Origin of the sequence: Bradyrhizobium manausense, assembly GCF_018130615.1 — a bacterium.
Taxonomy (GTDB): domain Bacteria; phylum Pseudomonadota; class Alphaproteobacteria; order Rhizobiales; family Xanthobacteraceae; genus Bradyrhizobium; species Bradyrhizobium manausense_A.
Genome location: NZ_JAFCKB010000019.1, coordinates 56,899 through 163,237 on the forward strand (window position 1 = coordinate 56,899; position 106,339 = coordinate 163,237).

General features: G+C 61.2%; 90 protein-coding genes, 1 tRNA gene and 1 pseudogene (1 of these 92 cut by a window edge). 61 read left to right on the forward strand and 31 right to left on the reverse strand.

Features of this window, described 5'->3' with window-relative positions:
• The 4 genes from JQ587_RS28485 to JQ587_RS28500 form a co-directional block, all read left to right on the forward strand.
• On the forward strand, window positions 1–766 hold the 3' portion of the coding sequence (locus tag JQ587_RS28485; protein WP_212427527.1) for an ABC transporter permease. Its footprint begins 284 nt before the window's first position; only the last 766 of its 1,050 coding nucleotides appear in the window; its start codon lies off the left edge, out of view; the stop codon is at window positions 764–766.
• Window positions 767–862: 96 nt separating this feature from the next.
• Complete coding sequence (locus tag JQ587_RS28490) at window positions 863–1,798, forward strand: VOC family protein (protein WP_212427528.1); 936 nt, start codon at window positions 863–865, stop codon at window positions 1,796–1,798.
• Window positions 1,799–1,850: 52 nt separating this feature from the next.
• The gene (locus JQ587_RS28495; RefSeq protein WP_212427529.1) at window positions 1,851–3,380 is read left to right on the forward strand and encodes an aldehyde dehydrogenase family protein; all 1,530 of its coding nucleotides are present in this window, start codon (window positions 1,851–1,853) and stop codon (window positions 3,378–3,380) included.
• 32 nt (window positions 3,381–3,412) lie between these two features.
• Window positions 3,413–4,162 (forward strand): RraA family protein, encoded by a 750-nt coding sequence (locus JQ587_RS28500; RefSeq protein WP_212427530.1) that lies wholly within the window; start codon window positions 3,413–3,415, stop codon window positions 4,160–4,162.
• Window positions 4,163–4,623: 461 nt separating this feature from the next.
• Here JQ587_RS28500 and JQ587_RS28505 read toward each other — a convergent pair whose 3' ends face one another.
• Complete coding sequence (locus JQ587_RS28505; RefSeq protein ID WP_212427531.1) at window positions 4,624–4,998, reverse strand: winged helix-turn-helix transcriptional regulator; 375 nt, start codon at window positions 4,996–4,998, stop codon at window positions 4,624–4,626.
• 241 nt (window positions 4,999–5,239) lie between these two features.
• Between JQ587_RS28505 and JQ587_RS28510 the strand changes: the two genes are divergently transcribed.
• Entirely contained in the window at window positions 5,240–5,947 is a 708-nt protein-coding gene (locus JQ587_RS28510; protein WP_212427532.1) for an SDR family NAD(P)-dependent oxidoreductase, read from the forward strand.
• 86 nt (window positions 5,948–6,033) lie between these two features.
• Here JQ587_RS28510 and JQ587_RS28515 read toward each other — a convergent pair whose 3' ends face one another.
• The gene (locus tag JQ587_RS28515) at window positions 6,034–6,318 is read right to left on the reverse strand and encodes a hypothetical protein (RefSeq protein ID WP_212427533.1); all 285 of its coding nucleotides are present in this window, start codon (window positions 6,316–6,318) and stop codon (window positions 6,034–6,036) included.
• On the opposite strand from JQ587_RS28515, the gene JQ587_RS28520 reads away from it, so the two are divergent.
• Window positions 6,317–6,700, forward strand: coding sequence for a hypothetical protein (locus tag JQ587_RS28520; RefSeq protein ID WP_212427534.1), 384 nt, complete (start codon window positions 6,317–6,319; stop codon window positions 6,698–6,700). The genes JQ587_RS28515 and JQ587_RS28520 overlap by 2 nt on opposite strands.
• On the opposite strand, the gene JQ587_RS28525 is transcribed toward JQ587_RS28520, so the two are convergent.
• A complete protein-coding gene (locus JQ587_RS28525) occupies window positions 6,697–6,852 on the reverse strand; it encodes a hypothetical protein (protein ID WP_212427535.1) in 156 nt (51 codons plus the stop codon). The two genes, JQ587_RS28520 and JQ587_RS28525, sit on opposite strands and share 4 nt — an antisense overlap.
• 196 nt (window positions 6,853–7,048) lie before the next feature.
• Between JQ587_RS28525 and JQ587_RS28530 the strand changes: the two genes are divergently transcribed.
• Together JQ587_RS28530 and JQ587_RS28535 are read left to right on the forward strand one after the other, a co-directional pair.
• The gene (locus JQ587_RS28530; RefSeq protein WP_249154566.1) at window positions 7,049–7,459 is read left to right on the forward strand and encodes a MarR family winged helix-turn-helix transcriptional regulator; all 411 of its coding nucleotides are present in this window, start codon (window positions 7,049–7,051) and stop codon (window positions 7,457–7,459) included.
• A 101-nt stretch (window positions 7,460–7,560) separates the two neighbouring features.
• Window positions 7,561–8,991, forward strand: a complete 1,431-nt coding sequence (locus JQ587_RS28535; RefSeq protein ID WP_212427537.1) for an MFS transporter — start codon at window positions 7,561–7,563, stop codon at window positions 8,989–8,991.
• Window positions 8,992–9,475: 484 nt separating this feature from the next.
• Here the strand turns inward: JQ587_RS28535 and JQ587_RS28540 are convergent, their stop codons facing one another.
• Genes JQ587_RS28540 through JQ587_RS28555 form a run of 4 tightly spaced genes read right to left on the reverse strand, consistent with a single transcriptional unit; the run spans window position 9,476 to window position 13,930 of the window.
• Window positions 9,476–10,246 (reverse strand): SDR family NAD(P)-dependent oxidoreductase, encoded by a 771-nt coding sequence (locus JQ587_RS28540; protein ID WP_212427538.1) that lies wholly within the window; start codon window positions 10,244–10,246, stop codon window positions 9,476–9,478.
• Window positions 10,246–11,043 (reverse strand): SDR family oxidoreductase, encoded by a 798-nt coding sequence (locus tag JQ587_RS28545; RefSeq protein WP_212427539.1) that lies wholly within the window; start codon window positions 11,041–11,043, stop codon window positions 10,246–10,248. The genes JQ587_RS28540 and JQ587_RS28545 overlap by 1 nt, the downstream gene beginning before the upstream one ends.
• 2 nt (window positions 11,044–11,045) lie before the next feature.
• Window positions 11,046–12,437: a transaminase gene (locus tag JQ587_RS28550; RefSeq protein ID WP_212427540.1), complete on the reverse strand. Its 1,392-nt coding sequence runs from the start codon at window positions 12,435–12,437 to the stop codon at window positions 11,046–11,048.
• Window positions 12,434–13,930, reverse strand: a complete 1,497-nt coding sequence (locus JQ587_RS28555; RefSeq protein ID WP_212427541.1) for an aldehyde dehydrogenase — start codon at window positions 13,928–13,930, stop codon at window positions 12,434–12,436. The genes JQ587_RS28550 and JQ587_RS28555 overlap by 4 nt, the downstream gene beginning before the upstream one ends.
• Window positions 13,931–14,098: 168 nt before the next feature.
• Between JQ587_RS28555 and JQ587_RS28560 the strand changes: the two genes are divergently transcribed.
• From JQ587_RS28560 to JQ587_RS36795, 8 genes are all read left to right on the forward strand, one after another.
• Complete coding sequence (locus tag JQ587_RS28560; protein WP_212427542.1) at window positions 14,099–14,872, forward strand: IclR family transcriptional regulator; 774 nt, start codon at window positions 14,099–14,101, stop codon at window positions 14,870–14,872.
• A 66-nt stretch (window positions 14,873–14,938) separates the two neighbouring features.
• Complete coding sequence (locus JQ587_RS28565) at window positions 14,939–16,291, forward strand: aspartate aminotransferase family protein (RefSeq protein ID WP_212427543.1); 1,353 nt, start codon at window positions 14,939–14,941, stop codon at window positions 16,289–16,291.
• A 715-nt stretch (window positions 16,292–17,006) separates the two neighbouring features.
• A complete protein-coding gene (locus JQ587_RS28570; protein WP_212427544.1) occupies window positions 17,007–18,593 on the forward strand; it encodes an ABC transporter substrate-binding protein in 1,587 nt (528 codons plus the stop codon).
• A 126-nt stretch (window positions 18,594–18,719) separates the two neighbouring features.
• Window positions 18,720–19,910 carry a serine hydrolase domain-containing protein gene (locus tag JQ587_RS28575; RefSeq protein WP_212427545.1) on the forward strand — a complete coding sequence of 397 codons (1,191 nt, stop codon included), beginning with the start codon at window positions 18,720–18,722 and terminating at the stop codon, window positions 19,908–19,910.
• 33 nt (window positions 19,911–19,943) lie between these two features.
• A complete protein-coding gene (locus JQ587_RS28580; RefSeq protein ID WP_212427546.1) occupies window positions 19,944–20,885 on the forward strand; it encodes an ABC transporter permease in 942 nt (313 codons plus the stop codon).
• Window positions 20,882–21,757, forward strand: a complete 876-nt coding sequence (locus JQ587_RS28585; protein ID WP_212427547.1) for an ABC transporter permease — start codon at window positions 20,882–20,884, stop codon at window positions 21,755–21,757. The genes JQ587_RS28580 and JQ587_RS28585 overlap by 4 nt, the downstream gene beginning before the upstream one ends.
• Entirely contained in the window at window positions 21,754–23,379 is a 1,626-nt protein-coding gene (locus JQ587_RS28590; protein ID WP_212427548.1) for an ABC transporter ATP-binding protein, read from the forward strand. Before JQ587_RS28585 ends, JQ587_RS28590 begins: the two co-directional genes overlap by 4 nt.
• Window positions 23,380–23,544: 165 nt before the next feature.
• Complete coding sequence (locus JQ587_RS36795; RefSeq protein ID WP_212427549.1) at window positions 23,545–24,111, forward strand: MarR family winged helix-turn-helix transcriptional regulator; 567 nt, start codon at window positions 23,545–23,547, stop codon at window positions 24,109–24,111.
• Between the two features lie 12 nt (window positions 24,112–24,123).
• Here the strand turns inward: JQ587_RS36795 and JQ587_RS28600 are convergent, their stop codons facing one another.
• The 4 genes from JQ587_RS28600 to JQ587_RS36970 form a co-directional block, all read right to left on the reverse strand.
• Window positions 24,124–25,713, reverse strand: coding sequence for a gamma-glutamyltransferase family protein (locus JQ587_RS28600; protein WP_212427550.1), 1,590 nt, complete (start codon window positions 25,711–25,713; stop codon window positions 24,124–24,126).
• 79 nt (window positions 25,714–25,792) lie between these two features.
• On the reverse strand, window positions 25,793–26,482 hold the full coding sequence (locus JQ587_RS28605) for an HAD family hydrolase (protein WP_249149047.1): 690 nt from the start codon (window positions 26,480–26,482) through the stop codon (window positions 25,793–25,795).
• On the reverse strand, window positions 26,482–27,771 hold the full coding sequence (locus JQ587_RS28610) for a Tm-1-like ATP-binding domain-containing protein (protein ID WP_212427551.1): 1,290 nt from the start codon (window positions 27,769–27,771) through the stop codon (window positions 26,482–26,484). Before JQ587_RS28610 ends, JQ587_RS28605 begins: the two co-directional genes overlap by 1 nt.
• An 857-nt stretch (window positions 27,772–28,628) precedes the next feature.
• A complete protein-coding gene (locus JQ587_RS36970) occupies window positions 28,629–28,751 on the reverse strand; it encodes a hypothetical protein (protein WP_283815698.1) in 123 nt (40 codons plus the stop codon).
• 460 nt (window positions 28,752–29,211) lie between these two features.
• Between JQ587_RS36970 and JQ587_RS28615 the strand changes: the two genes are divergently transcribed.
• The 8 genes and pseudogenes from JQ587_RS28615 (at window position 29,212) to JQ587_RS28650 (ending at window position 36,828) form a co-directional block, all read left to right on the forward strand.
• Window positions 29,212–29,676 (forward strand): MCP four helix bundle domain-containing protein, encoded by a 465-nt coding sequence (locus JQ587_RS28615; protein WP_212427552.1) that lies wholly within the window; start codon window positions 29,212–29,214, stop codon window positions 29,674–29,676.
• A gap of 282 nt (window positions 29,677–29,958) precedes the next feature.
• On the forward strand, window positions 29,959–30,273 hold the full coding sequence (locus tag JQ587_RS28620) for a hypothetical protein (RefSeq protein WP_212427553.1): 315 nt from the start codon (window positions 29,959–29,961) through the stop codon (window positions 30,271–30,273).
• Window positions 30,274–30,285: 12 nt separating this feature from the next.
• Complete coding sequence (locus JQ587_RS28625) at window positions 30,286–30,885, forward strand: methyl-accepting chemotaxis protein (protein WP_212427554.1); 600 nt, start codon at window positions 30,286–30,288, stop codon at window positions 30,883–30,885.
• Window positions 30,886–31,657: 772 nt separating this feature from the next.
• Entirely contained in the window at window positions 31,658–33,292 is a 1,635-nt protein-coding gene (locus JQ587_RS28630; protein WP_212427555.1) for a putative bifunctional diguanylate cyclase/phosphodiesterase, read from the forward strand.
• Window positions 33,293–33,833: 541 nt separating this feature from the next.
• Window positions 33,834–34,001 carry a hypothetical protein gene (locus JQ587_RS28635; protein ID WP_212427556.1) on the forward strand — a complete coding sequence of 56 codons (168 nt, stop codon included), beginning with the start codon at window positions 33,834–33,836 and terminating at the stop codon, window positions 33,999–34,001.
• Window positions 34,002–34,268: 267 nt separating this feature from the next.
• Window positions 34,269–35,714: pseudogene (locus JQ587_RS28640) on the forward strand (TRAP transporter large permease); the annotation flags it as partial.
• A gap of 60 nt (window positions 35,715–35,774) precedes the next feature.
• A complete protein-coding gene (locus JQ587_RS28645) occupies window positions 35,775–36,095 on the forward strand; it encodes a zinc-binding metallopeptidase family protein (protein ID WP_212427557.1) in 321 nt (106 codons plus the stop codon).
• Window positions 36,096–36,471: 376 nt separating this feature from the next.
• Window positions 36,472–36,828, forward strand: coding sequence for a 4'-phosphopantetheinyl transferase family protein (locus tag JQ587_RS28650; protein WP_212427558.1), 357 nt, complete (start codon window positions 36,472–36,474; stop codon window positions 36,826–36,828).
• A 286-nt stretch (window positions 36,829–37,114) separates the two neighbouring features.
• On the opposite strand, the gene fhuB is transcribed toward JQ587_RS28650, so the two are convergent.
• From fhuB to JQ587_RS28675, 5 genes are read right to left on the reverse strand one after another with little or no spacing between them, the layout of a single operon-like run.
• Complete coding sequence (fhuB, locus tag JQ587_RS28655) at window positions 37,115–39,100, reverse strand: Fe(3+)-hydroxamate ABC transporter permease FhuB (RefSeq protein WP_212427559.1); 1,986 nt, start codon at window positions 39,098–39,100, stop codon at window positions 37,115–37,117.
• Window positions 39,093–40,007 (reverse strand): ABC transporter substrate-binding protein, encoded by a 915-nt coding sequence (locus tag JQ587_RS28660; RefSeq protein ID WP_249149049.1) that lies wholly within the window; start codon window positions 40,005–40,007, stop codon window positions 39,093–39,095. The genes fhuB and JQ587_RS28660 overlap by 8 nt, the downstream gene beginning before the upstream one ends.
• A gap of 13 nt (window positions 40,008–40,020) precedes the next feature.
• Window positions 40,021–41,355, reverse strand: a complete 1,335-nt coding sequence (locus JQ587_RS28665) for a lysine N(6)-hydroxylase/L-ornithine N(5)-oxygenase family protein (RefSeq protein WP_212427560.1) — start codon at window positions 41,353–41,355, stop codon at window positions 40,021–40,023.
• A gap of 52 nt (window positions 41,356–41,407) precedes the next feature.
• Window positions 41,408–45,442, reverse strand: coding sequence for a non-ribosomal peptide synthetase (locus tag JQ587_RS28670; RefSeq protein WP_212427561.1), 4,035 nt, complete (start codon window positions 45,440–45,442; stop codon window positions 41,408–41,410).
• Window positions 45,443–45,490: 48 nt separating this feature from the next.
• Complete coding sequence (locus JQ587_RS28675) at window positions 45,491–45,712, reverse strand: MbtH family NRPS accessory protein (protein ID WP_212427562.1); 222 nt, start codon at window positions 45,710–45,712, stop codon at window positions 45,491–45,493.
• Window positions 45,713–45,876: 164 nt separating this feature from the next.
• Here JQ587_RS28675 and JQ587_RS28680 point away from each other — a divergent pair, with 164 nt between their 5' ends.
• The 8 genes from JQ587_RS28680 to JQ587_RS28715 all read left to right on the forward strand — a co-directional run bounded on the left by JQ587_RS28680 (window position 45,877) and on the right by JQ587_RS28715 (window position 55,096).
• A complete protein-coding gene (locus JQ587_RS28680; RefSeq protein WP_212427563.1) occupies window positions 45,877–46,971 on the forward strand; it encodes a GNAT family N-acetyltransferase in 1,095 nt (364 codons plus the stop codon).
• The gene (locus tag JQ587_RS28685) at window positions 46,968–48,377 is read left to right on the forward strand and encodes an MATE family efflux transporter (RefSeq protein ID WP_212427564.1); all 1,410 of its coding nucleotides are present in this window, start codon (window positions 46,968–46,970) and stop codon (window positions 48,375–48,377) included. Before JQ587_RS28680 ends, JQ587_RS28685 begins: the two co-directional genes overlap by 4 nt.
• A gap of 61 nt (window positions 48,378–48,438) precedes the next feature.
• Entirely contained in the window at window positions 48,439–48,861 is a 423-nt protein-coding gene (locus JQ587_RS28690) for a GNAT family N-acetyltransferase (RefSeq protein ID WP_249149075.1), read from the forward strand.
• On the forward strand, window positions 48,858–50,060 hold the full coding sequence (locus JQ587_RS28695; RefSeq protein ID WP_212427566.1) for a PLP-dependent transferase: 1,203 nt from the start codon (window positions 48,858–48,860) through the stop codon (window positions 50,058–50,060). The genes JQ587_RS28690 and JQ587_RS28695 overlap by 4 nt, the downstream gene beginning before the upstream one ends.
• 302 nt (window positions 50,061–50,362) lie before the next feature.
• Window positions 50,363–52,654: a TonB-dependent siderophore receptor gene (locus tag JQ587_RS28700; protein WP_349629540.1), complete on the forward strand. Its 2,292-nt coding sequence runs from the start codon at window positions 50,363–50,365 to the stop codon at window positions 52,652–52,654.
• 84 nt (window positions 52,655–52,738) lie between these two features.
• On the forward strand, window positions 52,739–53,305 hold the full coding sequence (locus JQ587_RS28705; protein ID WP_212427567.1) for a sigma-70 family RNA polymerase sigma factor: 567 nt from the start codon (window positions 52,739–52,741) through the stop codon (window positions 53,303–53,305).
• Window positions 53,306–53,345: 40 nt separating this feature from the next.
• Window positions 53,346–54,263 (forward strand): alpha/beta hydrolase, encoded by a 918-nt coding sequence (locus JQ587_RS28710; RefSeq protein ID WP_212427568.1) that lies wholly within the window; start codon window positions 53,346–53,348, stop codon window positions 54,261–54,263.
• Window positions 54,264–54,274: 11 nt separating this feature from the next.
• Window positions 54,275–55,096, forward strand: a complete 822-nt coding sequence (locus JQ587_RS28715) for an ATP-binding cassette domain-containing protein (RefSeq protein WP_212427613.1) — start codon at window positions 54,275–54,277, stop codon at window positions 55,094–55,096.
• A gap of 306 nt (window positions 55,097–55,402) precedes the next feature.
• Here the strand turns inward: JQ587_RS28715 and JQ587_RS37085 are convergent, their stop codons facing one another.
• Complete coding sequence (locus JQ587_RS37085; protein ID WP_212427569.1) at window positions 55,403–57,907, reverse strand: LuxR C-terminal-related transcriptional regulator; 2,505 nt, start codon at window positions 57,905–57,907, stop codon at window positions 55,403–55,405.
• A gap of 379 nt (window positions 57,908–58,286) precedes the next feature.
• Here JQ587_RS37085 and JQ587_RS28725 point away from each other — a divergent pair, with 379 nt between their 5' ends.
• The 12 genes from JQ587_RS28725 (at window position 58,287) to JQ587_RS28780 (ending at window position 73,253) form a co-directional block, all read left to right on the forward strand.
• Window positions 58,287–59,528 (forward strand): thiolase family protein, encoded by a 1,242-nt coding sequence (locus JQ587_RS28725; RefSeq protein WP_212427570.1) that lies wholly within the window; start codon window positions 58,287–58,289, stop codon window positions 59,526–59,528.
• Between the two features lie 10 nt (window positions 59,529–59,538).
• On the forward strand, window positions 59,539–60,816 hold the full coding sequence (locus JQ587_RS28730; RefSeq protein ID WP_212427571.1) for an acyl-CoA dehydrogenase family protein: 1,278 nt from the start codon (window positions 59,539–59,541) through the stop codon (window positions 60,814–60,816).
• A gap of 28 nt (window positions 60,817–60,844) precedes the next feature.
• A complete protein-coding gene (locus tag JQ587_RS28735; protein WP_212427572.1) occupies window positions 60,845–61,966 on the forward strand; it encodes a saccharopine dehydrogenase family protein in 1,122 nt (373 codons plus the stop codon).
• A gap of 34 nt (window positions 61,967–62,000) precedes the next feature.
• Entirely contained in the window at window positions 62,001–62,840 is an 840-nt protein-coding gene (locus JQ587_RS28740; protein WP_212427573.1) for an enoyl-CoA hydratase/isomerase family protein, read from the forward strand.
• 25 nt (window positions 62,841–62,865) lie between these two features.
• A complete protein-coding gene (locus JQ587_RS28745; protein WP_212427574.1) occupies window positions 62,866–64,419 on the forward strand; it encodes an AMP-binding protein in 1,554 nt (517 codons plus the stop codon).
• Window positions 64,420–64,463: 44 nt separating this feature from the next.
• Window positions 64,464–65,528, forward strand: a complete 1,065-nt coding sequence (locus JQ587_RS28750) for an MDR family NADP-dependent oxidoreductase (RefSeq protein ID WP_212427575.1) — start codon at window positions 64,464–64,466, stop codon at window positions 65,526–65,528.
• A gap of 272 nt (window positions 65,529–65,800) precedes the next feature.
• The gene (locus JQ587_RS28755; protein WP_249154567.1) at window positions 65,801–66,925 is read left to right on the forward strand and encodes an ABC transporter substrate-binding protein; all 1,125 of its coding nucleotides are present in this window, start codon (window positions 65,801–65,803) and stop codon (window positions 66,923–66,925) included.
• Window positions 66,926–66,979: 54 nt separating this feature from the next.
• Window positions 66,980–67,849 carry a branched-chain amino acid ABC transporter permease gene (locus JQ587_RS28760; RefSeq protein WP_212427576.1) on the forward strand — a complete coding sequence of 290 codons (870 nt, stop codon included), beginning with the start codon at window positions 66,980–66,982 and terminating at the stop codon, window positions 67,847–67,849.
• The gene (locus tag JQ587_RS28765) at window positions 67,836–69,548 is read left to right on the forward strand and encodes a branched-chain amino acid ABC transporter ATP-binding protein/permease (RefSeq protein ID WP_212427577.1); all 1,713 of its coding nucleotides are present in this window, start codon (window positions 67,836–67,838) and stop codon (window positions 69,546–69,548) included. Before JQ587_RS28760 ends, JQ587_RS28765 begins: the two co-directional genes overlap by 14 nt.
• Window positions 69,545–70,246, forward strand: coding sequence for an ABC transporter ATP-binding protein (locus JQ587_RS28770; RefSeq protein WP_212427578.1), 702 nt, complete (start codon window positions 69,545–69,547; stop codon window positions 70,244–70,246). Before JQ587_RS28765 ends, JQ587_RS28770 begins: the two co-directional genes overlap by 4 nt.
• Window positions 70,247–70,363: 117 nt before the next feature.
• Window positions 70,364–71,164, forward strand: a complete 801-nt coding sequence (locus tag JQ587_RS28775) for an SDR family NAD(P)-dependent oxidoreductase (RefSeq protein WP_212427579.1) — start codon at window positions 70,364–70,366, stop codon at window positions 71,162–71,164.
• Between the two features lie 304 nt (window positions 71,165–71,468).
• Entirely contained in the window at window positions 71,469–73,253 is a 1,785-nt protein-coding gene (locus JQ587_RS28780) for an acyl-CoA dehydrogenase family protein (RefSeq protein WP_212427580.1), read from the forward strand.
• A gap of 292 nt (window positions 73,254–73,545) precedes the next feature.
• On the opposite strand, the gene JQ587_RS28785 is transcribed toward JQ587_RS28780, so the two are convergent.
• Window positions 73,546–74,079: a polysaccharide deacetylase family protein gene (locus JQ587_RS28785; RefSeq protein WP_212427581.1), complete on the reverse strand. Its 534-nt coding sequence runs from the start codon at window positions 74,077–74,079 to the stop codon at window positions 73,546–73,548.
• 23 nt (window positions 74,080–74,102) lie between these two features.
• On the opposite strand from JQ587_RS28785, the gene JQ587_RS28790 reads away from it, so the two are divergent.
• Window positions 74,103–74,999 (forward strand): aconitase family protein, encoded by an 897-nt coding sequence (locus JQ587_RS28790; RefSeq protein ID WP_349629542.1) that lies wholly within the window; start codon window positions 74,103–74,105, stop codon window positions 74,997–74,999.
• A gap of 365 nt (window positions 75,000–75,364) precedes the next feature.
• Here the strand turns inward: JQ587_RS28790 and JQ587_RS28795 are convergent, their stop codons facing one another.
• The gene (locus JQ587_RS28795) at window positions 75,365–76,480 is read right to left on the reverse strand and encodes an alpha-hydroxy-acid oxidizing protein (protein WP_212427583.1); all 1,116 of its coding nucleotides are present in this window, start codon (window positions 76,478–76,480) and stop codon (window positions 75,365–75,367) included.
• Window positions 76,481–76,781: 301 nt separating this feature from the next.
• Window positions 76,782–77,696 (reverse strand): LysR family transcriptional regulator, encoded by a 915-nt coding sequence (locus tag JQ587_RS28800; protein WP_212427584.1) that lies wholly within the window; start codon window positions 77,694–77,696, stop codon window positions 76,782–76,784.
• A 107-nt stretch (window positions 77,697–77,803) separates the two neighbouring features.
• On the opposite strand from JQ587_RS28800, the gene mdlC reads away from it, so the two are divergent.
• The 8 genes from mdlC to JQ587_RS28840 all read left to right on the forward strand — a co-directional run bounded on the left by mdlC (window position 77,804) and on the right by JQ587_RS28840 (window position 86,495).
• A complete protein-coding gene (mdlC, locus tag JQ587_RS28805; protein ID WP_212427585.1) occupies window positions 77,804–79,441 on the forward strand; it encodes a benzoylformate decarboxylase in 1,638 nt (545 codons plus the stop codon).
• Between the two features lie 22 nt (window positions 79,442–79,463).
• On the forward strand, window positions 79,464–80,915 hold the full coding sequence (locus tag JQ587_RS28810) for an aldehyde dehydrogenase (RefSeq protein ID WP_212427586.1): 1,452 nt from the start codon (window positions 79,464–79,466) through the stop codon (window positions 80,913–80,915).
• Between the two features lie 168 nt (window positions 80,916–81,083).
• Complete coding sequence (locus JQ587_RS28815) at window positions 81,084–82,355, forward strand: ABC transporter substrate-binding protein (RefSeq protein WP_249154568.1); 1,272 nt, start codon at window positions 81,084–81,086, stop codon at window positions 82,353–82,355.
• Between the two features lie 6 nt (window positions 82,356–82,361).
• On the forward strand, window positions 82,362–83,225 hold the full coding sequence (locus JQ587_RS28820) for a branched-chain amino acid ABC transporter permease (protein ID WP_212427587.1): 864 nt from the start codon (window positions 82,362–82,364) through the stop codon (window positions 83,223–83,225).
• A 7-nt stretch (window positions 83,226–83,232) separates the two neighbouring features.
• Window positions 83,233–84,264, forward strand: coding sequence for a branched-chain amino acid ABC transporter permease (locus tag JQ587_RS28825; protein ID WP_212427588.1), 1,032 nt, complete (start codon window positions 83,233–83,235; stop codon window positions 84,262–84,264).
• Window positions 84,261–84,980 carry an ABC transporter ATP-binding protein gene (locus JQ587_RS28830; protein WP_212427589.1) on the forward strand — a complete coding sequence of 240 codons (720 nt, stop codon included), beginning with the start codon at window positions 84,261–84,263 and terminating at the stop codon, window positions 84,978–84,980. The genes JQ587_RS28825 and JQ587_RS28830 overlap by 4 nt, the downstream gene beginning before the upstream one ends.
• Window positions 84,977–85,687, forward strand: coding sequence for an ABC transporter ATP-binding protein (locus JQ587_RS28835; protein ID WP_212427590.1), 711 nt, complete (start codon window positions 84,977–84,979; stop codon window positions 85,685–85,687). Before JQ587_RS28830 ends, JQ587_RS28835 begins: the two co-directional genes overlap by 4 nt.
• A 49-nt stretch (window positions 85,688–85,736) precedes the next feature.
• Window positions 85,737–86,495, forward strand: coding sequence for an SDR family NAD(P)-dependent oxidoreductase (locus JQ587_RS28840; RefSeq protein WP_212427591.1), 759 nt, complete (start codon window positions 85,737–85,739; stop codon window positions 86,493–86,495).
• 32 nt (window positions 86,496–86,527) lie between these two features.
• On the opposite strand, the gene JQ587_RS28845 is transcribed toward JQ587_RS28840, so the two are convergent.
• Window positions 86,528–87,061 (reverse strand): 2,4'-dihydroxyacetophenone dioxygenase family protein, encoded by a 534-nt coding sequence (locus JQ587_RS28845; protein WP_212427592.1) that lies wholly within the window; start codon window positions 87,059–87,061, stop codon window positions 86,528–86,530.
• A 245-nt stretch (window positions 87,062–87,306) separates the two neighbouring features.
• Between JQ587_RS28845 and JQ587_RS28850 the strand changes: the two genes are divergently transcribed.
• From JQ587_RS28850 to JQ587_RS28865, 4 genes are all read left to right on the forward strand, one after another.
• Complete coding sequence (locus tag JQ587_RS28850; protein WP_212427593.1) at window positions 87,307–88,101, forward strand: MoaF C-terminal domain-containing protein; 795 nt, start codon at window positions 87,307–87,309, stop codon at window positions 88,099–88,101.
• Between the two features lie 107 nt (window positions 88,102–88,208).
• Window positions 88,209–89,165, forward strand: a complete 957-nt coding sequence (locus tag JQ587_RS28855; protein WP_212427594.1) for a helix-turn-helix domain-containing protein — start codon at window positions 88,209–88,211, stop codon at window positions 89,163–89,165.
• Between the two features lie 96 nt (window positions 89,166–89,261).
• Window positions 89,262–90,668 carry an aldehyde dehydrogenase family protein gene (locus JQ587_RS28860; protein WP_212427595.1) on the forward strand — a complete coding sequence of 469 codons (1,407 nt, stop codon included), beginning with the start codon at window positions 89,262–89,264 and terminating at the stop codon, window positions 90,666–90,668.
• Between the two features lie 43 nt (window positions 90,669–90,711).
• Window positions 90,712–92,307, forward strand: coding sequence for a GMC family oxidoreductase (locus JQ587_RS28865; protein WP_212427596.1), 1,596 nt, complete (start codon window positions 90,712–90,714; stop codon window positions 92,305–92,307).
• Between the two features lie 21 nt (window positions 92,308–92,328).
• On the opposite strand, the gene JQ587_RS28870 is transcribed toward JQ587_RS28865, so the two are convergent.
• Window positions 92,329–93,225, reverse strand: a complete 897-nt coding sequence (locus JQ587_RS28870; protein ID WP_212427597.1) for a LysR family transcriptional regulator — start codon at window positions 93,223–93,225, stop codon at window positions 92,329–92,331.
• Window positions 93,226–93,340: 115 nt separating this feature from the next.
• Between JQ587_RS28870 and JQ587_RS28875 the strand changes: the two genes are divergently transcribed.
• Window positions 93,341–93,970, forward strand: a complete 630-nt coding sequence (locus tag JQ587_RS28875; protein ID WP_212427598.1) for a DsbA family protein — start codon at window positions 93,341–93,343, stop codon at window positions 93,968–93,970.
• 47 nt (window positions 93,971–94,017) lie between these two features.
• Complete coding sequence (locus JQ587_RS28880) at window positions 94,018–94,917, forward strand: MBL fold metallo-hydrolase (protein ID WP_212427599.1); 900 nt, start codon at window positions 94,018–94,020, stop codon at window positions 94,915–94,917.
• Window positions 94,918–94,961: 44 nt separating this feature from the next.
• On the opposite strand, the gene JQ587_RS28885 is transcribed toward JQ587_RS28880, so the two are convergent.
• From JQ587_RS28885 to JQ587_RS28920, 8 genes are all read right to left on the reverse strand, one after another.
• Complete coding sequence (locus JQ587_RS28885) at window positions 94,962–95,381, reverse strand: MoaF C-terminal domain-containing protein (protein WP_212427600.1); 420 nt, start codon at window positions 95,379–95,381, stop codon at window positions 94,962–94,964.
• A gap of 827 nt (window positions 95,382–96,208) precedes the next feature.
• Window positions 96,209–96,634 carry an integrase arm-type DNA-binding domain-containing protein gene (locus JQ587_RS37090; protein WP_349629541.1) on the reverse strand — a complete coding sequence of 142 codons (426 nt, stop codon included), beginning with the start codon at window positions 96,632–96,634 and terminating at the stop codon, window positions 96,209–96,211.
• A 643-nt stretch (window positions 96,635–97,277) separates the two neighbouring features.
• The gene (locus JQ587_RS28895) at window positions 97,278–97,574 is read right to left on the reverse strand and encodes a DCL family protein (RefSeq protein WP_212427601.1); all 297 of its coding nucleotides are present in this window, start codon (window positions 97,572–97,574) and stop codon (window positions 97,278–97,280) included.
• A gap of 18 nt (window positions 97,575–97,592) precedes the next feature.
• Window positions 97,593–100,205, reverse strand: a complete 2,613-nt coding sequence (locus JQ587_RS28900; protein WP_212427602.1) for a DEAD/DEAH box helicase — start codon at window positions 100,203–100,205, stop codon at window positions 97,593–97,595.
• Complete coding sequence (locus JQ587_RS28905) at window positions 100,202–101,080, reverse strand: HamA C-terminal domain-containing protein (protein ID WP_249154569.1); 879 nt, start codon at window positions 101,078–101,080, stop codon at window positions 100,202–100,204. The genes JQ587_RS28900 and JQ587_RS28905 overlap by 4 nt, the downstream gene beginning before the upstream one ends.
• A 453-nt stretch (window positions 101,081–101,533) precedes the next feature.
• Window positions 101,534–101,608 (reverse strand) — tRNA-Val (locus JQ587_RS28910).
• 159 nt (window positions 101,609–101,767) lie between these two features.
• Window positions 101,768–103,063 carry a coiled-coil domain-containing protein gene (locus JQ587_RS28915; protein ID WP_212427604.1) on the reverse strand — a complete coding sequence of 432 codons (1,296 nt, stop codon included), beginning with the start codon at window positions 103,061–103,063 and terminating at the stop codon, window positions 101,768–101,770.
• Between the two features lie 117 nt (window positions 103,064–103,180).
• Window positions 103,181–103,789 carry a DUF1134 domain-containing protein gene (locus JQ587_RS28920; protein ID WP_212427605.1) on the reverse strand — a complete coding sequence of 203 codons (609 nt, stop codon included), beginning with the start codon at window positions 103,787–103,789 and terminating at the stop codon, window positions 103,181–103,183.
• Window positions 103,790–103,931: 142 nt separating this feature from the next.
• Here JQ587_RS28920 and JQ587_RS28925 point away from each other — a divergent pair, with 142 nt between their 5' ends.
• Entirely contained in the window at window positions 103,932–104,417 is a 486-nt protein-coding gene (locus tag JQ587_RS28925; protein ID WP_212300032.1) for a YHS domain-containing (seleno)protein, read from the forward strand.
• Here the strand turns inward: JQ587_RS28925 and JQ587_RS28930 are convergent.
• Window positions 104,411–105,238, reverse strand: a complete 828-nt coding sequence (locus tag JQ587_RS28930; RefSeq protein WP_212427606.1) for a 3'(2'),5'-bisphosphate nucleotidase CysQ family protein — start codon at window positions 105,236–105,238, stop codon at window positions 104,411–104,413. The two genes, JQ587_RS28925 and JQ587_RS28930, sit on opposite strands and share 7 nt — an antisense overlap.
• Before the next feature lie 174 nt (window positions 105,239–105,412).
• Here JQ587_RS28930 and chpT point away from each other — a divergent pair, with 174 nt between their 5' ends.
• Window positions 105,413–106,066 (forward strand): histidine phosphotransferase ChpT, encoded by a 654-nt coding sequence (gene chpT, locus JQ587_RS28935; RefSeq protein WP_212300030.1) that lies wholly within the window; start codon window positions 105,413–105,415, stop codon window positions 106,064–106,066.
• The last annotated feature ends 273 nt before the right edge of the window (window positions 106,067–106,339 follow it).

Sequence of the window (106,339 nt, forward strand, 5' to 3'; positions counted from 1 at the left end):
CGGACTCGATCTGTCGGTCGGCTCTGTTGTCTCGCTGACCTCGGTCGCAAGCGCGATGATGTCCGTGGTGTTCGCGGCGTGTCCGGACACTCCACTGCTGGCTCTTGCGGCAGGACTTGGCACCGGCGTCCTAATTGGTGCTCTGGTCGGAACAATCAACGGGGTGGGCGTCAGCGTCTTCCGAATTGCACCCTTCATGATGACGCTCGGCATATCTTCCGTCCTCTTCGGCACTACGTTGCTTGTTTCGGGTGGCGTTCCCGTCTACGGCATGCCGCCTCTGCTTGGTGAGATCTTCGGCTTTGGACGCCTCGCGGGATTTCCGGTTCCGGCGATCGTGGCTCTGCTCTTGGTCGCAGTAACCTATATCGTTCTCGAGTGGACGCGCTTTGGACGCTATCTCTATGCAACGGGAGGCAATGCGCGGGCAGCCGAGCTGTCCGGTGTCCGTACGCATCGCGTCTGTATCGCGGCCTTTATGCTTTCGGGTGTCCTGGCGGCCATCTCGGGACTGCTTTTGACTGCGCGGTTGGGGACCGGTGGGGCCAACGTCGGCGCCAGCATGCCCCTGGACTCGATCGCGGCCTGCGTCATCTCCGGTGTTAGTCTGAGCGGTGGCCAGGGCAGAACGCTCACGGTAGTGCTTGGCACTCTTCTGATCATCATCGTCCAGAATGGACTCAACCTCATGCAGGTCGGAGCCTACGCTCAATCGATCGCGACAGGCGGCATTCTCATTCTCGCAATGGCGCTGGCACGTCGATAGCGTGCTGGTGGTCCCTGGTGGCTGGCTAATGCGCACAAGCTCGGTAACGGATGAACCCTAAATCACGATCGCCTTCCGAACAGAGGGATGAAAACGATGCCCAAAGCCATCGATCTTGCCTACGTCGCGTATCAGGTGACCGATCTCGACCTGATGGAATCGTTCATGCACGATTTCGGACTGGTCACGGCACAACGACGCGATGATTTGCTCTTTCTACGCGGCGCCGGTTCTGCGCCCTTCGTTCACGTCAGCCTTCTTGGTGCGGAAAGCAGGTTCCTGGGCGGGGGCCTGCGGATGGCCAGCCGGGCGGATCTCGAAGAGCTTGCGTCGATGCCGGGGTCGTCTGCCGTGGAAGAAGTCAAGGACTGGCCCGGAGGCGGTTGGCGCGTCCGCATGATTGCGCCGGATGGCTTTGTCATCGACGCGCTCTGGGGGCAGGAGGAGGTCGTGCCGCTGCCGCATCGTCGGAGGTATCCCGTGAACTGGGGCGACAGCAAGGAACGCGTCAATGTCTCATTGAGGCCCAGACGCGAGGCTGGCCTCGTTCTTCGGCTTGGGCATTTTGTCCTGCGCGTGACCAGCCACGCGGAAACGCTGGCCTGGTTCAAGAGCCGCTTCGGACTCCTGACGTCGGATGTGATGTGCGTTCCTGGCGACGGTAGCAAGATCATCGGAACGTTCGTGCGGTTTGATCTCGGGGACAAGCCGGTCGATCACCATTGCCTGTTAATCAACGAGGCGTCCGAGATCGGCGTTCATCACTGCAGCTTCGAGATGCAGGATATCGACGCGGTCATGGGGGCACATGATCATCTGGTCAGCAGGGGCCACAAGCTCGACGTCGGCGTCGGCAGGCACCTGATTGGCAGCCAGATATTCGACTATTGGCGTGATCCGTTTGGCTTTCGTGTCGAGCACTACACGGACGGGGACGTGGCCGACCACAGCTACAAGGGGCTCAACTACCAGGTCTCTGCCGAGGACACGACGCAGTGGGGAACGGATCCGACACCGGATTTCTTCCACTGATTTTCGATGGCTTCGTCGAAATCCCGAACGATCGCGCAAGCAGGAAAGATAGATGTTCAAGACTAGCGATGTACTGAAGAAATTCGAGATCGGAGCCGTGCAGGCGGGCGCGCACTCGTTGCCCCAGGGCTGGTCCCAGACGCAGGGCCGGCGCACCTTCGATGCTGTCTGCCCGGCCGACGAAACCGTCACGGTGAAAATCGCCGGAGCCACAGCCCAAGACTACGAGAACATCATAAGCGATGCCGCGGCGGCGCAGGTCAAGTGGAGGATGGTGCCCCCACCGCGCCGAGGAGAATTTGTCGCGCGTATCGGCAGACTGGTCGAAGAGCACATCGGCGACTTGGCCGCGCTGGTCGTGTTGGACACCGGCAAGTCCATCATCGAGGCGACGAGTGAACTTCGGGAGGTCGTCGACATGGCGGCCCTGGCCGCTGGACAAGCGCGCATGCTCTACGGATTTACCCAGCAATCTCAGCGCTACAAACACAGAATGTACGACCAGTGGCTCCCGCTCGGTCTGGTCGGCGTCATCTCGGCCTATAATTTCCCGGCGGCAGTCTGGGCGCAAAACGGTTTTCTGGCCGCGATTGGTGGAAATGTCGTGATCTGGAAACCCAGTCCCAAAGTGCCGGTCACCGCGCTCGGATTGCAGCACCTCTGCAACATTGCCATGAAGGAGTTTGGCTTCGAAGGCGTCTTTTCACTGTTCCTGCCTGAGGACAACGAGACGGCCGAACTGCTGGTGAAGGACAAGCGAATTGCGCTGGTTTCGTTCACGGGCTCGAGCAAGGTCGGCCAAAGAGTAGCGGGACTCGTAGGATCCACGCTCGGCCGGCGATACATGCTGGAGTGTTCGGGCAACAACGGTTGCATTGTCGATGAGACTGCAGACCTTAAGCTTGCCGCTCGCAGCATCACTTTCGGTGCAGTGGGAACCACAGGTCAGCGCTGCACGAGCACCCGGCGGATCATCGCCCACCGATCGGTCGCGGGTCCGCTAGTCGACTTGTTGACTCGCTCCTTTGAACAGATCGAGGTCGGCGATCCGCGGGATGAAGGTACTGTTGTCGGCCCCCTTGTCGATCGGGCGGCCGTTGAGCAGTTCGAAGCCACAGTGAAGCAGGCCGTCGAACTTGGAGGGCAGGTCGTTTGCGGCGGTAAGCGGATTGTTCGCCCGGGTTACTACGTCGAACCGACAATCATAGTCAATGTCAGGCCCAACTGGCCTTGCGCTCAACACGAAACCTTTGCACCGATCTTGTTTGTTATGGAGTATGAGACCATCGAGCAAGCCATTCATATCCACAACAACGTGCGACAGGGACTGGCCTCGGGTATTCACAGCGCAAGCTTGGCAAACATAGAGCTGTTTCTCTCCGCCGCAGGAAGCGACTGTGGAATCGCAAAGGTGAACATGGGGACAACCGGCGCCGACATTGGCGCAGCTTTCGGCGGGGAGAAGGAAACGGGCGGAGGTAGAACGGCCGGTTCGGATTCTTGGAAAAGCTACATGCGACGACAGAGCGTGTGCATCAATTGGGGAGGGGAGTCACCCTGGGACAAGCGGATCAGCTTGTAGGCGATGGTTAAGCTACGTAAAGGAGCAGATGGGTGACTTTCACCGATGTCTCGCAGATCACACCACTCGACGCGGATTTGTGCAGGAAGCTCGCTCGTTGTGGCGCTGCAAATCTGTCAAATATCTTGTTGAAGAGGGGCTTCCGCAACACCTTTTTGCTCGGGCTTAGGCCGATATCGCATGATATGGCCCCGATGGTAGGACCTGCCTTCACTATGCGCTGGATCCCTGCGCGCGAGGACGTGGACAGCATGGCCCTCTACTCGCGTGAGGACAGCCTTCATCGGCGGGCGATCGAGGAATGCCCGCCAGGAGCGGTTCTTGTCATGAGTACAGGGAGCGATTCGCGAGCATCATGCATGGGTGACATGATGGCGTTGCGATTGAAGATGCGCGGCGTGGCCGGCGTGGTGACCGATGGTGGCTTTCGCGACGCGCCGGGGATCCGATCCAGCGGACTGTCATGTTTCGAGCGGGAGAGTTCGGGGCCTGCCACGCCGATCTGGCTACATCCGACCGAACTCAATACACCGATTGGCTGCGCTGGCGTCGCGATCTATCCAGGTGATATCATCGTCGGTGATGGTGAGGGTATCGTGGCGATCCCGCGTAGTCTGGCGCGTGACGTGGCGGAAGAAGCTGTTCTGATTGCCGAGTATGAAGTCTTTGTCGCTATGCATCTGCGGCGTGGTCGTTCTATATTCGGTCTGTTTCCGGCAACCAATGACAGTGCAGCAGAGTATCAAAAATGGTTGGAAGACGGTCGTCCCGACGCGCAGTGATCTGGCAAGCGAATTGAGCAGGTTTTGGTCGACATGATTGCGGAATCAGCCCCTTGACCTTGACCTTGACCTGATAGCGGACGGCGCGCTGACCCTAGCGGCGTCAGGGCCGAATTTGTGGGTATTGGGATGCAGCGTGCTCGGCTCATCTGCAGGCTGAACGGCCCGCATTTTTCTGGAGGATCGGGCATTCTGTCCTAGCCTAGCTGTCTCCGGGGACGGAACGACGCGTTGACCCCCACTTCTGAGGGCATACCCGGAGGGTTACGCCAACCATCATGCGGGGTTGTTCGAGATGGTGCCAGGGGTGGACCGCTATGGTCACCAGCGATGTCGAAACGCTCACAAGTCATCCGGTCAGGTGCCTCGCCACCTACGCCACCGACAACAGAGACAAGTTCCGGATCTGAGCTGGGAATGGGCGCCGGCCGGAAGGCTTAGCGCCCCTCTTGCACGTCGTTCTATCGATTGCCTGCATCGTAGCGTGCATTTGCCTCGTCGATCCGGTCGAGATGCTCGATCGCCCACTGCCCGAGCGTCAGCACAGGGTCTGCGAGCGAATGCCCCATCTCCGTCAGCCGGTAGTCAACCCTCGGCGGAATGCTCGGTGTGACGATGCGTTCCACCAAACCGTCCCGTTCAAGATTTCTCAACGTCAGCGCCAGCATCCTCTGCGAGATGTCGTTGATCTCCCGCTTCAAGGCCGAGAAACGTTTCTGCTCACGGATCAGCGTGACAATGATCAAGACGCTCCATTTGTCGCCGACATGCGACAGTACCCTTTTGACCTTGTGACATCGCTCGTCGCCGAGCGTGAGCGGATCGATTACATCCATGTAACCTCGGTATGCTTATTGTGCCGTCTTGCACACGTCTCACAGTTCCTATCATAACATAGTCACACAAAAGAACTGACGATTCAGGAGAGAGTCGTCTGCTGCTCATCAACGCCGGATCGACTGCGGCCTCGATCTCACGCGCCTTGGAACTGCTGCGGCTCGTACCTCCCGACCAAACAGGCTGGAGCAAAGGCCGACGTGAGAGCATTCGCAACTCGGCACGGCAGAGGACGGAATCATGAACAAGACCATTGCCATTGTTGGAGCAGGACCAGGGTTGGGCCTGTCGATCGCCAAGCGCTTCGGGCGAGAAGGCTTTCAGGTTGCGTTGGTAGCAAGAAACAAGGAAAAGCTCGACGCTCTCGTCGCCGAGCTAAGGAGCCACGGCATTGCCGTCGAACGTTTCGCCGGAGATGTGACCGACGAGACGTCCCTCAAACAGGCCTTCCAGTTCATCGAACAGTGCTTTGGCCACATCGACGTTCTTGAATACAGTCCGATCGCCATTCCGGCCGATCCCGCGGGCTTTGCCGAACTCGAAGTCACCGCTATGACGCCGGCCGTCGTAAAGCATCACTTCGAAATCATGGCGCTCGGCGCGGTCGCCAGCGTCCAGCAGGCGCTACCTGAAATGTTGGCGCGTGGGAGCGGTACGATCATTCTCACCATGGGTGCTGCAGCGAAAGGCTTCATGCCCATGGCCGGAGCGTGGGGCGTAGCCGGTTCGGCGGTGCGCAACTACGCCCGCACGCTGGGTAACGCCGTTCGCGGCAAGGGAGTCCATGTCGCCGCTGTCGCGCTCGGTGTTTTCGTGAGCAAGGATGATCCTTTCGGCGATCCCGACCGTCTGGCGGATCGCTATTACGCTCTCTACCAGGACGGCAAGTCGGCCGAGCTGTTCATCAATCATCTGCCACCGGAGATGATCGAACTCGACAAGGGCTGAGGCCGACTGCCGAGCAAAGTGACGAGCGCTGATGGCACAGCCTTGGGCTAGTGTGGGCGCCCTATCGGCCTCCTTCGGACGAAGCGTCAGCGCGGGGCAAAATAGCGGATCGCCGAGCCAATCCATTCGGGCGCATGCCAGTCTGGATGCACCGCCGTGATCTCGGGCATGAGTCGCACGGCGAATTCCTCGTCATCCTTCGCATTCGGTAAGCCTTCCGCCACGCGGGCCGCGATGTCGGTTATACAGTCGCGGATGTCGACCAGAATACCGCGGTCACGAATGGCGCCGTGTCCGGGAACGACGATTCGCGGATCAAGCGCAATGCAGTCATCCAGAATCCCGACCCAATTAGCTGCATCGACGTCCATGTCATGCGGCGGAAACCACGCGAAAAACCGGAAACGTATTTTTCTCGGCGAGATCGCCTGTGAACAGGACGCGCTCCGCCGGAAGAAATACGACCTGATCGCCCTGTGTATGAACGTTTCGCCGCCGGGTCCTGAGTTGCACTGTCCAGCCCCCGAGAGCGAGTTCGAACAGGTCTCCGTCGTAAAGCCAGTCCGCTTCGACGAGCCGGGTGTCGACGAGAGCGGCGGTGGCAGCCGGCCCAATTCCGCGAAACATCTCCAGAAAGTGCTGGCCCTTGTCCGCCAACTCCAGCGCCTGCACACGGTTTTAGAAGATCTCGGCCACGCCCCTGAACGCTTCCACTCCGAAACCGTGCTCTGGATGGAAATAGGTGAGGGTTAGATAGAGCTTCCGCTTGCCAGCCAGCCGAAGGCGGCCGCGAGAACGGCTTCACCGCTCATCCGCCCCATGCCGCAATCAACGACGAGAGCGACCTCTTCATCGAAGATGATCCCGATATTGGAGACGACGGGGACGCGGTGATCCTCGATCACGAAAACGCCTGGAGCGATCTCACGTGGATCGGAGGCGTTAACCACGTCTCCCGGTTCTGGATTGGTACGCCACCCATCGAAGATGCATCCCTTTGTCGATTGACATTTTTTACAGTTAATATGTACAGTTTAATTGTAATATTAGGATGGCATCATGCTCTCAGATTCTCAGAATCAAGATTCCAGGCGCGCACCGATGCTGGCCGCTCGCCTGCGGAAGGTGGTGGGTGTGCTGCGGCGACGCATGCTGCGGGAGGCCGGCATCGGGGAGTTGACGACCGCCCAAGGCTCCGTGCTGCTCCGTCTCGAACAGAATGGAGCCGGCACGGTCTCCGCTCTTGCACGAGCGGAAGGCGTAACCCCGCAATCGATGCGGATCACGGTCGCTGCCCTTCAGGCCGCCGGACATGTCACGGGTCGGCCCGACGCCTGCGACAGACGGCAAACGATCATCTCGCTGACAAAGGGTTACCGGCGCTGGATGAGCGAAGCGCGGACGATCAGACAGGACTGGATGGTACGACGCATCGAGATGATGCTCACGCCACGCGAACAGGAGACCCTGGCGACGACACTGTCGCTACTCGACCGCCTCGGCGAGGACTGATCGATGATGGTTCGCTTTCGAAACCGGTGCAGACGGTGTTCGCCACAAGCTCTGATCTCGCACCGATCTTCATCGCTTGGCGCTGTCAATAGAGAGTGGACGTGACCTCACCACAGCCATCACCAGCAGGGGAAGAGCCTCTCAGTTCGACTGTCTGGAAGGTCGCGGCCGTGGCGTCGCTCGGCTCCTTCCTCGCGCAACTCGACGCGACCACGGCCAATGTCGCGTTGCCAAGCCTCGTCGTGGACCTGAACAGTTCGATCGCCGTCGTCCAATGGGTCGTCACCGGCTATCTTCTAGCCTTGATCCTGGTCTTGCCCCTCAGCGGCCATCTAGTCGGCCGGATCGGCGCTAGGGCGGTCTATCTCGTATGTTTCGCGGGCTTCGCGCTGACCTCGACCCTGTGCGGACTCGCTTGGTCGGCCTCATCGCTCGTTGCCTTTCGGGTGCTACAAGGACTGAGCGGAGGCTTGCTCGCGCCGATGGCGCAGATGATGATCGCGCGCGTTGCCGGCAATCAGATGGCGCGTGTCGCAGGCTATGCGGCCATACCCATTTTGCTCGGTCCGATCCTCGGTCCCATTCTGGCCAGCGGCCTCCTGCATTATCTGTCCTGGCGCTGGCTGTTCTTCGCCACTGCGCTCATCGCCGCCGGCGCCATAGTTCTTGCTCTGGCCTTCGTTCCTCCCGATTGCGAGGAGGACATGCGCCGGCAACCAATGGATTGGGTCGGCCTGATCCTGTTGTCCCCGGGACTGGCACTGCTGCTCTATTCCCTTGATCATGCACACAATGCCATGGGCCTGGCCCTCCTCGGCGCGGCACTAATCATGTTGATCTCGTTCGTCGCCGTGGCTCGCGCAAAGGGAAGCCGGGCACTGATCGATATCCACCTATTCGCACATCCGCCGTTCCGCGCTGCGGCGATCTCCCAATTTCTTACGAACGGTATCAACTTTGCTGGCCAGATGCTGCTTCCCATGTTCCTTATCCTGGGCTGTGGGCTGCCGCCCGGCGAAATCGGCTGGCTCATGGCGCCGCTTGGTGCGGGGATGATGTGCGCCTATCCCTCGGTGGGGCGCGTCATAGAGCGCTTCGGAATCAGGTCCTCTGCAGCAACCGGCGCGGTTCTTTCGCTTACTGCGATGCTGTTGCTGGCGGGCACGGCAAGCCTCGGACTTACACCCCTTCTGCTGATGCCAAGTCTCTTCCTTCTGGGCGTGGGCCAGGGCGCGGTCGGTTTGTCATCGATGACCGCAGCCTATACGATGATTGCGAAGAGCGACTTGCCCATGGCGACGACGTCTCTCAACATCTGCCAACGGCTCGGTGGCCCGGTTCTGACAACTCTCAGCGCTTTCTTCCTTGAAAGGCAACTCGCGACGAAAGGCCCCGGCCCGACACCACTCGGCGCGTTTTCGAGCAGTTTCCTGCTGCTCGGTTCCGTTCTCGTTCTTTGCGCCTTCGTGACATTGCTCCTGCCGAAGGCGGCGACAAGCGAACCCACGGCTCTTTTCGACCGAACAGACTGACACTCACGTGCGCACTTGGTATCGCACGGATGAAACTCGTTAGATTGCGGGCGCGTAGTCGATGATGCAAGGCGTCGAAACGGTGCAGTACCTCCATCCGCAATGCTAATGGGCGCCATATCCATCTGGACTAGTCAGGCGTCGCTACGGTGCGCATTCCCACCGAACTACTGATCAAGACTCCATCCCATCTCCTCAGTCAAGCGACCAGCCCTGGCTGAATCGACCGCGTTATTGTTGATCGCAACGATCCGGCAGCCGAGCAACCTTTCGGCACAGATGGCGACCTGAAACATGACATCATGCCCGTCGTATGAAAGACCGACATGGTGCCTGATTCGCCATACCCAGCCGACCGGCCGCTTCCATACGATATACGCCGTCAGCAGCGACAGACGTCTTGATGGTCAGACGATGCGCTAAGGGCGCCCAAGCGGATTCAAAAGGAAGCGGCACCTGGCTCTTCGATCAGGCACCACCCGCATCAGATGGCGCGGCTGTGCACGGGCGCACGGCCGCCGCCATCTGCGACCAGCACAGTGCCGCTCACGAACGAGGCCTCGTCGGAGGCAAGAAAGAGGCAGCAGGCCGCGATCTCGGTTGGCTGCGCCATTCTTCCAAGCGCGATACGCTTGGCGGTCGCCTCGAACTCGACTTCGGCCGAAGAACCATTTTTCCCCGCGGCGAGTTGCATTTCATACTCGCTCATCGGCGTGCGGACCCATCCCGGCGCAACCGCGTTCGCACGCACCCCATAAATCCCGCCTGCATAGGCCAGCGAGCGGGTGTAGGATACCAACGCCGCCTTGCTGGCCGCATAGCTGACGCTATCCGGGTTGGAATTGAACGCCGCAACCGACGCCACGTTCACGATGGTACCCCCCTTTCGCTGCAACAACGGCAGGGCCGCGCGACACACGACCATCGTTCCCGTGACGTTGACAGCGAAGGTGTTGGCCCAATTCTCGTCGGTGACAGTCTCTGGACGATCTGGCACGATGATTCCGGCGGCGTTGACGACGATATCGAGCCGCCCATCGCAGGCCTGCAGCGCAGCCTCAACATCGTCAGCGCGAGTGACGTCACCATGAACTGCCTTGGCTCTGATCTGCGCGGCGAGATCGCCAAGCAGCGATCCGCCCAGTCCGAAGGCGACGATACTTGCGCCGTGATTGGCAAACAGTTCGGCGGTCGCGCGGCCAATGCCGGTAGCTGCACCGGTGATCAGCGCACGGCGCCCCTTGAGCCGCTCCATCAATTGCCTCCCCATTGCCGCTCGACGGCAAAGCCGGTTTCCGGGAGCGTCGAGCCGCCATCGACAACAATGGTTTGCCCCGTCACATACTTCGCCTGCAGCGACGCCAGATAGAGCATGGCGAATGCGACGTCATCTGCTTCACCCATGTGCCCCATCGGCACGAAGTGCGCGATGCGCTGCGCGTTCTCCGGCTGGCTCATGGTACCGCCGGGCTTTGCGATGAAACCTGCTTCCACACCGTTGATAGTGATGCCATCCCGGGCAAGTTCAAACGCTGCACCGCGCACGAACGCATTCACGGCCGCTTTTGCTGCCGAATAGTGTGCGCCGCCGCCCATGGCCACGCGAGCCGACACCGATGACGTCACCAAAATGCGCCCCGTGTTGGTGCGCTTCATATGCGGAACTGCTGCCTGAGCCAACCAGATCGCCGCATTTAGGTTGAGGGTCAATACTTCGTCCAGTTTGTCTTGATCGAGTTCTTCCAGCGACGCCCAAGGACACCCACCAGCATTGTGCACCAGAATATCAAGTCGACCATGTCGACTAGCGACTTGATCGACCAGTCTCCGCAGACTATCGCGGTCGAGACGCTCGAACGGCTCAACCTCGACCCCGAGCTGCCGCTCCTTTAAGGTCGTGGCCAGCGTCTCGGCCACCTCAAGCGTTCGATTGGCCGCGACCACAGTCGCACCGGCTTCCGCGAAGCGCGTAACGATCGCGGCACCGATACCCCGGCCACCTCCGGTGACGAGCGCGACCTTTCCAGTCAGGCTGAATGGCTGGATGCTCACGTTTAAACGACCTTTGCTCGCTGCAACAGCGCGACGAAACGCGCGAACACGTCCGCATGCCGCGCGACTTCAACAGCTTCCGTCGCCGGACACATCAGAAACATGGTGTGAAATGGCGTTACCAGGATGCCTTCATTCATGTAAAAGGCATGCAGCAACGTCTCTAAATTGGCCCGACGCCCAGCAATGACATCGGCGCCGCTTTTCGGTGGTCGCGGCATGAACATGATCTCGGCCCGAGCTCCGACTTGGGTAACGTGCCACGGCAAGTGATGGGCACTGATAATCGCACGTGCATCTTCAGCAAGCCGAGTAGCCAGTCCAAGCATGTGCCCATAGTTCGCAGGCGTCAGAACTTCCTCAAGAACGGCACGCATCGTCGCTACCGTCAACGCATTGCCGGCGAGCGTCCCGCCAATACCAAGATGGGCGGATTGCCTGGTACGTGGATTGACGCGTGGCACGATCTTCCAAACTCGCTCGGCAACTTCCTGCGAAAGCCCGAATACCGCGGCCGGAATGCCGCCGGCAATCGCCTTGCCGGCAACAAGAATATCGGGTTTCAGGCCATGCAAGGCGGTGTAGCCACCGGGGCCAGACGACAGCGTATGCGTTTCATCAATCACGAGAATGGTGCCGGTGCGCCGTGTCAACTCCCGGACAGCCGCATGGAAGCCGTCGTCGGGAGGGATCATTCCGAAGTTGGTCATGATCGGTTCGGTCAGCACGCATGCCACATCCCCCTCGGCGAGTGCCAACTCCAGCGCAGCGAGATCGTTGAACTCAACGACTTTCGAAACCTCGGCGTGATTGACCCCATTGGGATGAATCATGTTGCGCAGGCCAATTCGGCCATCGCGAATTTCGACATGCGCCTCCTCAACTCCACCGTGATAGCACCCCGAGAACACCAGCACTTTTGGTCGGCCAGTGATCATCCGGGCAATCCGGATCGCACCGCGATTGGCATCCGTCGCGGATGTCGTCAGCGTCCAGAACGGAAGACCGAAACGTCGGGTCAGTTCCTCACCGATCCACAGGCTGTCTTCGGTCGGCAGCATCATTGTTGTGCCGCGCGCGAGCTGCCGTTGTGCTGCGCGCAGAACGGCAGCCGGTGTATGGCCGCACATGGCGCCGGTGTCGCCGAGGCAGAAGTCGACATAGTCATGACCGTCGATGTCGCGAATACGCGCACCGTGAGCTTCGTCCACATAAGCGGGGAAGCCGCCTGCCCAGCGCCGCATCCAGTGCGATGGGCCTCCGAAAAGAAAACTCTCTTCGCCCTTCCGCCACGCTGCCGCCGAACGTGGGTGGGATTTCAGAAAACGCGCCTGTTCGGCATCAAGCAGGGTTTCAATCGTCATATCGGCCGTTACTTGCTTCGACAGTTTCATAGGGCGATCCATGCGGTCTTGAGGTCGGTATATTCGTCAAGTGCGTGCAGCGACTTGTCACGGCCAAAGCCGGATTGCTTGAATCCTCCCAGCGGGACGGTGATGTCAGCTCCACCGTAGGTGTTGACGTGAACCACGCCGGCCTTGATCTCTCTGATCATGCGATGCGCCATGGACAGGTTCGATGTCCACGCCGCCGCCGCCAATCCATATGAGGTCGCATTGGCAAGGCGCACCGCTTCCTCGGCCGTATCAAAACGCATGACCGCGAGGATCGGACCAAACACCTCCTCCCGCGCCAGTGTCATATCCGGTAGAATATCGGCAAAAATGGTCGGCGCCATGTAGTAGCCGCCAGTCTCAGCATGCAGCCGCTCGCCTCCGCATAGTCGATGGCCACCCTCCTCTTCGGCGCGCGCCACGTATTCGAGATTCTTCCGCAATTGCTGATCGCTGGAGACGGCCCCGATATCCGATGCGACATCGAGGGGATCACCGACCTTCAGGCGGCCGGTGACGGCCACCAATTCATCAAGGAAACGGTCGTAGATCGAGGATTGCACGATCAGGCGCGAGCCGGCGACGCAAACCTGCCCCGAATTACGGAAGATGCCGTTCACGGAGACCTTGGCGGCTTCCTTAAGATCTGGAGCATCGGCAAAAACCACATTCGGCGATTTACCGCCGAGTTCGAGATAGATGCGCTTTAAGTTGGAACGGCCAGCGTATTCCAGCAAGCGGCGCCCCACAACGCCCGAGCCAGTAAACGCGATGGCATCGACGTCCATATGCAGGCCGAGCGCCTCGCCGGCAGTCGCACCGCGGCCTGTCACCACATTGAATGCGCCGTCGGGCACTCCGGCCTCGTTGGCGAGTTGCGCGAAACGCAGCAGACTGAGTGACGCGATCTCCGGTGGTTTGAGCACGACGGAATTACCGGTGGCCAGCGCCGGCCCGATCTTCCATGCACCGATCATCAGAGGAAAGTTCCAAGGCACGATCACACCGATCACGCCGAGGGGCTCGCGCAACACAAGGCCCAGAGCCTGAGGCGCGGTCGGCGCAATCTCCCCGTAAACCTTGTCAATCGCCTCGGCGTAGTAGCGGATGGTCGCAGCCGCAGACAAGGGTTCAGCCTTGTAGGCCATGTTGATCTCGGTGCCATTGTCGCGGACACCCAGCACCGCAAGCTCCATCGCGTGTTGCTCGATCAGATCCGCAAATCGCAACAGAACCTTCTTTCGGTGCGCGGGCGCAGTGCGCGACCACACACCACGCTCAAACGCCTGCCGCGCCGAGGTCACCGCACGATCGATGTCGACCGCACCACCATCGGCTATCGTGGTCAGGACGCCTCCATCGACCGGGGAGATCGACTCGAGCATCGCCCCGGACATAGCCGGTGATACGCGACCGCCTATGAACAATCCTTGCGGGGCAACGACTTGTGCGCGGTAGCTATTGATCTGCTGTTGAAACTGCGCGTTGGACATTCGTTCCTCCGGTCCCGCCCGCAAAACGGAGCGTCCTCATTGTCTGCCGCCCGCGAGCCGCAGCAGGGGCCGCGATCGGTTCATTATTTGAACCGATAGTTCATATATAGACTTGCATCGCGCATCCCCCGGTGTCAAGTTGGCCCACATTGAAGCTAGGCACTCAATATGAGCACCGTTGAAAAGGCTATATCCTTGCTGAACTTCTTCACGGAAGAGGAGCCGGAATGGGGCCTCTCCGAGATTGCACGACAGGCTCAGTTTGATAAGGCAACGACGCGCAGGCTGCTTGTCGCGCTTGCGAGCTGCGGACTCGTCGAGCAGCATACTGTGACCCGGCGCTACCAACTTGGCGCCGGACTGCTTCGTCTTGCACGCGTGCGCGAGTCGCACTTTCCCCTGTTGCAAGTCGCGGTTCCGATCATTCGGGACGTCGCCACGTCCACCAACGAGACAGTTCATCTGTCGGAGTTCGGAGCGCGCGGCCTGGTCACAGTTCATGTAGAGGAATCAACCAAGGCCAACCGCGTCAGTGTTGCCGCAGGCCAGTTGCTGCCCTTGCACGCGACCGCTTCCGGCATTGCCTTTCTAGCGTGCTCGCCGCCGGAACTTGTGAGGTCATGCTTGCGTAAGTCGCTGACTGCTTTCACGCGTCATACACTGGTGCAGCCGAAGCGGCTGCAGGATGCCATCACGGCCGCTGCGGCGCAGGGCTATTCACGCGGTGAACAAGGTTTCGAAGACGGCGTCTTTAGCGTTGCCGCTCCCATCTTGGGTTTGGACGGCTTTGCCCTTGGATCGGTGGCTGTCGCCATGCCGCTGTCGCGGAGCACCAAGGCAACGACGGATCGTCATATTCAGGCTGTTCGAAATGCGTCAGAAAAGATCGCCACCCGGTTATTCGGCGAGCTGCCAACACCGAAGCATGCGAGTTTCGCCTGAAACGGCTCGCCGCTATTCGATTTCGGGCCAACACCCCGATCCGCACTGTAAAAGAAAGCCGTCATCATGCGAGACGCCAATTTCCTGATCGCGAACAATGCCAAAAACATCTGGCACCCGATGGCGCATCCGGCTGAGCTGCGCGCTCATCCCCCGAAGATCATGATGAAAGGGTCCGGCGTGCACGTTTCCGATATCGACGGACGTACCCTACTTGATGCAGTCGCCGGCTTATGGAATGTCAACCTCGGTTACAGCTGCGAGCCGATCAAAAAGGCCATAGCCGAGCAACTTGACGCTCTGCCCTACTATTCGGGATTTCGCGGCACTTCGACCGGCCCCTCGATTCAACTCGCTTATGAACTCGCGGAGTGGTTCAGTCCGGAAGGTATGGTACGCACCTTTTTCACGTCCGGCGGCTCGGACTCTGTAGAGACCGCACTGCGGCTGGCCCGACAGTACTGGAAGATCAAGGGCCAGGGCGACCGCACGAAATTTGTCGCGCTCAAGAAAGGCTATCACGGCACTCATTTTGGTGCTGCGTCGGTCAACGGCAATGCCAATTTCCGCCGCAACTACGAGCCTCTGCTACCGGGCGTTTTTCACATTCCCGTTCCCTGGACTTATCGCAACCCGTTCAACGAGACAGACCCGGCCCGACTGGCCAAGCTGTGTGCGGCAGCACTGGAAGACGAGATTGCGTTTCAGGGCGCCGACACTATTGCAGCATTCATCATGGAGCCGGTCCTCGGTGCCGGAGGCGTTATCGTGCCACCTGAGAGCTTCATGAAGCTCGTTCGCGAGATCTGCAACCATCACGAGATACTGATGATCTCCGACGAGGTCGTCACCGGTTTCGGGCGTAGCGGAGCTTGGTCAGGCGCCCGCTTGTGGGGCATCCAACCAGACATGATGACGATCGCTAAGGCCATCACATCAGGCTATTTCCCGCTCGGCGCGACGTTGATCGGCGAAAAAATGGCCGAGGTATTCGAGAACGACAAGTCGGGCGTCGGTTCGATCGGCCACGGCTATACCTACTCCGGACACCCGGTGGGTTGCGCAGCCGGCATTGCAACGCTTGCCGAAACGCGCCGGCTGAAACTCGACGAGAATGCCGCCGCACGTGGCGGCGAATTGTTGAATGCGCTTCAAGCACTGCAATCCAAACACCATATTATCGGGGACGTTCGCGGCCAAGGGCTGATGGCGGCCCTCGAACTCGTTTCTGACCGCGACACGAGAAAGCCGCTGGATAAGGCGAGCATGGCAGTCGTCGCTGAAATAGCCTATGAGGCCGGAGTAATGATCCGCGTTTCCGGAAATAATATCATCCTGTCGCCGCCCCTGATTCTTGGCGCTTCCGATGTCGAAAAGATTGCACAGGCCATCGATGCTGGCCTTACGGCCGTCGCTTAAATCGCTGCGATGATTCGTGGCTAAGGCCGTCGGGGTAAATGATATTTGAAGGGAGCAACCGTAACGTCGGGCGCTTGATTCTCAGCAGAACTACCCAATACGGCAAGCGTCGCGCGGCAATGCCGACTGCGGGACGAGCCTTCGTCAGATGATGCGACACGGCATGTTGTGACAATCTTGGCCTATGAAAGAAACGAGACGCGTCACGGTGGTTAAACCGGCCATAACCGGTGGTAGCGACGTTGGCACGGCCACATAGCATGACGGACTAGAGGCGGGATTCAATTCAGCGACGCCTGAAATTGGATAGCTCCGGGGATTCGTATCGCAGGATCTATATCCCATGCATCGCACGTGACGCAGGCTAGGGTCCATCTAAATTCGTTGACAATGAAATTATATAAAGCTTAGATCATATCGATCTCTTTTGCGGTGGAAAAAACAGCAACGAACGGAGAGGCAGGTGATATGGGGGCCCCAGCTTTGACGTGTTCATTGTCGGCTCGATCTGCGAACCGTACCCGCAGGACCATCAGCTGTCTTTTCACGATCGCAAGCCGCGTTCGATACGCCCGGCTCGCGTCAGCTCTCAATAGCTCCCCGCCGCCGCTTTTTACGAAGGCTCGCTACTCTGAAGTCCGGCAACGACCGCGCAGTCGGCCGCTTCAGCGATCCTGTATTTCATGACCAAAGCACGCATCATCGGAGAAGCATCATGACTCTTAATTTGACGCGCCGTCGGTTAATCAAGTTGGGCGGAGCAGCGGCCTTGGCGCAATCCGCTCCACGCCTCTCCTTCGCACAAAGCAAGAGCCGCGTGATCCGCGCCGTGATGCATACGGCGCTGCGCGTGACCGACCCATTGGTTGTCCCGGCCTGGACGACCCGTAACCATGGCTATAACATCTATGACACGCTGTTCTCGATGGACAGCAAGCTGAACTACAAGCCGCAGATGGTCGAGACCTTCAACGTCTCGAGCGATGGATTGACCTACACCTTCCATTTGCGGACTGGCCTGATGTTTCATGACGGCGCGCCGGTCACAACTGAAGACGTCATCGCGTCGCTCAAGCGCTGGGGTTCGCGCGACCCGATGGGTATTTCGCTCATGGCCGCGACGGGTGAGCTCGCGGCGGTTGATGAGCGAACCTTCCGCCTCGTGCTGAAACGCCCCTTCGGTCATGTCCTGGCCGCGCTTGGCAAACCCTCCTCAGCCGTCCCCTTCATCATGCCCGCACGGATCGCGGCAACACCACCGTCACAACAGATCACGGAATACGTGGGGTCGGGTCCGTTCCGCTTCGTCGCCAGCGAATTCAAACCAGGCATCAAGGCAGTGTATGACCGCAACCCGGATTACGTCGCACGGCAAGAGGCGCCCGACGGCCTCGCTGGCGGCAAGGTGGTCAAGGTTGATCGATACGAGTGGATTTACATTTCCGATTTCCAGACCTCGCTTAATGCTCTTGTGAATAATGAGGTCGACTACTTTGAGAATCCGACGCACGAGATGATCCCGAACGCCGAGAAGCTCGGAGTCAAACTGTTCGATTACAACCCCGCAGGCTTTTCTGGGTATTGTCGACCTAATTGGTTGTCGCCGCTCATCGCCAAGCAAGAAATCCGTCAGGCCATTCTTCATGCTGTGAACCAGCGCGATTGGCTGGATGCCCAGATCGGCGATCCGAAATATTATCGCAGCTCATCAGCGATGTTCGTTCCCGACATGCCGTATGGGACGGAGGCCGGCTGGAACACCAAGGCGGATGTCGCCGCCGCGAAAGCTTTGCTGACAAAGGGCGGTTACAAGGGTGAACCGATCACACTTCTTCAAGTGGCGGATACTCCGATTATATCGCCGTTAGTTGACGTGACAGCTCAAGCACTTCGTCAGATCGGCATGAACGTTAAGCTTGTAACTCTGGATTGGCTGTCGGTGCTGGCACGTCGCACCAAACAGGAATCCGGCGAGCAGGGCGGCTGGGACCTCATGCATGCCACGCAGGCCGCGGTCGATATTTTTAACCCAATTATCAACGCACATGTGATGACAGTCGGCAAGACCGGTCCCTTTGGGTGGCCCGAGGACGAACCACTGTTGGATTTGCGCCAGTCATTTATCGACGAAACTGATTCCACCAAGCAGAAGGCGATTGCCGAGACCATCCAGAAGCGCGCCTACGAAGTCGTCACGCACATTCCGACTGGAATGTTCCGACAGCCGGCGATGCATCGACCGAACTTGTCGGGATTCATTCCAGCCCTCGTTCCGGTGTTCTGGAACGTCGAAAAAACCTAGCGTTCCCCAGTATGCAATTGAGGGCTTGCCGGTCCATCTTTCCTGACCGGCAAGCTTGGGGATTCATAAAAAAGCGCCACTGATGCAGGCCTCTACGACGATTCAAGACAGAAAGATCGAAGAAGCATGGCTCGACTGATGTCCGGCTTTCCGCCCACTCCCGAATTACAGGTCGCTCTCGCAAACTGGCGCAAGCATCCCTACAGCCAATGGTCGTTTCGTAACGTTCGGCAGATCATCCCAACCGCGCCAATCCGTCCCAGCGCATCGCCAAAACCGCTTGTCGAAGACCTGCATAGTATTGACGGCACCTCTTTTGAGGGAATCGATGGCAAGGAAACGACGGTGCGCGACGCGCGGCTGGCAAGCTCCACAGACGGCATGCTGGTGCTGCGCGGCGGCCGGATCGTCAGCGAGTGGTACAACAACGGGCTCGATCCCGTGACGCCACACATCTGCTTCTCGGTCAGCAAATCCATTCTGGGTACGCTCGCTGGCGTCCTCACTGAACGAGAGATCATCGACCCAGATGCCTTGGTAATCGACTATCTTCCGGAAGTGAAAGGCAGCGCTTACGAGACAGCCAAGCTCCGGCATCTTCTCGATATGACCGTCGGCACCAGTTACCGTGAGGAATTCAACAATCCATCGCTGGATCTGTTGCGTTACCGCTCTGCAACTGGCTGGGATCCGCAGCAACCTGGCATGCCGGAAGCTGACCTCCGCAAATTCCTGCCGACCGTTCCGCTCGGAAGCGATCCGCATGGAGCGAAAGTCAACTACGTTACGCCCAACACCGACACGCTAGGCTGGTTGTTCGAACGCGCCTGCGGTCGACCTTACGCTCAACTCCTCAGTGAATTCCTGTGGGCCCCTATGGGAGCTGAGGTGGAAGGCAGCATGACCGTCGATCCGTTCGGTATGACCCGTCCAGGCGGTGGCATCTCAGCGACGCTGCGCGATCTGGCACGATTCGGCGAGATGATGCGGCGGCGCGGCCTGGCTAATGGTCAACAGGTCGTTCCGGGCTGGTGGATCGACGATATCCGTCGCAACGGCAGCGTCGAAGCGTGGATGCATGGCTGCATGACGGACGCCTTCCCGATCGCCCAGTACCGAAGTAAGTGGTACAACCTCGGCGCCCCCGGCGGTGCGGCTTTCTGTGGCGTCGGCATCCACGGCCAGTGGATCTACATCGACGAGCGAGCGGAAACTGTTATCGCGCGCTTCTCGTCGCAGCCTGACCCGATGGATCTCCCAATCGATCACATGTGGCTGCGTGGTTACGACGCGATTGCTCGCCGGCTTTCCTCGTAATCTATTGTCCTAGGTCAAACCGGAGTGACCGCGATGGTGCGCTTTTTGTTTCGCCGGCTTTTGTCGATCATTCCCGTTCTGGCCATAGTTTCGATCATCGTGTTCCTGGCCTTGCGGCTCGGTCCTGGCGACCCTGCCGCCATTCTTGCCGGTGACAGCGCTACGCCGGAGATGGTCGCCGCGATGCGGGCGCATCTCGGTCTCGATCAATCGTTGCCGCAACAATTCCTCCATTGGGTCGTTCAGATCGCTCATGGCGATCTGGGGCGCTCGATCACTTCCAACCAGCCGGTCACGACGCTCGTCGCGTCGCGACTTCAGCCGACCCTGGCGTTGGCAATCGCCACAATCATATTCTCCATTCTCGTTGCGACCCCGCTCGGCGTGCTCGCCGCCTGGCGGCGCGGAACGTGGGTAGATAATCTGGCGAGTGGCGGCGCGGTCATCGGATTCGCGCTGCCCGCGTTCGTCACCGGTTACCTACTGGTCTTCGTATTCGCGCTCAAGCTGCAGTGGCTTCCCGTTCAGGGCTTTGTGCCTCTCTCGGAAGGATTCTGGCCATTTGGCCGTCACTTGGTCCTACCTACGTTAACGCTTAGTACCATCTACATTGCGCTCATCACCCGTGTCACGCGCGCGAGCATGCTGGAAATTCTCGGCGAGGATTTTGTCCGTACCGCGCGCGCCAAGGGTCTGCCCGAGCGCGTCGTGTTATTTCGACATGCGCTCGGTAACTCCGCCATTCCGATTTTGTCTGTGATAGGCATAGGCATCGCGCTGCTGCTTGGCGGCGTCGTGGTCACCGAAAGCGTGTTCAGCATTCCTGGACTCGGCCGCCTCACGGTCGAGGCGGTGGTTGCCCGTGACTATCCAGTCGTGCAGGGCATCATCATCCTGTTCAGCGGCGTCTACGTTCTGATCAACCTCGCGGTTGACATCAGCTATGCCATCTTCGATCCGAGGATCTCGTATTGAGCACGGTCGTCGCCAATTCAACTTCTTTCCGTAGCACGGTCAGCATCATGCGCCGCCACCCCGGCTTAGTGTTCGGGCTCGTCGTCGTTGCGGCGATGGTTTTGCTGGCGATTGCAGCGCCCTGGTTACACACCCTCGATCCAACGCTAATCCGTCCCCGTATGAGACTGAAACCACCCTCAAGCGAGTTCTGGTTCGGCACTGACGCCTCGGGGCGCGACCTGTGGAGCCGAATCGCTTACGGATCGCGGATCTCGCTGATTGTCGGCGCCTCTGTCGCATCGGCCTCGCTCGTGATCGGCCTCGTCATCGGAATGATTGCCGGTGCCATACGCAAGCTCGACGGCATCATCATGCGCATCATGGACGGCGTGATGGCGATCCCAGCAATCCTGCTGGCGATCATGGTAGTCAGCCTATTCGGCGCGGCTTTGCAGACCGTTATAATTGCGATCACTCTGCCTGAGATTCCACGCGTCGTTCGCCTGACCCGGAGCGTCGTTCTCACAGTCCGTGGTGAAGCATATGTCGAAGCCGCAATCAGCATGGGAACACCAACGCAGATCCTGATGATCCGGCATATTCTTCCAAACATTCTGGCGCCGGTGATCGTGCAAGCGACGTTCACAGCGTCGGCAGCGATCCTGATCGAAGCGTCGCTATCCTTTCTCGGCATTGGGACACCGAGCGAAATTCCGAGCTGGGGTAACATCATGGCCGATGGCCGCAACTACTTCCAGATGGCACCGCAACTGATCATCGCACCGGGCCTGCTGGTTGCGCTCACTGTGCTCGCCGTGAATATTTTGGGAGATGGCTTGCGCGATCTTCTCGACCCGAGACTTGCAAAATCGGTGGGAGACGCGCGATGATCGATGACGTTCTTTCCATCGAACATCTTACGGTCGCTATCACAGCCTCATCGCAAGGCAAGACCGTGGTCTCAGACGTAAGCCTGTCGGTCGGCCGAAAGGAGATCGTCTGCGTTGTCGGCGAGTCGGGGTCAGGTAAGTCTGTCACCTCCTTCTCGATTATGGGAATTCTTTCTTATGGTCTTGCGCCTGCAACTGGTTCGATCAAGCTGCTTGGCGAGGAACTGATTGGTGCATCGGCGACACGCATGCGCAAATTGCGCGGACTGCGCATGGCGATGATCTTCCAGGAACCGATGACCGCGCTCAATCCCGTGATGACCGTGGGCGATCAAATCGCGGAAATCTTCCGCTACCACAGGCCGGAGATGTCCGCATCAGATGTCCGGCTGCGAGTCCGGTCGCTGGCAGAGGATGTACGCCTGCCCGATCCGGCGAACATCGTGCGTCGCTATCCGCACCAACTTTCCGGCGGACAACGCCAGCGCATCATGATCGCCATGGCGCTTGCACTGGAACCCGCTCTTCTGATCGCCGACGAACCCACCACGGCACTCGACGTCACCACGCAGAAACAGATTCTCGAGCTGATCTGCGATCTCGTGGCCCGACGCGGCATCGGAGTTTTGTTCATTACTCATGACTTCGGTGTCGTCGCCGAAATCGCGGATCGCGTCGTGGTCATGCGCTCCGGAAGCGTCGTCGAATCCGGCTCCGCACACGATGTCCTCACTCAGCCCCAGCAAGCATATACTCGGTCCCTGATCGACGCTGTTCCCGGCAGCAAACTGCCCAAGGCCCGTGACGTGGCTGACCATGTGGTGTTGCGAGTTGAAAATCTGTCGAAGACATATGGTGACTCTTCCGGGCTGTTCGGTCCGGCGCATAACACCGCTCCCGCTTTGCTGAACGCCTCCCTATCGCTACGGAAAGGTGAGATTCTGGGAATCGTAGGTGAATCCGGCTCGGGCAAATCGACGCTGGCCCGCTGCATCTGCCGGCTGCAGACACCCAGTTCCGGCGACATCTGGCTCGGGGACATCAACATCGCCCGGATGCATGAGAACAAGCTTCGAAACTACCGGAAGGCAATTCAGGTGGTGTTCCAGGATCCTAACAGGTCTCTCAATCCACGCCTCCGGATCGGAGAGACTCTGGTCGAAGGCGCACGGAATTTCGGCGCTAGCGCACGCGTAGCGAGCGAACGCAGCCGACGGTTACTGGACCTCGTAGGATTAGATGACAGTGCGCTCGACCGCTTCCCGCACCAGTTTTCCGGTGGCCAGCGGCAACGCATCTGCATCGCCCGCGCGCTTGCTAGTGAGCCCGATATTCTGGTGGCCGACGAGGCCGTTTCCGCGCTCGATGTCTCAGTTCAAGCTCAAGTTATTGAATTACTGGAAGATTTGAGACAGCGGCTCGGCCTCGCGATCATCTTCATTACCCATGATCTTCGCGTCGCCGGGCAGCTTTGCGATCGGTTGATCGTGATGCAATCCGGAAGAATCGTGGAACAGGGACCGACAGGCAGGCTTTTCGACAGCCCTAGCGAAACCTATACCCGCGAACTCCTTGCGGCCGCGCCTGGCCGGGAGTTCCTTGCGAGCGCCCGGAAAGCGTGAGATGTCTGCGGGCGCACGGGGTCGGGGAGCCGACAAGCGAATCACGATAGTTATTTGCGCTTAAAGCTCATTCCCGAATGCGCACTAGGCTTTCAACTCGAAATGCCCGGTGAGGTACAGCATGCCTTGCTTTAGAGGCGACGGCCGCGAGCCAGGAGATTATGGGTGACCACGAGAAAGCAGACCACGAAAATCTCGGGCGCGAAGCTGGCGCATACGACCGCGACGATCTCCAAGCCTCATAGGCTAGGTTCGATCGGCTCGCTTGACGACTTCATTCCGTACAAATTGTCGGTGGTCGCCAATCGCGTGTCTCAGTCAATCGGGCGTCTGTTCGAAACCCAGTTCAACCTGCAAATGCCAGAATGGCGCATTCTCATGGCGCTATACGCCTACGGTACACTGTCGTTCATCGAGGTGGTCGAGCATACCAGCATGGACAAGGCGCGCGTATCGCGCGCCCAGCGCCGTCTGGTCGACTTGAAAATGATCACCTTACAGAACGACCCCAACGACGGCCGGCGGATATTCCTATCGATCACTCGCGACGGCGCAAAGATGTGCAAGAGCATCCTGCCCGAAGCAGCTCGTACGCAAGCCTGGTTTCTTGATGGCCTGTCGGATTTCGAGCAATTGCAGCTCGACGTCATACTAAACAAGTTGATGGTGCGGAGCCAGGTGCTACAAGAATCGAGTGTACCATTCGAAGCTACTGAAGACAGCGAGAGTTGATTTCGCGGACCTTCAGAATCCTGCCGTTACACCATCGCGTCGCGGATCTGATACGGCGCAATAGACGCCGCCGATCCGCTTGATCAATTGCGCCGAGCCGAAGGTCAAATGACCTGTCGGCAGTATCTGAACGCGATGGCCACGTCCCGCAAGCCCATCTGCCACAGTGGGCGGTAGATGCGCCTCAAGGTTTGCGATGCCATCCGCCGGCGACAGCATGAATCGCGGTGCGTCGCAAATCGATTGCGGATCCTGGTCGAAATCAGCAAGCCTGCTGAGGAATTGCAAATGGCCCTGCGTCTGCATGGCAGCGCCCATCACGCCAAAAGATAACACCGGAGCGCCGTTTCGCGTCACAAATCCAGGTATGATGGTGTGTAGCGGCGCCTTCCGAGGCCCGACTTCATTAGGGTGGCCGCGCTCAAGGGTAAAATTAGAACCCCGGTTGTGCAGGGCAATACCTGTGCCAGGCACCACCAACCCCGATCCAAATGCCCAATAATTCGACTGGATCAACGAGACCATCATACCCGACGCATCGGCAGCAGTCAGATAAACCGTCCCACCGAGCCGTGGCTTGCCAGGAGTTGGCGCGCCTGCGCGGCGCAGATCGACCAGACGTGCGCGCTGCGCCAAGTAGTGTCGGTCAAGCAAAGCTGAAACGGGTACGCGCATCGTCTGTGGATCTGAAACATGGGCATAGAGATCGGCGAACGCGAGACGCATCGCTTCGATCTGGAGGTGATACGCATCGATGCTGTCTCGTCCCATCGCCCTGACGTCGAAATTCTCCATTATTCCGAGCGCCATCAATGCCGCAATTCCAAAACCGTTCGGCGGCAGTTCGTGTAATGTGTAGTCTCGGTATTGCAGCGACAGTGGCTCACACCATGTCGGCTGATGCGCGGCAAGGTCATCGAGGCTGATGCAGCCGCCAGTTCGATCGGAAAACGATACGATCAATTCAGCAAGTGCACCTCTATAAAAAGTCTCACCCTCCGTTTCCGCAATCGCTTGCAATGAACGGGCATGGCCCGGAGCGCGCCAGATCTCGCCCACAGTCGGTGACCGGCCGTCAATCAGAAATGTCTCAGCAAAACCGGATTGATCGCTGACGAGCGCAGCCAGTTCCGGCCAAACCGACGCGACGAACGGAGAGACAGGAAAGCCGCGCTCGGCGTATTCGACCGCAGGCCCGAACAATTTCTGAAACGGTAATTTGCCGAAACGGTTCGACAACGCGGTCCAGCCTGCCACCTGGCCGGGCACGGTCACACTGTCCCAACCCTTCATCGGCATCTGATCGTATTTATCGAAACGCGATCTACACCACGCGGCAGGCGACAGTCCCGTCGAATTCAGTGCGTGAAGCTGCTTGCCGTCCCAAACGATAGCGTAAAGATCACCGCCGATGCCATTCATCGTTGGCTCGACCACCGTTAGCGTCGCTGCCGCCGCCAACGCCGCATCTACGGCATTGCCACCTGCCAGCATAATACGAAGCCCGGCTTGCGCCGCAAGCGGTTGCGATGCTGCGACGACGTTCGATGCGAGAAGCGGAATCCGGGCGATGGGATAGCGAGATGCTGATACGTCGTTCATTTCATGATCCCCAACCACATTTTTGCCGGTTCCATGCGATTGCGTCACCAGCGATCAGATCCCGATCGATGATCTGCTCCTAGACTGTATCGAGCATGTCCGCTGACAGACCTAGCTTGATCAAAGCCCGCGCATAGGATTGCTTGGGTGCACGAACATCAAAATGCACTGTCGACATACCGGCCTTCTTTGCACCATCGATGTTGCGCCGTTGATCGTCGACGAAGACGCACTGGTCAGCCGTCAGCTGCAGTGCATCGAGGCACAACGCGTAAGCGCGAGGGTCGGGCTTTAGAATGCCCGTATAGGTGGCGTCGATGACGACCTCGAAATCGCTCAGGAGCGGGAAGCGACTGGTGAACCCCGTGCCGTAGAACAGATCGAGCTCGTTGGACAGAATCGCGAGCCGTTTGCCCGCAGCAACCGCGGCGTCGATCGCTTTCACCGCTTCTGGTCGCATCGTCGATATCGGATTATCCCCCCGGGCTCGACGCACGAAGTCGCTCATCTCCCAACGCTCGCCAAACAAGCTACTAATCTCAGCGATACGAGTGCCCCAATATTCGCGCTCGGTAATGCGGTTTTCCTGCATGTCGACCCACAAGGGATCGGATGCAGGGTCAAACGGACCTCGCCAGGTTAGAGAACCCGGGGCAAGCCCCAGTGCCTCCTCGGTGATGTGGTGTGTCTCGAACAGGGTCCGTGAAATGACCCCCCCAAAGTCGAGAACGAGCGCCTGCTTCTCAGTAGCCATCAACGTGAAATCCATCAGGCCCGCAGCGAGCCACCGCTGGAAGATTCCACAACGCCTTGCGGAATGACCCCTTGCCTCACCCAATCATCGAACACCGCCATGACGGAATCGGTGAATTGGCCGTCGTTAATATGCGCATCTAATACAAGGACATCGATCGTCGAGCCCAGTCCACTAACGAATTCCTCGACGAAAGCTTGATGCGCCTCGGGCTCATAGAGCGGTTGCCCCTTGCGATCCCATTCCTGGATGCCCTCGCGCGGGACGATCACCTTCACCTTGCCTTTAGAAGATGCCAGTTTGGGAACGATGGCGCGCGCGACCGCGCGACGCTCTGACGCCGTCGACACTACCGATGCGATCAGCCGGTTGTGCGCATGGCGCGGACGGCCGACATAAGCGTGCGGCGTCGCCTTCCAGGACGGCATGTCGATCATATCGATCGCACCCGGCGCAACGATTTGCGGAATCCCCATCCGGCCAGCATTTTCCAAGCGGTCTTCGCCCGCTGTGACGATCGAGCCAAGAACATCGTTGGCGACTTCCTGCAGGCACAGATCGAGGACCGCCGCGAACGTTTTTTGCGCCGCCAGCGATTCCAGCGCGCGCCCACCCATGCCCGTTGCATGGAAGACCGCAACCTCGTAGCCACGCTGCTCGAGCGCGGGCTTCAAGGCCACGATATAGCGCAGCGCGCTCGTACCAAGCGAGCTGATACCGACAATGGGACGATCGAGCGCAATCGGCGCTGCATTCCGGCACGCGCCCACCACGGCATTCGCCGCCATCCGCAACGACGATCTGCACAGACTGTTAAGCCCATACAGCCCACCGGCCCAGAGAATCGCCATCAGGTCAGGCGCGAGACGCTCGGGTGGAATGAGGTGCGAGAACGAGACCGTCGAAATCAGAAACTTCGGGACGCCGACCGGCAACGCCGCCGTGACGTCGAGGGCAAGGTCGGTACCCATGGTGCCGCCAAGGACGAGGACACCATGAACGCGCTCCTCCCTGAAGGCCTTCAGTGTCTGCGCGATGGCACCACGTGTCATCGCCTGCATGGCGACGTTCTCGTCGACGGAGTCCGCGATGTCTTCGAGGGTGACGCCGGCGGCGGCCGCTACCTCCCTATTGGTGATTTCCGCTACGAAATGAGATTGGTTGCGAACCCCGACATCCATAACGACCGCGCGGCCGCCAGCTTCGACGACGCAATCACGCAGAAAGGCGAGTTCGTCAAACTTGGTGTCGACTGTGCCGATGATCAGTACGCTCTCGCGGGAGATTTTGTCTGAGGGGTTCATGGGAGAAGACGCATTTCAAAGTAGATGAGGATGGATCGGGGTTCAGGCACCAGCGGCAACCAACTCACGGCGATGCGCAATGTCTTGGTTGGGATCAAATGGCGTCACTCGCCTCTCGACATGCAGGCCTACAGCAGCATCAATCCGGTCATCTCCAAAAAATGATTAGTCGCGCCAGAAGGCGCGGCTATGCACCGCCCGAAGGATCGATATATTCTGGCGCCCTTCCACCAGAAATCGAACCTACCATCAAGGTGAATTGTTTCATTGTCAACAAGTTTTTCTAGCCGCGTCGATCTCCATTATCCGTCGCTTACGCTTTGAAGCGCTGTTGCGTAGAGATGCCCCACAATTCTGACGGTTCCTGATCGAGCCCCTCCCAGCGAGGCGACCGGTCCGCAGCATAAGATGCACAGTTACCCTTTTACAGGATAGCGCCGTCGCTTGCTACGAGACCGACGCGCGCCCGGCCCGAAACCATCATCACATGCTTGCCACTCCCAGAGCCACGCCTCTGCAGAGAGTCTCTGCTCCTTCAAGACGACACGGCGCACGAAATTGCCGACGATATTCTCGTCCGAAATGTCGATCACGCCTCCGGCACGAACGAGTGTGACCGTATCATCGTCTTCCGGAGCCGCAAGTAAGTCTGGCGCGCGAAACGCAAATCGACGTCCTCGCTTGGCCGGCGCGCTCCCTGGTAGTCAGCGGTACATCGCGGTGATCGGCCTTCCAGACAAGAAGCTGATCTCGCACGAACCGCAATGTCCTGCTTGGCATGACCGGCGAACATGCGGGCTGTGGGCATCTCAGGCATCGAGGATGCTCATGCCTGCCGGCACAATTATACTTCTCCCTCACCGCTGCAGCACGACTTCGAACTCGCGATCACCCTTGCGATGCGCTACGCCCGTGGCGAACCGCTTCACCGCCAATGGAGTGCCGGCTCGGGCCACAACTGCCTCGATGTCGTCCAACATGGTCGCCGGTCCGCAGCCATAGATCGCGGCGTTCGTTCTGGCTGCCTTTAGCGAGCGCGAGATCACCTCGCCTGACGGCGAAGGAGCGGTAGCAGATGCTCTAGCGTAGCTGTCCAGCCCCCGTTGCTACGTGAACAGCGCGCGCACCTCCTAAAAGACACCGGTACAACCGAAGAAAACGGCTATTACCTCCCCGCTAGCCGCCTCTATCGGCATCCTCAATGCCGGATATCTGTACATATGGAACGAAGATGCCGGACGCGAGCCAAGCGCTTTCGTCGACGACACAAAATGCTGGATATTCGCCGTCTCCGATAGATGCGTCGTCATAGAGCGGTGATCGACTCCCTCGTCATTCCTGTTTTACGATGATGAGACCGAGTGTCTCAATACCTACGGTGTTCGCCCACGATTAACTTAGTAATGCGATTCCCAGCCGTGAACACGCAAAGGAGTCGCCATGCGCATCAGCCTCAAAACAATTCTCCTTTCCATATCTGAGCTTCTCGCTTCTCTAGTAATCTTCCAGGCAGCATTGAGTATCCTCCAGTTGAATGCCATGGGTACAAAGGTTCGAGACCTCGGCGGAAATTGGATACCTTCGGTGCGTGCCCTCGGTGACGTAAAGTACGATATTGCGATCGTTCGACTTCGCAGTACGCGTTACATTTCCTCGGCTCAGACCGCCGGGCGCGAACAGCTTCGCGCCGCCCTTGCGAATACCGAGGACAAGGCCAAGACGGCGCTATCCGTGTACGAACCGCTAATCTCAAGTGGGTCTGAACGCGCGTCATGGAACGATTTGAAAGACGCCTGGAAAAGCTACCTGAGACTGCAAAACCAAGCTATCAGCATGGCTGATAGCAACGACATAGCCGGAGCAACCGAGCTTCTCAATGAGGGATCCTTCAGTGCTTTTGAATAGGCGATACTTGCACTCGATCGGGCCATCAAGATCAATCTCGACGGTACAAACATCACTTCCAAAGAATCGATCGACTTGGACGAACGCGGGAAAGCAGTAACTATTTCATTCGCGGCCTTCGCCATCATCGTTTGCGCTCTTGCCGCAGCCACCATCATTTTTCGTGTTACCCGGCCTCTTCACCGCTCGACGCACACGATGACGACTCTGGCGGATGGATAGCTCGACGTTGAGATTGCCTTCGTCAGCCGAAATGGTGAAATTGGCGACATGGCCCGAGCAATGAAGATCTTTAAGGCAAACATGAGACGAACGTGCGAGATTGAGCGCATCGCCGCAGAGGAAGAGAAGAACATTCAAGAACGCCGCCGCGTCCAGATGAACCAGTTCGCTAACAGTTTTGAGATGGCAGTTGGAGATATCGTCAAAACGGTATCGGCAGCATCGACAGAGCTAGAGGCGCCTGCCGCCACCTTGTCGTCAACCGCGCAACGATCCCAGGATATCGCACGCGACGTTGCATCTGCAGCGGATGCCACATCCAGTAACGTGCAGTCGGTTGCTTCAGCGACGGAAGAACTGTCTTCTATGAGATAAGCCGTCAAGTCCATGAATCGTCTGACATTGCCTGCGAGAGCGGAAGATTACGCCCGCAACACAAACAAACGCGTCGGCGATCTTGCAAGGGCGGCATCCCGAATTGGCGATGTGATTGAGTTGATCAACAACATCGCCGGGCAGACAAATCTTCTGGCTCTTAATGCAACAATCGAGGCTGCCCGCGCCGGCGAAGCTGGAAGAGGATTCGCCGTCGTCGCGAGCGTAGTTAAAGCCTTGGCTGAGCAGACGGCAAAAGCGACCGGCGAGATCAGTTCGCAAGTAGAGCAGATTCAGCAAGCGACGCGAACATCTGTCGATGACATCAAGCAAATCGTAGAGACGATTGCAAGCATGTCTAGGATCGCGGCCAGCATATCCTCTGCTGTGGAGGAGCAAGGAGCTGCAACTGCAGAGATCTCCCGAAACGTACAAGGAGCTGCAACTGGAACCTTAAGGTCTCCACGGGTATCGTACATGTGCGCGAGGGTGCCCATCGAGACTGGGACTGCTTCTGCGCAGGTGTTGTCGGCAGCACGCGCGCTGGCGCAAAATAGCACCCAGCTCAATCAAGAGCTCGAAGCATTTCTTGGAGGCATTAGGCGGGAATAGTCCTCAACTGTGGTGTGGCATCGCGGATTGTCGATGTCGCACCACAATCGCCGTTCAATCACGGAGCGTGAACGGCGAATATTCGATTCATTGCATCGCCTTACATCCGCATCTTCGGGGTGAGTCGAGTGCGGCATGGCTACCTTGGATTTCTGCGTAATACGGCGACGAGAACAACGCGCCCGATGCGGTGCGGAAGATGGCGGCGCCAAAGCTTGGCAAGCACGTGCACGAGGGACGTTCTTCGCGTATCCAGCCTAGCTGTGACCTACATGTTCTGGGCACCGTGGGCCGACCGGATCGCTTTCGTTGATCGCGTACACGCTCATTTCGGCAAACTACGCCAACGTCCCGAGGTTAGACTGGCATACGCCAGCCTCTTCACGGCGAATACGATTAGCTCTCCGCAGCACGTCGCGGCGGATGCTCGAGCCGCAGTCGATACGCCATTCCTGCATGATGGATCCTTCACGAGCATAGGCTCTGATTGTCAGGAACCAAATGTCATGGTCTTTCGACTCTCGCTCTGCAAAGTCCGCAATGCCCTGACAAACGACGCCGCCGGGCGCGTCGACAGCGGGCTTCGTCTAGTTCAACGTTGAGGAAGGGCCGGCCGAACCATGCGCGAGAGGGCGGTATAGGTAATCGGTAAATGGTACGCCGCGATAGGCGGATACGAAAATCTAAGAAATTACAGCAGCAAACTGGCATTAACTGCGCTTTGGTAGCGTAGGCTGCACCGACGTCGATGCTAGTTGCTTTGGAGATACGAATGTCGATTAGCGACGTTAGAAGTAGTTATTGGCAGATCTACAACTTGCGATGGCAGGCGATCGTATCGGGGGGGCCAATACAGCTTCTGGGTTTATGCTCGGTTACGTTGGCTTTGGTCGGAGCAATTACGTTCGGTGCAGGCTGGCTGCGCGTAATCGAGTGGCGATGGTCAGGCACACCAACGCCTCCTCTCAACTCCTCGGCTCTTGCCTTGATAGGTATCGCCATCATGACCTCGCAGCGAAATCGCGGTGCGATTTTCTCGACAGTGCTGGCACTTATTGCGGCAGCGATCGGAATTATGAAGCTTCATCTGGCTTGGATGGGCTGGCTCACCGGACCCGTCTCAGCCAGCAGCTTCGTTATGATCTGGCTATTGGCCGCAGCGCTCATTCTTCGCAACCGCGGGCATATCGCCGGTGCGCAGATCGCCGCCCTACTTGCAGTCGTTCACCCGCTGGTCTCATTAATTGGATACGCCTACGGAATGCCGGGTTTCATCCTGCCGATGATCGCGGTGTATGGCAGCGCCCTTCTTGCCGGGATAGCGATCCTGTGCCAGACGGCGGATCGCGGCTTTATAAAGCATATCGTGTCACCTGACCCTGCAGGCGAATTTCATAGGATTCGATTTCTTTTTTGCGTAATCGTCATCATTGTCGTCAATTTCGTTGCCGCGCGCATACTGCTCGACCCATATTCGATCTCAACGTTGGTGACCGCGATGGTCGCATTCATGGTTGTCGCAACATCGGATATTGCATCGTATCTTGAGAGATCGGCCCGGGCACATTACCGAAGCCACAAGGAAACAGTCGATGATGCTCTAGTCGCGGAGATCGATCGTGCCTTGGAATACAATGAATTCTCGGTAAACTTTCAGCCGCAGATTGACCTCCGCAGTGAACGCGTTGTGGGCGTCGAAGCATTGGTTCGCTGGAATCATCCCGTGCGCGGCTTGATTTCTCCAGCCGACTTCATCCCAGCCTCGGAGGCCAGCGGTCGCATACTCGCGCTCGGGGAATGGATCCTCGAGGCCGCGTGCATGCAGGGTATCCGATGGCGGGGTAACGCTCTTGCCGAAGCCTTGATCTCGGTCAACGTATCGCCAGTTCAGCTACAGTCGTCCGGATTTGTAGATACGGTGAAGCGCGTCTTGCAAAGGACTTCATTTCCGGCGCAGCGTCTGGTTATTGAGCTGACCGAAAGTGCTTTGGTCCGACGGGGAGATCCGGGATTTAAAGCATTGTGGGATCTGCATGAGCTTGGCCTCAAGATCGCCGTTGACGATTTTGGCATCGGTTACTCCTGCTTGTCATACCTCTATGATCTTCCAGTCGATTTCTTGAAGATCGATCAATCTTTCGTTCGTGCACTACCTGGAAATCCCCGCGCAGAAACGATAGCGCGGACCATCGTGGGGATGGGACATGGACTAGGTTTGTCGATCATCGCCGAGGGAATTGAGACCACCGAACAGGCTGAATTCCTGAAGCAGCTTCGATGTAACAAGGCACAAGGGTATCTCTACGCCAGACCGCTTGATGAGCACGCCCTTCTCCGTTGGGTTGGTGAACGAGCGCAACGTCACACGCAGCCTGGAGACGCGAACAGCCTTTCTCACTCGTACTAGGTTTTCGACAAGAGGTCCGGACGAATCCAAGCGGTAACGCATGGGGAGGGATCACCCGTCTTCATCTAACCTGCATTCGGCATTAGATAAGATCATGTCCAGAGAACGGGGGCGCTTTCGAGGGAAACCTCGTTGAATTGGAAGTCGCCATTTGCCCCGGCTGATTATCCGCACCCGCCTTTGGGATACGGAATGTCTTCCGTGAATCCCGTGCGGGTACTGCGCATTCTCGAACCTCTGGAGTCGTGAGACACGCAACGCGAAGCGGACGCAGATGAACAATGGCAATGGGTTCAGGACAACATGTTCATTCCGCGGGAGTACGTGAAAGCTTACAACGACGAGCGTTCGAGAAGAAAAGCTGCCACACCAAGGAATAAGGGTTTCGTTCATCGTACCAACTTTCTGGTAGGGAATGGTATGCCCCCCACTTTCTGCGTAGCCTGATCCCAACCGCATGCCGGCACCGACCGGCACAGAGAAACGTTTTTGTCTCCCTACCGTTCTGCCGCCTGCGGGCCTCACCCAACGGGAGAATACAATGGATACTAGGTCATCCACGAAGTCGAAGAAGCTGACCCACGAGGCGTTCGTCGTCACCGGCGAAGGCGAGAGCGCGTTCTGGACCAAGCTTGGTGCGGCGTGGCCGCATGACGACGGCAAGGGGGTCAACGTCGAACTGATTGCCCTGGCCGTCAGCGCCGGCTAGTCCGCGAGCGAAAGCGGGGGGACACCTGACCGGCTCGCGTGCATCAAAATAGCCTTGTGCGATTCTTTCCAGAGCAGCGGCTAGGCACGCTGGCGTGGGGAGGGAAACCATCCTCCACACTTCGGAAATGGCCGAAACCCGTTGAGAGCTGATGACCCGCAACGTGCAATGCTATGCGCCCCACATCGGCAACGGTGCGGGGCTTTTCTACAGAGGCGACCGTTGTCAATATCCATAACCGCGTGCCGGTCTGGCGCAGGAAGCTTTTTTGTCCCGCTCAGCGTCGCGACCGCCGCCATGACGCTTTTCGCGGTCGATACCTGCCTGCGCTTCCGCGTTCGGGATACGGCTGCCGCACTTGTCGCCTACGCAATCATTGCGGTGCTCTGGACGGTGTGGTCATGGCTCGCCCCCGATACCACACCCGCGCCACCGTAGATCATGGGTCTGGCTTTCGTCGCCTCATTGGTGAGCGGTGTTGCGATCACCTTCGTCCTGGCGCTTTCCGCGCTCGTCTTCATCTGGTGCGGCGACACGTTGCCGGGCGAATTTCTGGCTCAGCAGATGGCGCGCGGAATCGACAATTTTGTACTGCTCGCGGTCCCGTTCTTCATCCTGGTCGGCGACCTGATGGAGGCAAACGGCATGTCTGTACGCCTCATCTCGCTATTGCAGCGGGGCGCCGGCCGAATTCGCGGCGGCCTCGACGTGGTGATGGTGCTGGCGATGGTCATCTTCTCAGGCATCTCCGGCTCGAAGATGGCCGACATCGCCGCGGTCGGCTCGGTTCTGGTGCCTGCCGCCCGCTAGTCCGGACAGAAGCCGGGCGACGCAGTTGCGTTGCTCGCTGCGTCGGCCGTGATGGCGGAGACAATTCCTCCCTGCGCCAACCTCATCATCCTCGGTTTCGTGGCCAACCTTTCGATCGGCGGGTTGTTCAGGGCGGGGCTGCTCCCGTCGGCGCTGATGGCGCTTGCCCTCATTCTCACCGCGATCGTCGCGGGACGCCGTACTGCGCAGACCGCGATCGTCGAGATAGCGGAGGAGTCTGTCGCGAGCATGATCATCAGCGGCGTCGCTGCATTCGGCTTGATCGCGCTGATCTTCGGCGGTTACCGCTCCGGCTTTGCGACCGCAACAGAAATTTCGGCTTTTGCGGTCGCCTACGCGCTGGCGGTCGGCTGGATCTTGTTGCGTGAGATGACTTGGGCATCGGTCGGCTCCGTGATGCGGCATGCGGCCGTGCGGTCCGGGATGGTCCTGTTTATAGTGGCGGCCGCTCAGAGGCTTGCCTACGTGTTGACGCTCCAACAAATCCCTCACGACATTGCAGAGCTGCTGGTTGCTTTGACTGCCCAGCATGGACGCTGGCTTTTCCTCGTTCTCTCCGCCCTGATCCTGATCGTGATGGGCTCAGTCCTCGAAGGTGCCGCAGCGCTCATCATCTTCGGCCCACTACTGATGCCAGTCGCGCGACAACTCGGAATCGACCCTCTTCACTATGGCATCATTCTGGTCGTGGGCATGGGGATCGGGCTCTTCGCTCCTCCGCTCGGTCTCGGCCCTTATGGCGCCTGCCTGATCGGCGGTGTGCGCCTCGAGGATACCATCGCACCGATCCTGAAGTACCTCGGGATATTGTTTGTTTGCCTGCTCCTGATTGCATTCGTGCCGGAGATCAGTACGGCCGTGCCCAGAGCACTCGGATACTGACGACTGGACTGCGCCAAGGCGCACTGGAAGCGAAGCAATAGGGGTTGTTGGCGTGGTACTATGAACGCTCCGGAGGCTGTCGCCAAGCTGAAGACCGCACTCGATGCAGGAGGGGTGGAATACTCTGGGCAGGCGTTGCCGCTGCGTGGTTCTGAGGATTTCGGTCGGTTCGACCATCGTTCAAAGGCCGCGATGTTTTTCCTGGGCGCCGGAACGGATCATGCCGGCTTGGATGATCCAAATCATGATTTTCCGGACGAACTCATCGACGCTGGCTCAAGGGTCTTCATGAGCACGCTGCGTAACCTGCTAGGCAAAAATACGTGCAATTTGGAAGGCAAATCGTCTGGCGCGCCAAGCACAACGCAATCGCCGCCGTGAGACGACGGCAACGATCCTGGTTTACCTGTGCTCAGCCGGCAACATACTTAATCGATCCCTGAGATTAGGAATGAACAGAGCACTGGGCTATTTTTCACCTGGCTTCGATCGACCTTGCATTTGTTCGTGGCCAGCAAGCACGAGGTGTTACGGTGAGAGATCGCTTGCAGGGGCGCGCACGCGGAGCGGCACCCGATCCAGTCGAAAAGCGAGCGTGACATCGCCATACGACGGTGCGGTCGAGCGTGTGGCTACAGGGTCTTGCCGCCGTGTCGGTGCCCGAGACGCTCGCCGGTGGGCAAGGCATGTCGACCTCTGGTACTATGCCTATGACGAGATCGACGACGACGCGCAGCAGGCGGCCCAAGCGGCGCCGATGTCGATCGACGAGCGCTCGCGTCATGACCGCTTTCTGTTCGAACCCGATCGTCGCACCTTCCTCGCCAAGCGAGCTCTGCTCCGCATCGTGTTGTCGCGCTACGCATCGGTGTCGCCAGATGCGTGGCGTTTCGCCGCGGCAGCGCCAGGCAAGCCTTACGTGGCCGCGCCGGTAGTGCGCCCGGCATTGTACTTCAACCTGTCCAATACGCCGGGGCTTGTCGTCTGCGCGGTCAGCGTCGCCCATTCTCAGGTGAGCGTGGATGCTGAAGGCCCATGCCGTCGATGCCCAGCTTGCCGAGCTGCATTTCGCTTCGGAGGAAACGAGCGCGCTGCGCGATCTGCCGACGGGTGAGCGAAAGCGCCGCTTCTTCGCCTATTGGGTGGGCGCTCAAGGAAGGTCGCGTCAAGGCTCGTGGTCTTAGGCTGGCGCTGGATCTCGATCAGATCGTACTCCGATTCGATGACGACTGTGTTTACGCCATGTTCAGGCCGAGACTTTCAGGCAAGGCCGCGGATTAACGCCGGACGTCGGGCCGCGCCATCTGATCGGCCTCAGCGTCGATACCGGCGGAGCGCCGCTGTCGCTGCGTGCCGCTCGCGTGGGACCGCTCGATGGAACGTAGTTCAGCACGGAATCGTCAAGCCTTTCGGGCGACCAGCCACATCAACATCGGTACGCCGACCAGCGTCGCGACCAGCCCGGCAGGGATCTGCCGCGGAAAGAGGACGATCCGCCCGAGCCAGTCGGCGCCAACCATGATGAGCCCGCCGCACAGCGCGGCGCCGGCCAGGTGGACCAGCGCTCGTTCGAGCCCGAGCCTGCGGGCGAGGTGCGGCGCCATCAGTCCCACGAAGCTCAACGTGCCCACCACTAGGCTGCCGGCGGCGGTGAGCAAGGCCGTCAGGACCAGAATGCGGAGCCTGCTCCAGTTCGTATCGACACCGATGGATTGCGCGACCGCCGGACCCAGCGGCAGAATGTCGAGCCAGCGCGTCAGCAGCGCCGTGGCGCCCAGAAGGACGAAAGCGGTTCCTGCCGCGGCCGCGGCGGTCGGACCATCGACTCCATAGGTTGACCCGCTGAGCCAAGTCAGCAGCAACATGGCGCGGGGATCACCGCTCGCCGTCAGCAGGCCGATCAACGCGTCGATGACTGCCGTGATTGCGATACCGGCAAGCAGGATCCGATCCGGCGAAAATCCGGTGCGGCGCCCGAGTGCGAGCACGGCGGCGAGGCTCAGTCCGACGCCCGCAAGGCTCGCCGGCAGCGCCATTTCGTGTCCGAGCTCGCCGATGCCGAACAGAGCGACGATGAGGCCGAGCGCGGCGCCGGAGCTCGCACCAAGGATTTCCGGGCTCGCCATCGGGTTGCCGGTCAGGCGCTGAACCAGAACTCCTGCCGCAGCGAGCATCGCGCCCGCCGCCATCGCGGCAACGACGCGGGGCGCGCGCCAAACCAGCAACGCGTCGAATTCCGGCCCCGTGCTCCAACGCCAGCCGTCGATGCCGCGACCGAACGTCAGCGATATGATGGCGGCCAGGACGAGCAACAGAGTGAGGCCAAGGAGGAGGGGACGAACCGCCACGCGTTGATGTCGACGGTAGTTCGCCGCCTGGATCGGTCCGGGTGCCAGATATGCGCTCCGCGCCAGCCAGAGAAGAACCGGTGCGCCAGCAAGCGCGGTGAAGGCGCCGGTCGGCAACTCGCTGTCGATGATGCGATCGAGAACGAGGACTGTCTGGTCGGCAAGCCAAAGCAGCTCCGCGCCGAAAATTGGCGACCAGATGAGGCGATCGCGAAAGCGGCGTGCCCCGGCGAGTTGCACGAGCGCCGGAACGGCTAATCCGACGAAGCCGATGATACCGACTGCGCTTACCACCGACGCTGTCAAGCCGACCCCCGCGGCGAGGGCGGCGAAACGAGCGATGCCGAGACGCAGACCGAGGCCCTGGGCGCTGGCGTTGTCGAGGCCGAGCAGCGTCAGGGGGCGTATCATGGCGATGAAGATCGCGAGAGCGAGAGCGAGGAGTGGAAGGAGATAGGTGACGGCACTAAAGTCCTGCTGGTTGAGCGATCCGTTGCCCCAGAGGAACAGGCCTGCAAAATGGCGCTCCTTCAGCAGAACCAGCGTTGCTGCGATTGCTCCGAAAAACAGGCCGACCAACAGGCCCGCGAGAACGACGATGAGCGGGTTGAGCCCGCGCCGCCACGACAAGGCGAAGACGATGCCGACGGCCGCGAGGCCGCCCGCGAAGGCAATCGCCTCGCGCCAGCCCGCGAGCCAGCCGGGGACCAACAAGGTTGCTAGCGCGAGCGATATGTTGGCGCCGGCCTCGACGCCCAACGTCGTCGGCGACGCCAGCGGATTGCGCAGGATCTGCTGGAACACCGTCCCGGCCAGGGCAAGCGCCGCGCCGGCAAGAAGGCTGATGACGAGGCGCGGCAACCAGCCATAGTGGACGACCATCTGCCGGATGTCGTCGCTGCGCGGCTGAAAGAGAGCGCCGGCCCACAATTCGCTTGGCAGTCGTGCTGCCAGCGTCGTAGCGCTCAGCGTGAGGGCGGCGATGCCGAGACCCGCGGCGAGGATCGCGGGGCGATAGGCTGGAGGAATTCTAACCACCGTCGTCCGCGGGCGCGAACTGCGCGTCGACGAGCCGGGCAAAGCGTTCGGCCGAGGGCAGGGCGCCGAACATCAGAACCGGAGGCAGCGCCGTGACACGGCCGCGCTGTACGAACGGCATGCTGCGCCAGAGCGGTCCTTGCGAGAGGCGGATATAGTCGTCCGCCTGGGCAAGACGTAGCAAGCGGATGTCCTCGGTCGTGGCCAGTGCCTCGAACCCGACCGTTGCAAAGCCCCAATAGTTGGTCTCGCGCGTCCAGGCGTTTGTGAGGCCGATGCGGTCGAGTACGTCCTGGAACAGGCTCTTGGCGCCAAAGACGCGCACATGCCGGGCATCCATGAACTGGACGATGCAGACAGGCGTGTCGCTCACCGGACGCAGCCGTTCGCGCACGCGCGCGAAGGTCGCATCGACGCGGGCGATCAAGCTTTCAGCCGCGGCGGCCCTACCCGTGATGCGCCCGAGATGCAGGGCTGCTTCCGTCGCGCGCTTCAGCGGCTCACCGGCTTCGTCATAAAGCGGTAGTGACAGGACTGGCGCGATCCGGCGCAGCTTGTCGGAAAGGCCGGCGAGAAAGGGGGTCAGCAGGATGAGATCCGGTTTGAGTTCGAGCAGCAGTTCGACGTTCGGCTCGAAGGTGCCGCCGAGATTGACGACGCCGGTTGGCAGACGAGGTTCGCCAACCCAGTCGCTCCAGTCGTCCGTAGCCGTCAACCCGACGGGAACGACGCCGATTTCGAGCAGCGTCTCCGCCAGCCCGAAATCGAGCGACACGATGCGTCGCGGTTCCGCCGCTATCGCGCCGGCACCGGCGAGGGCAAGGGCGATGAAGAGACCATGACCGAAGCTCCGCCGCGACAGGTGCGCGTCGGACCCCATCACGAACGTCGATCGATTCTGCCGCATCGCCGCTCTCGCCTCACCGCGACATCATTGCGTCGGTCGTGTGTGCGAGTCCGGAGCCCCAGCGAACGACCGACTGTGGCAGCCCCAGATCGAAATGATCGCGGCCGAGCAGCGCATTGATGATGGCGGCACTGCGCCACGCCATCAGGCTGAGTTGGGAATCGGCGATGCCATGGCTGTAACGGCCGGCGTTGAGGGCGAATATCCGATTCTGGCGCGGGCCGTCCCAGGCCGCGGAATAGTCGTCGGCCAGGACCAGACGCTCGTTGCGGTCGACGCTGATGCGGCCTTGCAGCGGCGCGATGGCGTCCGGCAGCTTGAACGTGTAGCCGGTGGCGAGCACCAGAACGTCGGAGAAGATGATCTCGATGCCGCCGTCGAAGCTGTTGCGGACGATCAGGCGCAAACCGTCCTGCTGTCGGTCCACTTGGATCACGTCACGGTTTGGCAACAGCTCGATATCGGCGCCGTCGCCTTCGATGTGCCGCAGGATATAGAGGCGGCGGTAGATCGCGTTGATGGTGGACAACGACAGGCCGTCGCTGGTCAGAATGTGGGTGTCGAGCGCTGCCAGCTTGCGGTCGTCGCTCAACTGGCGAAAAGCGTCGACGTATTCGGGCGAGAACACCTGGTTTGAAAACGGCGTGTCGTTGATCGGCTCGAAATTATGCCGGCGGCTGATCCATTTCAGCTCCTTCGGTAGCACGTCGCGCGACAGCAGGTGCTGGACGATCTCACCGCCGCTCTGGCCCCCGCCGATGACGGCGATCCGGTCGCCCGCGATTTTCGGCAGGCGCTCTGTTGCTTCGGAGCAATGGAAGCAGCGATCGCCCTTGAGCGACGATGCCCAGGCCGGCACGAACGGGACGGCCCCGACGCCGAGCGCGATGTTGCGCGCGCGGTGGCGGTTGTTGTCGGTCGAGACCACGAACGCCTGCCCGTCGTGGGTGATCTCGCGGACGTCGGCGCCGAACGTCAGGCTGGGCAATTCGCCCGCCACCCATTCGAAATAGCGGGCGAATTCCCGGCGCGGGACTGCTTCGTACTGGGCATTGAGGAATGTGAACAGCCGCTTGTGCGCCACGAGGTAGGCGACGAACGACCAGGGGCTGGTCGGATTGGTCGAGGTCACGAGATCCTTCAGGAACGACGACTGCAATTCCACGTCGGGCAGCATCATCCCTGGATGCCAGTCGAACCGGGAGCTCCGGTCGAAGAATCGCGCAGCGAGCTCGGGTACGCTGTCGAGCTGCGCGGCGAGACTCAGATTGAAGGGACCGATACCGATTCCAGCGAGATCGAGAGGATCGGCAGAATCGGAAGTGCGCGTGCGACTGGCTTCGCTCATCGTCGTCATATTCCCTGGCATGGTACGATCCGTCGGGGGAGTGGAAGTCGTTTCAGCTACGCGTTCGCCGCTGGATCGGTGCGGCGCTGCCGTGCCCGAGGCCGGCGATCGCCTCGTCGACGCGGTGAGCGAAGCGGCTGTGAAAGGCGCTGGAACCGATCACGTGGAGATGGGTGGTGCCGGCGATGATTTCGGCCGGATTGGCGAAGCGTGAATATTGCCGCCAGTCGATCAGGTTGAGGCCGCGATGCAGGCTGTCTTCCGCGGTCCATGAGTGTATCGGGCAATCGTGCGGCAGCATCCGATGCTGGCGGAAGATCAGCGCATTGTCGATCAGGATCCAGAACGTGTGTTCGCGGCTGCTGATGTCCGGGCCGTCGGTGGGCAGCTCTTCTTCCTCGTTGCCGATGAAGCGCAGGAATTGCTCGTAGGTGAGGGCGTCCATCGATCCCAGCAGGCGGTCCCATTCGCTCCGCATGCGCGTTCGTCCCAGCCATTCGCTCACCTGAGCCTGCAGCGCGTCGCGCTCGCCGGGTCCAAACTGCGGCACCGCGCCGAGCGCGAACTCGCTTCCGATCTCGCAGACATCGATCATGCCGACCAGGCGCAGGTCGATGTCGTTGCCGAGCATGCGGGCGGCCTGATAGGCGAGCAGTCCGCCCCAAGACCAGCCGAGGAAGATGCACGGGCGGCCGCGGCTCTCGCGGCGGATGTGCTCGACATAGCGTCCGGTGATCGCCTCGACCGAGCCGTCGCGCGTCTTCTCTTCCGACAGCGAGTAGCAGATGAAGCCGGTCGCAGGCTGCTCCGGCCCGAGAAATTCGACCAGCCTGACATATTCGCGCGTGCTAACGAGCAGGCCGGGAAAGCAGTAGAGCATCGGCTTGCTGCCCGAGGCCCGCAGAGTGATGACCTGGCTGCCGATCGCGTCACCGCCCTTTTCGACACGGGCGGCGAGGCTTCGCACCGTCGGATTGTTGAACAGGTCTGCGATCGTGGTGCGCACCTGCGGACGCAGGCGCCTGAGCCGGGTCAGGATCCTGATAGCGGCGAGCGAGTGGCCGCCGATCTCAAAAAAGTCATGAGTAACGCCGATGGCGATAATGCCGAGCACGTCGCGCCAGATCTCGATGATCTCGGCCTCCAGATCGGTCGCCGGCGGGACAGCCTCGGTCATCCGCCTGACCGGCGCCGGCAGCGCTGCGCGGTCGAGCTTGCTGTTGGGATTGATCGGCAATCGCTCCAGCGGGACGATCGCGCTCGGGATCATGTAGTCGGGTAGCTTGCCGCCGATCGCCCGGCGAAGTTCGTTCGGATCGAGCGTGATGCCGGCTTGTGGAACCACATAGGCGACAAGGCTCGGCTGTCCGTCGTCGTTGCGCAATAGGGCGACGCATTCGCCGACACCCGGTTGCTCGACCAGCGCGGCTTCGATTTCGCCGAGTTCGATGCGGAAGCCGCGCAGCTTGACCTGATGATCGACGCGGCCGACGAATTCGACGGCCCCGTCCTCGCGCCAGCGCGTGAGATCGCCCGAACGGTAGAGCCGGCCGCCGTCCGCGGCAAACGGGTCCGGCACGAAGCGGTCCGCGGTCGTGTCGGGGCGCCCGACATAGCCGCGCGCGACGCCTTCGCCGCCGAGATAGAGTTCGCCGGTGACGCCGATCGGGCAGGGGTTCATGTCCGGGTCGAGCACGTAGACGCGCCGCCGTCCGACGGCGCGGCCGATCGGCGCATAGGTACCCTCGAACCGCGTTCCGGGCCGCACCTTCCAGACCATCGGCGTCATGATGGTTTCGGTCGGACCATAGCCGTTGATCAGCCATTTGGCAGGCAGCGAGCGGGTCAAAAGGTCGAAGGTCGTCTGCGCCAGCCCTTCGCCGCCGAAAGAATAAAGCCGCAGCGGCGGCGCCTCGCCGCTGATGTCGGCCCATTCCGCGAGTTGCTGCATGTAGGTCGTGGGAATGCTGGCATTGTTGGCGTCATGCGTGCGCATCGCCGCCAACGTCTCTTCCGGCGTCCACAGCGCCTGGTCCGGCAGGATGATGCTGCCTCCGACCATCAGCGGCACCATCCAGCGTTCGTGTCCGCCGTCGGAGCTGAACGGCAGGAACGGCAGCTCGCGCGAGTCCTCCGACATCTCGTAGATGCGCGCCGTGCTCTGGCAATGATGCGTCAGCGGGCCGTGCTCGACCGCCACGCCTTTCGGCAGGCCGGTCGAGCCCGAAGTGTACATGACGTAGGCGAGTTGGTCGTGATGGATGGAGATGGCCGGCGGCGTCAGCGGCTCGGCGGAAAGATCCAGCCTGTCGAGCTCGAGGATCACGGCATCGATATCGGTCGGAATGCGGTCGCGCAGCCAGCTATGGGTAACGATCACTTTCACGCCGGCGTCGCGGAAGATGTGATGGTTGCGGGCCGGCGGCTGATCGGGTTCGACCGGGATGTAGGCGCCGCCGGCCTTGAGCACGGCGAGGATGGTGGCAATGGCTTCCGGCGAACGCTTCACCAGCACCGCGACGCAGACCTCGGGGCCGGTTCCGGCCGAGAGCAGCCGGTGCGCGAGCCGGTTGGCGCGCTGGTCGAGTTCGCCATGGGTCCAGCTCTGGTCCGCATGGATGATCGCCGTCTTGTCCGGCGTGCGGATCGCATGCGCCGCGATCCATTGATGGACCGGACGATCGTCGTCAATGGCATCGTCATCGTAAGGGGCGGACAGACGATCGAGTTCGGCCGCCTCGACCAGGGCGATGTCGCGCAGGCGGATGTCGCCGTCGGCGGCAACTGCTTTCAGGATGCGCACGAAATGCCCGGCGGCCCGCGCCAGCAATGCGCCATCGTAAAGCTCGCCGGAAGCGTCGATCACGGCATCGATAATGCCTCCGGCGGCGTCGGTTGCCGTCGTCAGCACGAGATCGGCGTCGCCGCGCGACGCCAGCGGCAATACCGAGGTAATCTGAATGCCGGCCGGCGTCGCGGACGGGTCGGCGAGTGTGCCGCGATGTTCGAACAGCGACGCGATGAACGTGCCGCGCATGTCCTGGTCGTCGCGCCATAGCTCCTGCGCAAGGCGCTCGATCGGCAGGCGATGCCGCTCGCCTTCGTCATATCTATCGCGGACGTGCCGGGCAGCCGCGACGAAGGTCATGGCCGGCGACAGGTCGAGACGCAGTGGAACGATATCTTCGAGCCTGCCGACCAGCCCGGCGTCGCCCGGCTCGGAGCGGCCGTCGCGGACCGCGCCCGAGCGCAGTGTGAACTGGCCGCCGTAGCGTGCCAGCAACACATTGAACGCGGTCAGCAGGACGACAGGTTCGGAGAGACCGGCGGTCGCTGCCAATGTCGCGATCCTCAGCTTCAGACCGGCATCGATGACGAAGCGGTGCTGTCGGCGCAGTCCGGTGGCGCCGCCGCCGAGATTGCTCCTCACCGGCAGGGAGGCGCAACTGCGCTCTTCGGTGAAGGTCGCCTGCCAGTAGGCGAGCGCGTCGTCGTAAGCGGGCGAGCGCAGCCATTGCTGCTCGGCGGTCGCGCGCGACAAGACCGCGTCCTTGATGGTATTGTCGCTCGCGCTGGCGAGGGCCGTCGACAGGTCGCGCGCCAGAACGTTAAGGGAAGCCGGATCGCAGACGATCGGATGCAGCGCAATGCCGATGATATGGTCGTCGTCGCCGAGCCTGACCACGAGGCCGCGCGCCGACGCATCGGTTTCGAGATCGAAAGCCGGCGCGGCGAAGCCATCGAGAAGATCGCAAAGGGCTGCGTCGCGGGCTTCGGCGGCGACCGTTGCGAGGTCCGTCCGCTGCACCTCCAGCGCGCCTGTTGCGGCTTGTTCGACGCGTCCGCCGGCGAAGCGCTGGAAGCGCATCCGCAGCGCCGGATGAAGGTCGGCGACACGATGCAGAGCCGCGATCAGCTCCGTGGCCTTGCCGGCGCCTTGCCAACGCAGTGCGAGAAGCTGGGTCGGGAAAACGCTGCGGTTGCCGATCTGGCCGAGTGACCAGATGCGCTTTTGGGCCAGCGTCAAGGGATAGCTGCGCGTGCCGGCGTGGTCGACGTCAGGAAGTTGCGCGATGTTGTTTGTCATGGGGCTCTTAGCATTGCTTGAGAAGGTCGCATCGTGCCGGCGCGTCCGTCATCTTTGCGGCTGATCCGCACCGGTCGCGCCGTCCATCACGCGGCCCCAGCCCGAAGGCCGCGGGTCGCGCCAGATGATTTCGATGTGCGCGAGGCACGCGCTGCGTGAGCCGGTATATGGGGTGAAAAACCATTGGCGCGGCACCGGGCGACCCTGGCGCCAGACCGAGTAGCGCCCTTCATTGTTTCTCACCACCTGCCAAACGTCGTCGTTGTCCATGGAGCCTCCCACGATTGACTTTCGTAAGACGAAAGGCGGCAGTCGCGATTTAGTCCTCGTTCGGATTTTTTGTTGAGCCGACTAAATCAAGCCGAGCGCCGCTCGTCCTAGTGATAGTTGTCGGCTTTGCCGAGCCGGAGCGACAGCAGAGCGGTTGCCTCGAGATGAATGCCTTGACCCAAATTCCCTCCCTGCGCGATCGCGCGCGACTCCAAGCCCGTCTTAAGGCCGGTCTCGGCGGCCGGATGTCGATCTCGTTGGATGACGACGTCGTCGACGTTCGCGATTCCGACGGTGTCGGAAGCATCTTTCGGCTGACGCCGGAGGGCGAGGGTTTGTGTCTCCACGTGCCGGCTGGTCCGGTAGAGCGGCTGCTGCCCGCGCTCTGCGCCGCGATCGAGGCGTTGACCGCCGGCGAGCGGACGGTCCGGATTGGGTTTGGTTGTGATGATGGCGATCTCGCCGCGGTCCTGATCCGGGAAGGGGTCGCGATCCGCAAAGGCGAGATGCTGGTTGCCGAACCGGCTTTGCTCTGGCAGCAGCCGCGGCTCTGGCTGCCGCGGGCGGCGCCGAACGGTGGCCATCCGCAACTGCACGTGTTGTCCGGTGGCCAGCGCCATCCGCGCCGGGCGCCGAAGCCCGTCGGCGTCTGTTACGCCCGCTTCATTCCGTGGCTCGGTCAGGTGCTGTCGTTTCGAGCAGTCGATGTCGATGGCGACCTCGGTCTTTATCATCGCTGGATGAACGACCCGCGTGTCGAAGTCGTCTGGGAAGACGGCGGCGATCTTGCGCGGCATGGGCACGATCTCGAAGAACGAACCGCCGACCCTCATGTGCTGCCCCTGATCGGCTGCGCTGACGGCGTACCTTTCGGATATTTCGAGGTGTACTGGGCCAGGGAAAACCGCATCGGCCCGCATTACGATGCCGACGATTACGATCGCGGCTGGCACGTGGCGATCGGCGAGGAGGCATTTCGCGGCCGGGGCTGGATCACGGCCTGGCTGCCGTCGCTGATGCACTTCATTTTTCTCGACGATATCCGCACGCAACGCATCGTCGGCGAGCCGAAGGCAAGCCACGCCCAGCAGATCCGAAATCTCGACCGCGCCGGGTTCGCCAAGGTCAAGTATTTCGACCTGCCGCACAAGCGGGCGTTGCTGGTCATGTTGCTGCGCGAGCGCTTCTTTGCAGATCAGCTGTGGGCGCCCGAACCCGTTACAGAAGCACCTGCTTCAGAAGCATCGGCGCAGGCATGACGACTCCGGCGCCTGCAACGGCGGATCCGCCCCGGCGAGGCTTCTCGGCCCCGCTCGATCTCGCCGCGTCCGACGTCCGGCGAACCATCGTTCGGCTGGCGTTTCCCATGGTGGCCGGGCTGTCGATCAACGCGCTGCATCACGCGGTCAACGCGGTGTTCGTCGGCATGATCAGCGCCCATGCATTGGCGGCGATTACGTTGGTGTTTCCGCTGCTCATCGTGGTGGCCGCTGTTGGCGAAGGGTTGGGCGTCGGCGCTGCGACAACGATCGGGCGGCTGCTCGGCAAGGGCGCGCTCGGGCGTGCCAGCGTCACCGCCTCGACGGTGCTTGCGCTGGCGGTGCCGATCGGCGTGGCGATGACCATCCTCATTCTGCTTCTGCGCCGGCCGCTGCTGGTTCTGTTCGGCGCGACGACGGAAACGTGGCCAATGGCGGAGACTTATCTCGGCATCATGGCCTTCGGCACCACGCTGTCGCTGCTCCAGATACTCTCCGATTTCGTGGCCATCGCCGAAGGCAACACCCGCTTCAGCATGTGGACGCTGATCGGGGGCTTCACACTCAATATCGCGCTCGATCCGATCCTGATCTTCGGATTTGATCTCGGCGTCGCGGGCGCGGCATTTGCGACCGTTCTGTCGCAGCTTGTCGTGCTCGCTGCCTATGCCGCCTATTTCCAGGGACGGCAAGGTCGGGTTCGGGTCGCGGCTCGGCTCACGCGTGTCCGGTTGCGCATCCTGCTGCCGGTCGTCACCATGGGGCTGCCGACGACGCTGGCCAGCATCGTCACTTCGGTGGCCTTCGCCATGGTCTACCGCCAGGCCGGTGCTTTCGGCGGCGATGCGGCGATTGCCGGCCTCGGCATTGCGCTGCGGCTTTCGACGCTCGGTTCGTTGCCGCTCCTCGGCTTCACGCTCGGCGCGCAGCCGGCGATCAGCTTCGCATGGGGCGCCGGCAATCACGATCGCGTGCTGGCGGCGATCCGCTTTACGCTTATGGCGACGTCAGCCTTCGCGATCGCGTACGGGCTCGCCATGATGCTATTCGCAGCTTCAATCGCGCGCCTGTTTACAACGGACCCCGCCGTGCAGACGCCGGCGGTCGATGCGATCGTTGCAATTCACGCGGCCTTTTTGCTGATCGCGCCCCGCATGGTCGTCCTCGTGCTGCTGCAAGCCATGGGGCAGGCGCGTCGCGCTGCGCTCGTCAACCTGGCGCCACAGGGCTACCTGCTCATTCCGCTTCTTGTCGTACTGCCGCCGTGGTTCGGCCTCAACGGCATCGTGGCGAGCCTCGTCATCGCGACGGCGCTCACCAGCGTTCTGGCCATCGCCTTGCTCGTTCCGATCCTGCGCGATCTGCGCCATGGCCGCATGGCCTCGCTCGCGCCGCAAGCCTCATGAGGACGCTTTGACCGAGGTCTCTCTTCTCGCAACAGGCAAGGGCGATCTTTGCCGGGATATCATGGGCGAATTGCCGGAGTGGTTCGACCAGCCCGAAGCCAATTCGGCCTGCGCCAGTATCGTCGAGCAGCTGCCGCTGCTCGCCTGCCGTATGGACGGCGTCGCCGTCGGCTTCGTCGCGCTGCAGCCACATCCGCCGTCGGCCATGGAGATCTTCGTGATGGCGGTGCGCCGCCAGTTCCACCGTCGGCGCATAGGACATCGGCTGATCGCCGCATCGGAAGAGTTCGCCCGGGGCGCCGCGTGCCGTCTGCTGACGGTGAAGACGCTAGCGCCGAGAGACCGGGAAGAGCCGCAATACGCCGCCACCTGCGCTTTCTACGAGGGCTGCGGTTTCATTCGCGCCGAGATCTTTCCGAAATTCTGGCACGAGGATTTTCCGTGCCTGTTCCTGGTCAAGCCGCTCGACAGGAGGTTTTCATGAACAAGCACGAGCCTGCCGCTTCCGTCGCAGCGGTCGATCGCAATCTGATCGCCGCCTCCACGTCCCTGTTCGCTCCGATGGAGGCGGTGCCGTTCAATGCGGCCTCGCCGCCGATCTTCCAGACCTCCCTCTTCACCTTCGACAGTTATGCCGCCATTGAAGATGTGTTCGCCGGACGCTCGGAAGACTTCATCTATTCGCGTGGTAACAATCCGACGGTCACGGAATTCGAACGCCTGATCGCCACGCTTGAGGGGGCCGAGGCGGCTCGCGGCTTTTCCAGCGGCACCGGGGCCATCACGGCCGCTCTGCTTGCCTTTATCGAAGCCGGCGACCGCATCGTCGCTGTCCGTAACGTCTACAACGACGTCTACTGCCTGTTCAACAAGCTGCTCGCCAGGTTCGGTGTGACGGTCGACTATGTCGATGCGGGCGAGCCCGCGAAAGTCGCGGCGGTATTGCCGGGCGCAAAGCTGCTCTATCTGGAAAATCCGACCTCGATGGTCTTCGAGGTTCAGGATGTCGCGGCGCTGGCGGCGTTGGCGCGGCGGCATGGCGTCATCACGATGATCGACAACTCCTGGGCGACGCCGCTGTTCCAGAAACCGATTCTGCTTGGCGTGGATCTCGTGATCCATGCCGCTTCGAAATATCTCGGTGGCCACAGCGACACCGTGGCCGGTGTGATCGCCGGCTCGAAAGAGCATATCGCGCGCATCAACCGGATGACTTATCCCTATCTCGGCGCCAAGCTCTCGCCGTTCGAGGCGTGGCTCTTGCTGCGTGGCATGCGCACCCTGCCGCTGCGGATGGCGCAGCACATGAAGAGCGGCCTAGTTCTGGCGGAGCGGCTGAGAGATCATCCAGCGATCGCGCGCGTGCGTCATCCCGCCTTCCTCGATCATCCCGGCAAGGCTTCTTTGACCGGATATGCCGGCCTGTTCGCTTTCGATGTCTCCGAGGCGGTCGATGTGCCGGCTTTCGCCGATGCCCTGACGCATATCCGGCTCGGTGTTAGTTGGGGCGGTCCCGAGACCTTGATCGTGCCCGCGCAGGCGCCGTTGCGATTGCCCGAAGAGTCGAATTCGTTCGCCCGCTTCGGCGTGGGCGATCGCACGATCCGCTTCGCGGTCGGTCTTGAGGACCCGGACATGCTGTGGCGTGATCTCGATCAAGCCCTGGAGCGTAGTCGGCGCTGATTCCGTATTTCAGTCGCAGGTAAGCCTCCCGCAGGTTTGCGGGAGTTGCTCCCGCGTTTGTGACGCGTGTGCGCAAAACAAACTCTGGAGTCGTTTTCAATTTTTCGACGAGAGTTTGGAATCAATCCAACGATGTATCTCCTGCGCGTTTCAATCGATTCTATTCTGTATGTGTGGAATTGTCATTCCACCGTCGATAGAAGTCCGCATCAGGAAAGCACGCTGGTTCTTGAACGAGCCATGCGCGATCAATCGAAGTCATGCTTAAGCGGCATCATGCTCAAACAAACTGGGGATCATCGGTGGAGACTGTTTCGTTTCGTGCTATGCATCGCTTGCTGCGAACAACGGCTGCAATCAATGCAGCCATATTTGGCTCGGTCATCTTCGGATCGGCCGGCATCGACGTCTCGGGCGCACAAGCCCAGAGCAATGTTTCGCAAAACGGAAACGTGTTGCCGGCAGTGACCGTCGATGCTCCGGTTTCACAAAAGAAGCGCGGTTCGGCCGCGTCCACGCAGCCCACGCGATCATCCCGTGGGGCGGCGATTCGGCGCGGCAGCGCAGTCGTCGTTCAGGCGCAGGGTCCGCAAACGGCTGGGCGCGCAACCGGCACGACGATCGGATACGTCACGACCAACAGCTCCGCGGGTACCAAGACCAACACGCCCCTGATCGAGACGCCGCAGTCGATCTCCGTGGTGACGCGCAAGGAGCTTGAAGACCGCAACGTTCAAACGCTCAAGGACGCAATCAATTATACGCCCGGTGTCACCACGACGGCGTTCGGATACGATCCCCGTTTCGACAGCTTCTATATCCGGGGCTTCGACGTGACTTACACCGGCATCTACCGCGACGGTTTGCGTCAAGGCGGAGGTAACTTCGCCATTCCCAAAATTGAGCCCTACGGAGTAGAGAGCGCGTCGATCCTGCGCGGGCCGGCCTCGGGCCTTTATGGTCTTGGTTCACCGGGCGGCATCGTGGACGTCACGACGAAGCGGCCGACATCGACGCCGTTCGGCGAGGTGCAACTGCAAACCGGAAATTACGACCGCTACCAGGGTAGTTTTGATATTGGCGGACCCGTTCCCGGCAGCGATCAATTTTCCTACCGCCTGACCGGCTTGCTACGTGACGCCAAATCGTGGCTGCCGGGCAACGATGACAACCGCGCCTATATCGCGCCGGCCCTGACATGGAAGCCGAACATCGATACCTCGCTAACGATACTGGGAGAATATCAAACGAGCCGCACCGCCGCGGATGTGAGTTTCTTCCGTACTCCTACCGGTCAACTGACGAATATCTATTCGAACGACACGGCGTTCAGCGCCATGGATCAGAAGCAGTATCGCATCGGTTATGCATTCGAGCACAGTGTCAACGATGTGTGGACCGTGCGGCAGAACTTCCGCTTCTATCAGGTCGACACAGATGCGCGGTATACGCAGATCGATTCGGTGGATTACAGCACCAATCTTGCGTCACGTTCTGCCTGGCGAATCCTGGACAGCTTCAACACTGCCACTCTCGACAATCAGGCGGAGGCCAAGTTCATGCTGGGCTCGGTCAAGAACACCGTCCTTGTCGGGGTCGACTACACGCACAGTTACTACAACGACAAGATCGGTTTTGGTTCGGCGCCCGATCTCAATCTCCTGACCCGGAACTATGGCGCTCAGGCCATTGCGACGCCGGATTTTTCGATCTTCAACAAGCAGACGTTGGATGAGGTCGGAATCTATGCCCAGGAGCAGGCCAAGATTGGAGGATTTATTCTTACGCTCAACGGCCATCAGAGCTGGGTATCGCAGCGGTCGACGAGCGGCCTCGACGGAACGCCATCCCTGCAAAAAGCGGCGGCGTTCACCGGCCGCGCGGGCCTCAGCTATCTCTTCGACAATGGTGTTGCTCCTTATGTGAGCTATGCCACGGCATTCAGTCCGCAGGTCGGCTTCGATGCGGCCGGATCGCCTTTCAAGCCGACCACCGGCGAGCAAACCGAAGCCGGTATCAAGTATCAGATGCCTAACCTTCCCGTGCTGCTGACCGCCGCTGTCTTCGACATCAAGCAGGATAACGTCCTGCGCACGGATCCCAACGATAGGGCTTTCCAGGCGGCGACCGGGCAGGTCGAGTCGAAAGGGGTGGAGCTCGAGGCGAAGCTGTCGCTGAAGCAGGGCTTCGACCTCACCGCGGCCTACACCCACCTCAACGTTGTCATCACGCAGGGAAATCCGGATACGACGGGTAACCAATTTTCGGGCATCCCGAGGAACTCGTTTGCGACCTTCGGAAAATATACATTCCAATCCAGCAGTCCGTTCGAAGGCTTGGGTGTGGGCTTGGGTGCGCGCTACATCGGAGCGAGTTTTGGCGACGACCAGAATACGTTCGAGAATTCGGCTCTGACCTTGGTGGATGCCATGGTCGACTATGACGTGGGCAAGTTCGACAGAAGATTTTCGGGGGCTTACCTGCGCGTGAACGCCAGAAACCTGTTCGACAAGCACTATCAGGCTTGCCAGTCCGGTTTCTGCTATGCGGGCGAACGCCGCCAGGTGATTGGCAGCCTCAGCTATCGCTGGTAGCCGCCGCTTTCTCGTCTCCCGCTCGACTCCCGAACTTGCGCCACGGCTCCGGCTCGCCGCGAAACCTGATCAACGGATGACGTCATGTCGAACGTATCGCGTGCGGTGGATCGAGGCGGGCTGTTGAACGCGCTGATCTGCAATCGGCGCCGGCTGGTCTCGATCGCGGCGCGGATCCTGGCGTCCGAGGAACTGGCGGAGGACGTTGTTCAGGATGCGATGCTGAAGGCCTGCGACCTCGCCGGAACGGATCCGAATTGTCCGGTGAGCTTTGCCTGCCGGATGGTTCGCAATCTCGCCATCGACCGGGCGCGCCGGCGGCGCTGGGAGTTGCAGCATGCGTTACCGTCCGATGGTCTCGACGCGGTCGAGGCGCCAATCGCCGATGCGCAATGTGCGCTGGAAGGCTGCGAGGCGCTACGCGCCGTGCTGGCGGCGCTGGACGAACTGCCGGAGCGGACGCGTCGCGTTTTCATGGCGCATCGGCTGGACGGTGTGCCACAGAAGACGCTGGCGGCCGAATCCGGGGTGTCGCCGACGCTCGTCAACTTCATGATCCGGGATGCGCAGCGGCACTGTCTGGCGCGTCTCGAAGCCCACGAGCACGGTCATGCGGCCGGCGCCACGGGGCAGGTTCGCGAAGCTGCCTGAGTCGCGATCGGTCGCGGGCTATTGGTTCTTTTTGGAGGTCATGGTGGAAGACAAGCCGGCGCTGATCGCCGAGACGGTGCAGTTCGATCTTGCGTCCCGTGAGGGTGGTGAGCCGTATCGGATCTTTCTTCACTGTCCGCGAGGCGAACCGCCCGCGGACGGATGGCCCATTCTCTATCTTCTCGACGGCAATGCCGTCATCGGCACTGCGGTCGATGTGTTGCGCGTCCAGAGCGGCTATCCGCTCGGAACGGGAATCTTACCCGGCGTGCTGGTGGGGGTCGGCTATCCAACGGACAATGCGTATGACAGTGTACGCCGGTCGTGGGACATGGGGCCGCCGCCTGGCCGCGTTTATCCGCCGCACCATCCCGGCGGGCCCGATGTCCGCACCGGCGGCGCCGACGAATTCCTCGCCTTCATCGAGGACGAGCTCAAGCCCGAGATTGCGCGCCGTGTTGCGGTGGATGCCGCGCAGCAAGCGATCTTCGGTCACTCGTTCGGCGGGCTGTTCGTTCTGCACGCGCTATTCCATCTGCCGGAGGCGTTCTCGACCTGGGCCGCGATCAGCCCGGCGATCTGGTGGGAGGGGGCGGGCATTCTGACGGCGGCCGAGCGGTTCGAGGCGGCGCGAATGCCGGTCGAAGGGCGTGTGCTGGTCGCGGCCGGCGAGTATGAGCAGCGGCTCGCTCCCTTCCAGGAGGGGGTAGCCGATGCAGCGTCGCGTGTTGCGAGCCATGTGGAGAGCCGTATCGTCGACAATGCGCGCGCCATGGCGGACCGTCTGTCGGCGATTCCCGGCCTGCATGCCGAATTCGAACTGTATCGAGGCGAGACCCACATGTCGGTGCTGCCTGCGGCCGTCAATTCGGCGGTGCGCTTCGCATTCGGGCCGGCTGCCCTTCGGACGAAAGAGACATGCGTCCCGTCCCGGCTTCACAGCCAATCGCCGCGATGACGTTTCCGTCGATGCCGGTCTCCGTTTCGATAGAAACCGTCCGCGCTCCGGCGCTCGACGTTCCGCTGTTCGAACTCAATGGCGTCGCCTTCACGATCTTCGGGCAGGTTCTGCTCGAGCCGTTGGACCTGATACTGCCGGCGCGCCGTGTCGTGGGCGTGATCGGCCATAACGGCTCCGGCAAGTCGACGCTGATCAAACTGCTCGCCCGGCAGCAACAGGCCTCCTCCGGCGCGATCCGATTCAAGGGCAGGGAACTGAAGGAGTGGGCCGACCGGTCCTTCGCCCGCAAGGTTGCCTACCTGCCGCAACAGACGCCACCGGCTTCCGGCATGCTGGTGAGGGAGCTCGTCGCGCTCGGCCGCTATCCCTGGCACGGCGCGCTTGGCCGCTTCGGGCAGGTCGACAAGGACAGGGTTGCGGAGGCGATGGCGCTGACCGATGTCGAGCCCTTCGCGCATCGTCTCGTGGACACACTTTCCGGCGGCGAACGCCAGCGCGTCTGGCTGGCGATGCTGGTGGCGCAGGATACCGAGTGCCTTTTGCTAGATGAGCCGATCTCGGCGCTCGACATCGCGCAACAGATCGAGGTGCTCTCGCTCGTCCGCCGTCTATCGAAAGATGCTGGTCTCGGCGTCATCGTGGTTCTCCACGACGTGAACATGGCCGCCCGCTTCTGCGACGAGCTGATAGCGCTTCATTCCGGCAAGCTCATTGCACGCGGCTCTCCGGGGATGATCATGACGCCGTCGACGCTCGAGGCGATCTATGGCATCGCCATGGGCGTGATGGCTCATCCCGATAATTGTTATCCCATAAGCTATGTACGCTGATCGACGGGCTGCTTGGATGCCGGCAGGTTGCGAACACATAGGCGAGCCAGTTTCCGGGCAGCACGCTGCCGCGTGTTGAAGGCTGGTGTCGTGAGCTTCGGTGGCGCAGGCACTAACTAGCTGCACCGTCCGTAGTATCTCACGTCCGGGACCTCTCTCGAAGTCGCAAGTCGGCTCGGCATTCTCCCGATACAGAGGTTCTTGAGCGCGTGCTGCCTTGCATTCTGCGGGACTGACTCCTGCGGGAGTTGCTTCGTTATTTGGAAACGGCAGGCCTCCGCGAGTTTGGTTGCGATCAGTGGTTGTTCAAATCGGGTGAAAAAGACCCAGCGTCCGTGCGCGACTCACGGCCGTCTTTCGATCGCCTGCTCCCAGCTTCAGATAAAGGTTCTTCAGGTGCCACTTCACTGTCTCCTCACCCAGACCCATGGATCTGGCAATTTCTTTGTTACTCATATGATCAACCAACCGGCACAGTATGTCGAATTCGCGGGGCGTGAGGATCGAGCGTGTCTCCAGAGGAGGAGCGGTTGGCTTCACGATGCGGGGGAGTTCTTGATTCCCATGACCCTCGATGCGATCGCCAAGATCGCTGAACTCATTGCTCAGCCGCCTCATTCCGGTCGCCTCGCACAAGCTCGTCGCCTCAGCGAGTTCACCCAAGGCACGCGCATCCCGCAATTTCTTGAGCGCGCGTGCGCGCAGAAAAAGTGAGAGAACTAGATCGGAACCGCGATTGAGGCGTGCTGCCAATCGAGATCCTTCCTCGGCGATAGCGACAGCTTCCTCCAGCCGCGCGAGGTTCATGTCGGCAGCAAGCACAGCAGCCATAGCGAGCCGCTCTTGAAGCTGGCACCAGAGCATGATTGCGGTCGGCAGATCTGCCGGAAGTGCCGCGACCAGCTCTTTCAACTTCTCCGCCTCCACTGCTGCGCTCCTGATCCGTCCGTGGCGCGCGTGGAGATTTGCCAAGCCCCGCAACGCGGACGCTTCCATTCGTGGGATTCCCCGCTCTCGCCCAAGGGTCGCGAGCGAAGCCAATTGAACGGCCGCTTGGTCCTGCCGGCCTTCCTCGTCCGCGATTTCGGCGAGCGCCCGGTACGCTATGATGACAACGTCTGGAAGCCCCTGCTTTTCCAGTATAGGGAGTCGCAGCGCAAGTAACCGGCGCGCCTCGTCCGTCCGACCGGTTTCGAGACACGCCTGTGCAAGTGCCGCCGCGATCATCGAAACGACGCGATTCCAACGATCCAATTGGCTCTCGGCGCGGGCAAGCGCTTTGCGTAGGGCCTCATAAGCAATTTTCGGCTTGCCCTCCCATAGGTAGCTCAAGCCCATCAACAGGTCGGCGAAACCCCATGACATCGGCGATATCGCGTCGGGATTCTGTTGCTGGGCGCTCAGACATTGGCGCGCCAGTTCGGTGCGGCCGCTCAGTATGGCGCGATGCGCGAAGGAGACCGCGTGGATGACGATCTCACTCGGGACCGCGGAGGCGGGCGGCGCTGGCCACTTCCGAGCAAACTCTTCAAGCTCGCGTAAGTCGTCGCTGTAGCCGGCGCAAGTGGAGAGGATCATGTCCGCCTCATAACGCGCCGCTTCGGTCACATCTGCACTTTGGCGAATTAGCTCGACCAGGCGACGCGCCTCCTCGGTTCGGTTGCTCATCGCAAACGCCCAACCGGCCGGCGCCCAGAAACCCGGATGCTCCCGGATCTCGGCGGAGGGCATCCGGCTGAACCATCCCAGGACCTCGCTGCTGCGGCCTTGCTCGGTCATGGCGCGCAACCCGGATTCCACAAGGCGCATCGCGGTGGTATGATCTCCGGCCAGATTGGCTTGGTGCGCCCCCTCCTCGAACAGGCCATGTTCCGCGTACCATTGGCTGGCCCGAACAGCGAAACCGCGGCGCTCGTTCTGGGGAAGGCTGCGATGGCGTTGCGTGAGAATCTCGCGCGCGGTCGGATAGAGCCTCAGCCAGGGGCCGCTTTCGCCGCGCGTGAGAATGGCTGACTCGTCGGCTAGTCGGTCCAGCTCGTAAACTGGCGCATTGGGACCGAGCACAGTGCGGCACAAGTCGGGATGGATCGGATCGAGATGCGCGAGGGCAACCAGCATCTGCGCGGCCGGGGCTGGCAGGCGGTTGATTACAGTGTCGACAAAATATCGGCCGATATCGGTCGTGACGGTCACCTCCAGGTCACGGGGCATCGCATTGCGCAACTGTGAAGCGACTGCGAGGCGCACGCCCAAAGGCCAGCCCTCGGTGACTTCGTGGATGCGGATCGCGAGGTCGGTTGATCCATGCTCTCCAAGGGCCTGCTGCACCACACTGAACGTTTCCTCCTCGCAGAAGCGCAACTCACGCGTCGCGATCCGCAACATTGGCGTGCCATCGAGAATGCTGGCCGCCGATAACCTGGCGTTCGGTCGTAATCCGAGCATTATGCGCAGGTTTCCGGGCGCATTGGCGAGCAGATATTCGAGCGCACTCAGCGAGTCATCCGATAAGAGATCGACATCATCAAGGAGGAGCAGGACTTCGTCGGGCGCCTCCGTGACCTCGGCGAGCCACGCCGTGAGCGCCTGCCGGGAGTCAGCGCAGCTTCCTATCCAGTCAGCGAATGCCTGAGAGAACAACCCGCCCTCGATGCGCATCGCCGCATCGGTCAGCCGCTGGATCAGTCGTGACGCGTCATCGCGCTCTTCGATTTTGAGCGATATTGCGGGTATCCCGCTGACGACGGCTTCTCGCTGCCACTGGGCGAGTTGGCTTGTCTTTCCGAAGCCGTGCGGAGCACTGACCTCCACAACACGGATTCCGGCCAGCCAGAATCGGTCAAGCGAGAGGTGGGGCCGGACCAGAAAACCCCGCGGGGCCGTGCGCGTACCGCCCCTGAGCGACCAAGCGCCTCGCGCGTCGTTCACGGTGGCACCACGTGCCCCGTCTGTCTGTGATCCTCCCGTCATGTCGCCCACGCTAACCGAGTTGGGGGGGGCGAGACAATGGTGCCCCCCTTTCACGGGGGGGAGCAGTTGAAGCTTCGACGCACTAATCAAGGGGGGTCTTGGCGTTACGTTTGCTGCCACCAAGAGCGGCAACCGGTGAGCGGCCAGGGAGGAGCATTCGACAAGGGGTGACTGCGCCATTGGCGCTCCAGATCGTCCCGGCGGATGGAGGGGGAGCGCAATGGATTCGGAAGTCTACGTCGCTGGCATCGGCATGACCCAGTTCGGTCGTCATCCTGCGCGCGCGGTCTGGCAGCTCGCTTCGGAGGCGCTGGATCTGGCCCTAAAGGATGCTGGCGCCAATGCTGCCATGATCGGACAGGCTTACTATTCCGGCGCGACGCAGGGGGCCCTCCAGGGGCAATACGCAATTCCCGGTCAGGTCGTCCTCTCGCGCCTGGGCATCGAATCCACACCGATCTTCAACGTCGAAAATGCCTGCGCGTCCGGGACGAGCGCATTCCAACTCGCGGTGCAGGCTCTGCGCTCGGGCGCCTGCGACGTCGCGCTGGCGATCGGCTCGGAGAAAATGAATATCGAGGATCGCGCACGTGCCATCGCCTTATTCGAGGGCGGCTGGGACGTGAGCCGCTCTGAACAGAACGCGGCCCTGCTGCTCGCGCTCGGCAGAGGGATCGAGCCGCCCGACGGTAGCGAGTCTCCAAGACCCTATAGTCGTTTCATGGCGATCTACGCCGCGATGTGCCGCTTCTGGATGAAGACTTTTGGCACGACGCAGCGGCAGATTGCCGCTGTTTCGGCCAAGAACCACACCCACTCGGTTCATAACCCGTTTTCGCAGTTTCGTCGGCCCTTCACGATCGATGAAGTGCTCGGGGCTGCGCCGATCACGTATCCGCTCACGATACCGATGTGCTCCCCCTTGTCGGACGGAGCGGCGGCGGCGGTCGTATGCACTGCAAAGGGACTTCGACAACTGCGCGGAATGCCGACTAGAGCGATCAAGGTTGCGGCGACGTCGATCGCCACAGCGTCCGCTCGCGAGGCGACAGAATTCGACAAGGCGGTATGTCGCCGCGCGGCCATCCTTGCCTATGAGCAAGCCGGGCTCGGTCCTTCGGACGTGTCCGTGGCGGAGGTCCACGACGCGACAGCGATGGGCGAAATCATGGCCGTCGAGTATCTCGGTCTCACCGAGATGGGCGGGGCCGGACGGGCCGCTGAGCGGGGCGATCTCTCGATTGGCGGCAGCATCCCGGTCAATCCATCCGGAGGACTAGAATCAAAGGGGCATCCGATCGGAGCTACCGGGCTCGGCCAGATCCACGAGCTTGTAACCCAACTGCGCGGAGAAGCGGGCGCACGCCAGGTCGAATCCGCAAAGGTAGCCATTCAGGAAAATGGCGGCGGCTCGATTGGTTACGAAGAAGCCGTCGTCACAGTCAATATCTTCACGAAATGAGGCGATGACAATGGGAGAAACAAAGCCTGCGTGGCCTTACGTTGAACTCTCCGGTTTCGACGCCGGCTTCAGCGAAGAGGAACGGACGATCCAGCAAGGTGTTCACCGCTTTGCAGCACAAGTCATGCGCCCGCTCGGCCGCGAACTCGACCGAATGCCATCCGAAAATGCGTATGCGCCCAACTCTCCTTTTTGGGACTTCCACCGCGAGCTCCAGAAGCTTGGCATAGGCCCGGGTATCGAGGCGGGGGTCGAAGCGCGCGCGGCCGCGCGGCTGGAATCGCTTGTCGTTGCCGAACTCGGCTGGGGAGATGTCGGTCTTGCGGTCTCGGCCGGCGCCGGCGAGATGCCGATCCGCGCAGCCTTCGCCAGCGGCCAGAAAGAACTGATCGATATGTGCGCAGGCAAACTCGGTTGCTGGGCTGCTACCCAACCCGACCGCGGTTCAGATGGCCTGCTGCTGTATTCCCAGGAACGCTTTCCCGGATCGAAAGGCAATGTCGGCAATCTCTACGCGAAGTTCATTGGCGAGGAGATCGTCATCAACGGGCAGAGTTCCGCGTGGGTGTCGAATGGTACCGTCGCGCAGGTCGCTCTCCTCGATATCGCCGCCGACTACGGCGATGGCTTTCACGACGAAGAGGGCAATACGTTCGGCTGCAACGTCATCGTTCCGCTCGATATCCGCGGCGTCTCGCGCGGCAAACCATTGGAGAAGATCGGGAAGCGTCCGCTTCCTCAAGGCGAGATTTACTTTGACAATGTGAGGGTGCCGCGTCGCTTCGCGGTGGCTACCCGCGACGACTATCCATCGAAACACGCGATGGCGTGGGCGCACGCCGGCACGGCCATGAGCCATATCGCGACTGGGCTCGCACGCGCGGCCTACGAACTCGCGCTATCGTACGTAAACCAAAGAGTGCAGGGCGGCGCCTTGCTGGCGGACCTCCAACTCACGCAATACCGCGTTGGCGCGATGGGCGCGAGAGTAGAGGCCATCAAGGTGATGGCGCGCCATGTCGCCGAATACACCAAGATATCGCCGCAGCCACATCCGTACTTTACTGCCTCTGGCAAGGCTTATTGCAACTCCGAGATGTTCACGGTGGTGAACGAGGCGTTGCAACTCTTTGGCGGCGTAGGTCTGACCGCCGCGTACCCAATCGAGAAACTGTTACGAGACGCCCGCTCGATGCAGATCGAGGACGGCGAGAACCATCTGCTGTTCATGCACTACGGCTTCCTGATGACCCGCCTCAACCGGTTCGAGGCGTGGGGCCAGAGCTGATCTAAAATATAATATCTCAGGAGAGGAAATGTCGATGAGCACGAGCTTTCCAGTCGTCGTCTACGGTGCCAGCGGCTACACGGGCCGAATGGTGATGGAGCACCTACGCGACGTGGGCGTACCCTTCATCGCGGCTGGGCGTGATCGTGCGCGCATTGAAGCGGCACTGAAACTCGTACCTGGCATCGAGAACGCAGAGTACGAAATCCGTGCGGTTGAGCACAATGTCGACGCGCTGGCGAGACTCCTCGAGGGATGCAAAGTCATCTGCAATACCGTCGGTCCGTTCATGCGCTACAGCCGTCCGGTCGTCGAGGCGTGCTTGAAAGCGGGGGTTCACTACCTGGACACGACGGGGGAGCAGCACGTCGTAAGTATGCTGATGGACGAATACGGCACAGCTTTCGCAAAGGCGGGCCTTTGCCTCATACCGTCGACGGCTTGCATGTATGGGCTGAGCGAGATCGGCGCTCGCTACTGTCTTGAGACGCCAGGCGTGGACTCTCTTGAGATGACTGAGATTGCCCAGGCCGTACCGACAGTGGCCTCAGCGCAGACGATTCTCGACGCCGTCCGACATCCAGCTTACTTCCTCAAGGAAAATGAGTTGGTGCGCTATCCCGGGATTGAGACCAGCGACATTACCACGCCGTCCGGTCGAGTATTGCGCGCCTCGAATTGGGGCGGAACGTCCAACCCGATTTGGTTCAGTCGTGACGGTCGCGTCCGCAATTGCAGGATGTCGGTCGCGATGTGGAATCAGGAACTGTACAAGAAGGAACTTGAGCTGGAACGTGCCTATAAGGTGCAGTTGCAGTGGATTCCCGAAGAAACACTTTATCCGCTACTCGATCGAATGGCGACGGCGATTACGCCCGGTACGCCCCCACGCGAATCCCGCTTCGTCCACCGCGCGATCGATGTTTGCGTAGCGACGGGCAACACGGTCATGGTGAGAAGCACATTGATGGCGACTGGTGGTTACTTCACGACCGGATTGCTGCAGGCCTATACGGCTCGCCGTCTCGTGACGGAAACCCCGCGCGTCACGGGCTTCCGGTCTCCCAGCGAGGTCTTCGGGCACCGCGAACTCATGGGGGCCCTTGAGAGCTACGGATATGCTGCCATCAAGGTCGAGAAACTCGTCTGAACTTCCCGAAGACGCTTACACGAGGAGGCATTTCATGAATTTCGAGACTCTGCGCTTGCGCGAGGAATCGGGGCGCCTGAACGTTACCCTGTCGAACCCGCCCATCAACTTGATGAGCGTGAAGATGGTCCAGGAGCTATTCCAGCTCACGGGCTTTCTCATCGAGAATCCAAATATCCGAGTGGTTGTTCTGGACAGCGCGGATCCGGAATTTTTCGTGGCGCACTTCGACCTTGAACAAATGGAGGAATCGATGCGCGATCCCTCCAAGGCGAGTAAGTACCCAGACATTAACGTGCTGCAATCCTTGGGGTTGGCCTGGCAAAACTTGCCACAAGTGAAGATCGCGAAAGTGAACGGCCGGTGCCGCGGCGGCGGGTTCGAATTCATTCTTGCAATGGACATGATCTTCGCCAGCAAACGATCCGTGTTCTGCTTCCCCGAGGCCAGCGCTGGCTTTGTCGCCTCCGGCGGAGGCGCGACGCGCACAGCTCTGGCCGCAGGGCCAGGACGCGCACTTGAGATACTGCTCAGCAGCCGCGATTTCACTGCGGAGGAAGCCGAGCGCTATGGCGTGATCAACCGTGCCCTGCCCGATGAGAGACTCGACCAATACGTCAATGATCTTGTGGGGCGCCTCGTATTGCGATCGCCGTCGGTGGTGGCCATGCACCGCGAGGTTTTTCGGCGCGCGTTTCAGGCTGTGGTGGACCCTCTGTTTTCGGCTTTCGCCGCTGAATGCAATGCGTTCCGCGATGCCCTCGCAGGCGACGAGCTACAGAACACCATACGTTGGCACCGTGGCATCGGACAGACCCGCGAGACCGAACTGAACTTGCCCGACACCATCTCCCGGATGCTGGCCGAGCGGTGAGAACGCTGCAGTAGGGAATGAAGCCATGTCACTGATCGCATTTCTTGATCGAGGAATGAGCCTGGCGCCCGGCCGTGTCGGCTATGTTAAGGATACCGAAAGCTGGACATTTCAACAGTCATACGACGTAACGTGTCGCGTTGCGCGGGCTCTTAACGCCGAGGGCCTCGCCTGCGAGACGAAATGCGCTGTCCTGGCGGCGAACGATCCGTTGGCCTGGTTCTGTGTCCTTGGCGTATGGCGCGCAGGGTTGACCTGGGTCCCCCTGAACCCGCGCGGCGCGCCGATCGAACATTCGGAGTTGATTAACGGGTTCGACGTGGAAGTGCTTTTTTTTCAGCGAGCGTTCGCCCCTTCGATTGAAGCGATTCGCGTGCAATGCCCGCGCCTGCGTGTGCTGGTCTGCCTCGACGGAGAACTATCCTACGCGAAGACCTTCGACGGATTCTGCGGCGCGTTCCCGGCATTGAAGCCGGACCGCTATCCTGCGGAGGAGGACCTTGCGGCCATTATGCCGACCGGAGGCACTACCGGTGCCCCTAAGGGGGTGATGCTGACGCACCGCAATCTGAGTCTGTCGGTGGCGAACAATATAATCAACACCCCTTACCAGCCGGGCGACGAGATTGTGAACCTTGCCGCCGCCCCGATGACCCACACTGCCGGATTTCTTACCCTGTCGGCGACTGCGCGGGGGGGCAAAGTCGTCGTCATGACCAAGCCAGATCCGGTCTCGCTCCTCGATTTGGTCTGCGGCGCGCGGGTTACGGAGTTCTTCCTTCCGCCGACCGTGATCTATCGATTGCTTGAAATGCCGGGGATCGAGAGCCGAGATTTCTCCCGTCTGAGGTATTTCATGTATGGCGCCGCTCCGATGTCCGTGGAGAAACTGCGGGAGGCGCTGAAGGTCTTCGGTCCAGTCATGTTGCAGGGCTACGGACAAACCGAGGCGCCCGGTTCGATCGCCTTCCTTCGCCCCGGTGACCATTTTCGCGGACGTGTGATAGCCGAGGAGTACCGTCTCTCCTCGTGCGGGCTGCCGTCTGTACTCAACACCACCGCGATACTCGACGAGGACGGACGGCCCGTCCGGCGCGGCGACACCGGCGAGATATGTGTACGCGGCGATATCGTGATGAAGGGCTACTACAAGCAGCCCGAAAAGACCGCCGAGACGATTGTCGACGGTTGGCTGCACACTGGCGACTTGGGTCACGTCGATGGTGAAGGCTATCTCCATATTACGGACCGCAAAAAGGATGTGATCATCACCGGTGGCTTCAACGTGTATCCGAGCGAAGTCGAACAGGTCCTTTGGTCGCATCCGGCGGTTCTTGATTGTGCGGTGATTGGCGTGCCCGACGGGCACTGGGGTGAGGCGGTGAAAGCAGTCATTGAACTAAAGCCCGGTGCCGCAGTGAGCTCCGAGGAGCTGATTGCAATGTGCAAAGAGAAGGTCGGCTCGGTCAAAGCGCCCAAGACTGTGGACTTTGAGCCTCTGCCGCGCAGCCCGGTGGGCAAGGTTCTCAAGAAGGATATTCGAGAGAAGTACTGGCGGAATGCCGAGCGTCGCATCTGATGCCTAGTCTACCGCCTCATGGCCTGAAACGTCGATATCGGAGTATGAATATGGAAGCTGGGACGTCCAAAATGGTTTCGAATGCCACCGGCGTAAATCGCCAGTGGCTGCTCGCGCGACGCCCCGTGGGCGCGGTCAAAACAGATGATTTTCGGCTGACGGAAGGGGAGATCCCAACGCCAGGTGCCGGCGATATCTTGGTCCGAACTCTGTACTTTGGTTTTGACGCCAGCCAGCGCATCTGGCTGACCGACGACGGCGGTTATATGCCCCCCATCATGCCCGGCGACCCGATGCGCTGCATGGGAATTGGGCAGGTCGTCCGATCGAACGATGCGAACTATCGGCCTGGCGACCTCGTAGAAGGCTTCATGAGCTGGCAGGACTACGTCATCGTACGCAGCGATGGACCGATGCCTTTGCGGTGCTTGCCGAAAGCGGACTACCCCATCTCGTGGAACCTCGGCGTGTTCGGAGTGGGAGGTCTTACCGCGTATTTTGGGATAGTCGACGGACTCAAGGTGAAAGGCGGCGAGACTGTTGTCGTGTCGGCGGCGACCGGCGCTACCGGCTCGCTGGCGGGCCAGATCGCCAAAGCGATGGGCGCCAAGAAGGTCATAGGCACGGCCGGCGGTCCCGAAAAGTGCAAATGGGTCGTTGAGCACGCAGGTTACGACGCGGCCATCGACTACAAGAACGGGGATCTATCCGCGCAGCTATCAAAACTTTGCCCGGAAGGGGTCGACGCCTATTTCGACAATGTTGGAGGGGACATGCTCGACACATTGTTCCTGCACATGGCGCCAAAAGGCCGCATATTGATCTGCGGCGCGATGTCATCCGGTTACACCGACGTGAAGCTCCAGGGGCCGCGCAACTACATGCGGATCTGCACGCATCAGCTTACAATGCAGGGCATCTTGCTGTTCTTCTATCGCGATCAGATCGCCGAAGGTGCCGCGCGGCTCGGGCAATGGGTGATGGAAGGCAAGCTCCTCGTTGAAGAGGACATGCACGAGGGATTCGAAAAAGCTCCGTCTCTGCTTCCAACCATGTTCACGGGCAAGGCTCCTGGAAAGCTGATCCTTCACGTCGCCGATCCGGCCTGACAGCAAAAGTAAGGATTGCGCGCGTGCGAGACGGCACGCGCGTCGAAATAATGCCGGAAAGGAAAGAGGCGGCTGATCGTCCGACTGTTCGTCAGAGTCATCGCGAATGGCGGAAGAGGGGGCTCTCTGAAGCTCGTCCGATTGGCTGTTCAAGGTTTGCAAAACGGAGAGGCCGCCATTTCGGACGTGCGGCCGAACCTCAAAATGGGGAGGAAGAAATGCTAGGCACGATGCGATGGATTGGGATTGCAATCGGAGTCGGAACCACGCTGTTGACCACTGCAACTTTCGCTGCCGGGCCAACTTGCCCTGACGGGCCAATCAGGATCGGCTCCATAACGAGCGCGACTGGTCCCGTCGACTTCAGCGATGCACCGAAGGCCGCCAAGGCACTCTTTGACGCGACGAACGCGGTCGGCGGGATCGATGGTTGCAGGATCGCCTACGAGCTCGCCGACGACAAGGCCGATCCCCAGGTCGCGGCGCAGGCGGCGCGCGATCTCATCGAGAACAAGAAGGTCGTCACGATGGCCGGCGGCGCCAGCCTGCTGGAATGTGCCGTCAACTCGCAGTTGTATAAGCGGTCAAACCTTTCCTCGATCCCCGGCCTCGGCGTGAATCCAGTATGCTTCGTCTCATCGAATATCGCTCCTGTGAACGTGGGACCCTATACGCTTGAGACTGCGCTGGGGCTTTTCGCGACTAACCAACTGAGAGTGAAGAATGTTTGTGTCCTCCTGACGATTATCGGCGGCTCTCTCGAGGCCCACAAGGCGGCGCTGGCTCGCTGGGAGGCGATTTCGGGCCAGAAGGCAAAGCTGGTCGACCTGACCGTTCCGACGACGGGCGACTACACGCCCTTCGTGATCAGAGCTCGCGACGCGGGTTGCGAGGCGGTCATCAGCAACGCCGTGGAGCCGACGGTCGTCGCGATTGTCAAAACGGCGGATGCGCAAAAGATTTCCGGCATCAACTGGATGTTCCTGTCACCCGGATACAGCGTAGAGGTAGGAAAAGCGCTCGCTGCTACGCAGCAGGCCGTGTATGCGGGCACGGAATGGGAGCCGTACACCGACCAGAACTCCGACGCGAACAAGGAATGGATCTCGGCGATGAACTCCGCCGGGCTTCCCCTCACCGCCTTCTCGCAGGGCGGGTATCTGTCGGCCCGGGTCATCATCGACGTGATCAAAGGCATCGATGGCCCCGTCACGCGAGACAGCGTCAGCAAGGCGCTCTCGTCCATGAACCCGGTCTCGTATTCGCTCGCCGGCTCGCAGTACGTGTTCGGGAGTGCGTCGACGCATGCGCCGATGCAGGCGACCAAGGTCATGAAGCTTGAGAAGGGCAACTGGACCGTGGCGACGAAGGACTGGTTTGTCGTGCCTTCAAAATAGAGGAAAGGCAGTTTGAGGCAAGAATTGTCCTCCTGCCGCAATGCGAGGCCGAACATGAACTCTCTTCTTACAAACGCCGTCGCCGGGCTGACGGCGGGCGGGGCCTATGCCCTGCTCGGTGTCTGCGCAACCTTCACGTTTAGGCTCGTTGCCGTTGTGAATTTTGCCGGCGCGGCGATCGGAGCGTCAGGAGCCTTTGCATTCGCGCTGCTCGTGGAGGTGGGGACGCCGATCTGGGGTGGGGCCATCGCCGGCTTACTATTTGGCGCACTCGTCGGCGTCCTCGTTGGCGAGATCATGACCCGTTGGTTTGCGGAGGCGTCGACATCGATCAAGGCTGCCGTGTCCACCGCGCTCCTGGTCGGCGTGACTGCTGTCGGCTTGCGGGTCACTGGTGGTCAACGACCGCACGAATTCCCCGAGCTCTTGAGCGGGTCAGCGTTCAGGCTTCTGGGCGTCGAGGTCACCAACACCGCAATCGCGATGCTCGGATTGGCGATGTTGTTCACGTTGCTCATCGGATTGTTTCTCAATCGATCTCATGTGGGGTTGCAACTGCGCGCTCTGTCTGAGCGTCCGGCTGCGGCAGAGCTGATCGGCATCCCCGTGCACCAACTATCCCTCTGGGTATGGGCCATCGGCGGAGCTGCGACGACGCTCGCGCTCATGCTGATCGCGCCGCAGCGCGCCCCGAATTTCCTGGGGCTGAGCCTCCTTGTCGTGCCAGCGCTGGCCTCTGCCTTGATCGGTTTCTTTCGAAGCTTCTGGGCGACGCTTTTGGGAGGCGTGGTCATTGGGGAAATGGAAAGCCTGATCAGCGGCTTCTCCGGTCTGGGCGCGTACCGGACCGCCGTTCCGTTTTTGGTCATCATTGCCGTTCTTCTCTGGTCGCAACGGGGGGGCCGCTGGGATGACGCGCGATAGCATGCGGTCGGCCACTCTCAATGTTGCAATAACGATTGGCTTGGGCGGTCTGGCGATCCTGATCTTGCCCAACTATTGGATTTATTTGGCGACCGGAGCGATGATCGGTGCCGTCGGCCTGCTTAGTCTCGGCGTCGTGGAAGGCCGAGCAGGTATGATCTCGCTATGCCAATTGTCGTTTGCCGGGGTCGGGGCTTGGACGGTTGGCTACCTGAATGTCGCGGAGGCGCCCGGCGGATTGCCGATCTGGATCCTCATCGGCGGGCTTGCCGCCGTTCCTTTTGGCATCGCCATCGGACTGCCCGCGTTGCGTCTTCGCGGTATCAACCTCGCAATTGTCACCCTCGGCTTCGCGGGCGCGTTCGACGCGGTGTTGGCAGCCATCACGTACCCTGGTCAGGCCGAGTTTCTGCAAGTTCTACGTCCTGACGTTTTCGACGGCGATCGGGGATATTTTCTGTTCGTCGTAATCGTGTTCGCCGTCATCTCCGGCGTGCTGGAGCTCGTAGGCGGGTCGCGCCTGGGCTCATGCTGGCTGGCGATCCGACATTCGGAGCGCGCGGTCGCCGCGCACGGAGTCGGGATTCCGTACGCCAAGTTGAGGGCGTTCGCGCTCAGCGCGTTCGTGTCCGGCGTTTCAGGCGGGTTGCTCGCGGGCTATCTCGGTATGCTCGTCTCAGACAACTTTACCATGTTCGGCTCGATGGTGTTGTACGCGGTCGCGACCATGGTGGGAGCGCAATATCCGGAGGGTGCCGTTGTGGGCGGTCTCCTGGGAGCACTCTTTCCGGAGTTATTGCGCCGGCTCGATGTTCCGCAGGATCTCGGTAACCTGCTTTTCGCAATCGGCGCAGTGCAGGCCTTGGCAGCGCGTGAGACGATCAGCGAGAGCTTGCGCCGCGCGTTCTGCCGAGTCGTTCGGTCGAAGACGAGGCAGCTAAGGCGGCTCGACGCGAGCGCCCTGCCGCCCCGCATTGATTACGGAAACGCGCCCGCTCTGGCAGTGCGAGGCCTCACGGTCCGATACGGCTCCGTCATTGCCCTAAATTCCGTGGATATCGACGTTCCAGCTGGCGCAGTCGTCGGCCTGATCGGGCCCAACGGTGCCGGAAAATCGACCTTGATCGATGCGGTTTCGGGTTATGTGTTGCGCTATGAAGGGCAAATCGAAACGAAGAACAGGCCGCTAGAGGGCGTTCTGCCGCATCGGCGCGCGTCCTTGGGCATTCGACGCACCTGGCAGACGAACCGGATTGCGCCGGATCTCACTGTTTCCGCTTATCTCCGGCTCGCTGCCGGTAACATCACCAACGACGAGATCGACGCTGTTCTGGCTTGGATCGGACTTCCCGACCCGGACACGAAAGTATCAGGGATCGATGCCGGGGCCCGGCGGCTCCTCGACGTCGCGGGTGCCGTGGCGGCGAGGCCGGCGGTCGTTCTCCTGGACGAGCCGGCGGCGGGTCAATCCTTCGATGAAGCCGCGCGTCTTGCCGAGCGCATATCCGAGATTCCCGACCTTTTCGGCTCGGCGGTTCTTCTCGTCGAACATGACATGGACCTCGTTCGGGCCGCATGTTCGGCTGTCACCGTGCTCGATTTCGGTGAGGTCATCGCCTCCGGGCCGACACGCGAGGTGCTCGATCTGCCCATCGTCAAGACGGCCTACCTCGGCGTGGTCGAGACGGAGGCCGCATGACGATGCTCCGCATTAGCGACTTGAAGGTCGACAGGGCCGGCCTGCCAGTCATCCGAGAGGCCGATCTCGTGGTGGAACCCGGCAGGATCAGCGTTCTCCTCGGCGCCAACGGAGCCGGCAAGACCACGCTGCTCGAAGGGATATCCGGTATCGCTCCGGTCACAGGCGGCCGCATCAAGCTCGGGACCGAGGCGATCGAGACCAACCGCCCGACAGAGCGCGCGCGGAAGGGACTGGCCCACGTCGAGCAGGGCCGGACAGTCTTCCGAACATTGACCACGGAAGAGAATCTGAGAGTTGTCGGCAACGGCGTTGACTTCGCTCGCTCCTATGCGCTGTTCCCGGAACTGGAAAAGCGGCGCCAGGTGCGCGCCGGCCTGTTGTCCGGTGGCGAACAGCAGATGCTGGTGATCGCCCGAGCGCTGCTTGCCCGTCCCAAGGTCATCATGATCGACGAAATGTCGGCGGGTCTCGCGCCGATTATCGTTGGGCGGCTCATGAATGCCGTCCGCGCCCTGGCAGATAGCGGCCTCTCCATTCTGCTCGTCGAACAGTTCGCAGCACTCGCACTCGAGATTGGCGATCGCGCCTATGTGCTGCGGAAGGGGCAGATCGTCTATGACGGCGCGTGCCGGCCGCTCATCGAAAATCCTGACCTGTTGCATCGCCTCTATCTCGGCGGCGGAGCGCACGCATGACTTTCGAGCGGCAGATTCGCAATGTCCGTCAAGCCACATCGGACCCGATATGGAACGTGGGTGGCTTGCGCCCTTCGCAACGCATCGACATCGCAGTGATCAGTGGGAGGTTTCTTCATGTTTGAGAAAAAGGTTGTAGCCATTACCGGTGCCGGCTCCGGCATCGGGCAGGCCCTAGCGGTCCAGTTCGCTGGGCTCGGAGCGCGGCTCGCCCTCAGTGACATCAACCAACGAGGGCTCGATGAAACCCTGTCCCTCTTGCCGAAGCACGCCGACGTGCGGACCTACATCGTTGACGTATCGTTACGGCAGTCCGTATTCGATTACGCCGATAGTGTCGGGCGCGATTTCGGTTTCACCCATTATGTGATCAACAATGCCGGGACCTCCGTTATCGCGAGCTTTCAGAACGTCACCTTGGAAGAAATGCACAAGGTGATCGACATCAACCTTTGGGGCGTAATCCACGGCTCCAAGGCCTTTCTGCCACGGATGCTGGAGCGACGCGAAGGATGTATCGTCAATGTTTCTAGCGTGTTCGGACTGGTCGCCACCCCGGGGTCTGTCGCCTATACCATCTCTAAATTCGGGGTTCGAGGGCTTACCGAAACGCTGTGGCAGGAGCTCGAAGGTACGGGCGTTCGCGCCGTGCTAGTGCATCCGGGCGGCATCAACACCAACATTTCGAAGAATAGTCTCCACGCGCGGGCCGAGGGTAATTTCGAGCGCCGCGTGGCGGAAGCCAATCTCCGGCAGATGACGACCCCGCCGGCGGACTGCGCTCGTGAGATCATCGCAGGGTTGACGACTGGAAAGAAGCGGCTCCTCGTCGGCAACGGGGCAAAAACACTTCATCTGATGTCGCGGTTGATGCCCGACGGTTACGGCGCCGTCATGAAGAAGAAGCTTGGAGTCTGAATTTGGAAGCGGGGAGTGGATAAAAGATGCACACAAGCATGGACGCGGGATTCGTACGAGAGTTGATGTCGTTGGCTACCGGAAGCAGGAGTTCGCTGCTCAGTGCTTCGTGCGGCCCTGGGAGGACAGGAAGGGCTTGGCCGATGCCTGCGCTATCACGCGCGCGTAGAACCGTGGAGAATTCCCGTTTGAACGAGCTATCGGGGCGAAGCGAGTCTCGATCTATTCTCGAAAAGCCAGTTGTGTGCATAAAGACTTTGTGCAGCCTAATCGTCGTCAAGCTTACCATCGAGGGTACGTCCCGATGACGTACAAAGCCCCCATCGAAAACATGATGTTTGCGCTCGACGCTATCGCCGATCTCACGAACGACTGCGTGGGAGGACTTCACTCCGGGTTCTCCGTCGAGGATGCGCGCGGGGTTATCGAAGAGGGCGCCAGATTCGCCACGGACGTGCTGGCTCCACTCAATCGAGCCGGCGACAGGATCGGAGCTCGGATTTCGAACGGTGATGTTTCGACCGTGCCGGGTTGGCGCGATGCCTACGTAGCCTGGCGGGAGGCCGGCTGGAATGCGATTGAGTTGCCAGCCGAACATGGCGGCATGGGTCTACCGACGCGTCTCGCGTCGGTAGCGATGGAAATGTGGACAAGCGCTTGCATGGCGTTTGCGTTAGGACCAGTCCTGACCCAGGGCGCCGTCGAGACGATTGAGGCCCATGCGAGCGACGCATTAAAGAGGCTCTGGTTGCCGAAGCTCGTGAGCGGAGAGTGGACTGCCACCATGAGCCTGACCGAACCTGGGGCTGGCTCCGACCTCGGCTTATTACGAACTCGCGCTGTGCGAAATGACGACGGCACGTTCCTTATCACTGGCGCTAAGATCTTTATTACGTATGGCGAACATGATCTCACAGACAACATCGTTCATCTGGTTCTCGCCCGCTGTCCAGATGCTCCCCGCGGCACTCGCGGAATCTCCTTGTTCTTGGTGCCGAAGTACCTAGTCGCCGCGGACGGATCGCTGGGCCGACGCAACGACATTCGCTGCACTGGCCTCGAACGCAAGCTCGGCATCCACGCGAGTCCGACCTGCGCGATGTCTTTTGGTGACGACGGGGGCGCGGTGGGTTGGTTGATTGGCAAAGAAAACGAAGGCCTCGCCTGCATGTTCACGATGATGAATAAGGCGCGCCTCTACACGGGCCTTCAAGGTGTCGCAATCGCCGAACGCGCCTTTCAGCAAGCGCTTACGTACGCCAAGACTAGGCGCCAGGGACGATCGCCGAACGCAATCGAAGGCCCTTCGCCAATCATTGAACATCCAGATGTGCGCCGCAATCTGATGAGGATGAAGTCGCTAATATCAGCCGGCCGCGCGCTTGCTTACGCTGCCGCCGGTGCGATCGATCGATCGCATCATGCTCCAGATCTGGAAGCACGCGAAAGAGAGAAGGAGCTTGCCGGGCTTTTGACGCCCATCGTAAAGGCGACGTGCAGCGAAATAGGCGTGGAGGTCACGTCGTTGGGCGTTCAGATCCATGGTGGCATGGGCTACATGGAAGAAACTGGGGCCGCCCAACATTTTAGGGATGCCCGGATCACGCCAATTTATGAAGGCACGAATGGCATTCAGGCGATCGACCTCGTTACACGAAAAGTCCTGCGCTCCGAGGGCAAATGCGTCCAAAATCTGATCGCACATTTTCGAGCGATCGGCGAAGAAGCTGCGGCATCAACAAATTCGCATATCGCAATCTCGGGCACAGCCGTCATCGAGACGATAAATTCGCTGGCGCGCGCAACCAGATGGCTCGAAGAACCCCACCGGAGACAGGACGAACTGCTCGCGATCGCATCGCCGTATTTGAAACTATTTGGAGTAGCTGCCGGGGCTGCCTTGCTGACAAAAGGGGCTATCTTTGCTGCTCAGAGCATTGTTGCTGGCGAGGTTAAGCCCGTTCATCACGATGCGCTTGCCGTGGCGGCATTCTATGCCGCCAACATTGCCGTCGAGGCGTTGCCTCTTGAACGTGTCGTCACCGAAAGCCTTGCGCGGCCCATGGCCATTTCGGAATTCGCTCTCTGAGAGTCGCGTCACCTGGCGTGGTGCAACTGCGAGAAGGTGCCGTGTTCGCGGGCCGCGGGCTGGCGACTGGGGACAGGCTGCCGGCCGGAGCGAATCGCCCGGAATGGACTGGTCTCCAGAGCCAGATACGAGCGCCTTCGCCAGTCGCAAAATCGAGCATTACTGGCTATTTGGGGGAGAGCTGTTCCAACAAGTTGAATTAGCGGCCATTCCGCGCGACCAGCCCGACTCCCTCACTACAGTTCACTGCACCCGTTGGAGGCTCGAGTCGCCTTAACGTCGGGCTGACCATTTATCCAGACGCCAATCTCTGTGAAGGGAAAGCTTTCGCGTGTTGGGCTGCCATGTGCCTGGTTCCGATCCAAACGCCGCTGGCCGATTTGGCCTTCTCCATGATTTCTCCGAACACCCACGCTCCTGCCGGGCGGCCATAGACATGCGTGTGAATGGTGACGTCGAAGAAGAGCGGGAACGTGTCACGTTCCAGGCATGCGACCAACGTATCCTCGAACTGCTGAAGGAGCGAACGCGCATTGTTGCCGTAGCGGATCGCGCTCGGGAGATCGTTTACGTCCATCGTGAGCGGCAGGCCGATAATCTGGCGGTCGCCGTACTGCTCGAGATACGGTAGGTCATCATCGTTGCAATCACCCTGGCGGAGATAGCCAGCTTCCGTCAGAAGCGCAGAGTGAATAGTGCTTCCGGTGCCTCGCGGACTGATCCACCCGGTAGGCGCCTCACCGGTGATGTCGGCGATAAGATGGGTGGTGCGCTTGATGTTTTCGCGCTGTCCAGCTTCATCGAGATAGATCGGAATGACGTCCATGCCATACGAGTGCGCAACAGGGCATTTCTCACGCACTGATGGCCGAGCGCTATGCAAAGCTCGGCGAACTCATTGTCGGGACCGACTCCCATACCCCGCACAGTGGCGCGCTCGGCTGCGTCGCGTTCGGGGTCGGCACGACCGACATCGCCAACGCCTTCGTGACAGGCGCGGTGCGGATCGTCATGCCTGAATGCATCAAGGTCGAACTGGTCGGCGAGCGCCGCCCCGGGGTCACGGCGAAGGACATCGTCCTGCATTTGCTCGCGCTGCCGCAGATCAGGGCCGGCGCCGGAGTCGGTCGTGTCTTCGAATTCGCGGGCGAGGGGATCGCCGCGCTGTCGATTGACGAACGTGCGACACTGACGAACATGACCGCCGAACTTGGCGGCTTCACGGGCATTGTTGCGCCTGACACGGAGACCGTGCGCTTCATCAAGGAGCGCCGCGGCGAGAATTTCGCCATTGAGAACTGGATGAGGAGCGACGAGGGCGCGACATATGCTGCGGAAATCACCGTCAACGTCGCGATACTTTCGCCAATGCTCGCGCGCCCGGGGGACCCGGGCAACGGACTTGCGATGTGGACGTTGACCGAGCCGGTCAATGTCCACATCGCCTATGGTGGCTCATGCACCGCGGGCAAGCGCGATGATTTCGACTGCTACCACGAAGTCTTGTCCTGGGCGGCGGAACGTGGGCTGCGCGTCGCCGATGGCGTCCAGCTCTTCCTTCAATTCGGCACGATTGACGTGCGGCAGTATTGCGAGGAGAAGGGCTATCTCGACGCATTCATCGCGGTCGGCGCCCAACTGTTGCAACCCGCCTGCGGTGCCTGCGCCAATTGCGGTCCGGGTTCGTCGGAAGCCGCTGATCAGGTCGTAATCAGCGCGATCAACCGCAATTTTCCCGGTCGCTAGGGACCGGGCGGGGTCTGGCTGGCCAGCCCCTACACGGTGGCTGCGAGCGCCATTGCCGGGCGTATCGCAGGTTTCGATGACATCAAACGCAATGCTTGATCGGGCCCGCGCGTAACGTTCGCCCGTTGCGATGGCAACGAGATTCTTCTCGTGAGCGGGTCGTGTCCCTGTTTCATAAAATGGTAGACGAAATCGTCTTGAAGCTGCTTCAGAATGCGTCGACGAGCGCTTGCGCAATGTCCTCCCCGAGCGTTTCGAACGAAATTGGCGGCGGCTTCGCGCGAAGCAAGCGTCTAATAACGAGAATCTCTAGCCCCGTTTCGGTCAATCGGAACGGATGCTCTGGTGGATTCGCGTTGTTGGGGTCAGTCGTGGCCTACAAAAGCGCTGCTGAGCCGCGAGGCATCCGGGCATCCGACCAGAGCAAGCGTGCGGTCAATTTCCTCAACGAGGATGCTGATCGCCTTCGTAGCTCCTGTTTCGCCACGCGCGGCAAGTCCGTAGAGAATTGATCGGCCGACCAGAACCCCATGCGCACCAGACGCGAGCGCCTTCACAATGTCTGAACCGCGTCGTATGCCGCCGTCGATAAGAACCGGGCCGAGACCCTGAAAGCTCTCAAGAATCGAGATAGGCGCAGGAGCATCGTCCAACTGGCGGCCGCCGTGATTAGACACCACGACAGCATCCGCACCGATCTCAAAGCAACGCGCAGCATCGTGCGGCGCACAGATTCCCTTGACGATAAGCCGGCGTGGCCAGACATCGCGCAAGCGCGCGAGATCGTCCCAGCAGAAGCTGGCGTCCATTTCGCGCCTGAGAAGCGCGGTCTGTGCGTCCAGACTTGAAGCCGTGGTCGTCGCGAGATTGGCGAGTTTCAACGCGCCGGATGCCAAAATGCCCGACGCCCACCGCGGGTGCGTCAGGATGTCGAAAATGGTGCGGGGCGAGTAACGAAGCGGCATTTGGAAGCCGTTCCTAAGGTCACGTTCACGCTTCCCGTTGACGGGAACGTCGACGGTCAGAATCAACGCCTCACAACCTGCCTGCGATGCGCGTCGGACCAAGTTCGCGGCGAGCTCTCGATGTACGACATAAAGCTGAAACCACAACCGCCCCCCGACTGCTGCAACATTTTCGATGGTCGCGTTGGATGCGGTCGAGAGCGCGAAGGGCACCCCGGCCTTTGCTGCCGCCCGGGCAAGCGCGATGTCGCCGTTGGGCCAGAACGCTCCGTTGAGGCCGGTCGGGCCGACGACAATTGGCGCCGCGGCCTTTTTGCCAAGCAACTCGACGGCAGTCGATCGCTCGCTGACATCCACCAGGCGGTGTGGCATGAGCCTGATTTTCCGGAATGCCTCAACGTTCCTGACGATTCCGCCCTCGTCTTCCGCACCGCCTTCCAAATAATCAAAGACCATCCTTGGGAGACGGCGCCGGGCGAGCCGCCGCAGGTCAGCGATCGAGATAGGCTCGGCCATGGTCACCGCCGCGTTTCCGCAGAGCCGGGACTTGCGAAGGTCGACGTCATGCGAAATCGTAGCCGGAGATCGATGGCGACATTCCGAGCCGTTGGTAGGGTCTTGCGGGATTGAAAGTTGACAACGACTACTTGTCCTCCAAAAAGCGGACGGGCAGCTCCTGCGTGGGAGCTGATCGTAGTACGCCCCGACATTATGAAAAAATGCCAATTTTGTTCGAAGTCATTACCATCAGGTATGACCTTCTGATAACACTCGGCTCTCGGCTTTGAGCAAGAGACGAGGATGCATCCGGTCCGCGTCACCACCTCGCAGACCGCGCGGCCAGTCGTCTGAGTTCTTCCAGCAGCTTGATCGCAGGCACGGGCAATATGCCCTGCCTGCGCTTGAAGGCGGTCAGTGTCCTCGTGCTTGTTGCGCCCGGGATGTCCAGAATATTCACCAAGCGCGCGCGCCGTTCGGCGTCGTAGACCGATTCCGGCATCCAACCAAGAAAGCCCGAGCGGGCGACGAGGCTCTTCAGGACGATGATCGACCTGGTCTCGACCACGATGTTGGGTAGTCCCAGACCGCGCGCGCGGAACACCTGCTGCATTTGCTGATAGGGCGCAGTGCCGCGCGGTGTGATCGCCCATTGCTCGCTCATCGTGTCTTCCAGGGTCAGCTTTCGCTTCCTGCGCAGCGGATGACTGGTGGCCGCGATCACGTTGCTCTGGTCTTGCCAGCGGCAGTCGGCGATGGCCTCGATTTCATCGGCCGTCTCGGCGGGGGCGCCCAGGGCCAGGTCGATCTCATGCTTGACCAGCCCCTCGGTCAGGCGATCCCAAACGCCTTCGATGACGAAAACGGTGAGCTGAGGCCACTTCTTCAAGACGGCCCCGATCGCCATCGGCAGGATGAGGCTCGCGATGGCGCCGACTGCGCCGATGCGGATCGTCCCCTTCGCCAGCCCGCGCATTGCGTCGATTTCCTCCGTCGCGTTCTCGGCTTCGCGCAACAACAGCGTCGCGTGCGGAAGGAGCGTGCTACCGATCGCGGTGAGCTGCATCCCCTTCGAGTGCCGTTCGAACAGCGGTGCGCCGACCTGCTGCTCGAGCCGCCGCACCGTGCGGCTGAGCGCCGGTTGCGTGATGTGGAGGGTTTCTGCGGCCCGGCCGAGGCTGCCGGTCGAGATGATCGTGAGGAAGGCGTTGAGCTGCTTCAGATCGAAAGTCATGCCGAACGCTAATGACTTTCTCACAAAAAAGCAATTTTCAAACAAGTCATGCGTTTCCATTGTGAAGACCGGCCGAATGAAGCCGACAAGACAATTGGAAACGTTCGATGCAGGAAGCCTTAAGCTCCGCCACCCGCGGAGCGCATCCGCGCGCGACAGACGTCACGGTCCGTGACGCCGTCTGCGATCTCATGCGCCGCTTCGGCATGACCACGGTGTTCGGCAATCCGGGCTCGACGGAACTGCCGCTGTTTCGCAACTTCCCGGACGATTTTCGTTATGTGCTCGGCCTGCAGGAGGCCGTCGTGGTCGGTATGGCCGACGGCTACGCGCAGGCAACCCGCAATGCCGCGTTCGTCAACCTGCATTCGGCCGCCGGCGTCGGCAACGCCATGGGCAACATCTTCACCGCATTCAAGAACCGCACGCCGATGGTGATCACGGCCGGGCAGCAGGCGCGCTCCATGCTCGCCCTTGATCCGTTTCTCGCGTCGCGTGAAGCTACCGAGCTTCCCAAGCCCTATGTGAAATGGAGCGTCGAACCCGCGCGCGCTGAGGATGTGCCGCACGCGATAGCGCGCGCCTATTACCTCGCCATGATGCCGCCGCGCGGGCCGGTGCTGGTCTCGGTCCCCGTCGACGACTGGGACCGTGCGGCGGAGTTCTTGCCCGTTCGCGTCGTCAGCCGGCAGGTTCGACCGGACCCGGTCGTGCTCGACCAGATCGCTCGGGCACTCGATGCCGCGGCGCGCCCGGCCTTCGTCGTCGGCGGCGCCGTCGATCGGGACGAGGCGTTCGATGACGTGGTCCGCCTGGCGGAAGCCCACAACGCCCGTGTGTTCGTCGCACCGATGACTGGTCGGTGCGGCTTTCCTGAAGACCACAGCCTGTTCGCGGGATTTTTACCGGCGATGCGCGAGAGGATCGTCAGCCTGCTCGCGGATTCCGATCTCGTCTTCGCGATCGGCGCGCCGGCATTCACCTATCATGTCGAGGGATTCGGCGCGCACGTGCCGCCCGGGGCAAAGCTCGTCCAGTTGATCGACGATCCCCACACCGCCTCCTGGACGCCTGAGGGCATAGCCGCCTTCGGCAGTATACGGCTCGGTCTCGTCGATCTCCTGGCGCGAACGAGGCCGCCGGCACGCTCGCTTCCGCCGGCGCGCGTGGCCGCGCCGCGGGTGCAACCGACAGCGCCCCTGTCGACGGCCTATGTTCTGCAATCGCTTGCGGAGATGAGACCAGCCGAGAGCATCATCGTCGAGGAGGCGCCCAGCGCGCGGCCGGTGATGCAGGCGCATCTGCCTATTCTCATAAGCGAGGGCTTTTTCACGATGGACAGCGGCGGCCTTGGCTATGGCATGCCGGCGGCGGTCGGCGTCGCGCTGGGAAAGCCGGGGAGGCGGGTGATCGGCATCATCGGCGACGGCTCGAGCCTTTATTCCATTCAGTCGATCTGGAGTGCGGCGCGACTGGCGCTGCCGATCACCTTCGTCATCCTGAACAATCGCCGCTACGCCGCACTGCAGGATTTTGCCCCAGCATTCGGATTCGCGGCGCAGGAGCCGGTTCAGGGCACCGACCTGCCGGATCTCGACTTCGTCGCGATCGCAACGGGAATGGGCTGTCCCGCGACGCGCGTCCACACCGCCGACGCGTTGCGTGATGCTCTGGACAATGCCTTCGCGTCCAATCGGCCGATGTTGATCAATGTCGAAGTCGACGACCGTCCTTCGTCGAAGTGAACTGAGAGAAGTGGAGAGGTCCATGAACGCGATTGCCATGCTGATCGACGGGGAGCGGCGGCAGGCCGCTGACGGTGCGACGTTCGAACGCAACAATCCGCTCGACGCCACCGTTGCAACGCGCGCCCCTGCGGCGACGGCCGCAGATGCGATCGCCGCGGTTCACGCCGCAGCGCGCGCCTTTCCGTCCTGGTCCGCGATCGGCCCGTCCGCGCGCCGCGCGCTGCTGACCAAGGCCGCGCACTGTCTCGAGGCCAAGGCCGATGCCTTTGCGGCGGCCATCGCCACGGAGACCGGCGGCTCGGCACTGTGGAGCGGCTTCAACGTCCATCTCGCCGCCGGCATGTTGCTCGAGGCCGCCGCAATGACGACGCAGATCGGTGGCGAGGTCATTCCGTCCGACGTGCCCGGGAGCCTCGCGATGGGCGTGCGCCAGCCGGCCGGCGTCGTCCTCGGCATGGCGCCCTGGAATGCGCCGGTCATCCTCGGCGTGCGCGCGATCGCATTGCCGCTGGCTTGCGGCAATACGGTGGTTCTGAAGGGTTCGGAACTCTGTCCGGCGACGCATGGCTTGATCGTCGAGGCATTTCGCGAAGCCGGTTTCCCCGCAGGCGTCGTCAATTATGTGACCAACGCACCGAAGGATGCGGCCTCCGTCGTGGAGGCGATGATTGCCGAGCCGGCCGTCCGGCGCGTGAATTTCACGGGCTCGACCCGTGTCGGCAGGATCGTCGCGGCGGTCTGCGCCAAATACCTCAAGCCCGTCGTGCTCGAGCTCGGCGGCAAGGCGCCGCTCCTGGTCCTCGACGACGCCGATCTCGAGGCCGCCGTTGATGGCGCCGCCTTCGGCGCGTTCGCCAATTCCGGGCAGATCTGCATGTCGACGGAGCGGATCATCGTCGATGTGAAAGTCGCCGATGCCTTCGCCAGGCGGCTGGCCGACAAGGCCGCGCAATTGCCGCTCGGCGACCCCCGGAAGGGTCCGGTGGTGCTGGGTTCGGTCGTCGACATGGCGACGGTCCATCGTTGTAACGAGCTGATCGACGATGCGCTCGCCAAGGGCGCGAAGCTGTTGTGCGGAGGCAAAGCGCAGTCGACGCTGATGCCGGCGACACTGCTCGATCACGTGACGCCGGACATGCGGATCTACGGCGAGGAGTCCTTCGGGCCGGTCAAGCCGATCGTTCGCGTCAATGGCGAGGAGGCGGCGATCGCCTGCGCGAACGACAACGCCTATGGCCTGTCCTCGGCCGTCTTCACCAGAGACTCCGCGCGAGGAATGCGGGTTGCGGCGAGAATTCAGTCGGGCATCTGCCATATCAACGGGCCCACCGTTCACGACGAAGCCCAGATGCCGTTCGGCGGCGTCAAGGACAGCGGTTTCGGGCGCTTTGGCGGCAAGGCCGGTATCGCCGAGTTCACGGAACTGCGCTGGATCACCATGCAGACGACCCCGCGTCACTATCCGTTCTGAAATCATCTGCGCTAGTTCCTGCGCACACGTCCTAGGCGCGCTGCGTCGGAGTCCAAGATTGTCTCGCGGGAATCCGAATAGGCTCAATTTGGGAAAGAAGATGCGAAGCCGGGCGAAGCTCGGCCGGCAATAAAAAAAGCCCGGTATCATGTAGGGGAGGAGACTACCATGCGATGGAAGACTGCGTTGTGTACCCTGGCGGCAATGTCGTTTGCAGCGATCATGTCAGGCGGCCAGGCTCAAGCCGCTGAAAATGCCAAATGCGGGTTGAGCAACGGCAAGGCGGCAGCGGGCGATCCGATCATCATCGGCGGCATCGTCAGCGTGACCGGACCAGACAATTTCAGCTCGTCTGGGCTTGCGGCCGCGGCGTACTTCAAGTGTCTCAACGCCAACGGCGGCATCAACGGCCGGCCGGTGAAGTACCTGATGCAGGACGACGCCTGGAATCCGGAGCAGTCGTCACAACTGGCAGCCAAGCTCATTCGCGATCAGGGCGCGGTCGCCCTCGTCGGCAATATGAGCTTCGTCGATTGCGGCGCCAACCAGGGCATCTACGAGAAGGAAGACATCATGGTCATCGCCGGCGTTGGCGTGCCGCGCGATTGCTTCTTCCAGAAGAACTACGCCCCCACCAATGCCGGACCGCGGGTCAGCAACACCAAGGCGATCATGGACCTTGCCGCGACCTATCCGGGCAAGATCAAGCGCATCGTCTGCATCGCGCCCAACATTCCCAACGTCGGCGAATGGTCGTGCACGGGCGCAGTGAGCTGGATCAAGAAGCAGGGTGGCGACGGCAAGATCATCACGTTCGATCCGGGCTCGCTCGATGCCACCTCACTGGTTCTGGAAGCGATGGCCTTCAAGCCCGACGCCGTCTCGGTCGGCACGCCCAAGGGCATGGCGGTGCCGATCTTCGCCGCGGCCGAAGAGCAGGGGCTTGCGGACAAGCTGCACTGGACCGGGCCCGCCTCGCTCTACAACCTCGATTTTCCGCGGGCGATCGGCAAGTACTGGGACGGCAAAGTCACCGTCGACATGGAGCTCAAGGCGGCCGACGCCAACACGCCTGACATGAACAACTGGCTCGCGGTGATGGACCAGTACGGCCAGAAGAGCGATCCGCGCGATACCTTCTCGCAGGCCGGCTATCTGGCGGCACGCGTGACGGCCGAAACCCTTCTCAAGATGGATCCCGCCAAGATCGACCGCAAGTCGGTGACGGCGGCGCTGCGTTCGGTCAAACGGTTCGAGAGCGACATTCTCTGCGCGCCCTGGTACGTCGGCGACGGTCCGCGGCACAACGCCAACCATACCGGCCCGGTGGCGCAGGTGAAGGACGGCAAGCTCTTGCCGAAAGGACAGTGCATCGACGCGCAGGATCCGGAACTCGACGACGTGCGCGCCTACGAGAAGACCATCGGCATCTCGAACTGATCCGTCATGCCTGATTTCACGCCTTTCTTCGTCTCGGGGCTCGCAACGGCTGCGACCTACGTGCTGTCGGCCGTCGGCATCGTTGTGCTCTACAGGGCATCGGGCGTGGTCAATTTCAGCCAGGGCGCGCTCGGCGCCCTGGCTGCGTTCGTTTCCTGGTCCATCGTGGAGAATGGCGGCCCGGCTCCGTTGGCCTGGTGCGCCGGCATATTGGTGTCGACGGTGCTGGCGTTCCTCTATGGCCGCGTGCTGGCGCCGCGTCTGGCGTTCAGCGATCCGGTGATGCGGGCGGTCGCGACCTTGAGCGTCGCGCTGATCCTGCTCGGCTTCATGGGCTATGTGTGGGGCGAGCTGCCGCGGCGGCTGCGGCTGCCGACGGACACGATCAGCTTCGAATTGATCGGCGTGCGCATCACCGCGACGCGGGCCGTCGCCTTTGCGCTCGCCGTGCTTGCGACGGTGGCGGTGATGGTCTTCCTCGCCCGAAGCCGGCTCGGGCTTCAGATGCGGGCGCTTGCCAACAATCGCGATCTCAGCGCGCTGCTCGGCGTCCGGGTGCTGCGTGCGGACGGCTATGCGTGGATCATCTCCGGATCGCTTGCCGGGGTCAGCGGCATTTTGCTTGCGGATCTGCAGCGTCTCAGCGGCCAGACGCTGACATTTGCCGTCATCCCTGCGATCTCGGCGGCGGTGATCGGGCGGTTCTCCTCGCTTCCGGCAACGGTCGCCGGAGGTGTCGCCATCGGGGTCTGCGAAGCGCTGCTCACGCCGGTCCCGGTCGTCGGACCGTTCCGCACGGCGGTGCCCTTTATCTTCGCAGTTGCTGCGTTGCTGTGGATGCAGCGCAGGTTCACATTTGTTTACCGGTGAGCGCGACGTGACGGACCAAACCCTGGCATATTCGCCGCTCGTCGACGCCAAGCGCGTGCGGCTGAAGCGGGTGGCGGCAGTCGTCGTTGCGCTGGCGATCGTCGTCGTCCTGCCCGAGATACTGTCGAACTATTGGCTGCGCACCTTCATCTCGGTGACTGCGCTCGCAATCGGCAGCTTGAGCGTGAGCCTGCTGTTCGCTCAACTCGGCATGGTGTCGCTCGCCCAGTATGGGCTGCTCGGCGTCGGCGGTTGGTTCGCACTGCGCATCTCGCACGGCCTCGGCGTGCCCTTTGAACTCGCGCTCCTGACCGGCGGAGTCGTCGCGGCGGCATTCGGCCTGGTCGTCGGCCTGCCGGCGCTGCGGATGCGCGGGCTTTATCTCGCGATCATCACCCTGATGATGGCGGGCGCGATTCAAGTCCTCATCAGTGCGTTCGGCTTTCCTGACGGCGGTGCCGGCATCCTTGGCAAGAGCACCGGCGCGCGCATCATGATGGCACGGCCGCAATTGGCTGCGACCGACGAAGCCTATTTCCGCTACGCGATGGTCGTGCTGGCGCTGTGCTACGGCGTCGTGTTCCTGCATATGCGCGGACGCCCGGGGCGGGCGTGGGCCATGATACGTCGCAGCGAAGTCTGCGCGCTTGCCGGCGGCGTCCACATCGTCGCCTACAAGGTGTGGGCCTTCACCCTGTCCGGATTCCTGGCCGGCATTGCAGGGGGCTTGCTTGCCGGCGGTGTCGGCCAGCTTGACGGTTCCGCCTTTCCGGCCAGTCAGTCGATCATGTTGTTCGCTTTGACGATCGTAGGAGGCGCCTATAGCTGGATGGGCCCGATCATCGCAGGCTTGATGCTGCGGGCGTTTCCCGCGCTGCTGAACGATCTCGGCGTCGACGGAAACATCGCCACGATCGTGTTCGGTGCCGGGCTGCTCCACGCGTTGATAACCGCACCGCAAGGCATTGCCGGCCAGCTCCAGGAGGCCGCCGTGGCGCTTCGCAAGAGGTTCTTCGGCAGCTCCGGAGCCATCCGATGATCGAGATCGATAGTCTCACGGTCCTGTTCGGCGGCGTGCGCGGATTGAATGCGCTGACCGCGACCTTACCCGAGCCTGTCACCGGTCTGGTCGGGCCGAATGGCGCGGGCAAGACCACGCTGATCAACGTGCTCTCGGGATTTGTAAGGCCCGCGAGCGGAAGCGTGAGGATCGACGGCGAGAATCTCGACGGTATCGTGCTTCACAAGCGCGCGGCCTTCGGCATCAGGCGCACATTCCAGAATGAACAGGTCGTGGAAAATCTGACGGCGGCCGGCAACGTCGCCGCGGTGCTGGATAATGTTCCGACCGGTGGACGGCCAAGACAGCAGCTGATCGAGGCGGCGCTGGGTTTCGTCGGCGTGGCATCGAAGGCGAACGTGATGGGAGCCAACCTTAATGCCTATGAACGGCGATTGGTCGAGATCGCGCGCGCCACCGTCGGGCGGCCGCGGCTCGTGATGATGGACGAACCAGGCGCCGGACTTTCGCAAGAGGAAAGCGAGCACTTGCGGAGCGTCATCAAGAGCATCCACAATTATTGCGGCGCTCAGGTGCTGCTCGTCGATCATGACGTCGATCTCATTTCCGCGACCTGCGTGGCGACGTTGGTGCTGGATTTCGGGTCCCAGATCGCCTACGGGCCGACTGCGGCCGTGCTGGCCGATCCGAAAGTGCGTGCGGCCTATCTCGGGATCGTCGAGGAGGGCGCATGAGCGAGGGGCTCGAAGTCAAGGGCGTCGACCTGCAGCGCAGCGGCAAGGCTGTTCTTCATGGCGTGGACGTCACGCTTGCGCGAGGCAGGATCACGGCTCTGCTTGGCGCGAACGGAGCCGGAAAAAGCAGTCTCGTGCTGGGGATCGCCGGCGCCTTGCCAATTGCCGCGGGGCAAATTCTTGTCGACGGGCGTCCGATCTCCGGGCTTCGCCCGGAAGCGATCCGTGCGCTGGGCGTTGCCGCGGTGCCGGAGGGCCACCAGGTGCTCGGCGATCTCAGCGTCGAGGACAATCTCAAGGTGGCCGGGAGCCATTTGCCGCGCGCCGAGGTCAAGCCGGCCATCGAGGTTGCGCTGGATACGTTTCCGGAACTCCGCGCGCGCCTGTCGTCGCGATCGGGCACGATGTCCGGCGGGCAGCAGCAGATGCTGGCATTGGCGCAGGCGATCATCTCGCGCCCGCGCTATTTGCTTGCCGACGAATTGTCGTTTGGCCTTGCGCCCGTGGTGGTGGGGCGCCTCGTTCCGGTCTTGCAGAAGCTCGCGCAGCAGGGCGTCGGCGTCCTGCTCATCGAGCAGTTCACCCATATCGCGCTCAAGATCGCCGATATCGCCTATGTGATGGAGCGAGGACGGATTTGCTTCCATGGCGAGCCCGGCGAACTGGTGCGAAATCCCGACATTCTTCACAGCGCCTATCTGGCATAGCGGTATGCGGGAGACGTCGACGGTGCGAAACGATGAAATGTGAGAAGCAATGAAGCGTCTTGAGGACAGGGTCTGCGTCGTCACCGGCGGCGCCGGAAGTGTCGGCCTGGCGACGGCGCGTCTATTCCTCGCGGAGGGCGCGCGTGTCGCCTTGATCGACCTGCGGCAGGCCGAGCTGGACCATGCGGTGGAGCGCCTCGGCAACCGCTCGGTCATGACTGTTGTCGCTGATGTCTCCCGCGACGAGGAGGTCGCGGCGGCGATCGAGGCCGTCAATGCGAGGCTCGGGCCGATCGACGTGCTGTTCAGCAATGCCGGCAATTTTGGAACCGTGGCGCCGATCGCCGCCTATCCGGAAGCGGTGTTCGATGCCGTCTACGCTGTCCACGTCAAGGGCGCGTTCCTGCTTTGCAAGCACGCGACGCCGCGCATGCGTGACGGCGGCAGCGTGATCATCACGTCGAGTGTGGCAGGCGTACGCGGCGACCCCGGCGTCTACGGCTATATCGTCGCCAAACACGCGCAGATCGGATTGATGCGATGCCTCGCCAAGGAGCTCGCACCGCGCCGGATCCGCGTCAACACGGTTCATCCGGGGCCGATCGACAACTCCTTTCAGCACGCGGTCGAAGCAGGTCTTGCGGACGTCATCAAGCGTGACGGCGCCGAATTCTTCAACGCGATGATTCCGCTGGGCCGGCACGGCACGCCGGAGGAAGTCGCCCAATCCGTGCTCTATCTGGCCTCAGACGAGAGCCGCTTCACGACTGGCTCGCGGCTGATGGTCGATGGCGGCATGAGCGCATGAGGTGCGAAACCGGCCGGCGGAAGCCGCCGGTGTCAGCGGAACAGTTTCGTGATCGCCTCGGCGCCGAGTCCGACCTTCTCGTAATGCGCCTTGCAGAGCTCGATGTAATCATGGACGTCGAAATGACCGATGGAATCGCCGTTCTCGTCGAGCCAGATCAAGGGCGCGCTGACGATGAAGAAGACGCGCATCTGCTCGGGATGGTCATAGGCGACGAGTGTGTGGCTCTCGCCGGGGCTCTCATAGATGAAGTCGCCGGCGGTGGCGGTCCAATCGTGCTCGAGATAGCCCCACTTGCCGGAGATCGTGTAGGCGAACACCTGGTGCGGGTGATAGTGGCGGTTGACCAGCCCGGCCGTCTTGGACCAGAGGATGTCGCACCATTTGTTCTGGGTCGGCGAAATCCAGAGCGGCCGCGACGAGACCGTCTCGCTGAAGGGCACATAATAGCGCTCGTCGTCGGTCGGCGCATTGGCGATGTAGGTATCAGGCAGCGCGTCGGGCTTGAACACTTTCTGGATCGGCTTGATGTCTTTCCAGAACTCCGTCGTGGGCGCCTCGGCCATTGTCCATGCCTTTTTGTTTTTGACGGGAATTGCGTCGCGAAGGGTGCGGCATGTCTATTGATCCTGTCTTGGAGAATAGCGCGGAGGGGGTTGGACGCGGGCGCAAATCGTCGGCGCCGTGCAGGGCCCGCGCGAGTCCTAGCGCAGCCGCGCCCGAGTCCAAGACGCTTTCAGCCGGACCGGCTTACGTCGCGCCGGGATCGGACTATTTCCCTGCGCGAGCGCAACAAGGCTGGACGATCGACATGACTGATACGAACAGGCCCGCCGACTGGAAGCATTTTGACGACTTTTCGGCAGGCATTGCCACCAATCGCCTGCCGACTACTGACGCCTTGTCGGGCCGACGCATCAAGATCTCCCTGAAGAACGGCCGCGCGATCGAGCTGGCCTTCAACGCGGTGAATGAGGTCACCTGGCGCGAGGGCGACCAGACCGGAATCGACTGGTATGAGGCGATCAACGTTGCCGCCGACATGTTCTTCGTCAATATGACCTTCTCGGCCCGTCCGAACGAGGATGAAGCCTTCGTCCTCAATCTCAGGACGCGGCGCGTTCTGTCCGTCCGCGAGCGACTGCGCGATGCGGATGAGGCCAGGGGCGAGCCTCGCGTGCTGCAGGACTATGCGCCCGGGATCATCGGCGATCCCTCTGTTGCGGCCGATGGCATGGAGCCGGCCCCGACGCGCGAGCTGATCGGGCTGACCGCGCATTACGAATATAGCCCGCACCACGTCTATGAGCACATCTACCTGAGCTCGGAGCGGTACGCGTGGCAAAACCTCGTCGGCGTGCAGCGCGGCCATGGCGATGTCGACCTGGCGACGACCTTCAAGTTCGATCACAACCAGTATGTGTTCGGGTTTCGTGAGTTCATCATCCCGGTCGCTTCGATCTTCTTCTACGATTACGACGCCATGCGATCGACGGGGAAATTCCTTGGCGTGACCAGCCAGGGCAGAATCGAGAACAAGCCCGCCGGTGCATTCATCGAGGTGAAATCCCGGACCGTTTACTCCGACCGCAAGGCGCCGGTGTAGTCGAGGGAGCGAGTCCGTCCTGCAAACACCGTTGACAGCCGGACCGGCTTGCTTAACATGTTATCAAGCGGGTGCCGCCCGACGGCAACCGAGCCAGGGAGGAGCGCGTGCAGCTCCAGGAGTTTAGCCGGTGGACTCCGCAGATCTGGAGTCCGGCTCCTTTGGATGAGTGGGGTGATAAGCTCCAGTCCGTCTGCGGACGCTTCAACCCGTTTGGCTGGGAGCAGCGCAAAGTCGTTAATGGCGGCGTCGTGCTGTCCGACGTGGCGGGCACGGAGATTGTCCAGGTCGCCACGGATATCGGCCTTGTCCGCCGCGAAGAACGCGACATTCGCCTCGATTACGGCGAACACTTCTTTCTCCTCGTACAGTTGCAGGGCCTGTGTGCGGTCGAGCAGTTGGGACGCCAGAACATCGTCTCGCCCGGAGACTGCATCCTGGTCGATTCATCGCTGCCATCGAGCTTCTATTTCAACGGGCAGTTCAGCAATCATTTGTCCGTGCACCTGCCTCGGCAATTGCTGCTCTCGGAGAAGCCGAACGATTTCGAAGTCTCCCGGCGCCTTGGCGCCGAGGATCCAATGTCGATGATGTTGCGGGCGCTTGTCGCGAAGATACTGCAAACGCCGTCAAGTCACCAAAGAGGGGGCGAGCTGCGTCAGTTACTCCTCCAGGTGACCCGGCAGGCTTTCGCTGCCGACGGGGCCGATATGCAGCTGTGCCCGAAGGAGCGCGCGTCCGGCCGGCTCGAGCTTGCGCATGTACTCGTCGATCGTCACCTCACGGCCGAGTGGCTGACACCGCAATGGCTTGCCAACAAGCTAGGCGTTTCCATGCGCACGCTTCAGGAGGATTTCAGCACCGGCGGCTCGACGGTGACGAGCTTCATTCGCGATCGTCGTCTCCGTCTTGCCCGAGATCGGCTCGTCGAAAAACAGCGTGGCGTCGACGGCGGGACGATTGCGGATATCGCGTTCTCCTCCGGCTTCAACGACATTTCCTACTTCAATCGCTGCTTCAAGAAAGCATTCGACTGCTCTCCGAAGGATATCGTCCGGAAGTAAGTCGCGCTGGCGTCCAATTGGGGTCGCGCTCTTTTCCAAGACAGAAGTGAGGCGATCGTCTTTGCTCAACCGAAATGACGGTTGGGAGGCGCTCGCATGCAACGCTGGAGTTTGGTGATCGATGGTCGCAAGGTTGCGACCGACGGATTTCAGGACGTTATCAACCCGTCGACAGGGGGGACGGTTGGCGCAATGCCGCTTGCCACGTCGAAGAATCTCGACGACGCGGTCGGAGCTGCCTCGCGCGCGTTTGCGCTCTGGAAGGATGTGCCCGACCCCGAAAGGGCGGAAGCCTGCCGCGCGATCGCCGCAACATTGGAAGAGAATTCGGAAGAGCTCGCGAAACTCCTGACATTGGAGCAGGGCAAGCCGCTCAACGGACTGGGATCGCGCTTTGAGATTGGCGGTGCCGTCGCCTGGACGCGTCACACCAGCGAGTTGTCGCTTCCCGTGGAGGTCCTGCAGGACAATCCCGATGGGCGCGTCGAGCTGCATCGCAAGCCGATCGGGGTCGTCGGTTCGATTACCCCGTGGAACTGGCCAGTGATGATTGCATGCTGGCACATCATCCCGGCCATCCGTACGGGCAATACCGTCGTCATCAAACCCTCGCCGCTGACGCCGCTCAGCACAATCCGTCTCGTCGAGCTCATGAACGAGAAACTTCCGCCCGGCGTCGTCAATATCGTGACCGGCGAGAACGAGATCGGAAGCCTGATGTCGGCCCATCCGGGCATCGCGAAAGTGACTTTCACGGGCTCAACCGCAACCGGCCGTCGTATCATGCAAAATGCTGCCAGCACGCTGAAGCGCCTGACGCTCGAACTCGGCGGCAACGACGCCGGGATCGTTCTGCCGGATGCGGATCCGAAGAAGATCGTCGAGGGGCTGTTCTGGGGCGCATTCATCAACAATGGGCAGACATGCGCTGCGCTGAAACGGCTCTATGTCCACGACGGTCTTTACGAGGAAGTCTGCCGTGAACTGACCGCCTATGCGCGACAGGTTGTCGTTGGCGACGGACTTTCGGAAGGCTCGATTCTCGGACCCGTACAGAATCGCCGGCAGTTCGAAATCGTCTCTGCTTTCGTCGATGAGGCTCGCAGCAAGGGCGGCCGAGTTCTGATCGGCGGCAATCCCGCCGGCGGGTCGGGTCATTTCTATCCAGTCACGCTCGTTGCTGATGTCGATCATGGTTGCCGCCTCGTCGATGAGGAGCAGTTTGGACCGGCTCTGCCCATCATCCGCTACCGCGAGGTCGACGAGGCCGTCGCGAAGGCGAACGCGAGCTCGATGGGCCTCGGCGGCTCGGTGTGGGGATCTGATCTTGAGGAGGCCAAACGCGTCGTGGCGCGGATCGAGGCGGGCTCCGTTTGGATCAACAAGCACGGCGCGATTCAGCCGAACGCTCCTTTCGGCGGCGTCAAGCAGTCCGGGTTCGGCGTCGAATTCGGCGTGGACGGATTGAAGGAGTTTACGACCGTGCAGAGCGTGTTCTGCTGAGCGGACGCGCGCCAGGCAGCTTGCCCTTCGGGGGAGGGGATTGATGCAGGAATACGACTTCATCGTCGCCGGCGGCGGCTCCAGCGGATGCGTGGTGGCTTCACGTCTGTCGGAGAATCCGCAGCATCGCGTGCTGCTGATCGAAAGCGGACAGCGGGATACGGACAAGTACATCCATATTCCTGCAACGTTCTTCAAGGTTCTCGAAAAGGGCAGGGACGCGCTGTTCTATGCTTCCGAGCCCGAAGCCGGCCTGAGGGGACGTCCGTCGATCGTCCCTCAGGGCCACGTCCTCGGCGGCGGCAGCTCCGTGAATGCGATGGTCTATATCCGGGGCTCGCGCCAGGACTACGATACGTGGGCACAACTGGGATGCCGGAACTGGAGCTACGACAAGGTGCTTCCTGTGTTCCGCGATCTCGAAAGCAACCAGCGCCTTGCCGGCAGGTATCATGGCGTCGGCGGTGAACTGACCGTTTCGGACAGGGCCTACGGTCATCCGCTGTCGTGGGCGTTCATCCGCGCCGCCCAGGAGGTCGGAATTCCCTATAACGAGGACTTCAACGGATTGCGACAAGAAGGCGTCGGATTCTATCAGACGACCACCAGCAAGGGACGACGCCGCAGTGCCGCGGAAGCCTTTCTGCGCAAGGCGGAGGCTCGCCCGAACTTGACGATCAGAACGGCGACGCGCGTCAACAAGGTCGAGTTCGACGGAAATCGAGCGACCGGCGTGGTGCTCAACGATGGATCGACCGTGAAGGTCAAGCGGGAGGTGATCCTGACCGCGGGAGCTCTCGCTACGCCCAAGATCCTGCAGCTCTCCGGAATCGGGCCAGGTGCACATCTGCGCAAGCACGGCATCGACATCATTGCGGATCTACCTGGCGTCGGCGAGAACTATCAAGACCACCTCGAAGCTACCGTTCAGTGCGAGATCAAGGATCCGATCTCGATTTTCGGCGAGGACAAGGGCCTGCGTGCCGTATCGCACATGCTGCAATACATGCTGACCAGGACGGGGCTGTTGACGTCCACGGTCGTCGAGTCCGGCGGCTTTGCCGACACCGCCGGGACCGGCGAGCCGGACGTCCAGTTTCATGTGCTGCCGACATTCAACGGATTTGCCGACCGCCCGGCAGAGCCGGGGCATGGCATCTCGATCGGGCCGTGCGTCTTGCGTCCGCAGTCGCGCGGGTCTGTCCGGCTCCGGTCCACAAATCCGGCTGACCCCGCGCTCTTCGTTGCCAATTCGCTTGCCGAGCAAGCCGATGTCGACACGCTCACGCGTGGAGTCGAACTTGCGATACGGATCACCGAGGCTCCGTCATTGGCGCGTCTCGTAAAGCGCCGCGTTCTTCCGAAGCCGGGTTTGGAGGCGGATGCCGACGCGCTTCGTGATTATGTGCGCTCGATCTCGAAGACCGTGTTCCATCCTTCCGGCACTGCGAAGATGGGGGCGGCCGACGATCCGATGGCGGTCGTATCGGAAAATTTGCAGGTGCGCGGGGTCGAAGGACTCCGCGTCGCTGACGCCTCGATCATGCCACGGCTTGTCTCCGGCAATACCAACGCTCCGACGATGATGATCGGTGAACGGGCGGCGCGTTTCATCCTGGGCAAGGAAAGCGCCGCATAGCCCACCGCGGCGGGGGACTATTCAAGGGGAGCGCTTTGCAACCCGCGACAGCATTGCAACGAATGCTGTGACTTTCGGTGGACGAAAACGGGCGGCGGGATAAACGACGTGGATGCCACCTGAGGGCAGCGTCCAGGACGGCAGGACATGGACGAGCCGTCCGGCTTTCAGATGCTCCGCAACCAGAAAATCCGGCAACACGGACAGGCCTCCGCCAGCGAGCGTCGCCGCAAGCACCGCGGGCGTCGTGTTGATCGTAATGGTTTGCTGCATTCGAACAGTGCGGGCTTCGAAATCGTTTCTGGTGAAGCGCCAGACCAGTGGCTCGCTGAGCGCTCCATTGGCGATGAACGGCAAGGCCGTGAGTTCGTCGGGCTGGTCCGCGCGGATCGCTACGGCGATCTCCGGCGGAGCGACCAAGAATTGGCGGAACGCCCCCAGCCGTTTGGCTTGCAGACTCGAATCGTTCAACCAACCGACGCGGATCGACAGATCGATCTGGTTGGCGACGAGATCTGTCCTGACATCCGACAGCACGAGATCGACACTGCATGCCGGATACTTCCGCGCAAATTTGGCCGCGAGCGGCGCAATGGTCGATGCACCGTAATCGTTCGGTGCTGCGATCCGCAGCACCCCCATAGGCTCGGCATTCGTCTGGGCGAGCTCGTCCACGGCATCTTCCGCCTCGCGCAGGATCATGACGCAGCGAGCATGCAGCAGACGGCCGGCCTCGGTCGGTTCCACTCTCCTGGTTGTCCGGAGCAGCAGCGCTGTTTTCAGCTCGGCTTCGAGCCGCGCGACTTGCTGGCTGACGACGGTCTTCGTGATGCCGAGCCGCTCCGCAGCACGTGTGAAGGACCCGGCGTCGACCACCGCTGCGAAATAGGCCAAGCGGTTGAGGTTGATCGTCTCCATCCTGCCTCATCCAGATTGTTAGCTAATAACAAACAATATGTCTTATTATCTGATATTTATCAACTAATGATCTCGCGCTAAGTCTTCCCGCACGGATCGCGGGCGGATCAAAATCATGCGGATCACCTATCTCTTCGACCCTCTTTGCGGCTGGTGCTACGGCGCCGGGCCTATGCTGGAGCAAATTGCGCGGCTCGATGACGTCACGCTGGAGCTAGCACCGACCGGCCTGTTTGCAGGCGAGGCGGCTCGTCCCATGGACCAACATTTTGCGGCCTACGCCTGGCAAAACGATCAGCGCATCGCGCGACTGACAGGCCAGCCGTTCACTGAGGCCTATCGCACCAACATTCTCGGCACCAGTGGCACGTTCGATTCGGCCCCGACAACCCTTGGTCTCGTTGCTGTGGGTCTCACGGATCCCAACCGTGAGTTTGAGGCGCTGAAACTCCTGCAGCGTGCCCGCTACATCGACGGACGAGACAATTCAAACCCCCAGATCGTCGCCGACCTGCTCGAGAGAGCGCAATTCGCCGATGCAGCGCGTCGCGTCGGGATGCCAGACGATACACTCATCACGGCTTACCGGCGACGGATCGAAGCCGCGCGCGCCGACATGGCGCGGTTCGCTGTCGAAGGCGTGCCTGCCCTGGTGGTCGGCGATGGTGCAGAGCGCCGGCTAGTCAGCAGCAGCCTGTTGTTCGGGCGGTTCGAGTTGCTGGCCGCCCAGTTGCGCGCGGCATGACAGTCAAGGCCAATTTCCCCAACCAACGAAGCTCGAAGGAGAGACCAATGTTCTCAAGGAGACAACTAATGAAAACGACCCTTGCTGCGGGCGCTGTCGCTGTATTTGGTCCCGCCGATGTCGGGCATGCCGCTGAATCCAAACTGAGCTGGAAGCATTTTCCCGCCGGGCCCAACGGATTCTTCCGTGCGCCGGTGCTGCTCGAAGGTCCCACCGAGGCGATCCTGATCGACGGTGGCTTTTCTTATCCGGATGGGCGGGCGCTGGCCGAGGCGATCAAGGCGACCGGCAAGAAGCTGGCGACCATCTACGTTAGCCAATCCGATCCGGACTACTATTTCAGCCTGAAGCCCGTGCGAGAGGCCTTCCCGAATGCCAAGGTGCTGGCGGCATCGGCGACGCTGGCGGCCATCAAGGGTAACGTGGAGAAGAAACTTGCGGTTTGGGGTCCGCAGTTAAAGGACAACGGCCCACAGACCCTGGCAGACGTCGTGCTGCCGGAAGCATTCGATGGGGCCACTCTCACGGTTGATGGCGAAACGGTCGAAATCGTCAACGCCGACGGCCTTGCCAACCGCCGTTATCTCTTCGTTCCCTCCCTGAACGCCGTGTTTGGCGGCGTGATGATCTTCTCCGGCGTTCACGTCTGGACCGCCGACACACCGACCAAGGAGCAGCGCGCAGCCTGGGTTGCGAACCTCGACAAGATCGCCGCCCGCAAGCCGTCCGTCGTTGTGCCGGGTCACATGTCTCCGGGCGTTGCCGTGGATCTCTCTGCTGTCGAGCACACCAGGAAGTATCTGCTCGCCTTCGACGAAGAGCTCGCCAAGGCAACCGATGCCGCAGCTCTGAAGGCTGCCATGGAAGCGCGCTTCCCGAACCTCGGCATGGGCGTGGCGCTCGATATCGGCTCCAAAGTTGCCAAGGGCGAGATGAAGTGGGGCTGAGACGAAGCGCGGATCCGGGTTGATCCGCCTTCGTCAGCGACGCGTCAGACCAGCTCGATGTCAGCAGGATAACCTGCCGCATTGAGCTTTTCGAAAGATGCTCCGGTCAGAATATGCCGGGGCTCTGGCAGATCGCCTGGCGTTCCCCAGGCGCAGCCAGTGCTCCGGCAAGCCTTCATGTCGTAGACAAAGGCTGCGGCAAGATCGATCAGGATCTCCCGCCATGTGACGACATAGATGTCGTCGCGGATCTTCCAGTAGCTCGTTTCGTCCGTACCGCAATCGCCACGGCGCACACCCTTCAGGCACTGATATGAGTACCAGTGCGTATTCAGGTAGACGTGCTCGTAAACCGTGTCCTCGCTGTAGCGGTAGATCGCCCGGGTCCCAATAAGTTCGCGCGTCGGCGCGGGAGCAGGAGATTGCGATCGCGGCTGTGAGCCTGGAAGCGGAACGCTCGTCACACCGGAATTCTCGATCGGTCCAATAACATATGGGATCGATGGAATGAGAAATATCTCAATAGAATGAATGGCTTATATCGACGATTCGCCGCGGCGCCCATGGTGGATTGGACCGATTCACGAGCTTCGGATTGTCCAAGGAGCTGAGCCTCAGATTGATCTTTGCTCAGTTTGGACGACGGGTCGGACCACACCCCGCTTGCCAGCTGCAACGACGCTCTCGATCGCATGCCGGTATGCGCCTCTTCCGAGCCAACCCCGAGGGCATGATCTTGGGCAATCGATGTGCTCAACCCCGCAAACACCGCGCAGCTAATCGCCTGCTGCTGGCTGCGCAAATGATCTTCGAGAAGCTTGTGTCGCGTGTCGCGTAATATAGCCTCCGTTTACTCCGGGAATAGCATGGTTTATCAGGAGCTTGGCGTCGATTTCCGAGACACCTGCTGCCGTTGCAATCGTACGGAAGGTTTGACGAAGGTCGTTGCCCCACTTCGATAGCATTTCCCGGTCCTCTTTCGTTTCCGCTAGATGCCCTGACGCGCTGTCAGCCGGAAAGACCCACTCTTGTGCTTGCGCGGGATACATCTGCCTGCCGAACCGGGTTGCGCGGACGAGGCAAATGACCATCTGTCGCGACAACGGAATATCGAAGGCCTTCTACTTGCCTCCCTTTGGTTTAGGGATGTGCAGCGTGCGGCGCCTGAAATCTATGTGCTCCGGCTTGGCTTCCTGGAGCGCAGTAGGTCTAGAACCGCAAAGGAGAGTGAAGAGGTGGAACTCTCTGCGAACGGGGTTGTCTAGAGCGGCGAGCTGCGCGAACCAACCCTTCAGGTCATCTTCTCGCTGCGGTTCTTCCGCACCAGATGCGCGTCGAGATACCGTTCCCAGGCCTGCCTCAGAGTGATGCTCGCGACCCTCCCGCCAATTGCGATCGCCGGAACGGGATGCGGTTCTTCGGCGTGTTTATCGTCCTTTGGGTGCCGTCCGCGGCTAATCTGGGCCAAGTACTCTTTGGCAGTGGCGCGCGCAGCGCGGGTCGACATCTCACTAGCATCGCCAATGGAAACCCTAATGGATGAAGCCCGCTTACCACCGCGCCTCAGGTCACCTTGGACGGTAAAGGTTCTCCGTCGCTTTTCAATGACCACGAAAAAGCCCTTCAATTCTTTATCACGCGCTAGGTACCAGCCTTCTTTCGGAGCGGGTAATTGAGCGATTGCCTTGTCGGTGAGCGAAATTCGAATATCGGTCATATTACAAGAGTCCACGGCCGCCAAAACGGTTTTCAAACGGTGTTGGCGGATTGAGCAGTTGGAAGGTTTGAGTTCGATGGAGCGCGAAACTATGCGAGAAACACCTACAAACAAAGGGCTTCTCCAATACTCATCGTAGCGCGGCGTACATCTGGAAACTGTGGCGAAGGGATAGTACTGAACTCTTAATCAGCTGCTCTGTCGGAACCGCTCACTGGCGAGGCGACCGCGCGACGCTGGTGGCCGCAACGCATCGTTCGATGCCTTTCAGGACCAGGTAGCGAGACTCGCCATACCGCCGTTAAGGCGGGCGCGCATCCAGCCGAAACGACCTGTTGGTCTCCGGGGAATCGCGACGATGCTCACCGTTCTCGCTCCAAACTGCCGCAACGAAATCGCAACGAATTGGGTGAAACGAGCGTGAACAAAACGGGACGCAAGGGCCCGTCGCAGCGAGAAAAATCAATAGCTTAGAAGATGCTCACTGCGTTCGGGACGCAGTGGTCTTAAGCCATCAGATCGCAACTTGAACCGAATGTCGGTATCGGTGGTTGCGCCTCCGCAATTTGAACCTGCGAAAATCTTGCCCGACCAGGCCGAGAACTGCGCACCGCTATGCAACCGAGCTCGGCGAATTGCTTAGCTAGGTACCGTAGATACAGGCCCTATGAGAAAACTTTTCGGTCGTTCCGTCAGTACGGTTCAACCAGAAGCATTTCGTACCGAAGTCAGCAGTTCGGACGCTAAAGTGGGTAATTCCGCATCCCTTCTTGGCCTCGGCATCGGGATGGTGCTCCAGTGCCGCTCGTAGAATCACTGTGTCATTGGCGCCAACCCGATCGCCCACGTCGTACCGGTGAAGCATGTCATTCAAACAAGCAACGGCGTCACCTCTTTTGGCGAAGTGCAGTGGGCCGAGGTCGATCGGCTTCGCGGGCATGTGAAACCTCCATTCCAATCAAGCGGTAGAATTGCTGTCCACGTCGTCGAGCGGCAGAAGCCGCTCGCGTAGCTCGCGGACGATGATGACCGGGAAATCCATGGCTTCGAGCTGACCTTCGCGTTCGGTGACCCACGCCACGCATTCCTCCTTACTGAGATCGTCGCGGGCGATCTTCTCGTACAAGGCCACCGCGCTCATGCGGGAGAGACCGAGTTCCATGAGTGAGAGGAGGGTCCTCGACGAAATACCAAACTCAAGTTGTGTGCCGATGTCCAAGCCGTGATCAATCAGGTCCTCACGGTTGATCTGGCGGAGATGCATGTGCAGGACATCCATGTAGGCGGACAGATACTTCGGCGCCTTGAATCGCGCGACTTGCTCGACCAGCTCCATCGTGTTGCGGATCAGCACCGGAAGGCTGTAGGTCCTACCGGTGGTACGGTGCCACTCGATGTTCCTGCGGATCATTTCGGCCAGCGAGAATCCCTTCAGCCACTGGACGACGATCAACGCGTACAGCCTGATCACCTTTTCGGGTTCGAAGGCGGGGAACAGATGCTTATTGATTCTCCCCATGATCGTAACGAAGCGATCGTAGCTGTCTTCGCTCGCGACCTCGGCAGGCAGCAGATTCTCGACATCACCCGCGTACGATCGGAACGCTTCAAGTAGCCGCTGAAGGCCGATCGCGCTCACTCCGGGATGCCGTGTGGTGAGGTCGACGTCGATTTCGATTTGTGCTGCAAGCGCCGCCAGGGCTTGGTCGAGTTTCGCCAACGACGCGGCATCGTGGCGCTTCGAGAGACTGGCCGCCGAAATGGACCCGAGCCGCATGAATGTGGTGAGCAGATAGGCGCCAACCTGTTCGAATTTATCCGAGTCCTTGAGGCTGGACAGGTCCGACACTCCGCGCCTGGAAAGGTAGTCCGCCATACCGTCACCAAGCTCGAGCACCGCGTCGCTTTCGCGCTTAATGGGATAGCGCGCGCGGCTAGGAACGCCAGTGGGCCAAGCCTCCGTATCCTCCGGGTCGATACAAATGATGTTGCCTTGAAATTCATTGCCCCAACGGCCTGCGCGGCCGGCTAGGTTCCAGAAGTCGTGCGCCTCCATCGGGTGGCCAATTCCCTTCCGCGGTCCGCGCAGCACAATCGTGCGACACGACAGGTTCACGCCCTCGATCAGCGTCGACGTGCATACCAGGAAGCGGATCTTGCCTGATCGGAAGAGCCGCTCAATCTCGAGCCGGATCAGCGATGGCATATTGCCGAAGTGGAACGCGACCCCGCGTTCAACGAGCGGTGCAAGGCGGAAGTTGGGGTGTACGCCCTTCCGGGCGAGGTCGGCGAGCTGTGCAAGCTCCGGATCGATTGAGCCAGGCTGAGGCAGGAGCTGGCTAACCAGATCGGCGACATCCTCCGACTCTCCGGCGCCGTTCGTGTAGACGAGCGTTCCGCCTCTCTGGCCCGCCGCTGCGGCGATGAACGCGAGGCGCTTCCTAAGTCCCGCTGGCGTGCTTGCGAGCTGGAGCGTTCCGACTGGAACTGTCGAACCCTGCTGTCGGACGGTCAGGTTCCAGAGCTTCGGCTTGCGTTGGGTTTGGTTCGCGACGATCAGGTTCTGGAGAACGGTGGGAGCGTCGCTGTCGACGGCGACAGTCTGCACACCGTCGGGCGCGTCCGTCAGCAACGCCTCCGGGTTCTGTGTCGCGGGGCTGATGAACACGACCTTCAGCTTCGAGTTCGCACGGCTAGCCCGCTCTACGGCGTCCTGCAAGATCACGCCGCGTTGGCTGTCCCCGATTTTGTGCGCCTCGTCCACGATAAGCAGGTCAATTGAGAACGCGTCGCCGAGCACGTTGGCGAGAAGGTGCAGTCGCTCCTGCGTGAAGACTAGAATTACTTGCGCGCCTCCAGCGCGCGCCGCTTCGTACTTGTCACGGAGGGGAAGGGACGACACCTCGATGCGCTTGGTCTTGCCGAGAAGGCCTTGGAGAGTGGTCTCGATCTCCGAAACTAACGCGCGGGTAGGGGCGAGGTAGACTGCGACCCGGGTGTCACCCGCGCTTAGTTGGTCGATCAACCACTGAAGGACGAGAAACGTCTTCCCGGAGGCAGTGGGGGCGGACGCCGAGAGCCAACTTCCTCCGCCCGCATTGGTCCAGAAGCGTTGCTGAAAATCGTTCACCTGCAGCCAAGCGCCGCTCGATTCCACCAGGATGGAACGGTCCATCTCGCGACGCTGGGATTCAAGGCGCAGCGCCACACCTAGTCGTCCGTCGAGACCGGCCGTCAGTAGGCGGCGATCGTTGGCTAGCGTGATGGCCCGGAAATTGGAGAGCTTGCCCAACAGGACAGCGCCCGCGTCCTTGAGTGCTTGATCGTCGGTCAGAGAGATCGCCGCAGTTGCGATCCGGAGCGCCGCCTCCTGGTCGATCCGTTGATCGGACCGCGCCAATATGCTGCCGGCGAGCAGCAGCCTTGGCCAATCGATCGCCACGGCAGAGGGAGCGGCGGGTTCGGGCACTAGGTTGTCAAGTTCGGTGCGCACGGTGAGTCGAATGATCGCATCGAGATCGTCGCGAATTCCTTCCTGAAGAAGCCACGACTGGAGACCGACTAGGCTCATTCCGTCTTAATCCCCATCGCTCTGAGAAATGCAGCGCGGAAGCCGTCGGCCGACGGCAGTGGGATGCAAAACAGCTCGATTTCCATCTGGTCGAGCTTCTCCGACTTGAGCCGCTCGCCGATCCTTTTGCTCCAAACGGTCAGTTCCGCGCGTGAGGCCTCAACGATCTCCTCCGCGATCGCCTTTACGTCGTCTTTCGGATAGAACGGCGCGTCGAAGCCCACCAGGGCCACGCCGCAGTATTGGACCCGCTTCGACATCACCGACGACTTGTCAAAAAACTTCTTCAGCGCGTCGGTGAGCGTCGCATCACTGAGGTCGGCCTTGTCGCTCAGGAGCACCAGATCGCGTTCCCTGTCGGCTTCCTCGTGTTCTGGTTCAATGAGGAAGGGAGCGAGTGAGGCGAGGCAGTCGCGGATCGCGGCTCCCGCGTCCTTGTAGATTTTGGATTCACCCCAGTAGAGCTTCAGGATGCCTTCCGGCATCACGCCAGCGTACACCCCATCGGCTCCATGGTAGTGTAGGCGCGTGTCTGTCTTGAGATCCATCTTGCACAGAATCTGAGGCAGCTTGAGGAAGCGCTCGGCCAATAAGAACAGCAGCATCTCGCCGCCCTCTCCGGTCTTCGCCAAATCGGTGAACGACCGCTTGGCGCGCTCGACGAGTTCAGCGACCGCCTCGGTGCTATTGTACTTGGCGTCGCGCGCTTTCGCTGCAGCGAGCTTCGAGCGCGGTATCGCATAGTCGACTACGGCGTTCCGCATGAACTCCGCCAGCCGTTGCGGCTGGACGCGGCCGTTTCCATCCACTGTGAGGCAATGACAGTGGATCTTGACCGAATGACCCTCGATGAGGACGTCGCGCTCCACCAACATGAGGTGAACGTCGAGTGCTTCCGGATTCCCTGTCAGCGCGGACGTGAGATCAGTCGCGGTGATGGTCGACAGACGGCCTACCCCCTTGTTCGTACGCCCGTCTGCCCCCAGACGAGTCAACCCATAATTGTAACCACCTAGACCTCCGCAGTCCATGTTCGGCGGGAATTGCCATCGAATCCGCGATGATCGCGAGCGGCGCTTTCATGCGCTGCGGACTAGACCAAAGCCTTCACGCGCGTCGTCGCTGTTGCTCGCAAGTCTAGAGCAGCATCGCATGCTCTTTACGAAAACATGCTCGGCAATAACGCGCCTGCCGTCCGCTCTTGGATGGTTGGCTTCTCGGAAACGACTGACCAGGGCAGGAGCCTATGTGCCCCTATTGTGCCCCCGCTTTTTTGGGGCACATTGCAGGGGAAGCAAGCGACTAAATCATTGAATTCAGGTTTGAAATGGTGGGCGCACAAGGGATCGAACCTTGGACCTCTCCCGTGTGAAGGGAACGCTCTCCCGCTGAGCTATGCGCCCGGGACCATCACGCAGACGGCCGGACTTTTCGGCCGGCCGGCGCATCGGAGCCCGCGATTTAGAAGTGCGGGCTAGACGTGTCAAGTTTTCAGGCGGCTTCCGGCCGGAAAACCTTGCGTCAGTCACTCAAATTCGCGGCGAGGCCGGATTTTGGACGATTTACGCGCCCTGTTGGCGGGCGCGGGAGGCGTGGGCCTGCAACGCGCGAATGCGCTCGGCGAGCGTTCCGCCGCCCTCGGGCAGGGCGGCTGCGGCGCCATTGGTTGCGACGCCATTGGCCGGGCGGGCGGCCTGCTTCGGCGGCTGGCCGGCCTCGGCCGCAAGCAGCGCCTCGATCGGCGAGTTCGGGCCCTCGAGCTGCATCGCGAGCTTTGCCACCTCGGCGGCGATGTCGTTGATGCGCTCGCGCAACAGCGCGTTCTCCATGCGCTCGGTCGCCCAGGAGCTCTCCGCCTGCTGCTGGATCGCATTGATGTCGCGCTGGAGCTTTGCGCGCTCGTCGCGGGCGGTGCGCAGCTGCTCTTCCAGCGCGGCTTTTTCCGCGCGCATCGTCTCCATCGCCGCCGACGATTTGCCGCCGCTCAAGGCCGCGATCTCGACGCGCAGCTCCTTGATGATGCGCTCGGAGCCTTCATTGGTCTGGCGGAGCTGGTTGTTCTCGTAGTCGCGCTCGGCCAGCAGCTTGCCTTGCGTGGCGAGGCGGCCTTCGAGGTCGGCGACGCGGCCGGACAGCATCTCGGCTTCCTTCACCTGCACGATCAGCTGGCGGTCGAGCTCGGTGACGCGCTGGCTGAGGTTCTCGACGCGGCCGCGTGCATCGCCGAGCTCGCGCGAGGCGACTTCCGAGTCCGAACGCTCCTGCGCCAGGCGGGCCTGCGTGGCAGTGAATTCTTTCTCGGCATCGCCGACGCGGTTCTTCAATTCCTCGATCTGCGCGCGCACCGCGACCAACTCGACCTGGCGGGTCTCCGCCATCATCGAACGGTCGGACAGTTCCGAATTGATCTTGGCGAGTTCGCCCTGCTTGTTGCTCAGCGCGATCTCGGCCTCGCGTAAGGCTTCGGTCTTGGCGTTGAATTCCTCTTCGGTGGCGCGGAGCTGCTCCTTCACCGCCTTCTCGCGCGCCTCCAGCGCGAAGATCGTGGCGTTCTTCTCGCCGAGCTCGATCTTCATCCGGTTGATGGCGTCGCTCTTCTTGCCGAGTTCGGCGAGCTGGCTCGTGGTCTTGTTCTTGAGCTGGTCGACGCTCATCTCCAGCCGGCGCGCCGACATGGCGAATTCGGCACGGAGCTGGTCCTTGTCGGCCTGGATCTCCGCCATCGACAGCGGGGTCGCCGCCTCGAGCCGGCGCGTGGTCAAACGGACCGCGCGGTTGTGCACCAGCGGCACGATCGCAAGCCCGCACAGCATCGACAGCAGGAAACCGATCGCAAGGTACATGATCGGTTCGACCATGGGCGAGAACTCCGGGAGCTAAGGAAAAATTTACCAACGACAATGCATGCGGGGCCGGCAAAAAGCCAGCCCCCGCTTGTCGTTAACGTTGATCCGTAGTGGACCGGAAGAGACTGCCTAGAATGGGTTCCAGGTCGCCCGCGGCGTGAACTTGAGGTAGCCGATATTGGCGCCCAGCCGCAGCCCGAGGCCGGAGCGGATCGGCACCAGCACGATGTTGTTGGCGGTGAGTGCCGTCATGCCGAAGCCGCCAATGATGTAGGCCGAACCGTCGAGGCCGGCGAAGCGCTGATAGATCGCGTTGGTGGCGGGCAGGTTATAGACCAGCGTCATGGTGCGCGCGCCGTCGCCGCCCCAGTCGAAGCCGAGCGACGGGCCCTGCCAATAGACGCGCAGGTCGCCGGCGTTCTTGGTGTAGAGCGTGCCTTCGCCGTAGCGCAGGCCGGCGACGAAGGCGCCCGAGCCTTCCTCGCCCAGGATGTAGCCGTTCGGCAGACCCCATTGGCTGACCGCCTTCTCGATGATCGAGGCGAGCCCGCGCGAGACGTTGCCGAAGAAGCGGTGGCCGGCGTTGACGAGCTCGTCCGGTCCGTAGGTGTTGGGGGTCGGGGTCCGCTGCGGCGGCGGCAGGTCCGGCGGCGGCGCGGCCGTCTGGGCCGAGACCGGCATGATCCAGCCGGCCAGCGCTACGAGCGCCACAGCGGCAAGGCGTGATGCGAAAGTCATAAAAGAAACCCCTGGTATCGATTCCGGTCCGCTTCCCTTAACCTGACGCCAACAGGCACGGTCCTAGGTTGCACCGGATGTCCCCTCGACTCGGATGTTATCCGCAGCAACTATGACGGCACAACGGCAGGAAGATAGCCCTTTGCGCCCCGGAATTGCCTTGATCGGCCGTCTGGTCTGCCTGTTGGCAGGCATTTGGCTCGGCTGCTCGGGGTTGCCGGCAGACGCGGCGACCACCGAGCGGGTCGTCGTCAATCGCTTCTCGGGCGTCGCCATCGAGGGCTTCGACCCCGTGGCCTATTTCGTCGATGGCGGGGCCGAGCAGGGGACGGCGGAGTTCGAGGCCAACCTCTGGGGCGCGGTCTGGCGCTTCCGGAACGAGGGCAACCGCGCCTCCTTCCTGGCCCATCCCGAGATCTACGGGCCGCAGTTCGGCGGTTATGACCCCGCCGACATTGCGCGCGGCGTGATCATTGCCGGCAATCCCCGCTTCTTCGTGATCTCCGCGCAGCGGCTCTATCTGTTCAGCCGGGAAGCCAACCGCGACGCGTTCGCCGCCGATCCCGAACGCTTCCTGTATGAAGTCGGCAAGCGCTGGCCGGCGCTCCAGGACAAGCTCAGTCAGTAGGGCGTTACCGCCTCCGGGTCGCCCCAGGCGATGAACGCCGGAATGATGAAGCGGGTGTCGCAGCGCTCGCCGAACCGGATCTCGCCGCCCTTGCCGTCGGTCACCTTGCCGCCGGCGGCCGTCACCACGGCGCAGCCCGCCCCGACATCCCATTCCGAGGTGGGCCCGAAGCGCGGATAGATGTCGGCACTGCCCTCTGCGATCCGGCCGAATTTCACCGCCGAGCCGCAGGTCTTTCGGACCGCGTTGGGCCGGCCGTCGATGAACGCCTCGCTTGTCGGGTCGCCATGCGAGCGGCTCACCGCCGCAACCCAGGGCTCGCCGTGTCTGGGCAGCTTGCGGGTCCGGATCGGCGCGGCAGCGCCGATGGTCGTGCCGTCAAACGTCACGCGCTCGGCGCCGCGGCCGACGATACCGCGCCAGAGCAGCCCGAGCGCGGGTGCGCTGACGATGCCGAGCAGCGGCACGCCCTCGGTCACGAGCGCGAGGTTGACGGTGAACTCGTCGCGGCCGGCGACGAACTCCTTGGTTCCGTCGAGCGGATCGATCAGGAAGAAGCTGCCGCGAAACGGCGGCGCGGCGAGATGGGTCCGCTCTTCCGAGAGTGTCGGCACATCGTTCGCAAGCTTGGCCAGCCCCTCCGCAATGATCCGGTCGGCCGCGAGGTCGGCCTCGGTCACCGGCGAGCCGTCCTGCTTGCCGTCGACCCGCATCGCGCCACGATTGACGCCAAGGATTGCCTCGCCCGCCTGCACCACCAGTGCGGTCAGGGGCTCCATCAGCCGGGATGCGGCCTCGCCATCGATGATCCTCACCTGCATGCCTCATTCATTGGCAAGTCTGGCCTCTCTTCGCTTGATTCGCCTGCGCCCTTTATGGCCGGTTCGAACCTATGGCAAGCTAGCTGCCATAGGCTGGCGAATGTTAGAACCCGCAGCATCCGTCAAGCATGCGTGATTCGCCGCGTCCGCGCCGTGCAATTCCAGGAACCCTTTATGTCTGACGCTCCGTCACCCGGTACCGCTTCCGCTCCCGATATGCTCGAACTCGCGGCACTGCTGTGCTCGCGGGTCTGTCATGATCTCATCAGCCCGGTCGGCGCTATCGTCAATGGGCTCGAAGTGCTCGATGACGACCCCAAGCCCGAGGATCGCGAATTCGCGCTCGACCTGATCCGCAAGAGCGCGAAGACGGCCTCCGCCCGCCTACAGTTCTGCCGCCTCGCCTTCGGCGCGGCCGGCTCCTCCGGCGCACAGATCGATCTCGGCGATGCCCAGACCATGGCGCGCGGCCACATCGAGGACGGCAAGTGCTCGATCACGTGGAATCTGCCGCGGCTGCTGCTGCCGAAGAATCGCGTCAAGCTGCTGCTCAATATGCTGGTGGTGTCCCAGCACACCATCCCGCGCGGCGGCATGCTCACGATCGATCCGATCGGCGAGGGCGAGACGATGAGCTTCCGCATCACCGCGACCGGACATAATGCACGCCTGCCGCAGAACATCTCCGAGCTTCTGAGCGGCGAACGCGGACCGGCCGCGGATGCGCACGCGATCCAGCCTTATTATACACGGCTGTTGGCGCAGGCCTGCGGTCTGACCGTGACGCTCAAGCCGGAAGGCGAAGCCATCATCATTACCGCTTCGTAAACGCGCCCATCGCTCTTGGACGTTAATCGAATCTTTATAAGGCGCTTCGGTTTGTCCGGAGCGCCTTATCTCTTTGTTGGTTCCGTTCTTTTGCACATACTCAACCAATATTAAACGCTTTGCGGTGAAGCTGGCCCCATTCTGAATAGGCGCATCACAAGTCGTGCGCGCCCTCCCTGTATGAAGGCCTGTTTTCATGGATGATCTGTTGCGGGAGTTTCTGACGGAGACCAGCGAGAGCCTGGACACCGTGGACAATCAGCTGGTGAAGTT

Excerpts from the sequence above, each read along its gene's own strand:
- JQ587_RS28490 (WP_212427528.1), top strand. The coding sequence starts at position 863 with ATGCCCAAAGCCATCGATCTTGCCTACGTCGCGTATCAGGTGACCGAT.
- JQ587_RS28495 (WP_212427529.1), top strand. The coding sequence starts at position 1,851 with ATGTTCAAGACTAGCGATGTACTGAAGAAATTCGAGATCGGAGCCGTG.
- JQ587_RS28505 (WP_212427531.1), bottom strand. The coding sequence starts at position 4,998 with ATGGATGTAATCGATCCGCTCACGCTCGGCGACGAGCGATGTCACAAG.
- JQ587_RS28510 (WP_212427532.1), top strand. The coding sequence starts at position 5,240 with ATGAACAAGACCATTGCCATTGTTGGAGCAGGACCAGGGTTGGGCCTG.
- JQ587_RS28520 (WP_212427534.1), top strand. The coding sequence starts at position 6,317 with ATGTCATGCGGCGGAAACCACGCGAAAAACCGGAAACGTATTTTTCTC.
- JQ587_RS28515 (WP_212427533.1), bottom strand. The coding sequence starts at position 6,318 with ATGGACGTCGATGCAGCTAATTGGGTCGGGATTCTGGATGACTGCATT.
- JQ587_RS28530 (WP_249154566.1), top strand. The coding sequence starts at position 7,049 with ATGCTGGCCGCTCGCCTGCGGAAGGTGGTGGGTGTGCTGCGGCGACGC.
- JQ587_RS28540 (WP_212427538.1), bottom strand. The coding sequence starts at position 10,246 with ATGGAGCGGCTCAAGGGGCGCCGTGCGCTGATCACCGGTGCAGCTACC.
- JQ587_RS28550 (WP_212427540.1), bottom strand. The coding sequence starts at position 12,437 with ATGAAACTGTCGAAGCAAGTAACGGCCGATATGACGATTGAAACCCTG.
- JQ587_RS28555 (WP_212427541.1), bottom strand. The coding sequence starts at position 13,930 with ATGTCCAACGCGCAGTTTCAACAGCAGATCAATAGCTACCGCGCACAA.
- JQ587_RS28560 (WP_212427542.1), top strand. The coding sequence starts at position 14,099 with ATGAGCACCGTTGAAAAGGCTATATCCTTGCTGAACTTCTTCACGGAA.
- JQ587_RS28565 (WP_212427543.1), top strand. The coding sequence starts at position 14,939 with ATGCGAGACGCCAATTTCCTGATCGCGAACAATGCCAAAAACATCTGG.
- JQ587_RS28570 (WP_212427544.1), top strand. The coding sequence starts at position 17,007 with ATGACTCTTAATTTGACGCGCCGTCGGTTAATCAAGTTGGGCGGAGCA.
- JQ587_RS28575 (WP_212427545.1), top strand. The coding sequence starts at position 18,720 with ATGGCTCGACTGATGTCCGGCTTTCCGCCCACTCCCGAATTACAGGTC.
- JQ587_RS28580 (WP_212427546.1), top strand. The coding sequence starts at position 19,944 with ATGGTGCGCTTTTTGTTTCGCCGGCTTTTGTCGATCATTCCCGTTCTG.
- JQ587_RS28590 (WP_212427548.1), top strand. The coding sequence starts at position 21,754 with ATGATCGATGACGTTCTTTCCATCGAACATCTTACGGTCGCTATCACA.
- JQ587_RS28600 (WP_212427550.1), bottom strand. The coding sequence starts at position 25,713 with ATGAACGACGTATCAGCATCTCGCTATCCCATCGCCCGGATTCCGCTT.
- JQ587_RS28605 (WP_249149047.1), bottom strand. The coding sequence starts at position 26,482 with ATGGATTTCACGTTGATGGCTACTGAGAAGCAGGCGCTCGTTCTCGAC.
- JQ587_RS28610 (WP_212427551.1), bottom strand. The coding sequence starts at position 27,771 with ATGAACCCCTCAGACAAAATCTCCCGCGAGAGCGTACTGATCATCGGC.
- JQ587_RS36970 (WP_283815698.1), bottom strand. The coding sequence starts at position 28,751 with ATGTTGGACGACATCGAGGCAGTTGTGGCCCGAGCCGGCACTCCATTG.
- JQ587_RS28615 (WP_212427552.1), top strand. The coding sequence starts at position 29,212 with ATGCGCATCAGCCTCAAAACAATTCTCCTTTCCATATCTGAGCTTCTC.
- JQ587_RS28620 (WP_212427553.1), top strand. The coding sequence starts at position 29,959 with ATGAAGATCTTTAAGGCAAACATGAGACGAACGTGCGAGATTGAGCGC.
- JQ587_RS28625 (WP_212427554.1), top strand. The coding sequence starts at position 30,286 with ATGAATCGTCTGACATTGCCTGCGAGAGCGGAAGATTACGCCCGCAAC.
- JQ587_RS28630 (WP_212427555.1), top strand. The coding sequence starts at position 31,658 with ATGTCGATTAGCGACGTTAGAAGTAGTTATTGGCAGATCTACAACTTG.
- JQ587_RS28635 (WP_212427556.1), top strand. The coding sequence starts at position 33,834 with ATGGATACTAGGTCATCCACGAAGTCGAAGAAGCTGACCCACGAGGCG.
- JQ587_RS28645 (WP_212427557.1), top strand. The coding sequence starts at position 35,775 with ATGAACGCTCCGGAGGCTGTCGCCAAGCTGAAGACCGCACTCGATGCA.
- JQ587_RS28650 (WP_212427558.1), top strand. The coding sequence starts at position 36,472 with ATGTCGATCGACGAGCGCTCGCGTCATGACCGCTTTCTGTTCGAACCC.
- JQ587_RS28660 (WP_249149049.1), bottom strand. The coding sequence starts at position 40,007 with ATGCGGCAGAATCGATCGACGTTCGTGATGGGGTCCGACGCGCACCTG.
- JQ587_RS28665 (WP_212427560.1), bottom strand. The coding sequence starts at position 41,355 with ATGAGCGAAGCCAGTCGCACGCGCACTTCCGATTCTGCCGATCCTCTC.
- JQ587_RS28670 (WP_212427561.1), bottom strand. The coding sequence starts at position 45,442 with ATGACAAACAACATCGCGCAACTTCCTGACGTCGACCACGCCGGCACG.
- JQ587_RS28675 (WP_212427562.1), bottom strand. The coding sequence starts at position 45,712 with ATGGACAACGACGACGTTTGGCAGGTGGTGAGAAACAATGAAGGGCGC.
- JQ587_RS28680 (WP_212427563.1), top strand. The coding sequence starts at position 45,877 with ATGAATGCCTTGACCCAAATTCCCTCCCTGCGCGATCGCGCGCGACTC.
- JQ587_RS28685 (WP_212427564.1), top strand. The coding sequence starts at position 46,968 with ATGACGACTCCGGCGCCTGCAACGGCGGATCCGCCCCGGCGAGGCTTC.
- JQ587_RS28690 (WP_249149075.1), top strand. The coding sequence starts at position 48,439 with ATGGGCGAATTGCCGGAGTGGTTCGACCAGCCCGAAGCCAATTCGGCC.
- JQ587_RS28695 (WP_212427566.1), top strand. The coding sequence starts at position 48,858 with ATGAACAAGCACGAGCCTGCCGCTTCCGTCGCAGCGGTCGATCGCAAT.
- JQ587_RS28705 (WP_212427567.1), top strand. The coding sequence starts at position 52,739 with ATGTCGAACGTATCGCGTGCGGTGGATCGAGGCGGGCTGTTGAACGCG.
- JQ587_RS28710 (WP_212427568.1), top strand. The coding sequence starts at position 53,346 with ATGGTGGAAGACAAGCCGGCGCTGATCGCCGAGACGGTGCAGTTCGAT.
- JQ587_RS28715 (WP_212427613.1), top strand. The coding sequence starts at position 54,275 with ATGCCGGTCTCCGTTTCGATAGAAACCGTCCGCGCTCCGGCGCTCGAC.
- JQ587_RS28725 (WP_212427570.1), top strand. The coding sequence starts at position 58,287 with ATGGATTCGGAAGTCTACGTCGCTGGCATCGGCATGACCCAGTTCGGT.
- JQ587_RS28730 (WP_212427571.1), top strand. The coding sequence starts at position 59,539 with ATGGGAGAAACAAAGCCTGCGTGGCCTTACGTTGAACTCTCCGGTTTC.
- JQ587_RS28735 (WP_212427572.1), top strand. The coding sequence starts at position 60,845 with ATGTCGATGAGCACGAGCTTTCCAGTCGTCGTCTACGGTGCCAGCGGC.
- JQ587_RS28740 (WP_212427573.1), top strand. The coding sequence starts at position 62,001 with ATGAATTTCGAGACTCTGCGCTTGCGCGAGGAATCGGGGCGCCTGAAC.
- JQ587_RS28745 (WP_212427574.1), top strand. The coding sequence starts at position 62,866 with ATGTCACTGATCGCATTTCTTGATCGAGGAATGAGCCTGGCGCCCGGC.
- JQ587_RS28750 (WP_212427575.1), top strand. The coding sequence starts at position 64,464 with ATGAATATGGAAGCTGGGACGTCCAAAATGGTTTCGAATGCCACCGGC.
- JQ587_RS28760 (WP_212427576.1), top strand. The coding sequence starts at position 66,980 with ATGAACTCTCTTCTTACAAACGCCGTCGCCGGGCTGACGGCGGGCGGG.
- JQ587_RS28765 (WP_212427577.1), top strand. The coding sequence starts at position 67,836 with ATGACGCGCGATAGCATGCGGTCGGCCACTCTCAATGTTGCAATAACG.
- JQ587_RS28770 (WP_212427578.1), top strand. The coding sequence starts at position 69,545 with ATGACGATGCTCCGCATTAGCGACTTGAAGGTCGACAGGGCCGGCCTG.
- JQ587_RS28775 (WP_212427579.1), top strand. The coding sequence starts at position 70,364 with ATGTTTGAGAAAAAGGTTGTAGCCATTACCGGTGCCGGCTCCGGCATC.
- JQ587_RS28780 (WP_212427580.1), top strand. The coding sequence starts at position 71,469 with ATGACGTACAAAGCCCCCATCGAAAACATGATGTTTGCGCTCGACGCT.
- JQ587_RS28785 (WP_212427581.1), bottom strand. The coding sequence starts at position 74,079 with ATGGACGTCATTCCGATCTATCTCGATGAAGCTGGACAGCGCGAAAAC.
- JQ587_RS28795 (WP_212427583.1), bottom strand. The coding sequence starts at position 76,480 with ATGGCCGAGCCTATCTCGATCGCTGACCTGCGGCGGCTCGCCCGGCGC.
- JQ587_RS28800 (WP_212427584.1), bottom strand. The coding sequence starts at position 77,696 with ATGACTTTCGATCTGAAGCAGCTCAACGCCTTCCTCACGATCATCTCG.
- mdlC (WP_212427585.1), top strand. The coding sequence starts at position 77,804 with ATGCAGGAAGCCTTAAGCTCCGCCACCCGCGGAGCGCATCCGCGCGCG.
- JQ587_RS28810 (WP_212427586.1), top strand. The coding sequence starts at position 79,464 with ATGAACGCGATTGCCATGCTGATCGACGGGGAGCGGCGGCAGGCCGCT.
- JQ587_RS28815 (WP_249154568.1), top strand. The coding sequence starts at position 81,084 with ATGCGATGGAAGACTGCGTTGTGTACCCTGGCGGCAATGTCGTTTGCA.
- JQ587_RS28820 (WP_212427587.1), top strand. The coding sequence starts at position 82,362 with ATGCCTGATTTCACGCCTTTCTTCGTCTCGGGGCTCGCAACGGCTGCG.
- JQ587_RS28830 (WP_212427589.1), top strand. The coding sequence starts at position 84,261 with ATGATCGAGATCGATAGTCTCACGGTCCTGTTCGGCGGCGTGCGCGGA.
- JQ587_RS28835 (WP_212427590.1), top strand. The coding sequence starts at position 84,977 with ATGAGCGAGGGGCTCGAAGTCAAGGGCGTCGACCTGCAGCGCAGCGGC.
- JQ587_RS28840 (WP_212427591.1), top strand. The coding sequence starts at position 85,737 with ATGAAGCGTCTTGAGGACAGGGTCTGCGTCGTCACCGGCGGCGCCGGA.
- JQ587_RS28845 (WP_212427592.1), bottom strand. The coding sequence starts at position 87,061 with ATGGCCGAGGCGCCCACGACGGAGTTCTGGAAAGACATCAAGCCGATC.
- JQ587_RS28850 (WP_212427593.1), top strand. The coding sequence starts at position 87,307 with ATGACTGATACGAACAGGCCCGCCGACTGGAAGCATTTTGACGACTTT.
- JQ587_RS28860 (WP_212427595.1), top strand. The coding sequence starts at position 89,262 with ATGCAACGCTGGAGTTTGGTGATCGATGGTCGCAAGGTTGCGACCGAC.
- JQ587_RS28865 (WP_212427596.1), top strand. The coding sequence starts at position 90,712 with ATGCAGGAATACGACTTCATCGTCGCCGGCGGCGGCTCCAGCGGATGC.
- JQ587_RS28870 (WP_212427597.1), bottom strand. The coding sequence starts at position 93,225 with ATGGAGACGATCAACCTCAACCGCTTGGCCTATTTCGCAGCGGTGGTC.
- JQ587_RS28875 (WP_212427598.1), top strand. The coding sequence starts at position 93,341 with ATGCGGATCACCTATCTCTTCGACCCTCTTTGCGGCTGGTGCTACGGC.
- JQ587_RS28880 (WP_212427599.1), top strand. The coding sequence starts at position 94,018 with ATGTTCTCAAGGAGACAACTAATGAAAACGACCCTTGCTGCGGGCGCT.
- JQ587_RS37090 (WP_349629541.1), bottom strand. The coding sequence starts at position 96,634 with ATGACCGATATTCGAATTTCGCTCACCGACAAGGCAATCGCTCAATTA.
- JQ587_RS28895 (WP_212427601.1), bottom strand. The coding sequence starts at position 97,574 with ATGCCCGCGAAGCCGATCGACCTCGGCCCACTGCACTTCGCCAAAAGA.
- JQ587_RS28900 (WP_212427602.1), bottom strand. The coding sequence starts at position 100,205 with ATGAGCCTAGTCGGTCTCCAGTCGTGGCTTCTTCAGGAAGGAATTCGC.
- JQ587_RS28905 (WP_249154569.1), bottom strand. The coding sequence starts at position 101,080 with ATGTTGGTGGAGCGCGACGTCCTCATCGAGGGTCATTCGGTCAAGATC.
- JQ587_RS28915 (WP_212427604.1), bottom strand. The coding sequence starts at position 103,063 with ATGGTCGAACCGATCATGTACCTTGCGATCGGTTTCCTGCTGTCGATG.
- JQ587_RS28920 (WP_212427605.1), bottom strand. The coding sequence starts at position 103,789 with ATGACTTTCGCATCACGCCTTGCCGCTGTGGCGCTCGTAGCGCTGGCC.
- JQ587_RS28930 (WP_212427606.1), bottom strand. The coding sequence starts at position 105,238 with ATGCAGGTGAGGATCATCGATGGCGAGGCCGCATCCCGGCTGATGGAG.
- chpT (WP_212300030.1), top strand. The coding sequence starts at position 105,413 with ATGTCTGACGCTCCGTCACCCGGTACCGCTTCCGCTCCCGATATGCTC.